The organism is Halostella salina (genome assembly GCF_003675855.1).
Lineage (GTDB): Archaea > Halobacteriota > Halobacteria > Halobacteriales > Natronoarchaeaceae > Halostella > Halostella salina.
Map to the genome: position 1 here is coordinate 228,474 of NZ_RCIH01000002.1, position 111,623 is coordinate 340,096.

Annotated in this window: 111 protein-coding genes, 1 tRNA gene and 1 pseudogene (2 of these 113 cut by a window edge); 52 read left to right on the top strand and 61 right to left on the bottom strand. The window is 68.8% G+C overall.

Features of this window, described 5'->3' with window-relative positions; genetic code table 11:
- The 4 genes from D8896_RS04480 to D8896_RS04495 form a co-directional block, all read right to left on the bottom strand.
- Positions 1–2,166, bottom strand: partial view of an ATP-dependent DNA helicase gene (locus D8896_RS04480; protein WP_121821196.1) — the 5' portion only. It extends 198 nt beyond the left edge of the window; only the first 2,166 of its 2,364 coding nucleotides appear in the window; its start codon is at positions 2,164–2,166; its stop codon lies beyond the left edge, outside the window.
- Positions 2,167–2,276: 110 nt separating this feature from the next.
- Positions 2,277–2,711: a PaaI family thioesterase gene (locus tag D8896_RS04485; protein ID WP_121820887.1), complete on the bottom strand. Its 435-nt coding sequence runs from the start codon at positions 2,709–2,711 to the stop codon at positions 2,277–2,279.
- 105 nt (positions 2,712–2,816) lie between these two features.
- The gene (locus tag D8896_RS04490) at positions 2,817–3,179 is read right to left on the bottom strand and encodes a metal-dependent transcriptional regulator (RefSeq protein WP_121821197.1); all 363 of its coding nucleotides are present in this window, start codon (positions 3,177–3,179) and stop codon (positions 2,817–2,819) included.
- A gap of 308 nt (positions 3,180–3,487) precedes the next feature.
- Entirely contained in the window at positions 3,488–3,685 is a 198-nt protein-coding gene (locus tag D8896_RS04495) for a hypothetical protein (RefSeq protein ID WP_121820888.1), read from the bottom strand.
- Between the two features lie 130 nt (positions 3,686–3,815).
- Between D8896_RS04495 and D8896_RS04500 the strand changes: the two genes are divergently transcribed.
- Positions 3,816–4,364, top strand: a complete 549-nt coding sequence (locus D8896_RS04500; RefSeq protein ID WP_121820889.1) for a DUF1684 domain-containing protein — start codon at positions 3,816–3,818, stop codon at positions 4,362–4,364.
- Here the strand turns inward: D8896_RS04500 and D8896_RS04505 are convergent.
- Positions 4,361–5,041, bottom strand: a complete 681-nt coding sequence (locus D8896_RS04505) for a class I SAM-dependent methyltransferase (RefSeq protein WP_121820890.1) — start codon at positions 5,039–5,041, stop codon at positions 4,361–4,363. The genes D8896_RS04500 and D8896_RS04505 overlap by 4 nt on opposite strands.
- Before the next feature lie 117 nt (positions 5,042–5,158).
- Between D8896_RS04505 and D8896_RS04510 the strand changes: the two genes are divergently transcribed.
- Both D8896_RS04510 and D8896_RS04515 read left to right on the top strand, forming a co-directional pair.
- On the top strand, positions 5,159–5,602 hold the full coding sequence (locus D8896_RS04510; protein WP_121820891.1) for a DUF2391 family protein: 444 nt from the start codon (positions 5,159–5,161) through the stop codon (positions 5,600–5,602).
- Between the two features lie 81 nt (positions 5,603–5,683).
- The gene (locus D8896_RS04515; RefSeq protein ID WP_121820892.1) at positions 5,684–6,262 is read left to right on the top strand and encodes a DUF7090 family protein; all 579 of its coding nucleotides are present in this window, start codon (positions 5,684–5,686) and stop codon (positions 6,260–6,262) included.
- A 23-nt stretch (positions 6,263–6,285) separates the two neighbouring features.
- Here D8896_RS04515 and D8896_RS04520 read toward each other — a convergent pair whose 3' ends face one another.
- The 6 genes from D8896_RS04520 to D8896_RS04540 all read right to left on the bottom strand — a co-directional run bounded on the left by D8896_RS04520 (position 6,286) and on the right by D8896_RS04540 (position 10,673).
- Positions 6,286–7,062, bottom strand: a complete 777-nt coding sequence (locus tag D8896_RS04520; RefSeq protein WP_121820893.1) for a DUF7089 family protein — start codon at positions 7,060–7,062, stop codon at positions 6,286–6,288.
- On the bottom strand, positions 7,062–7,151 hold the full coding sequence (locus D8896_RS20215) for a hypothetical protein (RefSeq protein ID WP_449404863.1): 90 nt from the start codon (positions 7,149–7,151) through the stop codon (positions 7,062–7,064). The genes D8896_RS04520 and D8896_RS20215 overlap by 1 nt, the downstream gene beginning before the upstream one ends.
- Positions 7,152–7,208: 57 nt before the next feature.
- Complete coding sequence (locus D8896_RS04525) at positions 7,209–8,684, bottom strand: MATE family efflux transporter (RefSeq protein ID WP_121820894.1); 1,476 nt, start codon at positions 8,682–8,684, stop codon at positions 7,209–7,211.
- 190 nt (positions 8,685–8,874) lie between these two features.
- Positions 8,875–9,645, bottom strand: coding sequence for a Zn-ribbon domain-containing protein (locus tag D8896_RS04530; protein ID WP_121820895.1), 771 nt, complete (start codon positions 9,643–9,645; stop codon positions 8,875–8,877).
- Positions 9,645–10,028, bottom strand: a complete 384-nt coding sequence (locus tag D8896_RS04535; protein ID WP_121820896.1) for a DUF2073 domain-containing protein — start codon at positions 10,026–10,028, stop codon at positions 9,645–9,647. Before D8896_RS04535 ends, D8896_RS04530 begins: the two co-directional genes overlap by 1 nt.
- Before the next feature lie 3 nt (positions 10,029–10,031).
- A complete protein-coding gene (locus D8896_RS04540; RefSeq protein WP_121820897.1) occupies positions 10,032–10,673 on the bottom strand; it encodes an Era-like GTP-binding protein in 642 nt (213 codons plus the stop codon).
- A gap of 1,386 nt (positions 10,674–12,059) precedes the next feature.
- On the opposite strand from D8896_RS04540, the gene D8896_RS04545 reads away from it, so the two are divergent.
- Entirely contained in the window at positions 12,060–13,583 is a 1,524-nt protein-coding gene (locus tag D8896_RS04545; protein WP_121820898.1) for a Cdc6/Cdc18 family protein, read from the top strand.
- A gap of 128 nt (positions 13,584–13,711) precedes the next feature.
- Here D8896_RS04545 and D8896_RS04550 read toward each other — a convergent pair whose 3' ends face one another.
- Complete coding sequence (locus tag D8896_RS04550; protein ID WP_205596769.1) at positions 13,712–14,668, bottom strand: S26 family signal peptidase; 957 nt, start codon at positions 14,666–14,668, stop codon at positions 13,712–13,714.
- A 138-nt stretch (positions 14,669–14,806) separates the two neighbouring features.
- Here D8896_RS04550 and D8896_RS04555 point away from each other — a divergent pair, with 138 nt between their 5' ends.
- A complete protein-coding gene (locus D8896_RS04555; RefSeq protein ID WP_121820899.1) occupies positions 14,807–16,516 on the top strand; it encodes a DNA-directed DNA polymerase II small subunit in 1,710 nt (569 codons plus the stop codon).
- A gap of 242 nt (positions 16,517–16,758) precedes the next feature.
- Here the strand turns inward: D8896_RS04555 and D8896_RS04560 are convergent, their stop codons facing one another.
- The gene (locus D8896_RS04560; RefSeq protein WP_121820900.1) at positions 16,759–17,184 is read right to left on the bottom strand and encodes a hypothetical protein; all 426 of its coding nucleotides are present in this window, start codon (positions 17,182–17,184) and stop codon (positions 16,759–16,761) included.
- A gap of 96 nt (positions 17,185–17,280) precedes the next feature.
- On the opposite strand from D8896_RS04560, the gene D8896_RS04565 reads away from it, so the two are divergent.
- From D8896_RS04565 to D8896_RS04585, 5 genes are all read left to right on the top strand, one after another.
- On the top strand, positions 17,281–18,417 hold the full coding sequence (locus tag D8896_RS04565; RefSeq protein ID WP_205596770.1) for an ATPase domain-containing protein: 1,137 nt from the start codon (positions 17,281–17,283) through the stop codon (positions 18,415–18,417).
- A 104-nt stretch (positions 18,418–18,521) separates the two neighbouring features.
- A complete protein-coding gene (locus tag D8896_RS04570; protein ID WP_121820901.1) occupies positions 18,522–19,700 on the top strand; it encodes an aspartate kinase in 1,179 nt (392 codons plus the stop codon).
- Between the two features lie 346 nt (positions 19,701–20,046).
- Positions 20,047–20,241 (top strand): cold-shock protein, encoded by a 195-nt coding sequence (locus tag D8896_RS04575; protein WP_121820902.1) that lies wholly within the window; start codon positions 20,047–20,049, stop codon positions 20,239–20,241.
- Positions 20,242–20,353: 112 nt separating this feature from the next.
- Complete coding sequence (locus D8896_RS04580) at positions 20,354–20,758, top strand: Rieske (2Fe-2S) protein (RefSeq protein WP_121820903.1); 405 nt, start codon at positions 20,354–20,356, stop codon at positions 20,756–20,758.
- 162 nt (positions 20,759–20,920) lie between these two features.
- A complete protein-coding gene (locus D8896_RS04585) occupies positions 20,921–22,261 on the top strand; it encodes a tryptophanase (RefSeq protein WP_121820904.1) in 1,341 nt (446 codons plus the stop codon).
- A gap of 36 nt (positions 22,262–22,297) precedes the next feature.
- Here D8896_RS04585 and D8896_RS04590 read toward each other — a convergent pair whose 3' ends face one another.
- The 3 genes from D8896_RS04590 to D8896_RS04600 all read right to left on the bottom strand — a co-directional run bounded on the left by D8896_RS04590 (position 22,298) and on the right by D8896_RS04600 (position 24,054).
- Positions 22,298–22,642 (bottom strand): hypothetical protein, encoded by a 345-nt coding sequence (locus D8896_RS04590; RefSeq protein WP_121820905.1) that lies wholly within the window; start codon positions 22,640–22,642, stop codon positions 22,298–22,300.
- Between the two features lie 98 nt (positions 22,643–22,740).
- Positions 22,741–23,400 (bottom strand): metallophosphoesterase family protein, encoded by a 660-nt coding sequence (locus D8896_RS04595; RefSeq protein WP_121820906.1) that lies wholly within the window; start codon positions 23,398–23,400, stop codon positions 22,741–22,743.
- Between the two features lie 75 nt (positions 23,401–23,475).
- Complete coding sequence (locus tag D8896_RS04600) at positions 23,476–24,054, bottom strand: IMP cyclohydrolase (RefSeq protein WP_121820907.1); 579 nt, start codon at positions 24,052–24,054, stop codon at positions 23,476–23,478.
- A gap of 121 nt (positions 24,055–24,175) precedes the next feature.
- Between D8896_RS04600 and D8896_RS04605 the strand changes: the two genes are divergently transcribed.
- Both D8896_RS04605 and D8896_RS04610 read left to right on the top strand, forming a co-directional pair.
- Entirely contained in the window at positions 24,176–24,751 is a 576-nt protein-coding gene (locus D8896_RS04605; protein ID WP_121820908.1) for a homing endonuclease associated repeat-containing protein, read from the top strand.
- Between the two features lie 80 nt (positions 24,752–24,831).
- Positions 24,832–24,904 (top strand) — tRNA-Gln (locus tag D8896_RS04610).
- A gap of 36 nt (positions 24,905–24,940) precedes the next feature.
- Here D8896_RS04610 and D8896_RS04615 read toward each other — a convergent pair.
- Positions 24,941–25,669 (bottom strand): glucose 1-dehydrogenase, encoded by a 729-nt coding sequence (locus D8896_RS04615; RefSeq protein ID WP_121820909.1) that lies wholly within the window; start codon positions 25,667–25,669, stop codon positions 24,941–24,943.
- A 97-nt stretch (positions 25,670–25,766) separates the two neighbouring features.
- Here D8896_RS04615 and D8896_RS04620 point away from each other — a divergent pair, with 97 nt between their 5' ends.
- The 3 genes from D8896_RS04620 (at position 25,767) to D8896_RS04630 (ending at position 29,463) form a co-directional block, all read left to right on the top strand.
- Positions 25,767–27,185 carry a glycosyltransferase gene (locus D8896_RS04620; protein ID WP_240451999.1) on the top strand — a complete coding sequence of 473 codons (1,419 nt, stop codon included), beginning with the start codon at positions 25,767–25,769 and terminating at the stop codon, positions 27,183–27,185.
- 115 nt (positions 27,186–27,300) lie between these two features.
- Positions 27,301–28,407, top strand: coding sequence for a nucleotidyl transferase family protein (locus D8896_RS04625; RefSeq protein ID WP_121820910.1), 1,107 nt, complete (start codon positions 27,301–27,303; stop codon positions 28,405–28,407).
- A gap of 147 nt (positions 28,408–28,554) precedes the next feature.
- Positions 28,555–29,463, top strand: coding sequence for an NmrA/HSCARG family protein (locus D8896_RS04630; RefSeq protein WP_121820911.1), 909 nt, complete (start codon positions 28,555–28,557; stop codon positions 29,461–29,463).
- Between the two features lie 6 nt (positions 29,464–29,469).
- Here D8896_RS04630 and D8896_RS04635 read toward each other — a convergent pair whose 3' ends face one another.
- Genes D8896_RS04635 through D8896_RS04645 form a run of 3 tightly spaced genes read right to left on the bottom strand, consistent with a single transcriptional unit; the run spans position 29,470 to position 32,208 of the window.
- Complete coding sequence (locus D8896_RS04635) at positions 29,470–30,522, bottom strand: ABC transporter ATP-binding protein (protein ID WP_121820912.1); 1,053 nt, start codon at positions 30,520–30,522, stop codon at positions 29,470–29,472.
- 2 nt (positions 30,523–30,524) lie between these two features.
- On the bottom strand, positions 30,525–31,328 hold the full coding sequence (locus D8896_RS04640; RefSeq protein WP_121820913.1) for an ABC transporter permease: 804 nt from the start codon (positions 31,326–31,328) through the stop codon (positions 30,525–30,527).
- Entirely contained in the window at positions 31,309–32,208 is a 900-nt protein-coding gene (locus tag D8896_RS04645) for an extracellular solute-binding protein (RefSeq protein WP_121820914.1), read from the bottom strand. The genes D8896_RS04640 and D8896_RS04645 overlap by 20 nt, the downstream gene beginning before the upstream one ends.
- Positions 32,209–32,269: 61 nt before the next feature.
- On the opposite strand from D8896_RS04645, the gene D8896_RS04650 reads away from it, so the two are divergent.
- Positions 32,270–32,695, top strand: coding sequence for a Tfx family DNA-binding protein (locus D8896_RS04650; RefSeq protein ID WP_121820915.1), 426 nt, complete (start codon positions 32,270–32,272; stop codon positions 32,693–32,695).
- Between the two features lie 10 nt (positions 32,696–32,705).
- On the opposite strand, the gene D8896_RS04655 is transcribed toward D8896_RS04650, so the two are convergent.
- The 16 genes from D8896_RS04655 to D8896_RS04730 form a co-directional block, all read right to left on the bottom strand.
- Entirely contained in the window at positions 32,706–33,899 is a 1,194-nt protein-coding gene (locus D8896_RS04655; RefSeq protein WP_162991440.1) for an MFS transporter, read from the bottom strand.
- A 69-nt stretch (positions 33,900–33,968) separates the two neighbouring features.
- On the bottom strand, positions 33,969–34,391 hold the full coding sequence (locus D8896_RS04660) for a dCTP deaminase/dUTPase family protein (RefSeq protein ID WP_121820917.1): 423 nt from the start codon (positions 34,389–34,391) through the stop codon (positions 33,969–33,971).
- Between the two features lie 88 nt (positions 34,392–34,479).
- Entirely contained in the window at positions 34,480–35,442 is a 963-nt protein-coding gene (locus tag D8896_RS04665) for a transcription initiation factor IIB (RefSeq protein WP_121820918.1), read from the bottom strand.
- 276 nt (positions 35,443–35,718) lie between these two features.
- Positions 35,719–35,871, bottom strand: coding sequence for a hypothetical protein (locus D8896_RS04670; RefSeq protein WP_162991441.1), 153 nt, complete (start codon positions 35,869–35,871; stop codon positions 35,719–35,721).
- A gap of 110 nt (positions 35,872–35,981) precedes the next feature.
- Positions 35,982–37,292 carry an oxidoreductase gene (locus tag D8896_RS04675; protein WP_121820920.1) on the bottom strand — a complete coding sequence of 437 codons (1,311 nt, stop codon included), beginning with the start codon at positions 37,290–37,292 and terminating at the stop codon, positions 35,982–35,984.
- 66 nt (positions 37,293–37,358) lie between these two features.
- The gene (locus D8896_RS04680) at positions 37,359–37,766 is read right to left on the bottom strand and encodes a hypothetical protein (protein WP_121820921.1); all 408 of its coding nucleotides are present in this window, start codon (positions 37,764–37,766) and stop codon (positions 37,359–37,361) included.
- A gap of 44 nt (positions 37,767–37,810) precedes the next feature.
- Positions 37,811–38,311 (bottom strand): KEOPS complex subunit Cgi121, encoded by a 501-nt coding sequence (gene cgi121, locus D8896_RS04685; protein ID WP_121820922.1) that lies wholly within the window; start codon positions 38,309–38,311, stop codon positions 37,811–37,813.
- Positions 38,311–40,617, bottom strand: a complete 2,307-nt coding sequence (locus D8896_RS04690) for an ATP-dependent DNA helicase (RefSeq protein WP_121820923.1) — start codon at positions 40,615–40,617, stop codon at positions 38,311–38,313. Before D8896_RS04690 ends, cgi121 begins: the two co-directional genes overlap by 1 nt.
- Positions 40,618–41,303: 686 nt before the next feature.
- A complete protein-coding gene (locus tag D8896_RS04695) occupies positions 41,304–41,936 on the bottom strand; it encodes a type 1 glutamine amidotransferase (protein WP_162991442.1) in 633 nt (210 codons plus the stop codon).
- Between the two features lie 41 nt (positions 41,937–41,977).
- Entirely contained in the window at positions 41,978–42,343 is a 366-nt protein-coding gene (locus tag D8896_RS04700) for a DUF5518 domain-containing protein (protein WP_121820925.1), read from the bottom strand.
- A 141-nt stretch (positions 42,344–42,484) separates the two neighbouring features.
- Positions 42,485–43,936, bottom strand: coding sequence for a single-stranded-DNA-specific exonuclease RecJ (locus D8896_RS04705; protein WP_121820926.1), 1,452 nt, complete (start codon positions 43,934–43,936; stop codon positions 42,485–42,487).
- Positions 43,937–43,989: 53 nt separating this feature from the next.
- Entirely contained in the window at positions 43,990–44,733 is a 744-nt protein-coding gene (locus D8896_RS04710) for a uroporphyrinogen-III synthase (RefSeq protein ID WP_121820927.1), read from the bottom strand.
- Complete coding sequence (cobA, locus tag D8896_RS04715) at positions 44,730–45,533, bottom strand: uroporphyrinogen-III C-methyltransferase (protein ID WP_121820928.1); 804 nt, start codon at positions 45,531–45,533, stop codon at positions 44,730–44,732. The genes D8896_RS04710 and cobA overlap by 4 nt, the downstream gene beginning before the upstream one ends.
- The gene (gene hemC / locus D8896_RS04720) at positions 45,530–46,651 is read right to left on the bottom strand and encodes a hydroxymethylbilane synthase (protein ID WP_121820929.1); all 1,122 of its coding nucleotides are present in this window, start codon (positions 46,649–46,651) and stop codon (positions 45,530–45,532) included. The genes cobA and hemC overlap by 4 nt, the downstream gene beginning before the upstream one ends.
- Before the next feature lie 142 nt (positions 46,652–46,793).
- The gene (locus D8896_RS04725; RefSeq protein ID WP_121820930.1) at positions 46,794–47,258 is read right to left on the bottom strand and encodes a hypothetical protein; all 465 of its coding nucleotides are present in this window, start codon (positions 47,256–47,258) and stop codon (positions 46,794–46,796) included.
- A 282-nt stretch (positions 47,259–47,540) separates the two neighbouring features.
- The gene (locus D8896_RS04730) at positions 47,541–48,140 is read right to left on the bottom strand and encodes a conditioned medium-induced protein 4 (protein ID WP_121820931.1); all 600 of its coding nucleotides are present in this window, start codon (positions 48,138–48,140) and stop codon (positions 47,541–47,543) included.
- 141 nt (positions 48,141–48,281) lie between these two features.
- Between D8896_RS04730 and D8896_RS04735 the strand changes: the two genes are divergently transcribed.
- From D8896_RS04735 to D8896_RS04760, 6 genes are all read left to right on the top strand, one after another.
- Positions 48,282–48,863 carry a biotin transporter BioY gene (locus tag D8896_RS04735; RefSeq protein ID WP_121820932.1) on the top strand — a complete coding sequence of 194 codons (582 nt, stop codon included), beginning with the start codon at positions 48,282–48,284 and terminating at the stop codon, positions 48,861–48,863.
- A complete protein-coding gene (locus D8896_RS04740) occupies positions 48,860–49,561 on the top strand; it encodes an energy-coupling factor ABC transporter ATP-binding protein (protein WP_121820933.1) in 702 nt (233 codons plus the stop codon). The genes D8896_RS04735 and D8896_RS04740 overlap by 4 nt, the downstream gene beginning before the upstream one ends.
- Positions 49,555–50,259, top strand: a complete 705-nt coding sequence (locus D8896_RS04745; RefSeq protein ID WP_121820934.1) for an energy-coupling factor transporter transmembrane component T family protein — start codon at positions 49,555–49,557, stop codon at positions 50,257–50,259. The genes D8896_RS04740 and D8896_RS04745 overlap by 7 nt, the downstream gene beginning before the upstream one ends.
- Before the next feature lie 85 nt (positions 50,260–50,344).
- Positions 50,345–52,444 (top strand): heterodisulfide reductase-related iron-sulfur binding cluster, encoded by a 2,100-nt coding sequence (locus D8896_RS04750; RefSeq protein WP_121820935.1) that lies wholly within the window; start codon positions 50,345–50,347, stop codon positions 52,442–52,444.
- A 151-nt stretch (positions 52,445–52,595) separates the two neighbouring features.
- Positions 52,596–52,826 (top strand): DUF433 domain-containing protein, encoded by a 231-nt coding sequence (locus D8896_RS04755; RefSeq protein ID WP_121820936.1) that lies wholly within the window; start codon positions 52,596–52,598, stop codon positions 52,824–52,826.
- Positions 52,823–53,149, top strand: coding sequence for a DUF5615 family PIN-like protein (locus tag D8896_RS04760; protein ID WP_121820937.1), 327 nt, complete (start codon positions 52,823–52,825; stop codon positions 53,147–53,149). Before D8896_RS04755 ends, D8896_RS04760 begins: the two co-directional genes overlap by 4 nt.
- A gap of 31 nt (positions 53,150–53,180) precedes the next feature.
- On the opposite strand, the gene D8896_RS04765 is transcribed toward D8896_RS04760, so the two are convergent.
- From D8896_RS04765 to D8896_RS04775, 3 genes are all read right to left on the bottom strand, one after another.
- On the bottom strand, positions 53,181–53,771 hold the full coding sequence (locus D8896_RS04765) for a GNAT family N-acetyltransferase (RefSeq protein WP_121820938.1): 591 nt from the start codon (positions 53,769–53,771) through the stop codon (positions 53,181–53,183).
- The gene (locus tag D8896_RS04770; protein WP_121820939.1) at positions 53,771–54,310 is read right to left on the bottom strand and encodes a GNAT family N-acetyltransferase; all 540 of its coding nucleotides are present in this window, start codon (positions 54,308–54,310) and stop codon (positions 53,771–53,773) included. The genes D8896_RS04765 and D8896_RS04770 overlap by 1 nt, the downstream gene beginning before the upstream one ends.
- 69 nt (positions 54,311–54,379) lie before the next feature.
- Positions 54,380–55,012: a DedA family protein gene (locus tag D8896_RS04775; protein WP_121820940.1), complete on the bottom strand. Its 633-nt coding sequence runs from the start codon at positions 55,010–55,012 to the stop codon at positions 54,380–54,382.
- 122 nt (positions 55,013–55,134) lie between these two features.
- On the opposite strand from D8896_RS04775, the gene hemB reads away from it, so the two are divergent.
- Both hemB and D8896_RS04785 read left to right on the top strand, forming a co-directional pair.
- The gene (gene hemB / locus D8896_RS04780; protein WP_121820941.1) at positions 55,135–56,115 is read left to right on the top strand and encodes a porphobilinogen synthase; all 981 of its coding nucleotides are present in this window, start codon (positions 55,135–55,137) and stop codon (positions 56,113–56,115) included.
- 340 nt (positions 56,116–56,455) lie between these two features.
- Positions 56,456–58,177 carry an ammonium transporter gene (locus D8896_RS04785; protein WP_121820942.1) on the top strand — a complete coding sequence of 574 codons (1,722 nt, stop codon included), beginning with the start codon at positions 56,456–56,458 and terminating at the stop codon, positions 58,175–58,177.
- A 102-nt stretch (positions 58,178–58,279) separates the two neighbouring features.
- Here the strand turns inward: D8896_RS04785 and D8896_RS19975 are convergent, their stop codons facing one another.
- Both D8896_RS19975 and D8896_RS04790 read right to left on the bottom strand, forming a co-directional pair.
- Entirely contained in the window at positions 58,280–58,405 is a 126-nt protein-coding gene (locus tag D8896_RS19975) for a hypothetical protein (RefSeq protein ID WP_259372641.1), read from the bottom strand.
- 55 nt (positions 58,406–58,460) lie between these two features.
- Positions 58,461–59,363 carry a DMT family transporter gene (locus tag D8896_RS04790; protein WP_121820943.1) on the bottom strand — a complete coding sequence of 301 codons (903 nt, stop codon included), beginning with the start codon at positions 59,361–59,363 and terminating at the stop codon, positions 58,461–58,463.
- 113 nt (positions 59,364–59,476) lie between these two features.
- Between D8896_RS04790 and hemL the strand changes: the two genes are divergently transcribed.
- Positions 59,477–60,817: a glutamate-1-semialdehyde 2,1-aminomutase gene (gene hemL, locus D8896_RS04795; protein ID WP_121820944.1), complete on the top strand. Its 1,341-nt coding sequence runs from the start codon at positions 59,477–59,479 to the stop codon at positions 60,815–60,817.
- A 322-nt stretch (positions 60,818–61,139) separates the two neighbouring features.
- Here the strand turns inward: hemL and radA are convergent, their stop codons facing one another.
- Positions 61,140–62,174, bottom strand: coding sequence for a DNA repair and recombination protein RadA (gene radA / locus D8896_RS04800; RefSeq protein WP_121820945.1), 1,035 nt, complete (start codon positions 62,172–62,174; stop codon positions 61,140–61,142).
- Positions 62,175–62,558: 384 nt separating this feature from the next.
- Positions 62,559–63,164 (bottom strand): PspA-associated protein PspAB, encoded by a 606-nt coding sequence (pspAB, locus tag D8896_RS04805; protein ID WP_121820946.1) that lies wholly within the window; start codon positions 63,162–63,164, stop codon positions 62,559–62,561.
- Between the two features lie 111 nt (positions 63,165–63,275).
- Here pspAB and treF point away from each other — a divergent pair, with 111 nt between their 5' ends.
- Positions 63,276–64,757 carry an alpha,alpha-trehalase TreF gene (gene treF, locus D8896_RS04810; protein WP_121820947.1) on the top strand — a complete coding sequence of 494 codons (1,482 nt, stop codon included), beginning with the start codon at positions 63,276–63,278 and terminating at the stop codon, positions 64,755–64,757.
- Here treF and htpX read toward each other — a convergent pair.
- On the bottom strand, positions 64,751–65,629 hold the full coding sequence (htpX, locus tag D8896_RS04815; RefSeq protein ID WP_121820948.1) for a zinc metalloprotease HtpX: 879 nt from the start codon (positions 65,627–65,629) through the stop codon (positions 64,751–64,753). The genes treF and htpX overlap by 7 nt on opposite strands.
- A gap of 105 nt (positions 65,630–65,734) precedes the next feature.
- Between htpX and D8896_RS04820 the strand changes: the two genes are divergently transcribed.
- Positions 65,735–66,856, top strand: coding sequence for a 60S ribosomal export protein NMD3 (locus D8896_RS04820; RefSeq protein ID WP_121820949.1), 1,122 nt, complete (start codon positions 65,735–65,737; stop codon positions 66,854–66,856).
- Complete coding sequence (locus D8896_RS04825; protein WP_121820950.1) at positions 66,849–67,901, top strand: class I SAM-dependent methyltransferase; 1,053 nt, start codon at positions 66,849–66,851, stop codon at positions 67,899–67,901. Before D8896_RS04820 ends, D8896_RS04825 begins: the two co-directional genes overlap by 8 nt.
- A 317-nt stretch (positions 67,902–68,218) precedes the next feature.
- Here D8896_RS04825 and D8896_RS04835 read toward each other — a convergent pair whose 3' ends face one another.
- From D8896_RS04835 to D8896_RS04845, 3 genes are all read right to left on the bottom strand, one after another.
- Positions 68,219–68,470: a hypothetical protein gene (locus tag D8896_RS04835; protein ID WP_121820952.1), complete on the bottom strand. Its 252-nt coding sequence runs from the start codon at positions 68,468–68,470 to the stop codon at positions 68,219–68,221.
- Positions 68,471–68,641: 171 nt separating this feature from the next.
- On the bottom strand, positions 68,642–70,480 hold the full coding sequence (locus D8896_RS04840; RefSeq protein ID WP_121820953.1) for an ATP-dependent DNA helicase: 1,839 nt from the start codon (positions 70,478–70,480) through the stop codon (positions 68,642–68,644).
- A gap of 37 nt (positions 70,481–70,517) precedes the next feature.
- Entirely contained in the window at positions 70,518–70,730 is a 213-nt protein-coding gene (locus D8896_RS04845) for a DUF7561 family protein (protein WP_121820954.1), read from the bottom strand.
- 76 nt (positions 70,731–70,806) lie between these two features.
- On the opposite strand from D8896_RS04845, the gene D8896_RS04850 reads away from it, so the two are divergent.
- Positions 70,807–71,658 carry a YkgJ family cysteine cluster protein gene (locus D8896_RS04850; protein WP_121820955.1) on the top strand — a complete coding sequence of 284 codons (852 nt, stop codon included), beginning with the start codon at positions 70,807–70,809 and terminating at the stop codon, positions 71,656–71,658.
- A 102-nt stretch (positions 71,659–71,760) separates the two neighbouring features.
- Here D8896_RS04850 and D8896_RS19205 read toward each other — a convergent pair whose 3' ends face one another.
- Entirely contained in the window at positions 71,761–71,934 is a 174-nt protein-coding gene (locus D8896_RS19205; protein ID WP_237560598.1) for a DUF5786 family protein, read from the bottom strand.
- A gap of 87 nt (positions 71,935–72,021) precedes the next feature.
- Positions 72,022–73,782, bottom strand: coding sequence for a vWA domain-containing protein (locus tag D8896_RS04855; RefSeq protein ID WP_121820956.1), 1,761 nt, complete (start codon positions 73,780–73,782; stop codon positions 72,022–72,024).
- A 112-nt stretch (positions 73,783–73,894) separates the two neighbouring features.
- On the opposite strand from D8896_RS04855, the gene D8896_RS04860 reads away from it, so the two are divergent.
- The 4 genes from D8896_RS04860 to D8896_RS04875 all read left to right on the top strand — a co-directional run bounded on the left by D8896_RS04860 (position 73,895) and on the right by D8896_RS04875 (position 77,257).
- On the top strand, positions 73,895–74,215 hold the full coding sequence (locus tag D8896_RS04860) for a DUF5783 family protein (protein WP_121820957.1): 321 nt from the start codon (positions 73,895–73,897) through the stop codon (positions 74,213–74,215).
- Between the two features lie 88 nt (positions 74,216–74,303).
- Positions 74,304–74,663, top strand: coding sequence for a NifU family protein (locus D8896_RS04865; protein ID WP_121820958.1), 360 nt, complete (start codon positions 74,304–74,306; stop codon positions 74,661–74,663).
- Between the two features lie 55 nt (positions 74,664–74,718).
- Entirely contained in the window at positions 74,719–76,221 is a 1,503-nt protein-coding gene (locus tag D8896_RS04870; RefSeq protein WP_121820959.1) for a sulfatase-like hydrolase/transferase, read from the top strand.
- A gap of 1 nt (position 76,222) precedes the next feature.
- Positions 76,223–77,257: a lysylphosphatidylglycerol synthase transmembrane domain-containing protein gene (locus D8896_RS04875; RefSeq protein ID WP_121820960.1), complete on the top strand. Its 1,035-nt coding sequence runs from the start codon at positions 76,223–76,225 to the stop codon at positions 77,255–77,257.
- Here the strand turns inward: D8896_RS04875 and D8896_RS04880 are convergent.
- The 5 genes from D8896_RS04880 to D8896_RS19210 all read right to left on the bottom strand — a co-directional run bounded on the left by D8896_RS04880 (position 77,254) and on the right by D8896_RS19210 (position 84,653).
- Positions 77,254–78,153, bottom strand: coding sequence for a ketopantoate reductase family protein (locus D8896_RS04880; protein WP_121820961.1), 900 nt, complete (start codon positions 78,151–78,153; stop codon positions 77,254–77,256). The two genes, D8896_RS04875 and D8896_RS04880, sit on opposite strands and share 4 nt — an antisense overlap.
- Before the next feature lie 43 nt (positions 78,154–78,196).
- Positions 78,197–78,535 carry a DUF7130 family rubredoxin-like protein gene (locus D8896_RS04885; protein ID WP_121820962.1) on the bottom strand — a complete coding sequence of 113 codons (339 nt, stop codon included), beginning with the start codon at positions 78,533–78,535 and terminating at the stop codon, positions 78,197–78,199.
- A gap of 180 nt (positions 78,536–78,715) precedes the next feature.
- Positions 78,716–83,740 carry a DNA polymerase II large subunit gene (locus D8896_RS04890; RefSeq protein ID WP_121820963.1) on the bottom strand — a complete coding sequence of 1,675 codons (5,025 nt, stop codon included), beginning with the start codon at positions 83,738–83,740 and terminating at the stop codon, positions 78,716–78,718.
- Complete coding sequence (locus D8896_RS04895; protein ID WP_121820964.1) at positions 83,741–84,160, bottom strand: PPC domain-containing DNA-binding protein; 420 nt, start codon at positions 84,158–84,160, stop codon at positions 83,741–83,743.
- A gap of 322 nt (positions 84,161–84,482) precedes the next feature.
- Positions 84,483–84,653: a DUF7556 family protein gene (locus D8896_RS19210; RefSeq protein ID WP_162991443.1), complete on the bottom strand. Its 171-nt coding sequence runs from the start codon at positions 84,651–84,653 to the stop codon at positions 84,483–84,485.
- A 192-nt stretch (positions 84,654–84,845) separates the two neighbouring features.
- Here D8896_RS19210 and D8896_RS04900 point away from each other — a divergent pair, with 192 nt between their 5' ends.
- The 10 genes from D8896_RS04900 (at position 84,846) to D8896_RS04945 (ending at position 96,546) form a co-directional block, all read left to right on the top strand.
- Complete coding sequence (locus tag D8896_RS04900; protein ID WP_121820965.1) at positions 84,846–86,690, top strand: ABC transporter substrate-binding protein; 1,845 nt, start codon at positions 84,846–84,848, stop codon at positions 86,688–86,690.
- A gap of 135 nt (positions 86,691–86,825) precedes the next feature.
- On the top strand, positions 86,826–87,866 hold the full coding sequence (locus tag D8896_RS04905; protein WP_121820966.1) for an ABC transporter permease: 1,041 nt from the start codon (positions 86,826–86,828) through the stop codon (positions 87,864–87,866).
- A gap of 2 nt (positions 87,867–87,868) precedes the next feature.
- The gene (locus D8896_RS04910) at positions 87,869–89,398 is read left to right on the top strand and encodes an ABC transporter permease (RefSeq protein WP_121820967.1); all 1,530 of its coding nucleotides are present in this window, start codon (positions 87,869–87,871) and stop codon (positions 89,396–89,398) included.
- On the top strand, positions 89,395–90,630 hold the full coding sequence (locus tag D8896_RS04915; protein WP_121820968.1) for an ABC transporter ATP-binding protein: 1,236 nt from the start codon (positions 89,395–89,397) through the stop codon (positions 90,628–90,630). The genes D8896_RS04910 and D8896_RS04915 overlap by 4 nt, the downstream gene beginning before the upstream one ends.
- Positions 90,623–92,200 (top strand): ABC transporter ATP-binding protein, encoded by a 1,578-nt coding sequence (locus D8896_RS04920; RefSeq protein ID WP_121820969.1) that lies wholly within the window; start codon positions 90,623–90,625, stop codon positions 92,198–92,200. Before D8896_RS04915 ends, D8896_RS04920 begins: the two co-directional genes overlap by 8 nt.
- Positions 92,200–92,607 carry a DUF7555 family protein gene (locus D8896_RS04925; protein ID WP_121820970.1) on the top strand — a complete coding sequence of 136 codons (408 nt, stop codon included), beginning with the start codon at positions 92,200–92,202 and terminating at the stop codon, positions 92,605–92,607. Before D8896_RS04920 ends, D8896_RS04925 begins: the two co-directional genes overlap by 1 nt.
- A 64-nt stretch (positions 92,608–92,671) precedes the next feature.
- Positions 92,672–93,244 carry a DUF7529 family protein gene (locus tag D8896_RS04930; RefSeq protein ID WP_121820971.1) on the top strand — a complete coding sequence of 191 codons (573 nt, stop codon included), beginning with the start codon at positions 92,672–92,674 and terminating at the stop codon, positions 93,242–93,244.
- 122 nt (positions 93,245–93,366) lie between these two features.
- Positions 93,367–94,221 carry a CBS domain-containing protein gene (locus D8896_RS04935; protein ID WP_121820972.1) on the top strand — a complete coding sequence of 285 codons (855 nt, stop codon included), beginning with the start codon at positions 93,367–93,369 and terminating at the stop codon, positions 94,219–94,221.
- Positions 94,214–95,989 carry a glycine--tRNA ligase gene (gene glyS, locus D8896_RS04940; RefSeq protein WP_121820973.1) on the top strand — a complete coding sequence of 592 codons (1,776 nt, stop codon included), beginning with the start codon at positions 94,214–94,216 and terminating at the stop codon, positions 95,987–95,989. Before D8896_RS04935 ends, glyS begins: the two co-directional genes overlap by 8 nt.
- Positions 95,989–96,546: a diacylglycerol/polyprenol kinase family protein gene (locus D8896_RS04945; protein ID WP_121820974.1), complete on the top strand. Its 558-nt coding sequence runs from the start codon at positions 95,989–95,991 to the stop codon at positions 96,544–96,546. Before glyS ends, D8896_RS04945 begins: the two co-directional genes overlap by 1 nt.
- On the opposite strand, the gene D8896_RS04950 is transcribed toward D8896_RS04945, so the two are convergent.
- Together D8896_RS04950 and D8896_RS04955 are read right to left on the bottom strand one after the other, a co-directional pair.
- Positions 96,547–97,725 carry a cation:proton antiporter gene (locus tag D8896_RS04950; protein WP_121820975.1) on the bottom strand — a complete coding sequence of 393 codons (1,179 nt, stop codon included), beginning with the start codon at positions 97,723–97,725 and terminating at the stop codon, positions 96,547–96,549.
- Positions 97,726–98,211 carry a cation:proton antiporter regulatory subunit gene (locus D8896_RS04955; RefSeq protein ID WP_121820976.1) on the bottom strand — a complete coding sequence of 162 codons (486 nt, stop codon included), beginning with the start codon at positions 98,209–98,211 and terminating at the stop codon, positions 97,726–97,728.
- Between the two features lie 137 nt (positions 98,212–98,348).
- On the opposite strand from D8896_RS04955, the gene D8896_RS04960 reads away from it, so the two are divergent.
- Both D8896_RS04960 and D8896_RS04965 read left to right on the top strand, forming a co-directional pair.
- Complete coding sequence (locus D8896_RS04960) at positions 98,349–100,796, top strand: DEAD/DEAH box helicase (RefSeq protein WP_121820977.1); 2,448 nt, start codon at positions 98,349–98,351, stop codon at positions 100,794–100,796.
- 74 nt (positions 100,797–100,870) lie between these two features.
- Positions 100,871–101,107 carry a hypothetical protein gene (locus D8896_RS04965; RefSeq protein ID WP_121820978.1) on the top strand — a complete coding sequence of 79 codons (237 nt, stop codon included), beginning with the start codon at positions 100,871–100,873 and terminating at the stop codon, positions 101,105–101,107.
- A gap of 214 nt (positions 101,108–101,321) precedes the next feature.
- Here D8896_RS04965 and D8896_RS04970 read toward each other — a convergent pair whose 3' ends face one another.
- Entirely contained in the window at positions 101,322–101,942 is a 621-nt protein-coding gene (locus D8896_RS04970) for an Sjogren's syndrome/scleroderma autoantigen 1 family protein (protein ID WP_121820979.1), read from the bottom strand.
- 138 nt (positions 101,943–102,080) lie between these two features.
- Here D8896_RS04970 and mdh point away from each other — a divergent pair, with 138 nt between their 5' ends.
- Together mdh and D8896_RS19215 are read left to right on the top strand one after the other, a co-directional pair.
- Positions 102,081–102,995: a malate dehydrogenase gene (mdh, locus tag D8896_RS04975; protein ID WP_121820980.1), complete on the top strand. Its 915-nt coding sequence runs from the start codon at positions 102,081–102,083 to the stop codon at positions 102,993–102,995.
- Between the two features lie 152 nt (positions 102,996–103,147).
- Positions 103,148–103,285, top strand: coding sequence for a hypothetical protein (locus D8896_RS19215; RefSeq protein WP_162991444.1), 138 nt, complete (start codon positions 103,148–103,150; stop codon positions 103,283–103,285).
- Between the two features lie 126 nt (positions 103,286–103,411).
- Here D8896_RS19215 and D8896_RS04980 read toward each other — a convergent pair whose 3' ends face one another.
- The gene (locus tag D8896_RS04980; protein WP_121820981.1) at positions 103,412–103,657 is read right to left on the bottom strand and encodes a ferredoxin; all 246 of its coding nucleotides are present in this window, start codon (positions 103,655–103,657) and stop codon (positions 103,412–103,414) included.
- A gap of 252 nt (positions 103,658–103,909) precedes the next feature.
- On the opposite strand from D8896_RS04980, the gene D8896_RS04985 reads away from it, so the two are divergent.
- Positions 103,910–104,914 (top strand): DUF5784 family protein, encoded by a 1,005-nt coding sequence (locus D8896_RS04985; protein WP_121820982.1) that lies wholly within the window; start codon positions 103,910–103,912, stop codon positions 104,912–104,914.
- A gap of 152 nt (positions 104,915–105,066) precedes the next feature.
- Here the strand turns inward: D8896_RS04985 and D8896_RS04990 are convergent, their stop codons facing one another.
- A complete protein-coding gene (locus D8896_RS04990; protein ID WP_121820983.1) occupies positions 105,067–105,354 on the bottom strand; it encodes a DUF5789 family protein in 288 nt (95 codons plus the stop codon).
- Positions 105,355–105,495: 141 nt separating this feature from the next.
- Between D8896_RS04990 and D8896_RS04995 the strand changes: the two genes are divergently transcribed.
- Both D8896_RS04995 and D8896_RS19220 read left to right on the top strand, forming a co-directional pair.
- Positions 105,496–106,275, top strand: a complete 780-nt coding sequence (locus D8896_RS04995) for a PHP domain-containing protein (protein ID WP_121820984.1) — start codon at positions 105,496–105,498, stop codon at positions 106,273–106,275.
- Between the two features lie 36 nt (positions 106,276–106,311).
- Positions 106,312–106,476 carry a DUF6757 family protein gene (locus D8896_RS19220; RefSeq protein WP_162991445.1) on the top strand — a complete coding sequence of 55 codons (165 nt, stop codon included), beginning with the start codon at positions 106,312–106,314 and terminating at the stop codon, positions 106,474–106,476.
- Between the two features lie 101 nt (positions 106,477–106,577).
- Here the strand turns inward: D8896_RS19220 and D8896_RS05000 are convergent, their stop codons facing one another.
- On the bottom strand, positions 106,578–108,554 hold the full coding sequence (locus tag D8896_RS05000) for a DUF460 domain-containing protein (protein WP_121820985.1): 1,977 nt from the start codon (positions 108,552–108,554) through the stop codon (positions 106,578–106,580).
- A gap of 137 nt (positions 108,555–108,691) precedes the next feature.
- Between D8896_RS05000 and D8896_RS19820 the strand changes: the two are divergent.
- Both D8896_RS19820 and D8896_RS05010 read left to right on the top strand, forming a co-directional pair.
- Positions 108,692–109,286, top strand: a pseudogene (locus D8896_RS19820) (IS6 family transposase).
- Positions 109,287–109,390: 104 nt separating this feature from the next.
- A complete protein-coding gene (locus D8896_RS05010) occupies positions 109,391–111,580 on the top strand; it encodes a histidine kinase N-terminal 7TM domain-containing protein (RefSeq protein ID WP_162991446.1) in 2,190 nt (729 codons plus the stop codon).
- 33 nt (positions 111,581–111,613) lie between these two features.
- Here D8896_RS05010 and D8896_RS05015 read toward each other — a convergent pair whose 3' ends face one another.
- Positions 111,614–111,623 carry the 3' portion of a hypothetical protein gene (locus tag D8896_RS05015; RefSeq protein WP_121820987.1) on the bottom strand. The gene runs 794 nt beyond the window's last position, so 10 of the gene's 804 nt are visible here — the last part of the coding sequence; its start codon lies off the right edge, out of view — the gene reads right to left on this strand; the stop codon is at positions 111,614–111,616.

The window sequence follows — 111,623 nt, forward strand, 5'->3', positions numbered from 1 at the left end:
GACGGCCGGGATGGTCAGCGCGTACTCGAACCCGCCGCGCGACCCGGAGCCGCCCCCGCCGAACTCGCGGTCGTAGGCGGTACGGACGGCCCGCGTTCGCGGGCTGGCGGTGTTGATGATCGGGACGCCGCAGACGACGGCGGCCCGCAGTTTGTCCCCCTGATAGTCGACGCCCTCGGTGAGCGTCCCGCGGAGGCTGGTGACGAGCACCTTCGACTCGCCGGCGAAGAAGTCGTCCTTCAGCGTCTCGGTCGCGTCGTCGCCGCTGGACTCGTCGATGAGGACGGGCTTGTCGGCGCGGCCGCGAAGCGCCCCCGCCATCCACTCCGCCTCGGCGTAGTTGGGCATCCCGACGAGGACGTTGCCCGGCGACCCCGCCACCTCCGCGACCGCGTCGGCGTACGTCCGGCGGGTGGGATTCTCGTCGGCGTCTCCGCCGTCCGGCGTCGGCCCGCGGTTCTCGTAGGTGAACTTCGGCGCGGCGACGGCGAAGCTCTCGCGGTTCGCTTCCGGGAAGTCGAGCCCGTACGTCCGCTCGACGACCGGCCGGTCCTCGTCGCGTTCGAGGTGGCGCAGCCCCGTCACCTCGGCGAACACGTCGAGGGGCGCGAGCGTCGCGCTCATCAGGACGCCCCCGCCGAAGTCGGCGAGGCGCTCGCCGATGGCGTCGCTGGGCACGCAGTTGTGCAGGGAGAGGCTGGCGTTGTACGCCCGCCGCCACGACCCCTCCGGCTCGGACCGGTCCCACGTCCGCTCCAGATCGATCTCGCGGAAGTAGTTCTCGTGGCCGTTGCGGTACCACTCGCCGAGCACGCGCCCGGCGGCGGGAGCCGCACGGGTCTTCCCCTCGTCCTCGGCCTCGTCTAAAATTCGCTTGACGACCGCGCCGACCGCCTCAGCGCGGGCCCAGACCCCGCCGTCGTACCCTTCGCGCTCGGCCCACTCGGTGATGGCGTCGGGTTCGGGCGTCTCGGGGTCCCGTAGCGGGATCTCCTCGTCCGGCAGGTCCGAGAGGTTCGCCTTCCAGCCCCGGTGCTCGCGTTCGAGGTGGGCGGTGACGCGGCGGTCGAGTTCGTCCCGCAGGTCCCGGATGAACTCGCGGGTGTCCTGCAGTTCGGAGAGCGTCACGTCGCTGTCGGAGAGTTCGGTGCGGATCAGGTCCGCGTCCTCCCGGGCCGTCTCGCGGCCGTCCGTCTCGTCGAACTGGAGCGGCTGGATGACCCGTGACAGCTCCGATTCGGCGTCGCGCAGGGTAGCGTCGGCGACGCCGTCGCTCACCAGATCCCGGACGCGCGGTTCGAGCATGTGCGCCTCGTCGCAGACGACGAACGTCGAATCGTCCAGCAGCGCGCCGGTGAAGGAGCCGGTCGTCGTCGGGTCGAACGCGTGGTAGTAGTTGCCGACCACGACCTCCGCGTGCCCCAGCATCGCCCCCATCATCGAGTGCGGGCAGGTGCCGTGTTCGACGGAGCGCGCCACGAGGTCGTCCGGCGTCAGGAGGCCTTCGGCGGTGAAGTCGAACGGGACGGCCTCGGCGGGGTCGCCGTCCTCCGGCAGGTCAGCGAGGTACTGCGCGTAGAACGGGCAGTACTCCGTGTCCTCGAACTCGGGCATCCCCTCGGGGTACGGCGACGGCTCGTCGGCGGTTTCGAGGTACGTCGCTCCGCCGGCCCCGGAGTCGACCAGCCCGACCTGCTGGCTCCGGGCGTCGGCGGCCAGCGCGTCGGCCGTCGTCGGCCCCTCGCCGGTCAGGCCGCGGGTGCGGTCGCGCAGGTCCTCGCAGCGGTCGTACACGTTGTCGTCGTCGATCCCACCCGTCTTCTCGCGGTTGTACGGGCAGACATCGGCCTTGCCGACGAGCGTGAGCCCCGACACGGGGCGGTGGTCGTCGGGCAGGTTCGCGTTTATCGTCCGCAGGTCCGCCTCGAACTGGCGGAGCTGCTGCTTGACGCTCGTCAGTACCAGCACGCGCTCGAAGTCGCTGTCGGGGTCGCGCACGAGGTGGATCCCCGCCGTCAGCGCGAGCATCGTCTTCCCGGTACCGCAGGCTCCCTCGAGGGCGAGAAAGCCGCCGTCGCGGGCCGTCTCGACCGCCGTCTCGATGCCGTCGACCTGGTCGTCGTACGGCTCGTCGTGGCCGAACACGTCGCGCCAGGAGCCTGCCATCGTCGTGTGGTCTCTCACCGCCGCGTCGGGCATAGGGCTGTCGAAGCAGTGGCCGCGGCTTCGCAGATAAACCCTCGGCAGGACGGCGCTTGGGGCTTCGCCGACACCGATCACTCCCCCTCGACGTCGGTCCACGTCGTCTCGCCGTCGCCGCCCCCGGTCTTGTACACGCCGCGGGCGTCGGCCACCGCCTCGCCCTCGCCGTCGGTCACGTCGACGGAGACGACGGCGACGCTGCCGCCGTCCCGCACCACCTCGGCCGCGGCGCGGAGGCGGTCGGTACCCGGCGAGAGGTAGTCGATGCGCATATCGATCGTCGGCGTCGGCTTCGGGTGGAGCGAGTACACCGCCGCGCCGCCGACGGTGTCGGCCAGCGAGTAGGTGACGCCGCCGTGGGCGACGGTCTTCCACGGGACCGAGGAGTGGCCCTCCTCCAGGTCGAGCGTGCCGACGGCGCGGCCGTCGCCCGCCGACTCCATCTCGATGCCGAGCCGTTCGACGAACGGCAGCTGCGAGAACAGTTCCTTCGCCTCGAAATCGTCCATACCCCGTCCACAGTCGCGGGGGAAATAAACTGTCCGGGCGTCGTGGGTTTTCCGGGGGGCCGGGCGCGGCAGACGGGGAACACGTCGATTCCGCCGGAGCGTTCGCTACGTCCCCTCCGACGGGAGCGTCGCCGCGAGCCGGTCGACGACCGACGGGTCGATCACCCCGGCCATCTCCATCGCCTCCGCCTCGTGGGAGTCGAGGTCGAGGACGCTCCGGAAGAACCACGAGAGCGTCACGTAGGACTCGTGGAGGCGCTCCGCGCGCTCGCGCCCCTCGGCGGTGAGCGTCGCCCCCTCGTACGGTTCGTACGTCACCAGGCCGCGCGTTTCGAGTTGCTGCAACATCTCCGTCGCCGACGCGGCCGACCGGTCCAGCAGGTCGGCGACGTGACCGGACGAAACCGGTGACCCGTCGCGCTGTCCGGCGATGTACACCGCCAGCAGGTACTGGTCAGCCCCGCTCATCGTGGCGCGGTCGTGGGGACGGACTGCGCCTCGCATGGGAGTCGACCGCTCGCCCGCCGGTCGGCGGGAACGTGCCCACATTCAGTCCCGACGCGCGACCGTGCCCGGTGATGGGCGTCGATTCCGGCCGTCCAGCCCTCGTCCCTACCGGCTCCGTTCGTTCTGTCGAGCACGGATACGGGCCGTTTTTAGGCCATCCTAAAAATAGGTACTGGTTGTCGCCGTCCGAACCGACCGTAGCGACGAGCAACGGCGGTCCCCGCACAGCACCGGTAGCAGAGTGAGCGCGTTGAACGAGAGTGCAGTGGCTATCTGGTTGAATAGTCGGCGGCGTACTCGGCGTAGCGCCGTCCCGCTTCCCTGATCCCGACGACGGCGGTGAGGACGACGCCGAGGAAAAACAGGAGAACGAACGTCGGGGCGTTCGGGAGAAGTCCGACCACAGTCAGTTGGATGGCAAACGTCATCGTCACGAGGTCCTTGCGGCGTTCGTCCGCGTATGCCATTGTTCGCCTGTATCCCCCCGGTACAAAAGCTATTTTCCATCCAGCTGGGCAGTGTATCTCCGTCCGTGGCGCATCCGGGACACCCTCCGCAGACGCAACCGTTACCCGCCGCCACGGCCAACGTCCGGCCATGACCGACTCGTTCGACGCGGACACGTGGCGGCGGGAACTGGAGACACAGCGCGAGGAGAAGGACCGCTTCTTCGACGAGCACCGGCAGTCGCCGATCCCGCCGGAGGAACGCGACGACTTCGACGGCCTGGACTACTTCGACCCGGACCCCGACTACCGCGTGACGGCGACGGTGACGGTCCACGACGACCCCGAGGCGGTGACGATGGACACGACCGCGGGGACCGAGGTGCGCTACCGGCGCGAACTGACGCTGTCCTTCGATATCGACGGCGTCGAGCAGGAGCTCGCGGCGTACCGCCAGGAGGGCGACGAGCAGTACTTCGTCCCGATCCGCGACAAGACGACCGGGCAGGAGAGCTACGAGGGCGGGCGCTACATGGAGTTCGCCAGCGACGAGGAACTGGACGACGGCGACGAAATGGTGCTCGACTTCAATCTCGCGTACTCGCCGTTCTGCGCGTACAGCGAGACGTTCGCCTGCCCGCTCCCGCCCGAGGAGAACTGGCTGGACGTTGCGGTCGAGGCCGGCGAGAAAGCGCCCTAGGGCGCGACGCCGACGGTCAGCAGCGTCCCGTACTCGCGGTAGCGCTCGACCATGTCCTCGCGGGTCTCCCAGTCCTCCGTCGGGAACTCGTCGGCGGGCGGGATCTCGGTTTCCTCGTCCGGGATGGTGTCCTGCTCGGCGACGTGGAGGCCGGCGTCGCGGAACGCCTCGCGGTACTCCGGCCTGCTCCAGCGGGTCATCTCCACGTCGATGAACTCCTGCCACTCGTGGGAGTGGTGGTTCTCCTCGTAGTAGTTGACGGCGCAGTAGAACGTCCCGCCGGGCCGGAGGACGCGCCGGATTTCCCGCAACGTCTCGCGGGGGTCGGCGGCGTAGTAGAACGCCTCCATCGACCAGACGTGGTCGACCGAGTCGTCGGCGAACGGGAGCGACCCGAAGTCGCCGACGACGTACCCCACGTCGGGGTCGTCGGTGTACTCGCGGGCGTTGCGGGCCATCTCGGGCGCGGCGTCGATGCCGTACGCGCGGGCGGCGTCCTTGGTTTCCCGGAGCGCGCGCCCGGCGTAGCCGCTGCCACAGCCGAGGTCGAGCACCACGTCGCCCGGTTCGACGGGCATCCGGGCGAGGGCGTGCTTGGCGGTGTGCCAGTGTCGGTCCTCCATGCCGCGGTCGCGGCCGTCCGCGGCCCACTCGTCAAACTCCGCGCTGACGCTCATGGTCGGGACGAGACGGGCCGGCGACTAAACGGGTTCGGAGTGTGCGTCGACCCCGGTCCTGACGCGGAGCGCGGCGGAAGCCGCGGGGCTTTTCATCGGCCCCCGAGAGGGAGAGGTATGGTCGCCCGTCGCAAGCGCTACCGGATCGCCGACTCCGCCCAGCAGGTCGTCGGCGGGTTCCTGCTGGCCGGACCGTTCGTCGTCACCGAGGAGGTGTGGGTGCTGGCGGCTAACATGACCGTCTGGCACGCGCTGGTGACCGTCGGCATCGTCGCGGGCATCGGCTACGGCGCGCTGTACAAGGCCGACGCGGGGCGGGACCCCGACACCGAGGCGGAGGTCGCGGGGATCCCGGTCCGGTTCGTCTCGCTGATGGTCGTGTCGTACGGCTCCGTCGCCGTGCTCGCGCTGGCGCTGACCGCACCGGAGACGTTTCTCGTCCAGGAGGGGATCCTCCGCGACCCCACGCAGCGGACCGTCGCGATGGCCACGCTCAAGGCAGTCAGCGTCGGGGCGATATTCAGCGTCGTCGGCGCGGCGACCGCCGACAGCGTGTTCTGACCCGACGGACGCGTTCCAACCTCACGACCGCAGTTCCCCCGACCCAGCAATCTTAAGTCCGTCGGACACGCGTTCCGTGGTATGGATTACGCGCTTGCGATCGACGGCAGTCCCGAGGAGATACCGGGCGGGACTGGCGTTCTCCTGCTGCACCCGAGCACCGGTGAGACGGACCGGATCGACACTGACTTTCTGAAGCAGGACACCGACCGATTCCTCGTGATCTCCACACGAACCACTGCGCGGGAGGTCATGCAGAAGCTCGACTACTACGACGTTGACGAGGACCGGGCTGTGATCCTCGACACGCTTTCGGTCGAACGCGGCTACTCCCGGCGCAGCAGCGAGAACGTCCACTACGTCGGCGCGCCCGACGACCTGGACGGCATCGTCGAGCAGACCGAGGAGTTCCTGGCGAACACCGAGGGCAAGCGCCGGGTGAGCCTCGACTCGATCACCGAACTCGCCTACTACGCCGGCGAGGAGGCCACGCAGGACGCGATCCGGGCGATCCTCGCGCTGCTCGACGAGCACGACGCCGTCGGCCTCTTTCACCTCGCGACCGAGGTCCACGACGACGAAGTCGTCGCGGCGTACCGCGACCTGTTCGACGGCGTGATCGACCTGGACGAGGACGACTCGGTCAGCGTCGACTTCTGACCGAAGGGACGCGGGGAGTCCCGCTACAGCTTCTCGAACGTCTTTTCCGCCCACGTGACGGCGTACTCCGGCCCGTGGCTCCGGTAGGCGACCGTGGCGAGCGCCGCGAACGGTGCGGGCAGGTCGAGGTCGTGTTTGATCGCGGCACAGGCCAGCTCCGTCGCGTCGGCGAAGTCCGTCTCCTCGCGGGCGACCGCGCCCGGCAGGTCGGCGACGCGGCCCTCGATCCGCTCGCCGGCGTCGACCCAGGCGTCGCCCAGACGGGGGTGTTCGTCGGGCCAGTCCGAAAACGGCTCGCGGGTGTGACAGCCGATCCAGCCGTCGTACAGCGCCGCCGCGACCTGATAGGTGGCGTTGGGCGACAGCGGGAGCGCGTCGTCGAGGTCGCGGTAGCGCTCCCCGAAAAAGCCCAGGAAGCTCTCGGGAACGTCGAGCCCGACCTCCACGAGCGCCTCAGCGACGAGGAAATCGATGAAGGATTCGGGTGACCCCTCTACCCGGGGTTTGACGATGACGGTCGGCGGGTCGGTCTGTCGGGTCCAGACGACGCTCCCGTCGCCCGGGAGACCGATCGTGAACTCGTTCCCGGCGTACCGGGCGAGCAACTGCGGCGCGTCCTCGGGGAGCCACGCCGCAGGGTGGGTCGCCGGGTCGAGCGCGTCGACGAGCAGGCCCAGATCCTCGGCCTGCTCCGGCGGGAGCGTCTCGAAATCGCTCGCGGCCGAGAGCACCAGCGCGTCCGGCGCGTGGGCGTCACGGACGGCAGCGACGTCGTCGGGCAGGTCGCGCTCGCTGAACATCAGGCGAGCAGGGACTGGACGACGAGCACGAGGGCCAGGAGTCCGGAGACGCCGATGGTGCCGAGTACGATCTTCGTGGCTTCGCTCATGCTCGACGGGAGACGCCGCGCGCGCTTAAAACCAGGGCAATCGCCGTCGACGGGGGATCAGTCCGCACCGGTCGCGCCGGCCTCGGCCTCCCGGGCGACCCGCCGCCACGCGCCGGACCAGAACCGGACCGTGTTGACCGTCGCCCGGAGGTACATGTCGGCGAGGATGGCCCCGAACACGGCGGTGAGACCGAGCCCGAACCCGGGGTCGACCGTCACCCCGGCGACCGACACCGCCACGACGCCGGCCGGCAACGCCGTGAGCGCGACGGGGAGTTTGACCAGATACGTCCCCGCGACCGTGCCGTACAGCGGCCAGCGCGTGTCGCCCGCGCCGCGCAGGCCGCCCCGCATCGTCCGCGAGACGCTGAACGCGCCGACGCCGACGCCGAACATCCGGATGAAATCGACCGTCAGGTCGACGTGGTCCGTTCCGAAGGCGACGGCGATGGGGCGGGCCAGCGCGAAGATGACCGCCGCGATGAGCAGCTGGGTCGCCAGCGCGATCCGGAGGGTCTGCCAGCCGTAGGCGTCCGCTTCCTCCTCCTCGCCCGCGCCGAGGCTCTGCCCGACGAGCGTGCTGGAGGCGGTGGCGTAGCCCCACGCGGGCATCAGCGCGAGCAGCATGACCCGGCGGCCGATGGCGTACGCGGCAAGCACCGGCGTCCCGAGCGCGCCGAGGATGAACAGGAACGGGAACCGCCCGAACGTCCGCGCGAGCCGGGTGCCCGCAAGCGGCGCGCCGACGCGGACGATCTCGCGGACGATCTCGCCGTCCCACTGCCGACCGCCGAGGCGGAGGCGCACCGGGAACCGGTCGGAGAGGAGCAAGGCGAGGAAGATGAGCGCCGCCGCGGTGTTCGCGACCGCCGTCCCCCACGCCGCGCCGGCGACGCCCAGTTCGGGGAACGGCCCGAGCCCGAAGATGAGCACCGCGTTCAGCCCGATGTTCGTCGGCAGGGTGACGAGGCGAACGTACATCGGCGTCCGCGTGTCGCCCGCACCGGCGAGCGCCCGGGCGGCGACGAGGCTCCAGAATCGAAACGCGACTGACAGCATCACGATCTTGAGGTAGACCGCGCCGAGCCGGACCGTCTCGGGGTCGTCGTTCAGCAGGTCGATGAGCGGTTCGGCGTACACCCAGCCGACGACGGTGATGGGGACCGAGATGGCCAGCGCGAGCCACAGCGACTGTTTGACGGCGAGGTCGGCCCGCACGTGGTCGTCGGCCCCTTTGAACCGGGAGACGACGCTGATGGTGCCGCTCGTCAGGGCGAGCGAGAGCCCGAATGGGATGAAGTAGTACTGGAAGCCGAGTTCGAGCGCCGCGACGGCGGTGTCGCCGACCGCGAGGCTCACCATGAAGAAGTCCGCGGTCCGCAGGAGCGTCCGCATCGCCCCGGTGACCATCACCGGCACCGCGAGGTCGAACGCCTCCGACCCCTTCTTCCGGTCGACCAGACCGAGGCGGGCCAGCGCCGCGGGGAACAGAAAGAGGAGGTCCCGGACGCGCCGTCGCGTGTCCTCCAGCATGCTCGCTGACGTTCGGAGCCGTCCGGGTTACGTCTTGCCAACGCGGAAACCCGGACCGTCGCGGAGCGGCGTCGGTTTCACACCCCGGTTTCGCGTAGAGATGGATCGAACGGTACCCGGGTCTGTCGAACGGTCGAAGCGGCTGTGGATGGGAAACGAAGGGGTGCGCGGACGGGACGTGACGGTCCGGCTACGCCTCGTCGGACCGCCAGGTCTCCGGAACCTCGATGACGTAGCGGCCGTCCTCCTGCAGCGAGATGATGTACTCGTCGCGGTCGTACAGCTCCATCAGGTTGAGTTCGTACCGGCCGGGCTGGACGATCCTGATGCTCTCGAACTGTTCGTTTAGCTCCTCGCGGAGCTGGGACAGGTCCGGACGCTCCTCGTCCGGCGTGTCCGCGACGACCCCGTCCTCGGCCGCCGGTCGTTCGTCCACCGCCGGGCCGGGCGGCTCCTCTGGCAGTTCGTCGCTGGACACCACGTCGCTCCGGGCGTCGGCCTGCGCGTCGTCCTCGTCGGACGGGACGCCGGCCGCGCCGGCGGCGGACGGGGTCGACCCCCCGGCGTCCGGGTCGGGAGTGTCGGTCCCGGCAGGGTCCGGACGACCGCTGTCGGTCGCCGGGTCGGCAGCCGCGTCGCCTGCCGACTGTCCGGCCGACCCGTCGTCAGACCCGACCCAGTCCCGGACCGTTTCGCGTGCACGGTCGACCCGCCCGGTGACGCCGGCATCGGACCCCGAAGCCTTCGCGCCCGCGCCACCGCCGGCGGCGGGAGTCGGTCCGTCGTCGGCCGCGTCGCCGGCGGCCGGGCTCTCGGCGGTGCCCCCGTCGCCCCCCGCGTCGCCGTCGGAGCCGCTGGGGTCGAACTGGAACTTGTTGCCGCCGCAGTCCGGACAGCCCGACAGCATCTCCTTGGAGCCGTCGGCGAACATCCGGCCGCAGTTCGTACACTGGTGTGGCATTATCGGCGCGAGACGAGCGCGCTGATCAGCGTCTCGTCCTTGTGCAGCGTCTGGATCTGGTTCGCCGGCCCGATGACGGTCAGCTTGTTCGTCGACTCCCGCCCCATGAGCCGGTCGAGGAAGCTGGCGTCGTCGGTCTGGGCGCGCGGGTACGTCTCTATCTCGATCCCGTTGAAGCCGTCGGGGCTGATCTCGGTCATGGTCACCTCGATCAGCCGGCTCTCCTCGTCGGGGGTGAGTCCCTCCTCCAGAATGACGATGTTGCCCTCGTGGACGCCGTCCAGGATCATCCGGATCTTCTCCATGCTCGTCATCCCGGCCATCCGTTCGCCGCTGATGAGGTCGATCTGGACGCCGTCGTCCGACTCCTTGGTTTCAGGCATGGTTCACGCGAAGTACTCCGCGATCTTGTCGTACACTTCGTCCATGTTGTCCCCCTCCAGCGCGGAGAGGGGCACCGTCTCGTGCTGGGGGAAGGCGTTGCGAATGCGCTGCTCGCTGGCCTCGTCCAGGTCGATCTTGTTGGCGAAGATGAGCACGGGGAGGTCACGGCTCTCGATGATGCCGATCAGCATCGTGTTCACCTGCGTGAACGGGTCCTCCGCCGAGTCGAGCACGTAGATGACGCCGTCGACGTCCTCCCGGAGCCAGTGCATCGCCTCCGCGACGCCCTCGGTGGCCTCGCGGGAGCGACGCACGGCGTCGTCTTTCTCCATGTCATACTCGGTGAACTCCTCGTAGTCGACCTTCGTCGTCACGCCCGGCGTGTCGACGATGTCGATGGTCACCGACTTCCCGTTGCGCTCTATCTCCACGTCCTCCTTCCGGCGCGCCCGCCGGGTTTCGTGGGGGATGTGGCTCTCCGGCCCGACCGCGTCCCCGGTCCAGTCCCGCGCGATCCGGTTCGCGAGCGTCGTCTTCCCCGCGTTCGGCGGTCCGTAGATCCCGATCCGTTTGGGCTCCTCCTCGGAGAAGAGTCGCTCCGTCGCCCGTGAGATGCTCTGTCTGAGTCCGTTTATCAGTCCCATCCTGTCCTCACGCACCCGTAGGTGCTTGTCCACGTAACGACACCGGATTCACTTAAGCCTACGTCAGACACGTATCCGCGGTCGGAGCGGTGTATTCGATGCCGGATCCCGCCCGCGTCCCCTGGTCCGGGGCGGGATCCGGGCGATCGTGTTCCGGGTCCGACCGTTTACCTGTCGACCGTGTTCGGTCGATCCTGTTCGTCTCCGAACGCATCGCAGCAGTGGGGCTAGCAGGCGACGCCTCGTAGTCGGCCAGTCAGGATCTGTGGATCGGTGGAACGACGTTCTCCAGTTGAAATGGAGGGGTGTCATTTTCAGTTGAGGTAGTCGCTATACGTTTGTATTCGAAGAAACACCCCTAGTTCGCTTGGAGTCGAAACGCCCGGGTGAGGATCGTTCAACGGTGGTCGAACGGTGATCGATGTAGTCGGGAAACCGACCGGACTGAATCACCCGGGAACAAACGGACAGCACAGTGGAACGAGAGGACTGCGTTGATGGTCACGTGATGAGGGTCCCCCACCCTTGACCCCCCCACCCCTTCGTTTCGGGTGGAACGACGGACGGGTGGGGTGGGGGGAAGCCCGTTCTCTAGTGTCGCATGGTTTTATGTATAATGACCTGTAACCAGACCCGTAGTACAAGAACAACTATTTTTGTTGTTTGAATTCTTCGAAAGGATCGATTAGGATCCACTAGAGACTCGCTAGTAGGTTGGACCGGCAACACTTCGCCCCCGATGTTCGGCTCCCCCGCCCCCGGCTTGGTTCCGTCTCCAGTTGAAACGAAGGGGTGGGGGTGTTCCGACCGCGATGTTCTCCGCCCTTCGAACACCTGTCCACGGCCCGTCGTTTCCGGGGTGTCGACGAACCTGCTGGGGCCCGACCTGATGGACTCCGACACTCTGGATCGACCCGGGAGCGATCGGCTCTCGACCTGCCCGATCCAGTTCCCGGCTCTCTCGGAACTCCATCGGAGTTCGATCCGGCCCTGGCTCCACGGTGGTCCTGACCCGACGCAACCCGAATCGTGACCCGGAGCAGCCTCGAACCGGAACCGACCAGCTTCCCGGTTCTCCCGATTCGGACCACGCTGTCGTTCCGGTCCGACGACGCCGGTGGCGAACACGAACCGGCATCCTGTGGTCGGACTTCGGCCCGAAACTCCGCTTCTGAGCCGTTTCGCCTCGGTTTTCCGGCAATACCGGATCCCTCCACCGAGAGGGAAGATTTTAAGACCCTGGTGTACCTCCACTTCGTTTGCATCAACTGGACGAACCGCGAACACGTATTGACTGCGAATCCGGTATCTGAGGCCATTACGACGGGTTCGCTCCGTTTCGGCGGGCGGTTTCCAGATGAAACGAAGGGGTGAATCAACCAACGAATGTCGGACGAGGACACGGGACCCGAGCAAGCGGAGGGCGTGGAGGTAGACTCATCGCGGGACTTCGACGTGGAGCTGGACGACGTCGTCCTCGAGGACGAGGAGGAGGCGAATCAGGGCCTGTTCGATGACCTGCTGAGCGGCGAACCGATCTTCGAGAACAAGGAGGTGCTGCGCCCGTCGTACACGCCACACGAGCTCCCGCACCGCAAGGAGCAGATCAACAAGATGGCGACGATCCTCGTCGCCGCGCTACGGGGCGAGACGCCGTCGAACATCCTCATCTACGGGAAGACGGGGACCGGCAAGACGGCGAGTGCGAAGTTCGTCAGCCAGGAACTGGAGAGCACGTCCCAGAAGTACCAGGTGCCCTGCGAGGTCGAGTACATCAACTGCGAGGTGACGGACACGCAGTACCGCGTGCTCGCACAGCTGGCGAACAAGTTCATCGAGGAGAACGAGCGGCTCATCGACGAGTGGCTCGACGACCTCCGGGACCTTCGGGAGGCGGCGTCCGACGACGCGGCCGAAGCTCCGACCGTGCTGGCCGAGGCCGAGCCGATCGCGGGCACCGAGTTCGACTCCGTCGAGGCGATCGACGAGCGCATCGCCGAACTGGAGGCCGACCGCGAGGAGTTCGAGACCGTCCCGATGACGGGGTGGCCGACGGACCGCGTGTACAGCGTGTTCTTCGAGGCGGTCGACTATCACGAGCGCGTGGTCGTCATCATGCTGGACGAGATCGACAAGCTCGTCGAGAAGTCCGGCGACGACACGCTGTACAACCTCTCCCGGATGAACTCGGAACTGGACAACTCGCGCGTGTCGATCATGGGGATCTCGAACGACCTGAAGTTCACCGATTTCCTCGACCCCCGCGTCAAGTCCAGCCTCGGCGAGGAGGAGATCGTCTTCCCCCCGTACGACGCCAACCAGCTCCGGGACATCCTCCAGCACCGCTCGGACGTGGCGTTCAAGGCCGACGCGCTGACCGGCGACGTGATCCCGCTGTGTGCGGCCTTCGCCGCGCAGGAGCACGGCGACGCCCGCCGCGCGCTCGACCTGCTCCGGACCGCCGGCGAACTCGCGGAGCGCGACCAGTCGGAGGTCGTCGACGAGGACCACGTCCGGAAGGCACAGGACAAGATCGAACTCGACCGCGTCGTCGAGGTCGTTCGCACCCTCCCGACGCAGTCGAAGATCGTCCTCTTCTCGATCATCCTGCTGGAGAAAAACGGCGTCCACAACATCAACACCGGCGAGGTGTACAACATCTACAAGCGCCTCTGCGAGGAGATAGACGCCGACGTGCTCACCCAGCGCCGGGTGACCGACCTCATCAGCGAACTCGACATGCTGGGCATCGTCAACGCCGTCGTCGTCTCGAAGGGCCGCTACGGCCGGACGAAGGAGATCAGCCTCTCGGTCCCCATCGACGAGACCGAGGCCGTCCTCCTCAGCGACTCCCGGCTGGGCGACATCGAGGACGTCCAGCCGTTCGTCCAGGCGCGGTTCGACAACTGACCCGGCCACGTCAACCCATCACCCGGGAACCGGACCCGCTGCCGGCTCCGTGAAACGGTTTCCCACGACCCCTTCGTTTCTCGTGGAGATCGGGGCTAACCACCGCCAAGAACCACCGTACCGGCCGGTCACAGCTTTGCGAACTGGAGTCGAACCCACCCGAGCAACGGGATCCGAACTTCGGCGCGCCCCTTGATCCACTCGGACTTGACGACGGTGCTCCGGCCGGCGACCTGGTCGTAGTACGGCGTGTCGTCCCCCTTCGTGATGAACCCGTCGTGGGGGGCCGGACAGTTCCGGACCTCCTCGCAGGTGTCGCCCCGGAGGTGGTCCTCGTCGGCTCTGGCGACCCACTCCTCGTCCTCCTCGACGTAGATATGCGCCCGATGTATGATCGGCACCCCGTTGTCCCCGTTCGGCTGGAACACGATCACGTCGCCGTAGCTGCCGAACGACCGGACGCCGTTCTCCTGGCCCTGCTCGAAGGTCACGACTCCGGCGACGGCGTCCTCCCCGGCGAACCGGTTCTCGTCGACGATGAACACGAGGTCGTTTTTCTCCATGTGGGGCTCCATGCTCCCGCTCTCGACGGCGACCAGCGGCGGCCAGATGCCGCTGACCGCAAAGAGGAACAGGCCGACCAGCGCGACCAGCGCGACCGTGCTCAGCAGGTCACGGACCGCGGCCACGCCCTCGCTGTCGGCGGTGAGAAACCAGGCCACCGGCTCCTCGCGCACGCTGGGACCGCCGTCCGCCGACCCGTCCTTGGCCGTCGGACCGACGTCGTCGGGTGACTCGGACGGGCCGACCGTAACCGATGGCTCGGCGGCCGAGTCGGACCTCCCGCCCGTACTCGATCCCGGATCCACGTTCGGCGACGCGGCGGTAGCGCTGTCGTCGCGGTCGGCGTCCACGTCGCTCTTGGGACCGGCGTCGGACCCGTCTTCCGGCGCGGCGTTCGTCCGGCCGTCGGGAGCGTCGTCCGCGTCCGTTCCCCGAGGACCGTCCGCGCCCCCTTCCGGGGGTTCGTCGGCCTCGTCCGGGGGGTCGCGCTCGCGGTCGTCGCCGGTACCGGCGTCGGTCATCGTCACCGCCTACTGGCCTCCGCAAAATCAACCTTCTGTTCGTGGGAGCCCGTTGAACGACCCCTGCCGCCGAGTCGCCGCGCGTCGTCGCCCGACGTTCCGCTACGCTTTTGCACGCCGCCGACTTTTGTCGGCGGTGTGCCACTGGAGGCCCCCGCCCGGATCGTCAGCGAACTCACGAGCCGGGGGTACAACGCCGACCGCGAGGCGGTGACGCTCATCGCTTCCGCGGATGATCCGGCCCGCGCGCTGGAGCGCGTCGTCGAGGCCGCACCGGAGGGTGCGCTCCGACTCTCGGTCGACCACGTCCGCGCGGTGCTTGACGCCGACGACGCGGCCGGCGACCCCGCGACGATGAGCGAGTCCGCCTCCACCCGAGCGGGTGCGGTCGATGCACCGGCCGACGCCGGTAGCGACGCTGCCGATGCTGCCACCGCTACCGACGCTGGGGGCGACGCGCCTGACCACGCGGCCACCCCGGATGCCGCGACCACGGCGGACACAGGTGGAGCGCGTTCGGCCACCGCGGACAGCCAAGACCCCTCTACTTCGACTGCAGACCCGGACGCTTCGACCGATCGATCGTCGAAAAACTCTCCATCTGAAACAACGGTATCGGCCGACCGGAGCACCGACCAGTCGCTCCGCTCGGTCGACATCGCGAACGACATCACCGGTCGGAGCACGGGGACGGGCGCGTACGAGGACTTCGTCGCCGTGTTCCGGGACCGCTACGAGCGCCTGGGCGACAAACTCAGATCCAGGGTAAACCACCGCCCGGCGGAGGCGATCCAGTCGATGCCCGGCGGGAGCGAGGCGTCGATGGTCGGGATGGTCAGCGACATCCGGTCGACGGCCAGCGGCCACTGGCTCGTCGAACTGGAGGACCCGACGGGGACGTTCCCCTGCCTCGTAATGAAGGACCGCGACATCGCGGCGCTGGTCGAGGAGCTGCTCCACGACGAGATCATCGCCGTCGAGGGATCGCTGGCGGACGACGGCGGGATCCTCTTCGTCGATGCGATGCACTTCCCGGACGTGCCGCGGACGTACTCGCCGAACACGGCCGACCGCCACGTCCAGGCCGCGCTCATCAGCGACATCCACGTCGGCAGTCAGGAGTTCATGGCCGACGCGTGGTCGCGCTTCGCCGACTGGCTCCACACGCCCGAGGCCGAGGCCATCGAGTACCTGCTCATCGCGGGGGACATGGTCGAGGGCGTCGGCGTCTACCCGGACCAGGACGAGGAACTCGACATCGTCGACATCTACGACCAGTACCGGCAGTTCTCGGAACACCTGAAGGAGGTGCCCGGCGACATCGAGATCGTGATGATCCCCGGGAACCACGACGCCGTCCGCCTCGCCGAACCCCAGCCGGCGTTCGACGAGGAACTGCGGAACATCATGTCGGCGCACGACGCCCGGATCACGGGCAACCCCTCGACCGTCACGCTGGAGGGCGTCTCGATCCTCATGTACCACGGCGTCTCGCTGGACGAGGTGATCGCCGAACTTCCGGAGGAGAAGGCCAGCTACGACGACCCCCAGAAAGCGATGCACCACCTCCTGAAGAAGCGCCACGTCGCCCCGCAGTACGGCGGCCACCTCCGCCTCGCGCCCGAGGAGAAGGATTACCTCACCATCGACGAGGTGCCGGACATCTTCCACACCGGCCACGTCCACAAACTCGGCGTCGGCAAGTACCACAACGTCCTCTCGATCAATTCGGGCTGCTGGCAGGAACAGACCGCCTTCCAGCAGTCGGTCAACATCGACCCCGACGCCGGGTTCGCGCCGGTCGTCGACCTCGACACGCTGGAGCCGACGATCCGTAAGTTCCACTAAGAAAGCCCTTGCTCGGCCTTGGCAGGCCTCGCTGCGCCCTTTCAATGTCCGCCGCCAGAATCGCTGCGCGATTCTCGCTAAGGCCCGCCAGTTTGCGCGAGCGCCAGCGGTCGCTGGCGCACGCTTCGAGTGCCTGCCCTTCCCCGTCCGCTGGCGGCGCTCGACGCGGTCTCGCGCACGCCAGCGCGGCCGGAAGGCTGTGTCGATGCTGTCACGACCACGCCTGGAGGGTCAACCCCGAGCTACGGCTCCATCCGGTACTTCACGGTCGGCGTGCCGTCGAACCGCGGTCCGGGACCGGCCTCGGCGAAGCCGACGCTCTCGGCCGCGTCGGCGACGTGGGGAACGGAGTCCGGCGCGATCAGTTCGACCGGCATCCCCTCGCGCTCGGCGAAGCGGACCGGTTCGCCGAGCAACTGCTCGCAGGCGTCCGCGGTCCCATCGACCTGCGTCACGTGGACGCAGTTCTCGCGCGCATCGAAGCTGACGAAGCCCAGCAGGCCCGGGTCCTGCTCCTCGGCGTCCGCGTTCGGGTCCGTCTCTTCCTCCTCGGACTCGGCGACGCGGACCGTCCGGTCGTGGACTAGGTTGCGCATCACGTCCGTCGGGGCGTCGGCGATCGCGGCCATGTCGCCGGCGTCCGCCTCAACGGCGTCCCGTATCCTCATCGTGTCCACGGTAGTCACCCACGCACATAAATCCGCGGCGTGCGTGGGATGATCACAAGCGTCACACTTTCAATCTCGGGGGCGCTACGTCGACCCATGACCGACGGTCCGGAGGGACACCAGCGCTGTGACTTCTGCCGGTTGCCCCACGCCGTCGACCCGGTCGAACTCGAACATCAGGGGACCACCTACGAGTTCTGTTCGTCCGCCTGCCGGCGGGCGATGCAGGAGTCGGACCGGGTGTTCACCGAGTACCACGGACATCGCCGGTTCGTGCCCGGCGTCGCCGCGCTCGACGACTCCCTCCCCGAGGGGTTGCCGCGCAACTCCTTCGTCCTGCTCGCGGGGCAGGCCGGAACCCGAACCGAGGCACTCCACGCCGAACTCGTCTGGCGGGCGCTCAGACGGGGCGAACCGGCGGTCGTCGTCACCTTTCAGGAGCCCCCGACGTCCGTCGTCGAGACGTTCCTCACGATGGAGTGGAACGTCCTTCCCTACCTCGAATCCGGCCAGCTCCGGATCCTCGACTGCTTTACCTACCGCGTCAGCGACCGCGACCGGATGCACGACCGGATGAGCGCGTGGAACCGCCATCTCCACCGTCTCACCGAGCCGGCGACCGAAACCGTCCGCGACCCCAGCGACATGAGCGAACTGGCGAACAAGCTGGACAACTGCCTCGAAGCCGAGTCGATGGTCGACACCGGCGTCGTGCTGATCGACTCGCTGACGGAACTCGGGACGCTCGTCCAGCCGGTGCAGGCGTACGACTTCGTCAAGGACGTGCGCGCCGACGTCTGCAAGGGCCGGTTCGTCCCCGTGTTCGCCGGGGCGACGTTCAGCGGCGAGAACGGCTCGTTCCCGCACGACCTGGACTACCTCGTCGACGGGATCGTCGACCTCGAACTCAACGGCGGGATCGTCGAGGACACGCTCCTCCGCCGGGTCCGCATCCGGAAGATGTCCGGCGTGCTCACCATCTCCGAGTGGACCGCGTTCGAGTACACGAGCGACACCGGACTCGTCCCGTTCGACCCCGACGAGGAGATGGCGGGGTCGGACCCCGCCGCTCCCGACGACCACCCCGACGACAGCCCGCCACCTGACGAGGAGTCACCGACCGAGTCCGGACCGACTCAAGAGACAGACAGAGCGGAGACGTCGACGCCCGACCCCACCGACGCCGACGCGCCGAAGGCCGACGCGGACGCCGCCCCGTCCGGCGACGGGTAGTCCCGGATCTTCCCTCCAAAATTTCCGGAGATGGACACAGTTATGAGCGCGGTACGGCTACGACATCCCATGACCGTCGTTGCCACGCGCCCGCGGGTGGTCGGATGCGAGTAGTCGCCAAGTTCGGGGGGACCAGCCTTGGGAGCGGCGAGCGCGTCGACCGCGCCGCCGACTCCATCGCCACCGCCGTCGAGGAGGGCCACGAGATCGCCGTCGTCGCCAGCGCCATGGGGTCGACGACGGACGAACTGCTCGACGAGATCACCTTCGAGACGGAGGACGAGGACCGCGCCCAGATCGTCAGCATGGGCGAGCGCACCAGCGTCCGCATGCTCAAGGCCGCCCTCGCAGCCCGCGGGATCGATGCGATCTTCCTCGAACCGGGCAGCGAACAGTGGCCGGTCATCACCGACGCCGCCGGCGAGGTCGACGTCGAAGAGACCAAGCGCCGCGCCGGCGAACTCGCGGCCCAGCTCGACGGCGTCGTCCCCGTGATCACCGGCTTCCTCGCCGAGGACGGCGACGGCAACGTCACCACGCTCGGCCGCGGTGGAAGCGACACCACTGCCGTCATGCTCGGCCGCTACATGGACGCCGACGAGGTCGTCATCGTCACCGACGTCGAGGGCGTCATGACCGGCGACCCCCGCGTCGTCGAGGGCGCGCGCAACGTCGGCGAGATCACCGTCGACGAACTGCGCAACCTCTCGTTCCGTGGCGCGGAAGTGGTCGCGCCCAGCGCCCTCTCGTACAAGGCCGGCAACATGAGCGTCCGCGTCGTCCACTACCAGCACGGCGACCTGCTCACCGGCGGCACCCGGATCGAGGGCGAGTTCCGGAGCCTCGTCGACATGCGCGAGGGATCGCTGGCCTGCATCACCGTCGCGGGCCGCGCCATCCGCAACAGCCCCGGCATCCTGCGTGACCTGACGACCGCGCTCGGCGACGCCGAGGTCAACGTCGACGCTATCGCCAGCGGGATGGACTCCGTGACGTTCTACGTCGACGAGTCCGAGTCCGAGGCCGCCGAAACGGTGCTCCACCGCGAGGTCGTCGACCAGGAACCGCTCTCCAGCGTCACCGTCGAGGAGGGGCTGGCCGTCATCCGCGTCACCGGCGGCGAACTGCCGAACCGGCCCGGCGTGATGCAGGAGATCGTCCAGCCGATGGCCGCGGCCGGCATCAACATCCACGACCTCATCACCAGCGCCACCTCCGTCGCCGCCTTCGTCGACTGGGACGACCGCGAGCAGGCGCTGGAGATCATGCAGAACCGCTTCTAGGGAAAGCCCTTGCTCGGCCTTGGCAGGCCTCGCTGCGCCCTTTCAATGTCCGCCGCCAGAATCGCTGCGCGATTCTCGCTAAGGCCCGCCAGTTTGCGCGAGCGCTGACGGTCGTCAGCGCACGCTTCGAGTGCCTGCCCTCCCCCGTCCGCTGGCGGGGCTCACTACCGTTCGCCCACGCCAGCGTGGCCGGTGGGGGACATCAAACCTGTCACGGATCCCGCATCCGGTGGTCGGATCGATCCGGTTCGGAGACTCTCTCTCGCTGGACGATCGCCGAGTCGACCGCCGTGGTACCGCGACCCTCGGAACTGTTATACGTAAACCCGGCGTACAATTGATTGCAATGGCAAACGGAACTGTTGATTTCTTCAACAACACTGGCGGCTACGGTTTCATTTCCACCGAGGACGCGGACGACGACGTTTTCTTCCACATGGAGGACGTTGGCGGTGCGGACCTCGAAGAAGGACAGGACATCGAGTTCGACATCGAGCAGGCCCCCAAGGGTCCGCGCGCGACGAACGTCGTTCGCAACTGAGTCTCTCTCGACACCACTAACTCGCGATTTTTCGGGTGCTACGACCGACAGCGGTCGCGTCGCGCTGCCGACATCCCAACGAACTATTTTCTTCGACCCGTAGCACGCCGCCATGGATCGGCTGACGACGGTCGACACCGTACACGAGGAGGGGTCGTGGCTCTTTACGATCCGCGACGAGTACGACGAACTCGACGAGGTCCTGTTGCTCCCCTGCGAGGACGGCGTCGAGGCGTGGATCAACCGCTGCACCCACGAGGCACAGCGCTTCGACCGCGGCTTCGGCGCGGCGGTCCGGGACGGACAGCTCGTCTGCCCCAAGCACGGGTCGATGTTCGACACCTGCTCGGGCGACTGCGACAACGGCGACGCCGCCGGCACGACGCTGCCCGGCGTCGACGTGACGGTCAACCGCGGCGACGTGTACCTGATCGACGACGACGTGGCGTTCCAGCACGAGGGCGGCATCGACGACGGCGACGACGGCCCGAGTTCGACCTCCCACATCGGGCTCTGAGCGGGTGCGTCGCCACACCGGGCATCGAAATGTCCCGACCTGCCGACCGATGGATACGTCCGTCCACCGTCACCCGCCGTTCGCCGTCGGGTCGCGGATCTGCCCGACGTCCCGCAGATCCCGCCGATTAGTTTGTTCACGGAGCCGGGCGTACCGGGAGCCATGCGAGCGTACAAGACGAAGATGGTCGAGCGGATCGAGTTGCCCGACCGCGAGGAGCGCGAGGCGAACCTTGAGGCCGCCGGGTACAACGTGTTCAATCTGGACGCGGACGACGTGTACGTCGACCTGCTCACCGACAGCGGAACGGGCGCGATGAGCGACGAGCAGTGGGCCGCCCTCCTCCGCGGCGACGAGGCCTACGCCGGCAGCGAGAGCTTCCAGGAGCTGGAGGCGGCCGTCCGCGACGTGATGGGGTTCGAGCACGTCGTCCCGGCCCACCAGGGCCGGGGCGCGGAGAACGTCCTCTACGGCGCGCTGGTCGGCGAGGGCGACGCCGTCCTCAACAACACGCACTTCGACACGACCCGCGCACACGTCGCCAACCAGGGGGCTGAGGCCGTCGACTGCCCCGCCAACGGCGCGCACGACCCCGACGCTGCCGGCGATTTCAAGGGCAACTTCTCGGTCGAGCGCGCCCGCGAACACGTCGAGCGCGTCGGCGCGGAGAACGTCCCCGTCGTCGTCCTGACGATCACGAACAACTCCGCCGCCGGCCAGCCCGTCAGCGTCGAGAACACCCGCGAGGCCGCCGCGTTCGCCGACGAGATAGACGCGACGTTCGTGATCGACGCCTGCCGGTTCGCCGAGAACGCCTACTTCGTCCGCGAGCGCGAACCCGGCTACGGCGACGCCTCCATCGCCGCGATCGCCCGCGAACAGCTCGGCTACGCCGACGCCCTCGTCATGAGCGGCAAGAAGGAGGGGCTGGTCAACGCCGGCGGCTTCGTCGCCGTCGCCGACGACGACCTGTTCGAGCGCGCCAAGCAGCGCGCCATCCTCTACGAGGGGTTCCCGACGTACGGCGGGATGGCCGGCCGCGACCTCGCGGCGATGGCCGTCGGCCTCCGCGAGGCGGTTGACCTCGGCCGCGTGCGTGACCGCGTCGAGCAGGTCCGCGACCTGGGTGAACGGCTCCGCGACGCCGGGATCCCGGTGTACTGGCCGGCTGGCGGCCACGCCGTCTACGTCGACGCCGGCGACCTGCTCTCGGGGATCCCGACCGAGCGCTTCCCCGGGCAGGCGCTGGTCTGCGAGCTGTACCGCGAGGGCGGCGTCCGCGCCGTCGAACTCGGCGAGTTCGCGTTCCCCGGGGTCGACAGGCCGGATCTCGTCAGGCTGGCGCTCCCGCGCCGGACGTACGACCGCGACCACGTCGACCACGTCGTCGAGACGCTCGCGGCCGTCCGGGATCGTGCCGACGCGGTGACCGGCCTCGAAGTGGTCGACGAACCCGAGATGGCCGAACTCCGGCACTTCTCCGCCCGGCTCCAGCCCGTCTGATCCGCCCGGTCCGCCGTCGAACCACCCCCGGCGCGCTCACCCGAGGATCCGGTCGGCCATCGACTGCGATTCGGCTTCCTCCTCTCGCCCGAGGCGCTTCCGCGCGCGGTGTCGGAGCCCGCTCGGCTCCTCTTCCCGGCCGAACTGTCGCCTGACCTCCTTCCGGAGGCGGTCCACGTCGCCGAGCTTCGCCGACCGCCGCTGCTCCGCGCGCTGCAGGACGACGCCGATCCCCAGAAACAGGGCGGCGTCCGCCAGCTCCGACCGGAACCGTCCCCTGTCGCCGCGGACGGCCAGCGCCTTCAGCAGCGACAGCCCGCCGACGGCGAAGTACAGTTTCGCGTCCGTCCCCCCGCCCCTGATCGCGTCCGTGATGGACATGGCGTCCGTTCTACCCCGGGGTCAGGGTTAACGTTTTGCTCATACCGCGTCGCTGACGCTTCAGCTGGCTGATTCCACGCTCTGACGCGTCGCCCCACTCACCGCCCTTTCTCCAGTCGCGCGCCGATCTTGCGCGGCAGGTCGGCGTCCGCGACGGCGTCCTGTACGGCCCCGATGTCGTACTCGACCCGATGCTCCTCGACTGTCAGCGCGTCGAGGTCGAGCACCGCGTACGCCGCCCGCGGGTCGCCGTCGCGGGGCTGGCCGACGCTGCCGGGGTTCATGACGATCCCCTCCTCGTACTGCTCGTGACCTTGGACGTGGGTGTGGCCCATGATCAGGGCGTCCTCCTCGCCCAGCAGGCGCGGCGAGAACTGGTCGGGGTACGTGTAGCGGTCCGGGTCGTCCGGGTGGCCGTGAACGATCTTCACCTGCCCGTCGTACTCCACACGCTCGTCGGGGAGCGCCGCGAGCCACCCGACTTGGTCGTCCGACAGCGTCTCCCGGGCGTGCTCGACGCCCGCCCCCGCCATGCTGTTGAACCGGAACGCGGTGCCCGTCGCCACCGCACGGTCGTGGTTGCCCATCACTGTCGGCACGTCCCGCTCGCGCACCGCCGCGACGCAGTCGGCGTGCCAGGGGTTGTAGCCGACCACGTCGCCGGCACAGACCAGCCCGTCGACGGGCGGCATGTCGTCGAGCACCGTGTGCAGGGCGACGCGGTTGCCGTGGATGTCGGAGATGACGCCCAGTCGCATACGGATCCCGACGCGGGCGCGGCCCTTCAGGCTTGTCCGCCGTGCGGCGGCGGTTCTGCGTCCTGCCCGTCGTCGCTACCCGTCGCCGTTGACCATTGCGGTCTCGAACCCGTCGTCGGTCCGCGCCACGCCGGCGGCGCAGACGGCGTGCTCGAAGTCGAGGTCGTACGCTTTCCGGGCGGCGGCGGGGGCGTCCTCCGCCGCGAAGTCGAACGCTTCCGGACTGTTCTTCTCGTAGGTCGCCACCAGCGTCGGTTCGGTCACGCGCTCGACGAGCAGGGCGTCCTTCCGGACGACGCCGACGTACGCGCCCTCGCCGTCGAGGACGCCCGCTACGCGGGGCGTGTCGTAATCGTCCTTCTCGTAGTCAAGCGAGAGCAGCGCCGCGGCCAGCGCGTCGCGAGCGGGGTAGCCCAGTCCGAGTTTCTCGGTGATCGGGTCGACGTGCGAGCCGTTGCCCAGGACCGCCGCGTCGTCGACGGTGCGCACGCAGTTGTACGCGATGTAGGGGTTGTCCGTCTCCGGGGCGTCCTCGGTCGGGCCGACCGTCAGCGCGCCCTCGCGGCGGTCGATCCGGCGGTTCGGGAACGAGCGGGAGGAGACGCGGTACGCGGCCACGTCCGGGCCGACGACGACGAAGCGTCCGAGGTACATACCTGTGCATCACTCCGGGCGTGAAATAGTGGTGTCGATCCGCATTCGTGTGCTATCGTTGTCCTTCCGAGCGACGGCCGCCGTCCCGAGGTTCAAATACCGGGTCGCGGCAACCGATCACGTGACGACCGAAGCGGACTGCCTCGCGGCGCTTCGCGAGGCCGCGCGGGAACTCGGCGAGTCGCCGACCAAAGCACAGTACGAGGCGTTGGGGTTGACACCCGCGTCCGCGACGATCTTGCGCGTCATGGGTAGCTGGAACGACGCCAAGGAAGCCGCCGGCCTCGAAACGTTCGAACAGGGGTCGTTGAACGAGGGCGAGGTGCAGCCGAAACCGGACGATGTCGATCTGTCCGACGAGGAATGGCGCGAACTGTCCGGCTATCAACGATGGTACCGAAAGAACCGCGAGTCGGAGATCCGGAAGAAGGACCGCCGACGTGCGGAACTCCGCCGGTGGCTACACGTGTACAAGCGGGACAGCTGTGTCTGCGAGCGCTGCGGCGAGGGAAGTCCGGCCTGTCTCGATTTCCACCATCCCGGGGAGAAAGATATCGGGGTCTCGACAATGATCGTGTACGGGTACTCGAAGGAAAACATCAGAGACGAGATCGACCGGTGTACCGTTCTCTGTGCGAACTGCCACCGCAAGGAACACTACTCCGTCCCTGCCGGGGTCGAGTCCACCGTCGAATAGCGGCGGAAGACATTCGACTTCGCAACACTCAAATACGGATGCCCGCTATCAATAGCTGCGCACTCGAACGCGACGCTACGAGTCCCGTGGGGTAGCGGCCAATCCTGAAGCCTTCTGGGGGCTTCGACACAGGTTCGAATCCTGTCGGGACTACTTCTTCGATTCCACGCCGACCAGCCCGGCGGCCGCCTACCGCATCTCCTCGCCGCCGTTGACGTTCAGCGTCTCGCCAGTGACGAAGCCGGCGTCACGGAGATACGCGACGGCGTCGGCGATCTCCTCTGGCCGGCCGAACCGCTCCAGGGGGATGTCGGCCAGCTCCTCGCGCTTCTCCTCGGGGGTGCGGTCGGCGGTCATGTCGGTCTCGACGTGGCCGGGTGCGACGGCGTTGACCCGGACGTCGGGCGCGAAGTCCGCGGCGTGGCTCCGGACCAGCGAGAGCAGCGCGCCCTTCGAGGCGGCGTAGTGGGCTTCGATCGGCGCGCCGGTGTGGGCCAGTATCGAGGAGATGGCCGTCACCGAGGGGTCGTCGTCGGAGTCGCGGAGGTGCGGCAGGGCGGCCTTCGTGACGGCGAACGCGGAGTTGACGTTCACGTCCATCACGCGGTCGAAGTCCGCGGGATCGAGGTCCTCGGTGTAGACGTGCTGGTCGATCCCGGCGTTGTTGACGACGTGGTCGACGCCGCCGAACGCGTCGGCGGTCCGGTCGACGAGCCGCGCCGCATCCTCGGGGTCCGACACGTCAGCGCCCACGACGACCGCTTCCTGCCCGCGCTCGGCGACGGCGTCGGCGACGGCCCGGGCTGCGCCCTCGTTCGTGTGGTAGTTCACCGCCATATCGTAGCCGTCCGCGGCGAAGCGGAGCGCGATTGCCTTCCCGATCCCCCGCGACGACCCGGTGACGACTGCTGCTGGCATGGCCGGTACGTCGGGCGGGCAGGGCTTGTATCCCCGGGGCGGCGAGCGAACCACCACAAGACTCATTCCACGGGCGTCGAAGGCCGGATCCAGAGCCATGCCACCGACCGTCGCCGTCGCGCACTATCCGGAGGGTGCCGGCCACGCCACGCGGATGCTCGCCGTCGCCGACGCCATCGCGGACGCCGGAGCGACCGTCCGGATGGCGGGCGGCGGCGCGGGCACGGAGTTCGTCGCGCTCAACGGCTACGACGAGTTCGAGCCGACGAACGTCGACTTCATCGACACGTATCAGGGCGGGTCGACGTGGCGGGTGGCGAGCCAGAGCCTTCCCGCGAGCCTCGCCCGGATCGCCGACTACCGGGCGTGGCTGCGCGAAACCGACCCGGACGCGCTGGTCACCGACGACATGTTCGCGGCGATGGCGGCGTCGCGCTGTGACGTGCCGCTGTACGTGCTGAAACACGACATGCCCGGGCTGTACCGCGACCGGATCGAGCGGACCGGCGCGCGGTTCCACACGTCGTTCCAGCTGTCGGCGACGCGGGAGTTCTTCTACCCGGTCGTCTGGCCCGAATCCGGGGTCGATCCGTCGGGGGCGACGCGTATCCCGCCGGTGGCGCTGGAAGGCGATGCCGAGGACGGCGAGGACCGCGAGAGCGCGGACGTGGTAGTCGTCCCGAGCCACTACTCGGAGCTGGGCCGCATCGCCACGCAGCTCCGCCGGCAGGGACACGACGTAATAAACGTGGCCGACGACGACTGGGACCCCGTCCCGTCGCTGCTTCCGTACATCCGCGACGCGGACGCCGTCGTCTGCTCGGGCTACTCCACGATCATGGACGCCGCGGTGGCCGGAACGCCCTGCGTCGTCCACCCGGCGACCGACGAGCAGGACGCCGTCGCGGACTGGCTGGAGCGGTTCGACGTGGACGGCTTCGCCGTCGCCGAGGAACCGCTCGACGTGTTAGACGCCGTCGCCGACCCGCCGGACGCCCCGTCGTTCGGGAACGGCGCGGCGTACATTGCCGAGACGGTCCTGAACGACCTCCGTGACCCGGACCCGTACGCCGCGCCGGAGCCCGACGACCCGGCGGACGCCCCGGACGCGCCCGACGTGTCGACCGCCTCCCGCCTCGGCACCGTCGCCGCGGTGCCGACGCTCTGTGCCGTCGTCCTGTCGACGGCGGGCGGGGCGGCGTCGCCGCTGCAAGCGATCGCCGGCCTCGCGGCTGCGGGCCGTCGCGTGTCCGCCGCCGGACGGCGGGCGGGCATCGCTGCCCTCGGGGCCGGGCGGCGCGTCGCGGAAGTGGCTGCAGGCGGGACGCGTCGTGCCGCAGAAGCGGTCGCTGCCGGAGCGCGTCGCGCCGGCGGAGCGGCTGCAGGCGGGGGGAAAACTGCGACGGGTCGCGCTGCCGACGCCGCGGGAACGGCGGCCGCCGCGGTCGGCGCGGCCGGCCGCGCACTCGCTCGTCGGTGCCGGGCCCTCGCCCGTCTCGCGCCGTCGCGACCGTAGCGCCCGGCGTCGTCGTACCGCAGCGATCGCCTGCTGTCGCCGTGACGCGCCGACTGTGTTCCACGATACCTAGTGACGAATTACCACTTTACGGCTCGGCGACATACCGCCGGCCGTGACCGAACTCGAAGCCCACTACGAGGCGGCGGTGGAGCGCCGCGGCTACGACCGCGTCGACGGGCCGTTCGGCGACCTGTCGGCGTCGTACTCCCGGGAGCGGTTCGCGTTCGCGGACGACGCCGACGCGCTCGCCGCGGCATCGCCCGAGGACACGCTCGTCTCGGTCGGTGTCTCGCCCACGGGCACGCCCCACGTCGGGACGCTGGGGCAGATCCGGACGGCGATCGACTGCCAGCGCGCCGGCTTCGACGTGCAGCTGGCGGTCGCCGACCAGGTGGTGTACAACGCCGGCGGGGGCGACGCCGCGACGCTCCGCGAGCGCGCCGAGCGGTACCGGCGGTTCGCCGCGGCCCGCGGCTTCGACGCCGACGACGGGCGGCTGTACGTCCAGAGCGAGGCCGACGACGTGTTGCGTGCGGCGTTCCGCCTCGGGCGGACCTACGACCCCGACGCGGGCGAGGAGTGGGACGAGTCGACTGCGTTCGAGGAATCGCTCGCCACGGCGTACGACGACGCCGATGACCCCTCGGACGACCGGGACGATACCCCCGACGACTCGCCCGACGCGACCGATTTCTCCGGATCGCTGTGCGGCCTGCTCATGGCGGCCGACACCGTCGGGCCGCTGGCCGACGACTTCGGTCCCGAGAGGACGTACGACCGCGTCGTGCTGGCGCTCGGCGCGGACAACGTCGGGATGGCCCGGCGGTTCGACGCGGTACGCGAGCGGGCCGGCGTCGACGGACGCGTCGTCGGCCTGTTCTCCCGGCTCGTCCCCGGCGTCGACGGGACCCCGAAGATGTCGAAGGGGATCGACGGGTCTGGCATCCACCTCGGCATGTCTCCGGACCGGATCCGCGAGCGCGTCACCGATCCGGTGCTGGACGCGGACCGCCCGTCCGAGTCGGTCGTCTTCGAGATGCTGCGGCTGGTGCCGCCCGGCGACGGCGATGCTCCGGGCAATCTGCGCGACGCCTGCGCCGCGGGGGACGCCCGCTGGCGCGACGCCGTCGACGAGTGCGCCGACCACCTCGCGGCGGCCGCCGAGGCGTGGCAGGGGACTGCCAGCATCCGACCCGACGGCCCCGAGGCGACCCGGTAACACCGACGTAACGCGGTGGCATCGCCGCCGCCGAACGCTCAAGTGGTTTCCGGACGAATCTGGTTGTGTAATGCAACTGGATGCAGACGCCGACCAGCACCGCGTATCGCTCGCAACCGACGCCTCCGCCGCTGAGGTGACGAACTGATGGCCGCCACCAGCGTGCTCGTGACGGGCGCGACGGGGAACCAGGGCGGCGCGGTCGTCGACCACCTGCTCGCCGCCGACGCCGAGTTCGACGTCCGCGGGCTGACCCGCGACGCGTCGAGCGACGCGGCGTCCGCCCTCGAATCCCGCGGCGTCACGATGGTCGAGGGCGACCTGCACGACCCCGACTCGTTCCGAGCCCACGTCGCAGACGCCGACGCCGTCTTCGCGGTGACGAACTTCTGGACGCAGGGGTACGAGGCGCAGGTCGAGCAGGGCGAGAACCTCGCCGACGTGGCCGCCGACGAGGGCGTCGAGCAGTTCGTGTTCAGCGGCGTCGGGAGCCACGAGCGCGACACGGGCGTCCCGCACTTCGACTCGGCGTGGGACATCGAGCAGTACGCCCAGGACCTTGACCTGCCGCTGACGGTACTCCAGCCGGTGTTCTTCTACCAGAACCTGGAGGCGTTCGCCGAGGACATCGTCGAGGATGGCACGGTCGCGCTCCCGCTTGCGGAGGGCGTCTCGCTCCAGATGGTCGACGTGGACGATGTCGGCCGCGCCGCCGCCGTCGCCCTCGAGCGCCCCGACGAGTTCGTCGGCGAGCGCTACGAACTGGCCGGCGACGACCTGACGCTCGCGGAGACGGCCGCGGTGCTCTCCGAGGTCACCGGCGTCGACGTGGACGCGTACAACGTCCCCATCGAGGACGCCTACGAGGACTTCGGCGAGGAGTTCACCGTGATGTGCGAGTGGTTCAACGAGGTCGGCTACGACGCAGACATCGACCAACTCGCCGAGACGTTCGGCTTCGAGTTCACGACGCTGCCCGAGTACCTGCGCGACCACGGCTGGGCGGAGAAAGAGGGCATGGCCGCCGTCCCCGGCTGGGTCAAGGCGATGCAGTAACGTCGGTCACACTTCTTCGATCAGGTGAACTGCTTCGGGGGCGACTGCGAGCGCCACCGTCGCGCCGCGCTCGACCCCGGCGCGCTCGAATTCGGTCGCGCCGACCGCCGCAGTGACCGCCACGTCCGCACCGTCGATGGCCACCGTCACGCGGTACTCGTCGCCTTCGTGGAGCCACCGGGTGACGGTACCGTGGAGCACGTTCCCGCCGTCGGGTTCGCTTACCGAGCCGCCGGCCCCCTCAAGGCGGATCCGTGCGGGCCGGACGCAGGCCGTCACGGACGCCCCGGCTGGCGCGTCCCGCGCCGAACGGATGGTCCGGTCGCCCAGTGCGAGCGCGACGCCGTCGCGATCGCGCTCGACGACGCGCGCCTCGAACACGTTCTCGCTGCCGGTGAACCGCGCGACGAACGGCGTCGCCGGGCGGTCGAGCACGCCCGAGGGCGTGTCGACCTGTTCGATTTCGCCGTCGCGCATCACAGCCACGCGGTCGCCGACCGCCGTCGCGACGCGGCGGTCGTGGGTCACGAGCACCGTCGGGACGCCGATCGAGTCGAGCGCGTCGTGGAGCGCCTCGCGGAGGCGGCGGCGGACCGGCGCGTCGAGGTTCGCCAGCGGCTCGTCCAGCAGGAGCGCGTCGGGGTCGGCCGCGAGCGCCCGGGCGAGCGCGACGCGCTGGCGCTCGCCGCCCGACAGCGCCGTTGCCGGGCGGTCCAGCACCTCCGCGACCTCCAGTGTCGCGGCCAGGTCTTCGACGCGCTCCGGCCCTGCCCCGGCGTACGCGACGTTCTCGCGGGCGGTCATGTGCGGAAAGAGCGCGCCGTCCTGGAACACGACGCCGACGCCGCGCTCCTCGGGCGGGCGGCCGTCGATGCGGCGGCCCGACAGCGAAACTTGCCCGCCGTCCGGGTCGAGCGTGCCGGCGACCAGCCCGAGCAGCGTCGTCTTCCCGCAGCCGGACGGGCCGAGGACGGCCAGCACCTCGTCGTCGACCGACAGGTCCACCGGCCCGAGCCGGAAGCCGTCGAACGCCTTCGTGAGGTTTCGGACGGCGAGCATGGTCAGGCCAGTGGGTTCGAGCCGAGGGCGTTCAGCGCGGCGAGCGTGGCGACGGCGACGCAGACGAGGACGACCGCGACCGGGAACGCGGCGTCGATCCCTGCGGTGGTAAAGGACACCCAGATCTGGACCGGCATCGTCCGGGGGTAGTACGCGAGCATGATCGTCGCGCCGAACTCCCCGAGCGCCCGGGCGAAGGCGAGGGTGATCCCGGCGAGCACGCCCGGCCACGACAGCGGGAGCGTCACGCGCCGGAACGTCGTCAGCCGCCCCTTGCCCAGCGACCGCGACGCGTGCTCCAGGCTCGGGTCGACGCTCTCGAACGCCGCTTTCGCCGTGACGACGACGAACGGCGACGCGACGAACGTCTGTGCGAGCACGACGCCGACGAGCGAGCGCGTCAGCGGCAGGCCGCTCGCGGCCGCCAGTTCGCCGAGCGCGGTGCCGGGGCCGACCACGGTGAGCAGGAGCATCCCGCTGACCACCGGCGGGAGGACGAGCGGCAGCACGACGGCGGCGGTGACCAGCGTCGCGGCCCGGCCGTCGGCGCGGGCCAGCCAGTACGCCAGCGGCAGGCCGAGCGCCGTGGCGACCGCGGTGCTGGCGGCGGCGGCCGTCACGGAGGTCCGCACGGCGGCGAGGACCCGCGGCGTCGTCAACTGTTCCCAGACGGCCGCCGGCGGCTGTGCCACCAGCAGCGACGCGAGCGGGACGAGGTAGTACAGCAGGAGGACGCCCCCGAGCGCGAGGGCGACGGCCAGCGGGTCGAGCCGCCGTCCGGCGGCCTCAGAGCGCGTCGGGAACATCGCCCCTGTACCGCGGGTAGTTCGCGGGCGCTCCGAAGCCGAACTCGTCGAGGTACGCCCCGGCGACGTGCGTCTCGAACGCGTCGACCGCCGGTTCGGCGTCCCGGCGGAGCGTCGCCGCGTAGCTGATCGGCCCGCCCCGGACCGTCTTGCCGCCCGGCAGTTCGTACGTCGCGGTCGCGTACTCGTCGGCGCGGTCGGGGTCGCTCAGGTCGACTGCCGGCGGGAGGGCGACGAAATCGTATCCGCGGTCGAGGGCCATGCTCCGATAGGTGAACGCGGCGTCGACCCCGCCCGTCTCGAACTGGCTCAACAGCTGCGTCTCGGGGTACACCTGGTCGCGCTCCGGGATCGCCGTGCGGAGGTCCGCGTCCGTCCCGTAGTGCTCGGTCGCCAGTTCCAGCGCGAACAGGGTGCGGTAGCCGAGCGGGTCGAGGTCGGGGTCCGTCCGGCCGAGCGACACGCCGCCGTTCAGGAGGGGTCGGTACCACCCCTCGCGGCCGGCTTCCGCGACGCGCCGGCCGCCCTCGCTGTCGCCGTCGTACGCCAGCACGACCGCGTTGGTGGCGAACTCCGCGTACCAGTCCGGGTGGAGCGGCCCGTCGAACAGCGCTGTGTCCGCAAGCGTCACGATGTCGGGGTCCTTCGCGCCCTCCGCGACGAGCCGGGCCGCCCGCGCGGAGCCGTGTGCCTCGACCCGGAGCGGGGCATCGACGCGCTCGCGGAGCCCGTTCTCCAGCGCGTTCTGGAGGCTCCCGGCGGCCAGCACGGAGACGGCGTCGCCGCCGCCGGACACCGCCCCGCAGCCCGCCAGCCCGGCGACGCCGCCCGCTGCGGCCGAGAGCAGCGTCCGTCGCCCGACGCGGTCGTCGCCGTCCATGGATGTGCAATCGAAACGGTTCGACCTAAAGCTTATCCCAAACGGTTTCGTTTGATCCGCCATGCCGACCGCCGAGGACACCGCGCTGACCGACCGGCAGGTCGAGGTGCTCGAACTCCGGGAGGCGGGCCTCACTCAGCGCGAGGTCGCCGAGCGCCTCGGGACGACCGCCTCGAACGTGAGCGCGATAGAGCGCGCCGCCCAGGAGAACGTGGGACAGGCCCGGCGGACGCTCGAACTGGTGCGGACGCTCCGGTCGCCCGTCCGCTTCACCGTCGACGCCGGGACGTACTTCGAGGACCTCGTCGACGCGGTGTACGACCACGGCGACGAGGCCGGGATCAAGGTGGACTACTGCACGCCCGAACTGAACGCCCACCTGTACGGCGAACTGGAGGACCACGTCGCCGACAGCCGCCTCGACACGGCGGTCGAGGTCGGCCTGACGGAGGACGGCGAGGTGAAGGTGTACGTCGACGGGGCGTAGCGCGCCGGAGTCACTCGCCCCCGTCCTGTGCCGGCAGCAGGAGGAACAGCAGTGCGGCGACCGCCGTGACGACCGCGAGCAGGTAGAACGACTCGTCGAGCAGCCCGCGGTCCGACAGCACCCCCACGACAGTCGAGCCGCTGGCCCCGAGCAGGAAGAAGACCGTCCGCAGGAACCCCCACGCCGTCCCGGTGCCCTCGGGCGGCAGCGCGTCGATGATGTACGCGTTCATCACCGGCTGGACCGCCATCTGCCCGGCGAGCAGGGCGACCACGGCGGCGACGGGAACCAGCCCGCCGACCCACGGGAGCGCGGCCAGCGTCGCCACGGTCGCGGCGGTCACGACGGCCATCACCGCCCGCGTCCCGTAGCGGTCGACCGCGTCGCCGCCGGCCAGCTGGAACGCCGCGCCGGCGACGAACAGGAGCGCGAACAGCGCGCCGGCGACGCCCTGGCTGAGCTCCTTCGCCCGGATGAGGTACGTCGGGAGGAAGGCGGTCAGCGCCTGGAACGTGAACAGCATGAGCGTCAGGGCCGCGACGGCCGTCACGACCTGCCGGTCCGCGAGCGCGCGGCGGAGCGTCCGGGCGAGCGGCGCGTCGGCGTCGTCGCTCCCCTCGCTCCCCGTATCGGCCGGAACGTACCGCCACGTCGCGACGGCGGTGGCGAGAAACAGCGGGACGGCCAGCCCGACGCCGAGCCGCCAGCCGTCCGTCGACCCCTCCGCGAGGAGGCTGGCGACGAAGGGAAGCGCTGCCGACCCGAGGCTCCCGGCGGCGAGCGTGATCCCGAACGCCCGGCCCGGCGTCGGCGCGAACAGGTTCGAGAGCGCGATGCCTCGCGGCGGCCCGAACAGCCCCGTCCCGAGCCCGAACAGCGCGCAGGCGACGAGGAAGACGGCGAAGACGGGTGCGACCGCGGTCGCGGCCAGGCTCCCGCCCGCGAGCACGAGGCTGACGGCGAGCAGCGTCCGCTCGTCCACCCGGTCGGCGAGCGCCCCCGCGGGGAACTGCATCACGCCGTAGCCGACCCAGATGACGGAGACGGCCAGCCCCGCGGTCGCGTCGTCGATGTCGAACGCCGTCCGCACCTGCGGCAGGATCGCGGGCAGCAGGAAGCGCGCGCCCAGCGTGAGAAACCAGCCGACCGCCAGCGCGGTTAGCGCCGGTACGAGGCTGTCGTCCGTCCGGTCCCGTGAGTCCACGTTGCCCGAGGATCCTCGGCCGGCGGACAAGAAATCACGGATCGCGGAACCGCGGCGCGCGTCCCGTCGCTAGTCGGCGTCGACGACGGTCGACACGCGGGCGTTCTCCTTCAGCCGGATCCCCGCGCCGCCGACCGACAGCGGCACCGGCCCGAGTTCCGCGACGGTCATCGTCGGGTGGCTGGCCCCGCGCTCGCGCAGTTCGCGTCGCGGCTGGACGGTCAGCGCCGCGTCGCCGGCGACCGACTCGTTGTACGCGACGAGGTACTGCCCCGCCTCCAGGTGCCACCACTCGTAGTCGTCGTCCTCGTTGCGCCACGTGCGCTCGTGGGGCGTGCGCTCGGCGTCGGTCAGTTCGCCGCCGCCGAAGTCGACGCGGCCGGGCGCGGTCACCTCGTACACCTCGCTCACGGTGAGGTCGACGCCGTCGTCGTGGACCTGCGTCGGTTCGTGGAGCAGTCCGTCGACGTGGCTCGCGATGTCGTCGGTCATCGCCCGACAGTACGGCCCGCCCGGAGGAAAAAGTGGCCGTCGTTGCGGCCGGGAACCGCCGGCGATGCGTCCGGACCGACGCTGCGCTCTACGCGTCGCCTTCCAGCACCGCCGTTTGCTCCTGGTACCGGTTGCGGATGGTGACCTCCGTCACCTGCGCGACCTCGGCGACCGCGCGCTGGGTCTGCTTCTCGTCGCAGTCCAGCGACGCGGTGTAGATCGCTGCCGCGGCGAAGCCGGTCGGCGACTTGCCGGAGTGGAGCCCCTCCTTCGCGGTCCGCTCGACGATCTCGCGGGCTCGCGTCCGGACGCTCTCGCTCACCTCTAGCTCCGAGCAAAAGCGCGGGACGAACTGCTTCGGGTCGACCGGCTTCATCTCCAGCCCGAGCTCCTGGGAGATGTAGCGGTACGTCCGGCCGATCTCCCGGCGGTCGACGCGGGACACCTCGCTGATCTCCTCCAGGCTCCGGGCGATCCCCTCCTTGCGGCAGGCGGCGTACAGCGTCGCGGTCGCGACGCCCTCGATGGACCGGCCCCGGATGAGGTCTTTCTCCAGGGCCTTCCGGTACATCACGCTCGCTATCTCCCGGACGAACCGCGGGACGCCCAGCGCCGATGCCATCCGGTCGATCTCGGAGAGCGCCTGCTTGAGGTTACGTTCGCCGGCGTCGCGGGTCCGGATCCGGCGCTGCCACTTGCGGAGCCGGTGGAGCTGGCCGCGCTTCTCCGAGCCGATCGACCGGCCCTTCGCGTCCGTGTTGCGCCAGTCGATGTCGGTCGTCAGTCCCTTGTCGTGCATGGTCTCAGTCGTCGGCGCGCCGACGCGGGACTTCTGCTGGCGCTCCTCGTGGCTGAACGCGCGCCACTCGGGGCCGTAGTCTATCGCCTCCTCGTCGACGACGAGCCCGCAGTCGTCACAGACCAGCTCCCCCCGGTCGGGGCTCTGGACGAACTGGTCGGCCCCACACTCCGGGCATTCCGACTCCGACTCCGTGTTCTCCGGTTCTATCTCGGCGCGACGACCGCTTCGGTGTGTGTTGAGGCGTGACATTGTATCTCGGCGAGGGCGGCGGCTGCCGGCGTCCAGGCGACGACCGAAAAACGCCCCCGACGCTGCCGGCGGTCCCCGTCCCCTCTTCTGCTTTCGCGTTACCGATAGCCACCCTTTGTTATGAACCCGCTATGCTAACCGGGCTGAACACAACGGCTCGTTACCGGTTCTACCGCGCCCATCCCCGCCTGCCGCCCGCGACAGCCGGGGGTTTGTCGTGACCTACGGAGCGGTAGGTGCGGGTTTCACCCGACGGTCGTCGTCCGTTGCTGTCAGTTACGCTTTTGCGCGTTCTACCAGACACTTGACGGAGCAGTAGTAGTGCTCGATTTGCTCCTGACTGCCCTTGAACTCCATCGGCTTGACGACCACGACGTGGGTGTCGTCCTCGGTCGCTATCTCCTCGGTGCAGTTGTTACACTGTGGCATCCGATCCCCCTCCGGCGCTGTCCGTTCCCCGACGAGCATTGTCCCCTGTGATCATGCCTCGACCCGAGTAAAACGTCAATCGTAAAACAACTTACGGTCGGGGCGATGCGCTACTCGTCGCGGTCGTACGCGCCGGCCCGGTCCAGCCGACCGCGCGCCTCCAGCACCGACGGCGTGCGACAGACGCCCGGCGCACCCGTGGCCTGCGGCACCGCGCAGTTGTTGCAGCTTTCACAGACCGCCCGCCCCCCGTCGCTGTCCAGCAACCGCGCCCCCAGTCGCGGCTCGGCGTAGAACGGGCGGCCCACCCCCACGGCGTCGCAGGCGTCGCCGAGCAGACCGTCCATCTCCCCGCGCCCCCGGATCCCGCCCTCCGCCAGCACCGGCACGTCGACACGCGCCCGGACGCGCCCGCAGAAGTCGGCGTTCCACGCCGGTTCGAAGTCGTACTGCAGCGACTGCAGCCGGTTCAGCGCGGCGACGATCCGCGCCCGGAGCCGGCTCCCGAACGCCGCCGCGTAGCCCGCGGAAAAGCGGTCGTCCTCCCACGCGCGCTTCGGATACTCGCCGCGGACGATGCTCATGTCCCAGACGACCGACCCCTGCACCGGCACCACCGCGTCGTAGCCGACCGCCGCGGCGCGCTCGGCGATCCGGACGCCGTCGTCGAGCGAGAGACGCCGCCGCACCACCGGCGGCGCGGCCGTCTCCGCCGGCACCTTCGTCACCAGCGGTACGTCGCCGGCCCGCTCGCGGATCTCGTCGTGGAGGACCTCCAGAAACCGCGTTCGCGCCCGGAGCGACCCGCCGAACTCGTCGTCCCGGCGGTTGTAGAACGGCGAGAGGAACTGCTGGACGATGCCCATGTTCGCGCCGGCGATGTGGATGCCGTCGTAGCCCGCGTCGACGAGGCGTTCGGCTGCTCGGCCGAAATCGGCGGCGAGTTCGTACACCTCGGCGGTCGACAGGACGTGCGGGTCGTAGGCGAGAAAGCCCAACCTATCCAGCGCCCGCAGTTGCCACGGGGGCCGCGAGACGGCGAGTTGCTCCAGCCCGGGATGTTTCTCGCGGTACTCGGCGTGCCACGTTTCCATGCTCCGAAGCCCGCCGTGTTCCAGCTGCGCGAAGATCCGGCCGCCGTGGTCGTGGACCGCGTCGGCGACTGCCGACAGCCCAGCAACGAACTCGTCGTCGTGGACGCGCGTCATCCCCGGCGCGGCACAGCCCCCCTCGCCGCGGACGATGGTCGCGCCCTGGAAGATCAGCCCGACGCCCGACTCGGCGGCCGGTTCGAGTTCCGCGACCAGCCGGTCGGCGGCGTCCGACCCGTTGCCCGCACACTCCAACAGCGGCGCGCGGTAGAGGCGGTTCGGGAGGGTGCAGTCGCCGATTTCCAGCGGTGTGTCGAGATCTATCGCCATGGCGTGATAGCTGTCCGTCCGTTCATTGTGGCCGAAACGGCGTTACGCTTTGCCCGAATCCACCGGCTATTCACGATACGGTACGGTAGCGTTTCCGCCCCGGTCTGCCCGTACTGCGGTGATCTCGATCACGTATCCGTCTTTACGGACGTACAGATGCGGCGAGCCGTCCGGTTTACGATCGCTAAACTCGCTCATTGCCGCCGTTTCGTCCTCCGGCACGACGAAAATGCTGGACCCGTTTTCCGTCGCGTTTTGCCGTAGCATTCTATCGACGATCCCTCGAATCGCACCGTCCGCCGTGAACTCGGAATCGGAGTAGTTCACGACCTTCTCTTCCGCCACCCCATCGACGATGCGAACGGAAAACGCCTCGTTGGCAGGTTCGGCCTCGGTCGGGGTATCGCCTGCCGTCATGCACCCGGCGACAGTCGACAGCAGTAGCAGCGCGATAATTCCGAGCGCCTTCTTCATCGTGTAAAAACCGCTCCGGACCTGCCGAGTGTTTTGTGGTGGCGCTACTTCTCGACCTCCAGCAGCGCCACGCGCTCGCGGACCAGATCCGCCAGCGCGGCGTCCGTTGCCGTGCGCTCAGCGTCGGTCACGTCGAAGAACTCCCGTAGCAGTTCCTCGTCGGCGTACTCCACGCCGACGGCCGGCTCGGGGTCGATGTCGAGTCGCTCGCGGACGGCGTCGGCCGCGCCGGCCTCGTCGCCGCCGTCGACCAGCACCACCGCCGGCCCCTCGCCCTCGTCGACGCCCATCGCGAGCGCCCGGTTGATCTGCCGCCGGCCGGCCGCGTACAGCAGGATCTCGACGCCGCGGTCCCGGGCGACGTTCTCGCCGCGCTCGATCGCCCGGTCGGCCAGTTCGACGGCGCGTTCGAGGTGATCGCGCCCGGCGACGTAGCGCGCGTCGAACGCCTGCACCGTCGCGCCGAACTCGTCGCCGATGGCGTCCAGTTGCTCGACCAGTTCGTCCACGTCCGCGACCGTGAGTCGTCCCTCGACCAGTTCCATCAGAAATCACCCAGGCTCGCCTGCCCCGCGTCGTCCGACTCGGCGGCGTCCCGCGCGGCGGTGCCGTCGTCCGTCTCGGCTTTCGCGTCGTCGCCCGGTTCGTCGCTGTCGCCCCCCGCGCCCTCGGCCGGCTCGACGCCGTCCATCGACGCGTCCTCGCGGCCGGCGTTTTCGAGCACGTTCTCGGCGGTCTTCCGACGGCCCCGCAGCGCGCCGAGGACGACGCCCTTGTCGGCCTCGCGGAGTTCGGCGCGGGTCTCGATCCCGGCGTCGTACAGCCGCCGCGCACGCTTGCGACCGACGCCGCGGACGCCGGCGAGGTCGAGCAGTTCGTCGCCGACGCCGTACTCGACGCGCTTGCGGGCCTCGCGGACCGCCGGCTCGTGGCCCACCTCGAGTTCGTTCGCCAGCTGCTCGGCGGCGTTTAACAGCCACTCGGCGGTGTCGACCTTCCCGCGGATGTCGCCGGGACCGACGCCGTAGCGCTCGGCGACCCGGTCCTCGTCGACCTCCTCGGCCCAGTCCTCTAGCAGGCGGGCGGTTTTGAGCGCCGAGAGCCAGTCCTCGAAACGGCCCTCCTCGAACTCGCTGGGCGTCGGGCCGAGCAGTTCGCCCTCGCGCTCGTAGCAGAGTTCGGTGTACTCCTCGCGGTCGCCCGACCGGAGGTACAGCTCGTACATGTCCGGCGTGCGGGCGACGAGGTGGTAGAGCCCGAGCGCGGTCGGGCGTTCCTCGACGGCGCGCAGGCCGTCGACGATCTCCGCGGCGCTCATCGGGTCGAGGTAGAGCCGCGAGACGGTGTGCCCGAGGTTCGTCGCGTCGAGCGTCTCGCCCCCGTCGGCGTGGTCGCGCTCGATGAACTCGTTCCGTTCCAGATACTCCAGCACGTCGTCGGTCACCTGCTCCAGTCGCCCCGGCTCCGCCGACTGCGAGGCGTACAGCGTACGCTCGAGGAAGTCGAGCAGTTCCCGCCGGGACCGGGCGAAGCCGGTTGCGACCGTCGCCAGCACGTGGGTCCGCAGCGCCGGCTCCGCCGCGAGCTTCGACCGGACGGGTTCGGGGTCGGCGTACACGTAGCGGTCGAACAGGTCGTCCAGTTCGTCGTGGTCGTCGGTGATCAGGACGGCCTCGCCGTACGGGTCCATCCCGGGCCGGCCCGCCCGGCCCATCATCTGGTGGACCTCCAGCACGTCGAGCGGCTGCATGCCGCCCGCGGTGCCGTCGTAGCGCCGCCAGTCCCGGACGACCACCCGACGACTCGGCGTGTTCACGCCCGCCGCGAGCGTCGGCGTCGCGCTGATGACCTTCAGCAGGCGGTCGCGAAAGGCGTCCTCGACGAGCGCGCGGTGCTCGCTCGCCAGTCCCGCGTGGTGGAACGCCGCGCCGCGCTCGACGGCCGCTGCCAGGTCCTCGCTCGTCTCCGTGTCGCTCACGTCCCGGATCTCCGCGGCGACGGCGGCCAGTTCGTCGCGCTCGTCGTCGGTGAGGTGGGGCTCGACCGTGTTCGCGAGCCGCCGCGCCGCCGCCTCCGCGTTGCGCCGGGAGTTGACGAACACGAGCGTCGAGCCGTCGTCTTCGAGCGTGTCCCGGACGACCGCGGCGGTCTGCTTCTCGCCGCCCTGCACCTCCAGCTCGCGCTGCGTGCCGTCGTCGAGGTGGAGCGCGTTCCCGTAGTGGACTCCCTTCTTCAGGTCGATGGGCCGCCACGTCGTGTCGACGAGTTCGGCGTCGAGCCACTCCGCGATGTCCTCGGCGTTGCCGACGGTCGCCGACAGCGCAACCGTCTGGAGGCCGGGGTTCAGCTGGCGGAGCTTCGCCAGCGTCACCTCCAGCGTCGGGCCGCGTCCCGCGTCGTCGATCAGGTGGACCTCGTCGGCGACGACGCAGGACAGGTCCTCGATCCACGACGCGCCGTTGCGCACGAGCGAGTCCACCTTCTCGCTGGTGGCGACCACGATGTCTTTCGTCGCAAGCCAGTCGCCGTCGCTCTCGTAGTTGCCCGTCGAGACGCCGACGGAGACGCCGTACTCCTCGAACGCCTCGAACTCCGCCTGCTTCTCGCTGGCCAGCGCCCGGAGCGGGACGATGTACAGCGCCGTCCCGCCCTCCCGGATCGACGACAGCATCGCCAGCTCCGCGATCAGCGTCTTCCCGCTCGCGGTCGGGACGCTCGCCACCACGTTCTCGCCCTCGGTGACGCCCGCCTCGACGGCCGCGGCCTGCGGGGGGTACAGCTCCTCGATCCCCTCTTCCTGCAGGTGGTCCGTGACGCCGGGCGGCAGCCCCGACAGGTCCGCCGTTTTCATTGCCCCTCCGTAGACGCGTCCCGCGGTTTAAACTGTCGGGTGTGTCGCTGGGGTCCTCCGTTCGCCTCTCGGTGTCGCCGGTGACTCCGTCTGCGACCGCGACCATCCAATTTTGTATCGTGATATGTGGTTTATCGAGGCTGGATCGGCGGCGATGTTCACGTACGCACCACCACGGTCAGTATCTCCGTCGTAGCAGCAGCGTTCCGGTGGACGGCGGACGGTCCCGGAGTTCGAGGAACCGGCCGCACCGCGCCCAAGCGCGAAACGACTCGCCGGTCCTGGGCGGGCGAGTTGGTGTCCCACCGGACATGGTCTCCTCGATGAACCGTGTCGGAATCCACTAACCGATGTGCCCCCGGCGTGCCCCCCGTTCCGCGGACCCGGAGTGGACCGACTGGGTAGTGTCGGCGAGACGCACGCTCGCCAGTTCTTCATCTCTCGGGAGCCGCGCCGACCGGCTCTTGGAGAGTCCGTAGTTCGATCGCTTCTCCGTGGGCTCCAGCCGAGAGCGGTGTTCGTCCGGGGGCGTTGATTCGTGCTTGCCCTCTTCCCGCGCGACCGGGAGGCACATCGGATCGCCACGCTGGACTGGGTAGCCGGACCGGAGCGAACTATCGGGTCCTGATCCGACACCTCGCCCGGTAGGCTACATTAAACTATATAACGATATACAAAACTGACCACTACCGCCCGTCAGTCCCTGTCGCTTCGAGGAAGTTCCGGAACAGGACACGGGTACGGAGCGACTCGCGGTAGTTCGCCGCCGTGACGGTCGCAAGCGCCTCGACGCGGTCGTCCTCGGACGCGGTCACGTCGCCCAGCAGCGTCCGGGCGAACTCGGGGTCTACCTCCGGATGGAACTGGATCGAGACGTTTCGCCCCGCCCGGAGCGCCTGCACGCCGCGGTCGTTGCTGGCCAGCACCGTCGCGTCGGGCGGCGGGTCGACGACGGCGTCGCCGTGACAGGCGAAAGCCGTCAACTCGGCCGGTAAGCCGTCGAACAGCGGATCGTCGGGACGGTCGACCGTGAGCGTCCGGTAGCCCAGTTCCGGGTCGCGCATCCGCGCGACGGTGCCGCCGAGCGCGTCTGCGATGATCTGGTGGCCGAAGCAGACGCCGAAGATCGGCACGTCGCTGTTCCGGACCCACTCCCGAAGCGCGCGGACGTACGGTCGGTCGTCGTTGACGCTGTCGACCGACCCGGTGATCACGGCCGCTCCGACCTCGTCGTCGTCGGGCAGTTCGAGTCCCCGAACGTCGTACTCGACCGGCTCGACGCCGTCGATCGGGTCGATCAGTCGCCGGAAGTTCGCCATGGCCGCTTCGGGACGGTGCGAAACGTTCAGAACCGCGACCCTCATCCGCGCAGCGCGCCGCCGATCGCCCCCGCGAGCGCGCTGTCCAGCGCGAACAGCGTCGCGAGGAAGACGACGACCAGCGACAGGCCGGCCCCGCCGACGATGGCGTTGACGGGCTCGGTCACCGTCACGCCGAGGAACGTGACGCCGACGAGCACGAACACCGCGACGAGCAACCCGCCGAACGCGCCGGCGAGCAGGCCGTGCCACGCGCCGCTGCCGAGGCCGCCGCCGGCGAGGTAGCCCGCGAGGAACCCGCCGATCAGGCCGCCGCCGATCTGCCCGATGATCGGGAGCGCCAGCCCCACGACCGCGACGGTCAGCCCGACGAGGAAGCCGATGCCGATGGCGCGCCAGTCGGTCATCGGCGATCACCGCGGGTCGGAACTGTGGGAACAGCTATCATCGACTGCTGGCGGTGAGAAGACATCACCTCTCGGGAACGTGGAGGAAACGCTTTGTTATGTCGCAGGTAGCGGCGCTAAGCCCGGATTACTGCCGGGTCGTCAGGACAGCTGCTCCCCGACCAGTTCGTCGACGTGTTCGACGAACTCGGCGCGGGTGCCGTCGGGGATCGTCGCGCCGGCGGCCACGTCGTGCCCGCCGCCGTCGCCGCCGACCGCGCGGGACGCCTCGGTCATCACGTCCGAGAGGTCCAGCCCGCGGCTTGTCATCCGGGGCGTCCCGCGGGCCGACACCTTGACCTCGACTGTGGCGTCGTCGTCCGCGACGTCCGTCTCGCCCTCGTCGACTTCCTTCTCCGCGAACGCGACGATGGGCCGGTCGCGGTCGACGCCGGGCGTCCCGACGGCCATCCCCGCGACGATGCCGACGATGGTCTCGCGGATGCGGTCGCCGGCGTCGAACCACTGGACGTTGTCCTCGCGGGTGACGCCTTCCTCTTTCACCCACTCCAGCCCCTCGGAGAGGTTACGGCGGTGGTTCGCCAGCAGCGTCTGCGCGCGGTCGAGCGCGTCCGCCCGGTCGCCGAGACAGACCGCCAGCCCCACGTCTGCGCGCTCGTACCTCGCGGTCGCGTTCAGCAGCGTGGAGAACTCGCTCGCGTCCCGCAGTTCCGTCCCGGGTGCCTCCGCGGTGAGCGTGTACGTCGTTCCGACGAGGTCGTCGACCTTCCCGGCCGGGACGCCAGATTCGACTGCGCGCTGAACGAGCGCGCTGGCGACGGTCCGTTTCTCGTCGTCCGAGAGGTCCGCCCAGCGCCGCCACTCGCCCCCCGACTTCAGGTCGAGATCCAGCCCGTCGAGGAAGCGGAGCGCGCCGTTCCCGTCGTTGGAGATGCCCGGAATGCGAACGTCCGTCGCGTACTCCAGTAGCTTCGGGAGCGGTCGGGTCTGTTTCCCGTACAGCGCGAGGTCGGTGCCGGTGTCGAGCACGCCAGCTGCCTCGCCCTCGGCGACGATCTCCGCGTTCGCGCCGACGAGTTCGCCGTCCGTCGCCTGCATATCGCCGACCGCGCCGACGACGGCCAGCGCCGCGAGGTCCCGATTGTCCCCGGTTTCCGGTTCCAGCGCCCGCGCGAGGACGTAGCTCGCGCCCGCGCCGGAGAGTTCGCTCGCGCCGTCGAGGCCAAAGAGGAGCGGATTGAGGTGGAACTCGGTCTCGGCGTCGGCCGGGCGGTGGTGGTCGGCGATGACGGGCGTGAAGTCGCCCTTGGCCTCGTGGTCGGCGATGATCCCGAGCTGCCCGCTCCCGAAGTCGGTGAAGAGGACGGTGTCGTAGTCGGTCGCGGCGATGCTCGCGATCTCGGTCTCGTCGAGTTGCTTGCTGAACACCGACTCGAAGGGGATGCCGGCCCGCTCCAGCGCGGTCGCCGCGATGCCGGCGCTCGTCAGGCCGTCCGCGTCGATGTGCGAGGCCAGCAACACCTCGTCGGCCGCGCGGAGGCGGTCGGCGCAGGCGGCGGCGCGGTCCGCGAGCGCGGGAACGGGTGCGTCCATCGCCAACGGCTTGGTGCGGCTCCCGGCTTAAACCTGCGGATCGGACGGACCGTTCACTCCCGGTAGCTCGGCGCGGCTGCCTCGACGGTGGCGGTCGCCAGCGCCTCGAACGACGCCGTCTCGGGCACCACGTCGACCGCGACGCCGTGGGCCTCGGCCGTCTCCCGCGTCGGCTCGCCGATGGCCCCGACGACCGCGTCGTTCAGGCCGGCGACGGCGGCGTCGCGGACGCCGCGCTCGGCAGCGGCCTCGAGGAAATGCTCGACGGTGAGCGAGGAGGTAAAGAGCGCGGCGTCGACTTCGCCGTCGGCGGCCAGTTCGGCCGACTCGCCGCTGCCCTCGGGGCGGACGAGGCGGTAGAGGACGGTTTCGTGTACGTCCGCGCCCGCGTCGGCGAGGCCGTCGGTGAGCACGTCGCTCCCGTGGTCGCTCCGGGCGACCTCGACTCGGTTGCCGTCGACCTCGGCTTCGAGCATTTGGACAAGCCCCGTCGACGAGTACTCCTCGGGGATCAGGTCGACCGTCCAGCCGGCCTCGCGCATCGCGCGGGCGGTGCGCTCGCCGATCGCCACCAGCGTCGCGTCGCCGGGCGTCCAGCCCGCCTCCGCGACGAGTTCGACGCCGGTCTTGCTCGTCATGACGACGTAGTCGCCGGGAGCGGGCGTCTCGCCCGTCGGCTCGACGGCCAGCATCGGGTCCGGAACGGGGTCCGCGCCGAGCGAGTCGAGCAGTTCGACGGCCTCGTCGGTCCGCTCGTCGTCGGGGCGGAAGACGGCCGCGCGAACGTCGCGGTTCACGCCGTCTCACCGCCGTCGGAGTCGTCGTCCGCGGGCGTCGCGCCGTCGCCGCCCCGCCCCTGCAGGAACTCGACGACGCGGTCGCGGCTCGCGGCAACCTCGCCGATGACGGTGATCGCGGGCGGTTCGATACCGTGCTCGTCCCGAGCGTCGACGATGGTGTCGAGGGTGCCGGTCGCGACGCGCATGTCGGGCCAGGTGCCGCGCTCGACGAGCGCGACGGGGGTCTCGGGATCCATCCCGGCCTCGCGGAGCGCGCGGGTGTAGTCCGGCAGTTTGCCGACGCCCATCAGGACGACGATGGTGCCGCCGGTGTCCGCGAGTGCTCCCCAGTCGACGGCCGACTCGTCCTTCGTCGGGTCCTCGTGGCCCGTAACGAAGGAGACGCTGGAGGCGTGGTCGCGGTGGGTGACGGGGATGCCCGCGACGCCGGCCGCGCCGACGGCGCTGGTGACGCCCGGCACGACCTCGAAGGGGACGCCGTGTTCCGCGAGGTACGCCATCTCCTCGCCGCCGCGGCCGAAGACGAAGGGGTCCCCGCCCTTCAGGCGGACCACGTCGTTACCGGCCTCGGCGAGTTCGACGAGGCGCGCGTTGGTCTCGGACTGGGGCGTGCGCTCGCCGCCGGCGCGCTTGCCAACGTCCTCCCGTTTCTCGGCGGGGATCCGGTCGAGTATCTCGGGGCCGGGGAGCTTGTCGTGGAGGACCACGTCGGCCTCGTCGATCAGCCGGGCCGCGCGCACGGTCAGCAGTTCCGGGTCGCCGGGGCCGCTCCCGACAAGGTAGACGGTGCCGGTCATTCCTCGCGTTTGGCCGCGGTCTGTTCGTCCTCCGCGCGCCGGGCGGCGGCGATCAGGTCGTCGGCACCGCGGTCGGCCAGGTCCCGGGCGAACGCCCGGGCGGCCTCGGCGTGGCGCTCGACGGGCAGGTCCCGCGTCGCGGTCACGCCCTCCTCGCCGGCGCGGTCGAACACCTGGACGGCGGTGTGGACGTACTCGCCCTGGATGACCGCGTGGACGCCGATGGGGGCGACGCAGCCCCCGCCCAGTTCCGAGAGGACGGAGCGCTCGACGGTCGTCTCGACGCGCGTCCGCGGGTGGTCGAGCACCGTGTGCAGGTCGTCGGCCACGTCGCCGTCGGCGGCCACGACCGCGAGCGCGCCCTGACCGGGCGCGGGGACGAACTCGTCGGTCGGGAGCCGCTGGTAGTCGACGTGGTGGGCGAGGCCGCTCCGTTCCAGCCCCGCCTCGGCGAGGACGACGGCGTCGTATTCGGTCTCGACCTCCCGCTCCATCGCCCGGCGCTCGATCTCGCTCAGGTCGTCGAACCACTCCTCGACGGTGCGGTCGTACGGGAACTCGTAGTCGTCGTCGCCGGCGTTGCCCTTGCGCTCCTTCTCCTCCTCCGTGCGTTCCTCGTGCTCGCGCTGGAGGCTCGGCGCGAGCAGTTTCTCGATCCGCGTGTCGACGTTGCCCCGGAGGGGTTCGATTGTCAGGTCCGGCCGCGCGTTGCGGACCTGTGCCCCCCGGCGGAGGCTCGACGTGCCGACGGTCGCCCCCTCCGGCAGTTCGTCGAGGCGGCGGCCGTCCGGCGTCACCAGCGCGTCGCCCGGCGCGGCGCGCTCGGGGATGCCGGCGACGACGAGGCCGTCGGGCTGGTCGGTCGGCATGTCCTTCATCGAGTGGACCGCGGCGTCCACGTCGCCCGACAGCACTTGCTCGTCCAGGCTCCGGACGAACGCGCCGGTCTTGCCGAGGCGGTGGATGAGTTCGTCGCTCACCCGGTCGCCCTCCGTCTCCACCTCCACGAGTTCCGCGTCGAGGCGGCGGTCCTCCAGCGCCGCCTGCACCGTCGCCGCCTGGCGGGTAGCGAGGTCGGAGCCTCGCGTCGCCAGCCGGAGCGTCCCGTTCGTGCTCATATCTCCCCCTCGGCGTTCCTCCTTGAAACCCCCTTCGTAACGCGAGTTCGCCCTCGCGGTCATACTGTTTGCTCTCACTGTGTACCGGCGGTCACCGGTACCGGGACGGGTGACCATCGGTACCTGGCGAGAGCAAACAGTATCAGGGCGTCCCGACGTGCTCGTGGCGCTGGTAGAGGTAGTACAGCGACACCGCAACGTTCAGCAGGAACGCGGTCGCCACGATACCGATGACCGCCACCAGCGCGTACAGCGCGGGGTCCGGCTCCCACCCGACATCGGCCTCCCGGACCGCCGTCGCGTCGAAGTAGAGCGCGACGGGGAAGAGCAGCCCCAGGACGCTGCCCACCATCCCGATCAGAAACACCGGCAGGAGGATCGCCACGAGCGGCCCCGCGAACGCGGCGGGTCCCATCATCGGCCCGCCCATCGGCACCACGCCGAACCCGAGCGCGAAAAACACGGACGCGATGACCCAGCCGAACACGAGGAACCCGAGCAGGGAGAGCACCGGCATCGCCGCGATGACGTACCACCAGTTCGAGTCGACGCGGTTCGCCGGAGAGCCGACGCCGTCGTCCGCGGGGGAGGGATCAGGTGCGGCCATACGAGATATGACGCCGTCTTGGTATATAAACCTCCGAACTACGGGTCGACGACTGATCCGACGCTGGGGCCAGCGCGAGCGCGCGGCGCACGACGCGCCGCGGGCGAGTGTTCGGGGAAGGGCAGGCCGTCGGATCCATAGGGTTGGAGGGGTCCAGCATACGGCGGCGAAGCCGCCGTTTCACCGCCGGAGCGGGACTCCGTCCCGCGGAGGCGGCCTTTTTGGCCGAGCTTTTTGCCGGGAGGGGTGCGCCGCAGGCGCACCCGACCGGGAAAAAGGTCGCTAGAAGTCCACGTCCGTCTCCATCCCCTCGGTGGCGTCGTCGAGGCCGTCCTCCTGCACGTCATCGGTCAGGCCGCCGGTCAGGTCGCCGTCGGCGAGCAGGCGGTCGAACTCGTCGCGGTAGCGGTCGTTGGCCCCGCGGGACTCGTTTTGCGCGCGGACGACGCGCCGGTAGCGGCGGACGGTGGACTCGCTCACGTCGAACGCGTCGGCGAGGTCGGCGGTGCTGGGGTCCGTCTGCAGGCGATCACGGAGGGCGGCCAGATCGAACGGCGCGTCGGTGTCCCGGTCGCGGACGAGATGGAGGTCGAGGCGGGCGCGGAAGACGGTCTTCCGCGAGGCGTCGAGTTCGCGGGCGATTGCGGCGTCGCTCTCGCCCTCGTAGAACAGTTCGACCAGGTCCGCGAGCGCGCCGTCGCCGAGGTCCGTGTCGAACCCGTAGCGGTCGCGCATCTGCCCGATCACGCCCTCCAGTTGCTCCCGCTTGCCCTCCGTCTCGTCCGTCAGGGAGCCGGGCGTCTCCTCCTGGGACTCCGTCACCGTCTCCTCGTCGGTGACGTCGATGAAGATGTCCCGGAGCTCCTCCGTTTTCTCGTCCATTGGTCGTATGGAACGCCCTTGCCTTTGGCGACACATAAAAGCTTGTCGCAGGACGCCGCGGGGATGGGGCACGCTCGTAAACCACGCTTCGAATCTTGGTAAACCAGATCGTATTAGTGGGTGCCGTCGAGAGGGGTCGGCATGAGCACGGACACGGATTCGGTCGAACTGGTCGACGACCTGACCGTCGGGTTCATCGCACAGGCCGCGCTGCTGGCGGCCTTTGTCGGCGCGGGGGCGTACGTGTCGTTCCCGCTGCCGTTCTCCACGGTGCCGGTGACGCTGCAGGTGCTCGGCGTGTTCCTCGCCGGCATCGTGCTCGGGCCGGTCTGGGGAACTGTCTCGATGGTGCTGTATCTCGCCGTCGGCGCGATCGGGGTGCCGGTGTACGCCGGCGGTGCGGCGGGCCTTGGGACGCTGGTCGGGTCGACGGCGGGCTACCTCTGGTCGTATCCGGTCGCGGCGGCGCTGATCGGCGGGATCGTCCACCGCGGCACCGACCTCCGCGACCCGGCGACGGTGTCGGTGCCCGTCGTCGTGGCCGCGCTGGTTGTCGGCACCGTCGTCATCTACGCGGGCGGCGTCGCGGGGCTGATGGCGGTCGCGGGCTACGGCGTCGAGGAGGCCGTCAGCGTCGGGGCGCTGGTGTTTCTCCCCGGCGAGGCGGTGAAGATCGCCGTCGCGACGGGGCTGGCCCGGAGCGGCCTCCTGCCCACGCAATGATCGAGACGCGGGGACTGGTCCATCGCTACGGCGACGCGACGGCGCTGTCCGGCGTGTCGCTAACCGTCCCCGACGGCGAGTTCCTCGTTCTTGCGGGCGCGAACGGGAGCGGGAAGACGACGCTCGTCCGCCACTTCAACGGCCTCCTGTCCCCCGACGATGGCGAGGTGCTGGTCGACGGCACGCCGGTGAGCGAGGACCTCGTTGCCACGCGGACGCGCGTCGGGATGGTGTTCCAGACCCCGCGGGACTGCTTCGTCGCGGCGACGGTCGGCGCGGACGTGGCGTTCGGTCCGGAGAACCTCGGGCTGGATCGGGCGGAGATCGACCGGCGGGTCGACGACGCACTCGCGGCCGTCGGCATGGCCGGCCGCCGCGACGACCGCATCGACGAACTCTCCGGCGGCGAGCAGGAACGAGTTGCCATCGCGGGCGCGCTGGCGATGGAGCCCGACCACCTCGTCCTCGACGAGCCGTTCACCGGCCTCGACGAGCCGGCGCGGCGGTCGGTGCTGGAGCGGCTCGAAGCGCTCCACGACGGCGGGACGAGCGTCGTCGTCGTCACGCACGACCTCCGGGGCGTGGGCGCGCTGGCCGACCGGATCGTCGCGCTGTCGGACGGCGAAATCGCGGCCGACGCGCCGCCGGACGGGGCGGCCGCCGCGCTCTCCGGCCTCGACGTGCGCGTGCCATGGTGAGCTACGAACCGGGGTCGTCGCTGGCCCACGGCTTCGACCCGCGGGCGAAGCTGGCGTTTCAGGTCGCCTTCGCCGCCGCGGCGTTCGCCCACGCCTCGCCGGCGGGACTGGCGGCGTCGACGATGCTGGCGCTTGCCGTCCTCGTCGCAGCGGAGCTGTCGCCGCTCCGGGCGCTGTGGTCGTTTCGCTTTCCGCTCCTGTTGCTCGCCGCCGCCCCCGCCCTCGCCGCGGTCAAACTCGGCCCGCCGTGGCTCGACCCCGCCGCCGCGCTCGACTCGGCGCGGCTCGCCTACCGCGTCGTCCCCGTCTTCCTCGTCAGCGCCGCCTACGTCCGGACGACGCCGGTCCGGGCGTCCCGGGCGGCGCTCCAGCGCGTCGTCCCGGGGAAGGCGGGCCGGGTGCTCGGTGCGGGGGTCGCCATCACGATCCGGTTTTTCCCGGTGGTGCTCGCGGACCTGCGCCGGATCCGCGAGGCGTCGGCCGCCCGCCTCGGCGACGAGCGGTCGCTCCGCGACCGGATGCGCCTCGTCACGCTGGCCGGGATCCAGCGGGCGTTCGGGCGGGCGGACCGGCTCGCGGTCGCGCTCCGGGCCCGGTGTTTCTCGTGGAACGCGACGCTCCCGGCGCTTGCGTTCCGCCGGCGGGACGCCGCGCTCTGCCTGCTGGCGTTCGCGCTGGCGCTGTCGCCGCTGCTGTAAACCGACCACACGTTTTCGATTTGCCCCCGACGGCGCGGCGACTCGGGTGACAAGATTTAAGCGGCCGCTGTCCGCGTGATCGTACATGACATACGTGGCCCAGGCGTCGGACGCGGTCACGCGGGAGACCTTCTGGACCATCAGCGACGTCGGGAAGGTCGCGTTCTACTACCTCGCGGCGGTCGCGATCCTCGTGTTCCTCTACGGGGTGTACGACCGCTTCGCCCGCTACGCCCGCGGCACCGACGACCCGTTCGAGCGGCTCGACGACCTGCCCCGCCGGGTGGTGTCGGCGACGACGACCGTCTTCTCCAACCGCAAGCAGTTCGACCGCGACCTGTACGGCGGCGTGATGCACGCATTCATCTTCTGGGGGTTCCTGACCCTGCTCATCGGGACGACGATCCTCGGGATCGACATGGACATCGCCCGGACGGTCGGCGAGTCGTTCTGGACGGGCGACTTCTACCTGGCCTACTCGCTGACGATGGACGCGATGGGCCTGCTCTTCGTCGTCGGGATCGGGATGGCGATCTACCGGCGCTACTGGGTCCGCAACGAGCGCCTGTGGGGCAAACACACCGGCGTCGAGGACGACCTGTTCGTCTGGTCGCTGTTCGTGCTCGGCGTCGGCGGCTACGTCACCGAGGGCCTGCGGATCCTCGGCACCGGCTTCCCCGAGTTCGAGACGGTGAGCTTCGTCGGCTGGTTCGTCGCGCTCGTGCTCCAGGGGGCCGGCCTCGACGCCGCCGGGGCCGAGGCGCTGTACTGGTGGTCGTGGTGGTCCCACGCGATCATCGCCCTCGTCTTCGTCGCCGCGGTGCCGTACGCCAAGCCGTTCCACATGATCTCCTCGTACGCCAACGTCGTCACGAGCGACGATCAGGCCGGCAAGCGCCTCCCCGGCGTCCCCGCGGACGCCAGCCCCGAGGAGATCGGGTACACCGACGTGGACGACTTCTCCTGGAAGGACCGCCTCGACCAAGACGCCTGCACGAAATGCGGCCGGTGTTCGTCGGCGTGTCCGGCGAAGGCCTCGGGCCGCCCGCTCGACCCGCGGGACGTGATCCTCGACCTGAAGTCCTACCGCGAGTCGCTCGACGCCGGCGAGACGGAGGAACAGCCCATCGTCGCCGACGGCGGGACGAGCGTCATCAACAGCGAGACGATGGAGTCCTGCATGGCCTGCATGGCCTGCATGGACGCCTGCCCGGTCGACATCGAGCACCTGAAGCAGTTCACGGAGATGAACCGCCGGCTGACCGAGTCCGGGCAGATGGACGCCAACGTGCAGGACGCGATGATGAACGTGTTCCAGAACGGCAACACGTTCGGCGACCCCGAGCGCAAGCGCCCCGAGTGGACCGAGGATCTGGACTTCGAGGTGCCCGACGCCCGCGAGGAGCCGGTCGAGTACGTCTGGTACGTCGGCGACTACCCCAGCTACGACGAGCGCAACCGCCGGATCGCCCGGGCGCTGGCCACCGTGTTCGAGCGCGCCGGTGTCGACTACGGCATCCTCTACGAGGACGAGCAGACCGACGGCAACGACGTGCGCCGCGTCGGCGAGGAGGGCCTCTACGAGATGCTCGTCGAGGACAACGCGGCCGCCATTCAGGACTGCGAGTTCGAGAAGATCGTCTGTACGGACCCCCACTCGTACAACACGTTCATGAACGAGTACCCCGAGTTCGACGCCTGCGAGTGGACGGCCGACGACGTGTTCCACTACACGCAGGTCGTCGACGAACTGGCCGAACGGGGCGCGCTCGACCTCGACGGGACGGAACTCAACTACACCGTCACCTACCACGACCCCTGTCACCTCGGCCGGTACAACGACGTGTTCGAGGCCCCCCGAGACCTCGTCCGGGCGACCGGCGCGGACCTCTACGAGATGCCGCGCAACCGCTCCGATTCGTTCTGCTGTGGCGGGGGCGGCGGCGGCCTCTGGATGGAAGTCGAGGAGGAGACCAAACCCAGCGAGGAACGTCTGCGCGAAGCGCTGGAGGACACCGACGCGGGCGACGCCGTCGAGAAGTTCGTCGTCGCCTGCCCGATGTGCGCGACGATGTACGAGGACGGCCGGAAGACCGGCGGCTTCGAGGACGACATCGAGGTCGTCGGGCTGACGGAACTGCTCGCCGAGGCGATCGGGGAGGAAGAGCGGGTCGCGGCGGCATAGCCGGACTGCTCGGTTCATCGTGGTTGCTCTCACTGTGTGCCGGTGGTCGCCGGTACCGGTACGGGTGACCACCGGTAGTTGGCGAGAGCAAACACTGCCGGTCTCTCCATCGGACCGCGTGTTTCAAGTCCGAACACGTTCAATCGAAGGTATGGGAATCGTCCGGGACTCCGAGCACAGCGACGGCGTACCGACGGTCGAGGGGACCGGGATCCGGGTCGAGGACATCGCCTCGGCGTACGAACACAGCGGATACGACCCGGACGAGATCACGCAACTATACCCCGATCTCAGTCTCGGAGACGTGCATCGGGCCCTCGCATACTACTACGACCACATCGACGACTTCCGGTCGCCCTCATCCGATCCGGCCTCCGCATGACGAGACCGCTGTACTGCGACGAGAGTATCTGGATCCCTGCGGCCGACGGACTCCGTCGGCGCGGGTGGACGGTTCACACGGCACGTGACGAAGGAACCCTAGGCGATCCCGACCGTGCGCAGTTGCGGTACGCAGTCGAACACGACTGGCTGCTGCTGACGTTCGACGACGATTTTCTCTCGCTCGTCGAAGGCCAGGCGCTGGAGCACAGCGGCGTGATCTACGTGCGCCAGGCCGGACGGGAGATCGGTGACGTGGTGAAAGCGGTCGATGAACACCTACAGCACCGACCCGACGGCGATCGGTCGATACACTACCTCTAGCCGCTGGGCACGGACCAGCCGAATCGCCGAGTCAGCCGAACCGCGCTTCCCACTCCTCGCGGAGCACGCCGAAGTACACCATGTCGACGTACTCGCCGTTGACGTTCTCGGCCTCGCGGGCGACGGCCTCGCGCTCCATGCCGCACTTCTGCAGGACGCGTTTCGACCCCTCGTTGGTCGCCAGCGCCCGGCCGCGGACGCGGTGGAGGCGAAGCTCCTCGAACGCGTAGCGGACGATCAGCCGGGCGGCCTCGGTCATGATCCCCTGCCCGTGGGCCTCGGGCGTGAGCCAGTAGGCGATCTCGGCGTGGCCCGCCGATCCGTCGATGTCGAACAGCGAGACGGTGCCGAGGACCCCGCCGTCGCGCGGGCCGTCGCTCTCCGCGTTCTCGAAGCTGCGCGCGCCGTCGTCGACGCAGACGGCCAGTTCGACGCCGGCGTCGTCGTCGGAGGTGCGCTCCTCGAAATGTTCGCGGGTGGTTTCGAGGTTGGTCGGGGACGCGCTCGTCAGCGGCCGGCGGACGCGCGGGTCGTCGATGTTGTCCCGGATGAACTCGAGGTCATCCTCCTCGACAGTGCGGAGAGTGACGCACTCGCCCCGCAGGAAGGCAGCGCCGGGCATCAGGCCGTCACCTCTTCGTCCCACTCGCGGGCGAGCAGGCCGTACATGTGGGTGTCGACGTGCTCGCCGTCGACGTACTCCTCGTCGCGCTGGACGCCTTCGTGGGTGAAGCCGAGTCGCTCCAGCAGCGCGCGGGACGCCTCGTTCGGCCCGATGGCCCGGGCGTGGACCCGGTGGAGGCGGCGCTCGGCGAAGGCGTAGTCGAGCAGGAGCGAGACGGCCTCGGTCGCGTACCCCTCGCCCTGCTCCTCCGGCGTGAGCCAGTAGCCGACCTCGGCGTGGCCCGCCGAGTCGTCGACGTGGAACAGCGCGACGTGGCCGACCGGCTCGTCGTCGACGCAGGCCAGCAGGACGGCGTCGTCGCCGTCGTACAGGTCCTCGAAGCGCTCGCGCTGCTGTTCCATGTTCGTCGGGCGGTCGAACGTCATCGGGCGGCGCGTCGCGGGGTCGTTCCGGTGGTCGCGGAGGAAGGGGAGGTCCGCCTCCTCGACCGTGCGGAGGGCCACGCGGTCGCCGGCAAGGAAGGTGCCGCCGGGCATACCCGAATCTGTCTCCCGACTGGAGATAGTTCTACCGACGGTGTGTGAACGAGTGACGCCCTCGCCCGGTCAGAGCAGCGCCGTGACGTACTCGCCGAGGTAGATCCACGTCAGCGCGATCCACGTCTGGAACAGGAGGCTGCCGACCGCCGAGAGGGCGACGAACTCGCGGTCGCTCATCTCGGCCAGTCCGGCAGGGACCGTGAGCATTCCGCGGGTGAACAGCAGGGCGTTGCTCACGGGGACGACGATCCGGCCCCAGCGGTCGAACCAGCCCTCGAACCGGTCGAGCGACGACGCGCTCACCCGGAACCAGGACCGGTCCAGCAGGTAGCTCCGGCCGTAGCGCTTGGCGACGGTGAACAGCGCGAACTGGCCGACCGTCGCGCCCGCCACCGCGGCGAGGATGATGAGCGCCGTGTCCGCCGTCGAGTTCGACAGCAGGGCGATGCCGGCGGGGACGAGCGCCTCGCTGGGCGCGAAGTACAGCAGCATCGCGCCCTCGAGGATCAGGATGGCGAACAGCGCGACGAGTCCGTACCGGTCGAGCCACTGCCGGGCGAGCTGCTCGTCGCCGAGAAACACGAGCGCGATCCCGACGACTGCGGCGACCGCGACGCCGGCGGCCAGCGCGATCGGGCCGTACTCCGAGAGGAGCCGGCGGACGCGGCCGCGCTCGACGGAGGGGGCTTCCGACTGCATTCGTCCGCGTAAACCACCACGCCGGTAATAGGCCTTGTGACACGTCGTTGACGGCGACCTGCTGGTCTCCGGCCCGCGAGCGGACCGCGCCGCCTTTTATCGCCGCGCTCCAATGGCCGACCATGACTCTCACCCGACGTCCGCGCCGCCTGCGACAGGACGGCGTCCGCGACCTCGTCAGCGAGACCGACCTCGACGCCAGCGACCTGATCGCGCCGGTGTTCGTCGACGCGACGGTCGACGAGCGCCGTCCCATCGAGTCGATGCCCGGCCACGAGCGCGTCCCCGTCGACGAGTCGGTCGCCCGGGTCGAGGAACTGCTCGCCGTCGGCGTCGAGTCCGTGATGCTGTTCGGCGTCCCCGAGTCCAAGGACGAGCGCGGCACGCGCGCCTGGGCCGAGGACGGCGTCGTCCAGCGGGCGACCCGGCGGATCGCCGACGAGACCGACGCATACCTGATCACGGACGTGTGTCTCTGCGAGTACACGGACCACGGCCACTGCGGGGTGCTGGAGGACACAGCAGCCGAGGACCCGGACGTGACCGTCCGCAACGACGAGACGCTCGACCTGCTTTCGAAGACGGCCGTCTCGCACGCGAACGCGGGCGCGGACATGGTCGCCCCGTCGAGTATGACCGACGGGATGGTCGGGGCGATCCGGGAGGACCTCGACGCCGCCGGCCACGACCACGTGCCGATCCTGAGTTACGCGGTGAAGTACGAGAGCGCCTTCTACGGTCCGTTCCGCGACGCGGCGGACGGCGCGCCCGCCTTCGGCGACCGCCGCCACTATCAGATGGACCCGGGCAACCGCCGCGAGGCGATTCGCGAGGCCGAACTCGACGTGGAGCAGGGGGCCGACGCGCTGATGGTCAAGCCCGCGCTCCCCTATCTCGACGTGGTCAGCGACGTGCGCGAGAACTTCGAGCATCCCGTCGCCGCCTACAACGTCAGCGGCGAGTACGCGATGCTGCACGCCGCCGCGGACAGGGGGTGGCTGGATCTGGAGGCGACCGCGGTCGAGTCCCTGCTGTCGATCAAACGCGCCGGCGCGGACCTGATTCTGACGTACTTCGCGGAGGACGTGGCCGACGCGCTGTAGCGGGTCGTCGCCCGCCGCTTCGGCGTCGCGCCCCGGCGACGGTCGGGACTCGTCGCAATTTCTGCCCGAACGTTTGCCGCGGTTCGGTAGACGAATGACCGATTATCCGGTGTACATACGGACGCCCATGAACCTTATATTCGTAATACCGGATATTACTTCGGACGCCCGTCGATGAAGGGGAATGTATATCACCCAAACGTCAACGCTAAGGGTTATATTGTTACCGATATTGTCCATCTACCGTGAGCTGGAACACGAACATGGCGTTTGGAACCGGAATAGAGAACGAACGTATACCTGAGGTAACTGAGTCGGGTGTCCCGGCGGTGGTCGCCTGATGCTGTCGGACGTGGTGCTGCAGGCGACCGTGGAGGACCTGGAGACGATCGTGGAGGGTGTGAACCTCATGTGGGTGCTGGTCGTCACCTTCCTGATCTTCTTCATGCACGCCGGCTTCGCGATGCTGGAGGCGGGGCAGGTGCGCTCGAAGAACGTGGCGAACCAGCTGACGAAGAACCTGCTGACCTGGAGCGTCGGCGTCCTCGCCTTCTTCGTCGTCGGCGCGGGCGTCTCGACGGTCATCGGGACGCTGACGAGCAGCGGGACCTTCGCGCCCGCCGACCTCTACAGCACGATGACGACCAACGCGGTCAACGACTGGGTCGGCTGGCTGTTCGGCGCGGTGTTCGCGATGACCGCCGCGACGATCGTCTCCGGCGCGGTGGCCGGTCGCGCGAAGCTCCGCGCGTACGTCAGCTACACGGTCCTGCTGGCCGCGGTCATCTACCCCGTCGTCACCGGCTTCACCTGGGGCGGGGGCCTGCTGGCCGTCAACGACGGCGCGGCGAACGGCTTCATCGCCAGCGCGCTCGGTGACGTCGCCTTCGCCGACTTCGCGGGCGGCATGATCGTCCACGGGATGGGCGGTATCGCGGGGCTCACGGCGGCGTACGTCATCGGCCCGCGGATGGACCGCTACAACTCCGACGGCTCCGCCAACGTCATCCCCGGTCACTCGATGACGTTCGCGGCGCTTGGCACGCTGATCCTCGCCTTCGGCTGGTACGGCTTCAACGTCGGCACGGCCGCGACGGTCTTTGCCGTCGAGGACGGCTCGATAGTGCTCGGCGCGTTCGACTACGTCGGCCGCGTCGCGCTCAACACCACGCTCGGCATGGCCGCGGGGGCCGTCGGTGCCGGGGCGGCGGCGCTGTACAAGTCCGGCAAGGTCGACACGCTGTACGTCGCGAACGGGCTGCTCGCCGGACTGGTCGGCGTGACCGCGTCCGCGAACGTCGTCGTCTGGTACGGCGGCATCATCTCCGGCTTCGTCGCCGGGGCGCAGCTCCCCTTCGTCTTCGAATTCGTCGAGAAGCGCCTGAAGATCGACGACGTGTGTGCCGTCTTCCCCGTCCACGGCTCGGCCGGGGTCGTCGGCGCGCTGCTGCTGCCGTTCTTCCACGTCGACGGCTTCAGCGCGAGCCTGCTCGCGGCGCAGGTCATCGGCGTCGTCGTCATCTCCGCGTGGACGATCCTGGCGACCGCCGCGGTGTTCGGGCTGTTCAAGTCCATGGGCCAGGCCCGCGTCTCGCCGGAACACGAGCGTGACGGCCTCGACGTCTCCGAGCACGGCGTCGACACCTACCCCGAGTTCGGCAAGCCCGACACCGTCACCGACGGCGGGATGGACGTCGTCCGCACGGACGGCGGCTCCAGCGGCATCAAGATGGTCACGGCCATCGTGCGCCCGGACCGCCTCGGCGACGTGAAGCAGTCGCTCGCGGAGGTCGGCGCGCCGTCGCTCACCGTGACGAACGTCTCCGGCCGCGGCAGCCAGCCCGCGAAGAAGGGCCAGTGGCGCGGCGAGGAGTACACGGTCGACCTGCACCAGAAGGTGAAAGTCGAGTGCGTCGTCGCCGACATCCCGGCCGACGACGTGGTCGCGGCCATCGCCGACGGCGCGAAGACCGGCGAGCCCGGCGACGGGAAGATCTTCGTGATGCCCGTCGAGGACGCGATGCAGGTCCGCACCGGCAACACGGGTCCCGAGGCTGTGTAGGCGAACGAACTCTCGTAGCCGTATCCGGCCCGCGCGGAGCCGTGATCCGCGCGCTTTGCGGTCTGTTCTCCGGCACCCTCGTCCGCTTAGCGCCGCGGTCGGTCAGACGGTAAACCCCGGTATGACGGTGGACACGTCGACGCCGGCGACGACGACCGAAACGAACGCGAGAAACGCCAGCCCCGCCCCGAGGTAGAGGAGATACTCCAGCTTGGTTGGCAGGTCCATGGCGGCGTTCCGTCCCGAACGGACGTAGCCGTGTCGGCCGACGACTCGCGCCGGCCTACGTCGCGGTCCACGCCCGCAGCTCCGCCCGGAGCGCCCGGCGCTTGACGAGCGCGAACCCCGCGAACACCACGGCGAAGCCGACGACCGTCGCGGCGGTGAGCGATTCGCCGAGGGCGGCCCACCCCGCCAGCGCGGCGAACACGGGCACGAGGTAGTTCACGAGGTTGATCTCGACGGAGCCGAGCAGGTCCAGCAGCGAGAAGTACAGCAGGTAGCCCGCGCCGCCCGCGACGACGACGAGGTACGCCATCGCGACGGCGGCCCGCGGCGTCCACGCCACCGCCTGCGACTCGCCGAGTGCGAGGCTGGCGACGTGGAGCAGTGGCGCGCCGACGACCATCGCCCACCCCTGGAGCGCCGGGGTCGGGAGGTCGGTCCGGACGCGCTCTATCGCCACCGCGCCGACCGCCCACGCCATTGCGGCCCCGAACACCAGCGCCACGCCGAGCGCCGAGGCGTCGACGCTTCCGGTATCGGGCCGGGCGACAACCGCGACGCCGACCAGTCCGAGCAGGAGGCCGACGACGGTCGGCGCGTCGAGGCGCTCGCCCGGGAGCGCGACCGATGACGCGCCCGCGGTGATGACCGGGATGGCGCTCACCACGACGGCGGCGACGGCGCTCGTGACGTACTGCTGGCCGGCGAACAGCAGCGCGTGGTGGGCCGCGATGATACAGACGCCGGCGGCGACGACCGCCAGCCAGTCGCGACCCGCGGGCCGCCATCGCCCCTCGCCGAGCGCCGCGTACCCCAGCACCAGCACGGCGACCGCGTCGAAGCGAAACGCCGCGAGCAGCGCCGGTGGCAGCACTTCCAGCCCCGCCTTCGCCGCCGGGAAGGAGGTGCCCCAGACGGCTCCCAGCAGGACGAACCCGACCGCAGTGCGGTACCGTGCCATACCCGTCCGTCGCCCGGCGCGGGCAAAACTATTTTCATCATGTTGACAATTGTTGACACGGTCGGCGGGCGCGTCCGGAAACGGTTTTCCCGGGGCCGTTCCAACTTCGGCCTATGACCCACGAGCAGTCCCGCGACCTCTACGACCGCGCGCTGTCGGTGATGCCCGGCGGCGTCAACTCCTCGGTCCGTGCGGCGATCGAACCGTACCCGCCGTTCGCCGAACGCGGCGACGGCGGCCACCTGATCGACGCGGACGGCAACCGCTACGTCGACTGGGTGATGGGCCTCGGCCCGCTGCTGTACGGTCACGACACGCCCGAACCGGTGCAGGCGGCTGTCCAGTCCCGCGCCAGCGAGGGGCCGATGTACGGCATGCCGACCGAGGTGGAGGTCGAACACGCCGAGTTCGTCGCCCGCCACGTCCCCAGCGTCGAGATGATTCGCTTCGTCAACAGCGGCACCGAGGCGACGGTGTCGGCGGTGCGCCTCGCCCGGGGCTACACCGGCCGGAACAAGATCGTCGTCATGCAGGGCGGCTACCACGGCGCGCAGGAGTCGACGCTCGTCGAGGGCGACGCCGACCACCCGCGGCCCTCCACCAACGGCATCCCGCAGTCGTTCGCCCAGCACACGCTCCCGGTCCCGTTCAACGACGAGGAAGCGATTCACGAGGTGTTCGAGGAGCACGGCGACGACATCGCGGCCGTGCTGATCGAGCCGATCCTCGCGAACAAGGGGATCGTGACGCCGGTCGACGGCTATCACGAGACCGTCCGGGAACTCACCGAGGACCACGGCTCCCTGCTCATCTGGGACGAGGTGATCACGGGGTTCCGCGTCGGCGGCCTCCAGTGCGCCCAGGGGAAGTACGGGATCACGCCCGACGTGACGACGTTCGGGAAGATCATCGGCGGCGGCTACCCCGTCGGCGCGATCGGCGGGAAATCGGGGATAATCGAACACTTCACGCCGTCGGGCGACGTGTTCCAGGCCGGCACGTTCTCGGGCCACCCCGTGACGATGGCCGCCGGCCTCGAAACGCTGCGCTACGCCGCCGAGAACGACGTGTACGACCACGTCAACGACCTCGGGGACAAGCTCCGGCGCGGCCTCACTGACATCGTCGCGGACCAGGCCCCCGAGTACACCGTCGCCGGCGTCGACAGCATGTTCAAGGTGCTGTTCACCCGCGACGCGCCCGACGACTTCGACGGCCACTGCGAGGCCGGCTGCCGGCAGCGCCCCGACTGTCCGCGCTACGACCACTGCCCGAAGAACGGCACGGACGTGGCCGCCGGTGAGACCGACCGCTGGCGGCGCGTGTTCTGGCCGAAGATGAAGGAACAGGGCGTGTTCCTCAGCCAGAACCAGTTCGAGTCCCAGTTCGTCAGCTACGCCCACACCGAGGAGGACGTGGAGACGACGCTGGAAGCGTACAAGGAGGCGCTGTAGCGCGGGATTCGTCGATCACTTGACGGCCAGTGCGAGGTCGCTCGCCCCCGGCGAGCGTCCGAGCGCCCGGGGAAGGGCAGGCTGTCGCTACGACAGCACCCGCGAGCGAGCAATGCGAGCGAGCGGTCCAAGGAACCATCGAGGGCCGGCTCCGCCGGCCAGAGGTGGTGACGCCGTGATTTTGGTCGAGCTTTTGCCGAGTCAAGCGGACCCGGCGCGAAGCGCCGTGGTTCGCGCTACGTGGTTCGAGACGGCGAAGCCGTCTCGTCATCACGGAAACCGCGAAGCGATTTCCGAACGACAGCGCAAAAGCTCGTCGTCTTTATTCGGGCTTCAGCCCGCCGTCCTCGACGCGCATCACGGCCTCGCCGTCGGCGAGGTTCGGGGCGTCGACGAGCCGGACGATCCGCTTGTCGCCCTTGGACTTGCGGAGGTAGATGCGGAACGTGGACTTGTGGCCGAGGATGTTCCCGCCGATGGGCTGGGTCGGGTCCCCGAAGAAGGAGTCGGGGTTCGAGGCGACCTGGTTCGTCACGAGGACCGCGACGTTGTGGAGGTTGCCGACTTTATCGAGGTCGTGGAGGTGCTTGTTCAGCTTCTGCTGGCGCTCGGCGAGTTCGCCGCGGCCGACGTACTCGGCGCGGAAGTGGGCGGTCAGCGAGTCGACGCAGAGCAGGCGGATCGGGTACTCGTCGTCCTGCGTCTCGTTGGCGAGCTCCTGGGCCTTCTCGGCGAGCAGCATCTGGTGGTTGGAGTTGAACGCCTTGGCGACGTGGATCTTGTCGAGGACGCTCTCGATGAGGTCGTCCATCGCCTCGTCGTCGTCGGGGCCGCCCTCGATCTCGCGGTCTTCCATGAACGCCTCCAGCGCCTCGTCGGACAGGCCCCGGACCATGTCGTCGATGCGCTCCGGGCGGAACGTGTCCTCGCTGTCGATGAACATCGCGGCACCGCCGAGGCCGCCGTGCTCCTTGGGCAGCTGAACGTTGACGCACAGCTGGTGGGTGACCTGGGACTTGCCGGAGCCGAACTCGCCGTACACCTCGGTGATCGACTGCGTCTCGACGCCGCCGCCGAGCAGCTCGTCGACCTCGTCGATCTGCCAGCTGAGCTTGCCGATCTTCTCGCGGCGCTCCAGCACGGCCGCGCCCGTTTCGAAGCCGCCCACGTCGGCGGCCTCGCGGGCCGCCTGGACGATGTCGGCGGCGGTGCTGTCGCCGACGTCCGCGGTGTTCGACAGTTCGCTCGGGCTCGCTACCGCGAGGCCCTGGAAGGAGTCGAAGCCAGCATCCTTGAGCTTCTCTGCGGTTGCGGGACCGACGCCGGGTAGGGTTTCGAGGTCTGCATCTGCTGCCATACCTATCCGTAAGCTACCCCTGCTACATAAACCCCGGTTAACAGGAGAGTGGAAGTAAAACCGGGAGACAGCGTCGGGTGGATCCGAACCGATGTGGGAAGGTTTAGGAGGAAGAACGCGCGGAACGGCCGGAACGAGCGCGCGGCGCACCGTCGCGCCGCGGGCGAGCGCCCGGGGAAGGGCAGGCCGTCCGCGGTCGGTGTCGAGCATCCGCGCGAGCGAAGCGAGCGCGGTTCCAGCGCACCAGCATACGGCGGCGAAGCCGCCGTTTCGCCGGACGCGGCCGGTGGCCGCGTCCGGAGTTTTTGGCCGAGCTTTTTGCCGGGAGGGTGCCCGCAGCGCGCCGGCGGCGCGCGAGGACACCCGACCGGGAAAAAGGTCGTCTTAGTCCCAGGGATGCGCCCCGTCCTCGCTGGGCCACAGCGGGTACCAGTACTCCCTGTCGGCCTCGACGTCGAGTTCGCCGTCGAGGACGCTCTCCAGTTTGAACTCCGCGGAGTTGTCGCGCTCGTTGCCGGGGCGGGGAGCGAAGGGGTAGTACGCGCCGCGGCGGAACGAGTAGACCCAGTAGACGGGGTCGCCGTCGCGCTCGAAGCCGAAGACGGCGGCGAGCAGGCGGGAGCCGTAGTCGCGCTCGATGAACGTGTCGGCGGCGAAGTGGAGGCTGGTCACGAGGTCCTCGTAGTCGTCGTCGGCGAGCACGACCCAGCGGTAGCCGTGGTCGTCCTCGTGGAGCTCCGCCTCGGTGCCGGTTTCGGCCTCGCCCGCTTCGAGGATGGCGACGACCTCGTCGACGGCGTCCGCGAAGTCCGTGCTGTCGACGTCGGCGAAACAGAGCGCCGCCTCGTCGACGGCGTCGTACCCCAGGTCCGCCTGCATGGTGAGATACGCCGTGCTCATCCCGAACAGGTCCTCGGGGTCGGCGTCGCGCCCGGCGTCGGACTCCGCGCGGACGCCGAGCAACTCCCGTACACCGTCGAGCAGTCCCATGCGTGTGAGTCGGGCCGCCCACGCCTTAATCGGTTCCCCCCGCGGCCGCCCGGCGTGGCATCGCATATGAGAACGGTTATTTACTGGTGTCGTATATGAGTCCGAACTGGTATGACCCGCGCGCCACAGCTGGACGGCGACCTCTTCGAGGCGGTCCAGCGGCGGGCGGTGTTCGAGGACTCCAAGACGTTCGTCGACACCGTGCCGCTGTCGGACCCCGCCGAGATACGGCGACGGTTCAGCGAGCGGCGCGGCGACGCGGAGTTCGACCTCGACACGTTCGTCCGGAGACACTTCGCCGTCGACCGGGACTACGAGCCGCCGGACCTGCCCGCAGACCGGACGATGGCCGAACACGTCAGACACCTCTGGGACCACCTGACCTACGACCCGGCCGACCACTCGGGCAGTTCGCTCATCCCGCTGTCGGACGCGTACGTGACGCCGGGCGGGCGCTTCCGCGAGTGTTACTACTGGGACAGCTACTTCACCGCCGAGGGGCTGGCCGTCTCGGGCCGGTACGACCTGATCGAGAGCGTGGCCGACAACTTCGCGGCGCTGGTCGACCGCTTCGGCTTCGTCCCGACGGCGAACCGCGAGTACTACACCTCGCGCTCCCAGCCGCCCCTGTTCTACCGGACGGTCGACGTGCTCGCCCGAGAGCGCGGCGAGGCGGCGGTCCGGCCGTACCTCGACGCGCTGACGACTGAACACGACTTCTGGATGGACGGTGCGGACGAGCGCGAGCCGTGGAGCGCGGGCCGTCGGACCGTCCGACTCGACGACGCCGTGCTCAACCGCTACTGGGACGACGTGGCCGAGCCGCGCGAGGAGGCGTATCGCGAGGACGTGGCGCTGGCGGAGCGCGCCGACCGCCCGGCGGAGCGCCTGTACCGCGACGTTCGGGCCGCCTGCGAGTCCGGCTGGGACTTCAGTAGCCGCTGGTTCGACCCCGACGAGGGGATGGAGCGCATCCACACGACGGAGTACGTTCCGGTCGACCTCAACGCCGTCCTCTACGGCTTCGAACGGACGCTGGCCGGCTGGTTCGCGGCGACCGACTCCGAACGCGCGGCGGCGTACGAGGACCGGGCGGCGCAGCGGCGGGAAGCCGTCGAACGGTACTGCTGGGACCCCGAGCGGGCGTTCTACTTCGACTACCGGTGGACGACCCGCGAGCCGAGCACGAGCTGGACGCTGGCGGGTGTCGTCCCGCTGTTCGTCGGGCTCGCGTCGCCCGAGCGGGCCGACGACGTGGCCGACGCGCTCCGCGAGCGGTTCCTGCGGGAGGGCGGGCTGCCGGCGACGCTCACCGAGAGCGGCCAGCAGTGGGACGCGCCGAACGGCTGGGCCCCGCTCCACTGGATGGCCGTCGAGGGGCTGGAGCGCTACGGGCACGGCGATCTGGCACGGAAGGTGGCCGACCGGTGGCTCGCGGCGAACCGCGCGCAGTTCGAGCACACCGGTCGAATGCTGGAGAAGTACGACGTGTGTGACCCGACCGCCCCCGCCGGCGGCGGCGAGTACGAGCTCCAGCACGGCTTCGGCTGGACCAACGGCGTCGCGCTCGCGCTGCTGGACCGGTATCAGTAGCCCTCCATCTGCCGTTCGAGGTCGCGCAGGCGCTCGACGCGCTTCTCGGTCGGCGGGTGCGTGCTGAACAGCCGCGAGATCATCCCCTTCGAGATGGGGATGACGAAGAAGGCGTTCATCTCCGCCTCGTCGCGCATGTCACGCGTGGGGATGTTGTCCATCTCGCCGGAGATCTTCAGCAGGGCGTTCGCCAGCGCGGAGGGCTGGCCGGTGATGGTCGCGCCGCCGCGGTCCGCGGCGTACTCGCGGTAGCGGGACAGCGCCCGGATGAGGACGTAGCTGATGATCCACACCACGAGCGAGACGCCGATAGCGACGATGACGCCGCCACCGCCGTTGCGCCGCTGGCCGCCGCCGAAGAACGCGCCCCACCGGACGACGATGAACGCGATGGTCGAGAGGAACGAGGCAAGCGTCATCACGGTCATGTCCCGGTTCTTGATGTGGGCGAGTTCGTGGGCGATCACGCCCTCCAGTTCGTCCTGGTCCAGCGTGCGCAGCAGTCCCGTCGTCACGCAGACCGCGGCCTTGCGCTGGGAGCGACCCGTCGCGAACGCGTTCGGCACCCTGTCGTCGGCGACCGCGACGGTCGGCTTCGGCAGGTCGGCCTGCTGGGAGAGCCGCGAGACGGCGGCGTGGAGTTCGGGGTACTCGTCCTCGGACACCTCCGAGGCTCCCATGCTCCACAGCGTCAGCCGGTCGCTGAAGAAGTACTGCGTCAGCGAGAACCCGCCGAAGAGCACCGCGATCATGAGGATGCCGCCGCCGATGTACGAGACGAGCACGGCGGCGAAGACGATGTACAGCGCGAACAGCAGGAACATCGTCACGAACATCCGCAGGCGGAGCCCCCAGTCCGTTTTCCACTGCATACCGCACCCTACGTGGGCAGGCGGTTAAAGCGTCGCGCCGCCGACGGCTTCCCCGGCGGCGTCCGAGCAATCGGTTTAAAGGCGAGAGCGCCGTACGGGGCGGCAATGAGCGAATCACGCGCGTTCTGCCCGCGCTGTGGCGACGCCGTCGCCGAGCGCGAGGGCCTGCGCCCGGGCGAGGCCCGCAGCGACCCGAACCTCTGTGACGCCTGCTACTTCGAGGACTTCGAACTCGTCGCCGCGCCCGACCGCATCGAGGTGCAGGTCTGCTCGCAGTGCGGCGCGGTCCACCGCGGCAACCGCTGGGTCGACGTGGACGCCCGGGACTACACCGACGTGGCCATCGACGAGGTGAGCGAGGCGCTCGGCGTCCACGTCGACGCCCGCGAGGTCACCTGGCAGGTCGACCCCGAGCAGGTCGACCAGAACACGATCCGGATGCACTGCTACTTCACCGGTGTCGTCCGCGAGACGCCGCTGGAGGAGCAGGTCGTCGTCCCCGTCAAGATCTCCCGGGGCACCTGCGACCGCTGCGGCCGCATCGCGGGCGACTACTACGCCAGCATCGTCCAGGTGCGCGCGGCCGACCGCGACCCAACACCCGAGGAGGTCGAGCGAGCCGAGGCCATCGCCCACGAGGTCGTCGAGGAGATGGAGGCGACGGGGGACCGCAACGCGTTCGTCACGGAGGCCACGGAGACCGACGACGGCCTGAACCTCAAGGTGTCGACCAACAAGATCGGCAAGAAGATCGCCCGCCGTGTCACGACCGAGTTCGGCGGCTCGTTCGAGGACCACGAGACGCTCGTCACCGAGGACGAGGACGGCGAGGAGGTGTACCGGGTCACGTTCGCGGTTCGCCTCCCGCCCTTTACGCCCGGCGACGTGATCGACCCGGAGGACGGCGACGGCCCCGTTCTGGTTCGGAGCGTCCAGGGGAACCTGAAGGGGCGACGGCTCGCCTCGGGCGACCAGTACGAGGCGTCGTTCGAGGACGGCGACGCGCCCGCGGCGCGGACGCTCGGCACCGTCGACGACGCCGCCGAGACGACGCTGGTCGCCGTCGAGGACGAACACGCCGTACAGGTGCTGGACCCCGAGACGTACGAGTCCAAGACCGTCGCCCGCCCCGACTACCTCGACCCGGACGCCGACGCGGTGCCGGTGCTGAAACACCGAAACGGGCTTCACGTGCTCCCCGAGGACGCCGTCGCGGACGATGCGTGAGGACGACCTCGACGCGGCGGACGACCTCGCCGCCGTCGTCGAGAAACCCCGAGCGGAGGTCGCCATCGAGTCGCTCCGCGCCGAGGGCGTGTACGACGACGCGCGGAGGGTCCGCGAGTACGGCGACGCCGTCGCCCTGCCCGTGACCGAACCACCCGACGAGACGGAGGTCCGCGAGGTCGTCCGGCAGGTCGACCCCGACCGTCGAAACCCCGACCTCGACACCCTGCTCCGCGACCGCGGCTGGACCGACGACGAACTCGCCCGCGCACCGGGGTCGTGGAGCGTCGTCGGCAGCGTGATCCTCGTCACGTTCGACGACTGCCCCCGCGAGTCGGAGGTCGGCGAGGCGCTGCTGGAACTGCACGGCGCAGCCGACACTGTCGTGGCCAGCGAGGGCGTCAGCGGCGAGCGCCGCGAGCCGTCGGTCCGGGTCGTCGCGGGCGACGGCGACACCGAGACGGTCCACACGGAACACGGCACGCGCTACGCGCTCGATCTGGCGGAAGTGATGTTCAGCCCCGGCAACAAGGCCGAGCGCGCCCGGATGGGCGACGCTATTTCGCCCGGCGAGCGCGTCTTCGACATGTTCGCGGGGATCGGCTACTTCACGCTCCCGATGGCCCGGGCCGGCGCACACGTCACCGCCGCGGAGATCAACCCGACCGCCTTCCGCTACCTCACCGAGAACGCCGTCCTCAACGACGTGCAGGACCGCGTCAGCCCCTACCGCGCGGACTGCCGCGACGTGGAGACGACCGCGGACCGCGTCGTGATGGGCTACTACGACGCCACCGAACCGACCGAGGACGCTGACGGCCCGACCTACGAGTACCTCGACGCGGCGCTCGCCGCGCTCGAATCGGGCGGTGTCGTCCACGTCCACGACGCCTGCCCCGAGGCGCTGCTGTGGGACCGCCCCGTCTCGCGGATCGAGGCGGCCGCCGCCGAGCGCGGCCGCGAGGTCGAGGTGCTGGACAGACGGCGCGTCAAGAGCCACAGCGAGGGCGTCGCCCACGTCGTCGTCGACGCCCGGATGTCGTAGTTACCGCTGGACTCGCCGCCAGCCTATCGAATCCGCCGACGAGCTCCAACGGCCACCGCTGCAGCCACTATCGCCAGCAACGCGGCACCCAGGTACACGACGTTCGGAGTACAGGCACCGCCCGCGCTCTGTGCACACATCCGGCGCTGAAAGGCGTACCAGACCGCTACGATGGCCCCCGCGGCGGCCAGGACGGCCAGCAGATCCAACCCATGGACGATGGTTGCCTCCCGATTCATGGTTGCATGTCGCTGGAGTGAGTGAAAAAATGCTCCCCCGGACGATGGCTGTTTTCCGTCGAGGTCCGGCGTCCTCGGCTACCACTTCGGTCGGATCCCGCCGTGATAGATCAGGTGCGCGCCCGCACCGACCATCCCGAGACCGAGCAGTCGTATCCGCCGTCGCGACGCGTCGCCGGGGTCGAACTCCACGTCGAGGGCGACGCCGTACCCCACTTCCGCCGTCCACAGCAACAGTCCGGGGACGAGCAGGTGGGCGACCCCGACCAGCACCAGGGCGAGGCCGGCGAGTCGCGGGCGGTCGGCGTCGGCGACCGAATCGGCGTCCATGCCGTCGGCTAGGGGCCGTCGGAACAAACCATTCATGGTGTTCGACGCGCACGTTCGGGTATGGACCGTCAGCAACTCATCTCGCTGCTGCTCGTGGGGCTGATGCTCATGTCCTCCATCGCGTACGCGGCGAGCGTTATCTGACCGTGCCGCGACGGACGCATCGCCCGGCTACTCGGTGTCCCACACGTCCGCGATGGGGCTTTTCTTCTCGGAGCTGCTCGACCCGTCGGAACTGCTCGACCCGCGGGATCTGCCGGACGTTTCGGTCGACTCGCTTTTCCCGCCATCCCCGCCCGAACGACGCCGTCCGGACGACCGCGACCGGCCGGTCCCGCCCGTGCCGCTGCTCGCCGCGCCGGGGTCGAAAGCGGGCAGGTCCGGGCGCGTCATCCGGTCGACCTGGTCGTGGAACCAGTCCGGCATGGCGCTCCGGGCGCGGTCGAACAGGTCCAGCAGCGACGAGTCCGCGAGGTACGTCGCGCCGTGGTCGTCCGGCGCGCGGACGACGCGGCCGCAGGCCTGGATGACGGTGCGGAGCGTCGTCCGGTAGTACCACGCCCACTGGTCGTCTTCCAGTCGGTGGGCGACCCGCGAGTCGTTCGTGTTCGGGAACGGGGCCTTGCAGACCACCTGCCAGCGGGCGAGGTCGCCCTCCAGGTCCAGCGCTTCCTCCATCTTCACCGAGAGGAAGACGTCCGGGTCGTCGGTCGCCTTCCACGTTTCGAGGGCGTCGTCCCGGCCGTCGCGGTCGTGCGAGCGGACGCGGTCGGCGACGCCGAAGTCCGCGAGCAGGTCGCGCAGGCGCTCCTGGATCGCGTAGGAGTGGCAGTGGACCAGCCCCTTCTCGTCGCCGTGGCGTTGCATGATCCGGACGAGGACGCGGGCCACGTCCGGGAGCGTCTCGTCGCGCTCGGCGTAGGTCATCTTCCCCTGCGTCACGTCGTACAGCGGGCGGTGCTCGACGGGGAACGTGTGGCCGACGTCGACCAGCGCCACGTCGGCGGGGTCGAGCCCGACCTGCCGGCAGAAGGCAACCTTGTCGAGGATGGTCGCCGACAGCAGGGCAAAGCGGTTCCCGCGGTCCCAGACGGTGTGCTTGAGGTACTTCTCGGGGTTCAGCGGCTTGATCGTGAGCGGGCCCCCCTCTCCCCCGGCGTCGCCGCCGCGGCTCCCGGCGGCCTCCTGGTCGACGAGCCACTCCGTCGCGCTGTCGGGGTCGCGGTAGTCGTCGACGAACCAGTTCAGCTCGGAGATCAGCTCCTGCAGCCGGTCGCGGGTGCGGGCCTCGTCGGCCGTGAGTTCGGCCTGCGCGAGCAGGTCGTCCTTCCGGCGCTCGCACGTCCCGACCAGCGCGTCGGCGTACTCGACGGCGCGCTCGACGGAGTCGACGTCGGGCACGCGCAGGTCGTCCCAGATGGGCACCGAGCGCGGGCCGAGTTCGACGGTCGCGTACATCTCCGCCCACTCCGCGAGCCCGTGGGCCTCGTCGATGACGCAGACGTCGCGCTTGCGGAACACGTCGGAGCCGGCGGTCTGCATGAAGTACGCGAGCGTCATCGCGGCGATGCGGCGGTTCGACGCGATGGCCCGGTCCGAGAAGTACGGACAGCGGTGCTTCACGGAGCAGTCGTACCCCGACTCCCGGACGCAGGGGGCCTGGTTGACCGGCGTCCCCTCCTCGTTCGGCAGGATGCAGGTGTAGTTGCCCTTCCCGCGGATCACGTTCAGGTCGTCGAGCAGGGGGTCGGCCGCGGCGTCGTCCAGCTGTGACACCTGCGGCGTGGTGTAGTAGGCGTCGGTCGCGTCACTGGGCGACGCCTCGTCGGCCCGGCGGGCGCAGCCGGCGATGGCCCGCGCGAGCAGCGACTTGCCGCTCCCGGTCGGCGCGCGCACGAGCACCACGTCGTTCCCGGCGGCGAAGGCGTCGCGGATGTCGTCGAGTGCGTCCCGCTGGTTTCCCCGGTACGACGGCGCGGGGAACTCGTCGTGGATCCGCTCGGTGTTCACTGTCGGGGGTCGAACACCCGCGGCGTCCTAAACCTGACTACTCGTCGCCGGGGAGGGCGGCCACGTCCGCCGCGGTCGGGTCGTCGGGCAACTCCTCGATGCAGTCGTAACAGAGGAAGTGTTCGGTGCCGTCGGCGTCGAACTCCAGCGTGACGCCCCCCGTCTCGTCGGCGTCGAACGTCCAGAGGTTCGCGATGCCGCCCGCTATCTTGACGGGGCGGCCGCAGCCGTCGCAGGGGTCCGTGGTCATGCCGGACCCTCCGCGCTCGGCGGGCAAAAGCGGTTCCCCGACGCGCTTTTGCTGGGCGCTCACGTACCACGCGCGCATGGAGGTCAACTGCGAGGGCTGTGCCGGCTGCTGTCTCGACTGGCGGGCGCTCGCGGACCGCGACCTCGACCACGAGCGCCGCGGCCCGTACGAACCGCTCGACGACGCGTACAACCTCGTCGCGCTCACCCGCGAGGAGGTCCGGGCGTTCGTCGACGACGGGCTGGCCGACGCGCTCCGCCCCCGCCTCTGGCGCGACGAGGACGGCGTGACCGTCGACGGCGTGTCGCTGGCTGCGGTCGGCGGCCGCCCGGCGTTCTACGTCGGCCTCCGGAAAGCGCCCAAGCCGGTCGCGCCGTTCGGCCGGGAGGCGGCGACGTGGCTCCCGGCCTGCGCGTTCCTCGACCCGGCGACGCTCCAGTGTCGGATCCACGGCGAGGACCGCTACCCGAGCGAATGCGCGGAGTACCCGGGCCACAACCTGGAACTCGACGCCGAGGCGGAGTGCGAGCGCGTCGAGGACGCGTTCGGCGGCGAGCGCCTGCTGGACGACGAGCCGCCCGACGGGATGACGGGGCCGCTGTTCGGCCCGCAGGCCGTCGGCCAGAAGGTGTTCGTCCACCCGGAGCCGGACCGGCTCGACGGCACGGTCGAGCGCCTCGTCGCGGACGACCTCACGCCGGCTGACCGCGCGGAGTTCGTCGCCGTCGCCGCGGCCGCCAGCCCCGGGACGACGGCGGTGGACGAGGCGACGTACGAGCGCACCCGCGAGGCGGCGCTCGCCGCGGACTCGTGGGTCGGCCGCGCCCTCGCCGAGTGGCGGGAGCGCGCCGACCGGGCGGATCCGGACCCCTCGCTCGCCGAGCGCGTGGAGACGCGTCGTGGCGCACCCGAAACGCCGGGGTGGTAGTCGGCGACCGCCACTGGTCGACTGTGAACCCGTCGCTGGCCGGGCAGGATCACGGTGCGGGCGACGTGCCCGCGAGGCGGTAGGACAGCAGGAGAGGCGGCCCTACGAGGATTTGATCTGCTCGAACTGATTCAGCAGGTCCTCGGTCGACTCGCCGGAGTCGTACTCGACGGAGCCGTTGTACACGGTCCGCTCGTCGTCGAAGTCGGCGTCGACCTCGCTGTTTTTCTGCTCGCGCCGCTCGTGTTCGTCCTCGTCATAGGCACCCATTGACATGGCACGTACCTACATGATAAGCAACTTGCGCATTTCAATGTAACGGTCGATCAGGTCCGACGTACGGACCGGCGACGACAGCGCCGCTCAGGCCCGGTATCGGAGTCTGCCGGCTGCCGAAACGTCACCGTCGTCCGCCAGGTCCCGGAGCAGCGTCAGTTCTCGCTCCAGGTCGTCGTCGCCGATGGCGGTCAGTTCGCGCTCGAAGTGGTCGGCGAACGCGTCGAACCGCCGCCGGTACGGCTCCGACACGGTCAGCGGGTCGGACCGGCGCTCCCAGCGGCCGAGTTCGTCGTCTGGGACCGGTTCGATCCCGTCGTCGCCGTCCTCGCCGGTGCGCTCGTCGACCATCCACGACCGCATGAGGTCGGCGTACCGCGCGAGCAGGACCGCCTTCCGGATCCCCGTGTTGTCGAACGTCTCGGGACCGCGGTCGGGGAACCGGACGGTCCGGGTCCGCTCGCGGCGCTGCCCGGTTCTGGTCTCGTACGACGCCGAGAGCGACAGTTCCGGGTCGCTCCCGGTTCGTCGAACCTTCACGAGGATGACGCCGCCGCGGGTCCGGCCGCCGTCGGTGGGTGACGGGAACAGCGTGTTCGCCCTGACGAGCGACTCGCTGGCGTCCTCGGCGGCCGAGGAGCCGTACACCGCCTCGACCGCGTAGCCGTCCGCGTCGAGTTCAAGCGAGAGGTCGAACACGAGCGGCGTCACCATGTACTCGAACTCCTCGTCGAGCCGTTCCTCGAACTGGTCCGCCGAGCGCACCGAGTAGTAGTTCGCACCGCTGACCGCCGTGAGCGCGTCGACGAGTTCGGTGTTGAAGTCGACGCCCATTCCGACGAACGTCGTGTACACGTTCCGTGTGGCGTTTTCCGCGGCGACGTCGACGAGACCGTCCTCCGCGGTCGTCCCGCGGTTCGGCATCGCGTCGGTGAGATACACCATCCGCGTCTCGTACTCGGTCTGGTCGGCGTCGGCGTACTCCGCGAGCAGGTCGGTGCCGGCGTCGGCCCCCGCCGAGAGGTTCGTCCCGCCGCCAGCCTTGAGTTCCCGGATGTGGTCGCGGATCGCGTCCATGTCCGTCCGGCGGACCTCCCGTACCGGCTTGGCGACGTGGGAGTCGCCGTTGAACAGCACCATTCCGAAGCGGTCCTCGCCGCCGAGGTGGTCCGTCATCGACGCGATCACGTCGGTCGCAACGTCCATCTTCGGGCGCTCGGTGTACTCCTCGACCTCGTGGCGGTTGCCGAAGCGGTCGTAGTAGTACCGGTCGAACGGGCTGCTCATCGACCCCGAGATGTCGAGGACGACGACGAGGTTCAGCGTCTTGCGCTCGAAGTCCTCGATCCCGGAGTTCAGCCCGACGGTGAGGTATCGCTCTGGCTCGCCCGACAGCGGGTCGGCCGAGACGGCGGTACTGTAGGAGGGACAGAACAGCGAGCTACAGCGTCCGTCGCTCCCGGTGTCGAAGTAGTACCGGTTGAACAGCCCCTCGTGGGACAGGTCGGCGGGGACCGGCAGGTACCCCTCCTCGACGTTGGCCCGGAAGTTGTTCGCGTCCATCGCACCGCCGGTCGTGAGCCCGACGCTCTCCGCGGAGTCGACCGACGCCGTCAACTGGACGCTGTTCGTCGCGTTCACGCTCCCCGAAACCGGGGTGGCGGTCACCTCGTCCGGGTCGTACTGCCAGTCGTCGACCTTCTCGAACGACGGCGGCGTGGTGGTCGTCTCGTCCGGCGCGGACGGTCCCGACTGTCCGGGTGCGCGCTGTGAGCACCCCGCGAGACCGAGCGCCCCGGCCGCGGCGGCCAGCCGGAGGAACCGTCTGCGCGAACTGGGTCGTGACATGGGCCAACCGACGCGTAGCAGGGCTATCAGGCTACGGAAAGCTAAAATCGCCGTTTGAGCTTCGGCGGCGGCGATCGCCCGACTTTTGCCCGCGTGCCGCCTTCGGCAGCGTATGGCCGAGTTCGACCCCGAGAAGTTCGAGGACAAGTACGCGAACTACTTCACCGAACTCCAGCGGGCGTACAAGAACGCGTTCGAGCGGATGAACGAGCGGTACGACTCGGAGCTGATCCACGCCATCGACCAGCAGGTGCTGAACGAGAGCGAGCCGTTCTACGAGGGGGACGGCGAGTTCCGGATTGACCTGCCCGAGAACCCCGGCGACCGGGTCACCGGGATCATCGTCGACGACGAGAAGCTTGACGAGACACTCGACATCTACGTCGACGAACTGGAGGCGGAACTGCGGTCCGTGTTCGGCTTCGAGGAGTAGCGCGGTGCCGAACTCCGGCCAGTCGCCCTCGACCCGGGCGAACACGAGGCACAAAAGGTTCAAGGGTGCTGGCCGCCAATCGGTGTTTATGAGCACTGACGCCCAGAACGACGGCGACGACCTGGAAGAGCGGGTGTCGAACTTCCTGCGACGGAACTTCCCGCAGATCCAGATGCACGGCGGCAGCGCCGCCATCCAGAACATCGACCGCGAGACCGGCGAGGTGTCGATCCAGCTCGGCGGCGCGTGTTCGGGCTGTGGCATCTCCCCGATGACCATTCAGGCGATCAAGAGCCGCATGGTCAAGGAGATCCCCGAGATCGAGAAAGTCCACGCCGACACCGGCATGGGCGGCGGCGGCGGTGGCGGCATGGAGCCGTCGTTCCCCGGCGAGACCACCGACGACGGCGACGACGGCGCGGACGAGGGGCCCCAGGCCCCCTTCTGACGCCGCCCGGCGCGGATAAGCAGTCTTTTTAACGCTCCGGCGACCCCCCGTAGGTATGACTACCGCGGACGCGTCCGGTCGGGACGTCCTCTTCGTCGTGATGGACACGGTGCGGAAGGACCACCTGTCCGTCTACGGCTACGACCGCCCGACGACGCCCGGACTCGAGGCGTTCGCCGAGGAGGCGGCGGTGTACGAACAGGCAGTCGCGCCGGCACCGTGGACCCTCCCCGTCCACGCCTCGATGTTCACGGGCCGGTACCCCAGCGACCACGGGGCGAATCAGGAGAACCCGTACCTCGAAGGGTCGGCGACGCTCGCCGAGTCGCTGTCGGCCACGCACGAGAGCGCCTGTTACTCCTCGAACGCCTGGATCACGCCGTACACCCACCTCACCGACGGGTTCGACGACCAGGACAACTTCTTCCAGGTGATGCCCGGCGAGTTCCTGAGCGGCCCGCTGGCGAAGGCCTGGAAGACGATGAACGACAACGAGCGCCTCCGGAAGGCCGCCGACTGGCTCGTCAGCCTCGGCAACAAGGCCCACGAACACTTCGCCAGCGGCGGCGGCTCGGACTCCAAGACGCCGCAGGTGATCGACCGCACGCAGGAGTTCGTCGACGGCGTCGACGAGGACGAGAACTTCTTCGCGTTCGTCAACCTGATGGACGCCCACCTCCCGTACCACCCGCCCGAGGAGTACCAGGCGGAGTTCGCGCCGGGCGTCGACTCGACGGACGTGTGCCAGAACTCCAAGGAGTACAACTGCGGCGCGCGCGACATCGACGACGACGAGTGGGGGGACATCCGCGGGCTGTACGACGCCGAGATCCGACACGTCGACGCCGAACTCCGCCGACTGTTCGACTGGCTCCAGGCCGAGGGTCGCTGGGAGGACACGATGGTCGTCGTCTGTGCCGACCACGGCGAACTCCACGGCGAACACGACCTGTACGGCCACGAGTTCTGTATCTACGATCCCCTGGTCAACGTGCCGCTCATGCTGAAACACCCGGACGTCGACCCCGGCCGGTACGAGAAGCAGGTCGAACTGATCGACCTGTACCACACCGTGCTCGACCACGCCGGCGTCGACCCGAACGCCCCGGACGCCGTCTCGCTCGACGACCAGCGGTCCCTGCTCTCCGACGACTACCGCGGGTTCGACGACGGCGAGTTCGCGTTCGTCGAGTACTCCCGCCCGGTCGTCGAGCTGAAACAGCTCGAAGAGAAGGCAAGCGCCGCGGGGATCACGCTCGACGAGGACTCCCGGTTCTACTCGCGGATGCGTGCGGGACGGCGACCCGACGCCAAGTACATCCGAAACGAGCGGATCGACGACGAGGCCTACCGGATCGACGAGGACCCCGGCGAAACGGAGAACGTTCTCGGTGCCGACGACGAGGCCGTCGCCGAGGTCAAGGCGGCGCTGGGGCGGTTCGAGGACGACGGCAGCGGTCCCTGGGAGGGCGACGCCGCCGGCACCGACGAAGCCGTCCTCGACGACATGGACGAGGACGCGAAGGAACGCCTGCAGGACCTCGGCTACATCGACTGACGTGACTGACGCTACCGGCTCAGTCGACCTGTCGGACGCGTTCGACCGGCGGACGGTGGTGAAGATAGCCGTCGGGTTCGCCGTGGCCGTCGTGCTCGTCTACCTCCTTGCGGTCGCCGTCGGCTGGGAGCGGACTCTGGCGCAGCTTCGCGGGGCGGAGCTTCGATGGATCGCCGCCGGCTGTCTCTCGACGCTGTTCTGTCTCGCCGCCTGGGGGAAGGCGTGGCAGATCGTGCTCCGCGAAGGCGGCATCGACGTGCCGTACCGGAAGCTCGTGGTGACGTACTTCGCCGCGACGTTCGCCAACTACGTGACGCCGCTCGGACAGGCCGGCGGCGAGCCGTTCATCGCCTACGTCCTCTCGAAGGACACCGACGCCAACTACGAGCAGAGCCTCGCCAGCGTCGTCACCGCCGACCTGCTGAACCTGCTCCCCTTCTTCAACTTCGCCGCGGTCGGTCTCGGCTACCTGCTCCTCGGATCACAACTCACGGCGACCGCCGCCGACCTGGCGGTGGGGCTCGCCGCGCTGGCGGTCGGCATCCCGGCGCTCGTCGTCACGGGGTGGCAGTACCGGCAGCGAGTGGAGGCGCTCGTCCTGCGACTCGTCGACCCGCTTTCCCGGCTGACCGACCGGATCTCCGTCGAGGGCGTTCGCGCGCGGATCGACCGCTTCTACGAGTCGGTCGGCCGGATCACGTCGTCACCGCGGGCGCTCCTGACCGCGACGGGCTTTGCGTACGTCGGCTGGGTGTTCTTCGCGCTCCCGCTGTACTTCTCCGGGCTGGCGCTCGACCTGCCGGTGCCGCTGTTGCTCGTCTTCTTCGTCGTTCCGGCGAGCACGCTCGCCGGGATGGTGCCGACGCCGGGCGGGCTCGCCGCCGTCGAGGGGGCGCTCGTCGGCCTCGTCGTCGCGCTGACGGCGCTTTCGGCCGCCGACGGGCTGGCCATCGCGACGGTGTACCGGATCGCGAGCTACTGGTTCGCGCTCGCGGTCGGCGGGGTCGCCGCGCTCTGGGTGCTCGCCCGCGTTTAACGCAGGTCGCGGCTCCGTTCCCACGCGCGTAGCAACCCAGTCAGCGTCCGCGTTACCGGGACGTCGATCCCGTGCTCGGCCGCCCGGTCGACGACGTGGCCGAGTATCGCGTCGACCTCCGTCCGCCGTCCCTCGCGGACGTCCTGGTACATCGAGGACTCGTTGTCGGCCGTCGCCGTCGCCACGTCCTCGACAGCAGCCAGTGCGACTCGGTTCGGGAGTCCGATATCTTCGGCGCGGGCGACTCGGGCGGTTTCGCGGGCCGCCGCCCTTGCGAGGTCGTTCGCCGGGCCGTCGAGCAGCTCCCCGTTCTCGACGCGGGCGAGCGCCGTGACCGCGTTGATACCGGCGTTGACCGCGAGCTTCTCCCAGAGCCGACGCGGCATGTCGTCAGCAACGGTGACGTCGAGGTCCGCCCGGCGGAACGTACGGGCGACCCGTGCCGCGGCCGCGGAGTCGCCGCCCTCGTGCGGCCCGACGGCCAGCTCGCCGACGCCGGTACACTCGACGCGGCCAGGCTCCCGGAGCACCGCGCCGTACGTCGCAGTGCCGGCGAGGACGGGACAGTCCAGCCGCTCGGCGAGCGTCGCCTCGTTGCCGACCCCGTTCTGGAGCGAAAGCGCGGCGTCATACTCGCCGGTCGCCAGGTCGCGGGCGGCGGTGGGCGTGTCGAACGCTTTCACCGTCACGACGGCGAGGTCTGCCGTCAGTCCAGTCCCGTCGGTTGTCGCGGCCGGTCGAACGTCGAGCGACACCGTGCCGTCGACCGAGAGCCCCGACTCGCGGACCGCACGGACGTGTGGGTCGCGCCCGACCAACGTCACCTCGTGCTCCTGCGCTAGGAGGCCGCCGACGAGGCTGCCGAGGCTCCCCGCGCCGTAGACGACGATATCCATACCGCCCCCGACGCGTCCGGCGGTAATCAGACTGCCGACGTAGTCAGTCCTCCGTCCAGTACATCAGCGCCTCCCTCTCGGAGCCACAGCCGGGACAGCGGTCCGGGAGGCCGCCGCTGATCTCCCCCATCTCGCCGCACTCAGTACAGCGCCACATCAGCTCGGCTTCGCCGAAGTCGTGGCCGGAGCGCGCGTGCTCGACGCTCAGCCCCTCGACGCCGTCCCGGGTCGTCACGAAGAAGCCGCCGCGCTCGAACCCGCGGATGTTGCCGAGCTTTTCGCCCTCGTCATCGTAGACGGTCTGACCGATGTCGAGGCGGTTAACCTCCTCTTCGGCCTCTGCGTCCCCTTCCGCTGCCGGTGTCTCCCCCTCTCCAGACATACCCGATCCTACCGCGGCGATTCGCATAAACGTGGGGCGAACTGCCGTAACAGAGCGAACAGGCGACGTGTCCGTTCGCGGGGCGGGTCGTCGCACATCCGCCTCGGCCGCCCCGCGGCGATGGGTCAGGTCACGGCGGCGCTGGCCGCGGCTTCGAATAAAAGGGTTCGCTCGCGGGACTCACATGAAGTCCGCGATGCCAGTCTGCTTGTTTTTGTCGTTCTCGAAGATGCTCTCAAGTGATTTTTCGAGCACCTCCAGCCGCTGTTTCGTGTAGTCGCGGGTGCCGTACTCCTCGGCGACCTGGATCGCGGTGTCCATGTACTTGTTCACCGACCCCTGGTGGACGGTGAGGTTCACGTCGCCGCCACACTCCCGGCAGTCGCCCGACAGCGGCATCCGGCGGTACTTCTCGCCGCAGTCGAGACAGCGCGTCTCCTGCCGGGAGAACGCCCGGAGGTTCCCGATGAGGTCCGGCAGGAAGTGGAACTCGATGACGCGCTCGGCCACGTCCGTCTCGTCGACGGCCCGGAGCTTCCGGGACAGCTCCAGCTGGGCGTCCATCTTGTCCATCATCGAGCCGAGCGTCTTGTACGCCGACAGGTCCGGCCCCATCGCCAGGTCGGTCGTGTCGTGGGTGTGGTCGAACCCGGCGTACTCCCGGTCGGTGCCGAGGGTGTCCTCGGCTATCTCCACGTCGACCTCGCCGGGGTCGGCCATCTCGCGGGTCGCCTCGTAGAACTCCCTGGAGTACTGCGAGACCACGTCCATGTTGTGGGCCTCGTCGTCGATCTCCGAAGGGTCGATGCGTGAGGACATGACCAGCGGCGCGTCCATCTGCCCGCCGCGCTGGTCGGGCAGGTACGACTTGCTGAAGTTGAGCAGGCCGTCGAGCAACAGCATCACGCAGTCTTCGTCGCCGTCGCACTGCTTCTGCGAGGTGTCGTTCGCTATCAACGAGTGTGTCCCTTCGACGGTGAGACAGTACGTGTGGTCGGTGTCGGCCTCGACGTACTCGACGTCGGTGACTTCGTCGACCAGATACTCTCCACTCCCCCCGTCGAAGACGCGCCGTCCCAGGGGTTTGATCGCTTCGACCTGTGTGGTCAGTCGGTTCTGCTTTCGCGACAGGTGGAAGCCTACCTTTTCGGCGAACCGGACGGCGTCCGACGAGGAGACGTGAAGCACGTACGACTTCGCCGACATCGGAACGTCGCTCTCGTAGAACTCGGGGAAGTTCCCGCTGAGTGGAACCGGATCCGAGGTTCTGACGCGCGCCGAGATCCCCAGCCGGGTGAGTAGCGCGAGCATGTCTTCCTTCAGCGTCCGACTTATTGTCGTTGCCGAAACCTTCAGCGAGTCTTTTTCCACGGTGCCATCGCCGCTGAAGTATCCGCTGAGGTACGCGGCGACGATATTGTCGGGGGCATCGAAGATACATTCTGGAACGCGTTTATTCGCAGCGCCCGTTCCACAGTCGAGCACCGTCTCGAAGAACAGTCGCGGTAACCGTCCCGAGACGGTGACTTTGTACTCGTTTTCGCGGTACGGTTCGACCCCGAGTCTGGCCCGAAACGTGTCGACGAAGAATTCCCGTGCTTCCGTTTCGACCCCGGAGACGGTCGTCTGATGGATCGTGCCTTTGGGTGTTGCCTGCTCACGAGTGAACCCCTCCGCGGCGAAGTATCCTAAGAGCGTGGCGAGGTCCGCATCGAGATCGACGATCCTGTCGATTTCGGCGGTGTCCCGCTTCATCCCAAGGGTGACATCGTCCGGGACACACTCGGAGACAGCGGCCGGTGACCCGAGCAGGTCGATAAGTAGCGACGCCGGGAAACTTCCTCGATAGACGTAATTACTCAACGCCTTCTTCGTGAGACCGAGGAATTCGGCAGTGCTCTTCAGCGGATAGAACTCCCCGTCCCAGTGGTCCGCGAGTTCTTCTGTGAAAAGGTCGTAGAGTTCCTCTTTGTCCAACCCCTTCACCATGAGTGACTCGTGGGGAACCTCGTCGCTGGTGAGGAACTCTTCGAGCAGGTCGAATCGAACATCCGAACCGGGCACGTCTACCTCCGCCGGAGTCACCAGCGAATCGGACGACGTAATCTCGCTTGCTCGCTTTGCCGCGAGTCCGTCCTCATCGAAGACATGCACATCGTGGTCCGGCGTGACAGTGATCTCCCGACCGCTGCGAGTTTCGATCTCGACGAGGTGGTCGGGAGAGCGGTGTTTCGACAACGCCTCGACCGGTTTCTGCACTATCTCTCCGTCCTCGTCCAGTGACGGAACACGTACGTCGCCGTCTAACTCCTGCACGAGCGTTCCGAAGTCGTCCACATCCGGATCGTGGAGCCGGTTCTCCACGAGTTCACGGATCGCCTCGTAGTGCCACTGTCCTGCCTCGTCCTCGTACCAGACCTTCGTTTCGGGATGGAAGCAGTTCCGCCGCTTCGAGGCGTGGAAGAACGGATGCGCGTACCCCACCGCCGCGCTGGTGAAGCCGATCACGCGGCCCACGACGGCCGCGCTCGTGTGGGGGGCCATCCCGAACACCAGTTCGCCGACGAGGTCGTCGCGCTCGTCCAGTTCGTAGTAGGGGTCGAGGTCGTAGAACTGCGCCAGGAGGTCGTCGACGAAGTCGGCGGTCTTCAGGAGGTGTTCGGCCGCACCGTCCGAGAGGACGACGTCCTGCACCTTCAGTTCGACCAGCTGGTCGTCGTGCTGGAGCGGGTCGCCGTGGATGTCCTCGTCGTAGCCCAGTTGGCGGAACTGGTCGACGGTGACGTCGAGTTCGGCGGGGCGGACCGAGGTGACCGGGAGGTCCGTCATGTCGTAGCGGACGGTGCCGTCCTTGAACGCGGAGACGCCGTGTTTCGACCGGAGGATCCCCTTGTCGACCGCTTCGGGCGTCTTGTTCGTCGAGGTGAGCCCCTTGACGCCTTTGAGGATGTCGAAGGCGTTCTCGCGCTCGCCGACGCGTTCCAGGGCCTCGCGGTACTCGGCGTGAACGTCGACGACTCGGGACTCGACGGAGGTGCCGTCGACCTCGCAGCGCGAGCAGTGGACGCGCCCGGCCTCGTCGGGCTCCAGCTCCTGCTCACAGCTCGGACACTCGTAGTGCGGTTCGGTGTGCGCGCCGCAGTCGGGGCACTTCGGGCGGAACGTCTCGCCGCCGCAGCCGGGACACTCGCGGCGGCCGACCTCCACCTCGACCTCGCCGGGGGTGTCGGACATGGAGTCGGCGTGGCCCGCGGCGGCGGCCACGTCGCGCTGGCTCCCGCCGGCCTCGCCGATGGGGAAGAGGGTGTGGACGGCGGGGCTGAGTTCGCGGGACTCCGACTTCTCCGGGCGGCCCATGCGGTTGCCGATACGCGTGGGCGCGCGCTCGCGGACGGTGAACGGCGCGACCTCGTTGACCGCCTTCACCGCGTTGTCCCAGTCGCGGGCCTCGGGCGAGAGGTCGTCCCACGTCCGGTCGAGGGTTTCGGTGAGGCCGAGCGAGCGGACGAGCGGCCGCCAGACCGGGACGGTTACCGCGTCCGATTCCTGTCGGTGTTCGACGAGCAGCGCCTCCAGCGCCGCCCGGACCGGGTCGGCGTTCTCGACGAGCAGGTCGCCGTCGACGACCTCGCCGGCGGCGACGGCGTCGGCGAGCGCCTCGAACTCCGCGACCGTGAGGTCGTGCCAGAGATAGGTGTACGCCGGGTGGAGCGGGGCGTCGTACTCGGTCGCCCATTCGACCGCCTCCTCGGGGTCGGGGTCCTCCAGGTCGACGCGGACCGAGTCGGCCATCGCCTGCACGTCGGCGGCGGTGTCCTCGAACTCCTGGACCCACCACTCGAACGCGTAGGCGGCGGGAGCAAGGGGGTGGTTGTTCTCGACGAACTCGCCGTAGTTGACGAGGTACTCGCCGAGGTCGAGTATCTTCTCGACGCCGTTCCGGATCTCGAGGGCCTCCTCGGGGTCGTCGATCCGGCGCACGTCGCCGTTGGCGAGGCGGACGGTCGGCCCCTCGATTGAGTCGACCGGGACGACGCCCGCGGCCTTGCCGGGGCGCTCGGTCTTGATCTGCGTCCCGGTGGCGAGGAAATCGTCGACGAGGTGCATCGTCGCCGGGTGGACGCCGGCGGTCGCGAACCCGTGGTTGCGCGCGCGGCCGTAGCGCAGGCGGAAGCCGCCGGTTTCGCTCGGGTGTGAGAAGACCGGGCGGCCAGCGATGAGGTCGCGCAGGAACTTCCAGGACTCGTCGACGCGGGGCGGGCCGTCCGGCTCGTTGGTGCCACCGTCGTCGCCCTCGGCGGCCTCGCCGTCCGACTCGTCATCGGAGTCCCCGTCGGCGTCGCCGCCGTCGTCACCTTCCTCGTTCCCGATGGTGCCGTCGATGAGGTCCTGGAGCCACGGCCAGTCGACCTCGTCGAGGTTGCGCGTGTAGCGCTGGATCTTCGGGGCCTTCAGCGCGATCCCCTCGGCGAGGACGAGACACATCCCGCCGCGGGGGTTGTTCGTGTCGACCCGTTCGAGGTCGCGGAAGCCGGACACCTCCTCGTCGCCGGTCGGCTCCCCGTCCAGCATGATTGGGACGTGCTCGGCGATGAACTTCGACTCCTTGTCCTTCGGGGAGTACTGGAGCCCGGTCTCGTCGTCGTACAGCGACACCTCCTCGGCGTAGCGCTCGACCTCGTCGTCCCGGGCCCTGTACTCGTCGACGCCGATGAGCGCGCGGGTGTAGTCCGCGACAAGCACCGAGAGGGCCTGCGCGGTCCCGCCGGCCGAGCGGATCGGGCCGGCGTAGTACACGTTGACGAACTCCGTGCCGTCGTCGTTCTCGAGCAGTTCGACGCGGTCGATCCCCTCGATGGGGGCGGCGACGACGCCCTCGGTGAGCAGCGCGACGGCGGTGCGGACAGCGCCCTCGACCTTGCCGGCCTTCGTCTCGTAGTCGCCGACGCGGCCCTCCGCGAAGTCCTTCGCGAGTTCGAGCGCCGCCTCCTCGCGGCTCATCTCGCCCTCCAGTTCGCGCACGCGCTCGGCCACGCCGTCGATCCCGAGGATGTTCTCGACGCGGTCGGCCATGTCCTTGGCGACCGGGATTTCGACCTTGGTCTCGGGGTCGTGGCCCTGTTCGCGGGCCGCGCGGGCGACTTCGAACGCGTCGTCGAGGCCGGATTCGAGCCGTTCGAAGTACCGTTCGTCCTCGGGCCGCATCTATAACCAGAGGTCCAGGTCGGTGGTCTCGTCGTGCTCGCGCTCCAGCGTCGTGTCGAACGTCCGCATGTACACCTCGCCGGCGAAGACGGTGGCGGCGTTCAGGTGCCCCGCGAGCGCCTCGCCGTCGGGCCGCGAGAGCGTCGCGTGCGTGTGCGCGAACCTATCCCCGTTGAGCCACGAGACGTTGCCGACGCAGCCGGCGACCTCCAGGTGTTCGTCGAACTCGACCGGTTCGTACTCGAACGTCTCCTGGTCGTAGAACCAGACCTCCGCGTCCTGTACGGCTCCCATCGCGGCGAACCAGGCGGCGTCGGCGTCGGCCTCGGCGGCGAGCCCCTCGATCTCCTCGCGCCAGTCGGCCCCGTTGTCGAGTCGAGCCAGATACTCCCCCGTGGTCTCGACCTCGCGGTATTGCATACCAACTGGAAGCGTCGGCCAGGGCAAAAAAGGTGCGTATCCCGGGAGGTCCGCTCGCGCCTACAGAGCTACGCCCAGGAAATCACCCGAAAGCGGCCGGGCGGACGGCGAGGACCCGGAACGGGCCGAGCCGTCCAACCCGGGGAAGGGCAGGCCGTCGGCTGTGGTCGTTGTTGGGTCGAAGCGATCGAGCATACGGCGGCTTTGCCGCCGTTTCACCGCCGGAGCGGGGCGAAGCCCCGCGGAGGCGGCCTTTTTCATCGAAGTTTTTGCACCGAGCGGTTCGCCGGAGGCGAACCCGAGGTGGAAAAAGTTCGTCGTTTCAGCGCCAGGCCGGAAGTGTCGGCGCGTCGTCGACGTGTACCGAAAGCCAGGCACCGTCCTCGCTGATGTCGGCGATGACGTACTCCTGGCTGCTGCCGTCGCCGTCGACGGCACCCATAACTTCAGCATCGTCGGCGGGGTCGTCCGGGCCCGACGGGTGGGTCGCCATGGGAATGTTTAATTTTCAGTCAGTTATAAACGCGTCGGAACGACAGAGACATTCACTGGTTATGGTGTTAACGGAAACTACCAAACAACTACGATTGTAGTTATCAGCTGGTCTCATTTCCCGGAACCCCAGTCCCTGCCCCCGTCTCATAACGGAAAATTTAAACTGGTAGATGCGAAAGGGGGGTTTGGGATGACAGATAATGACACTACCCGCCGTCGATTCCTGCAGGCGACCGGCGGGGCTGCGGCAGCCGTAGCGCTGGCCGGTTGTTCCGGCGGCGGCGGCGGAGACGAAACCGACACCGACACCGACACGCTCACCCAAGCCTCGGAAACGGAGACGTCGACTCCGGAACAGGAGCAAAGCGACAAGACGTACAACGTCATCAATTCGACCCTGACGACCCTTGACCCCGTCGCGAGCACCGACGAGGCGTCGAGTATCGTCATTCACAACCTCCACGACGCACTGACGAACTACGTCAACGGCACGACGACGACCGAGCCGCTGCTCGCCGAGAGCGTCGAGACCAACGATGACGGCTCGGTGCTCACGTTCAACCTCCGTTCCGACGCCACGTTCAACGGCGACTACGGCAACGTGACCGCCTCGGACGCCGTTTACTCGCTCGAACGGCTCGCGCAGTCCGACAACTCGCGTCGCGCCGGCTTCCTGCTCGGCGACCTGGGTGTCGAGCACGAGACCGACAGCGACGGCAACTACGTCCCCGGCTCGATCGCCGTCGAGGCCGAGGACGAGTCGACGCTGACGATGAGTCTCGCGCAGCCGTTCCACGCGACGATGGAGATGCTGGCGTACGACCCGTTCTCGGTCATTCCGGAGGGCATCGTCGGCGACATCGAGGGGTACGAGGGCGAGATGGAATACGAGACGTTCGCCCAGAGCGGCTCCATCGGCGCTGGGCCGTTCACGCTGGACACGTGGAGTTCGGGCAGCGAGGTCATCATCAACGCCCGCGACATCGACGACTACCACGGTCCCGGTCCGTACATCTCGTCGGTCAACTGGCAGATCATCGAGGACGCCAACGCGGCGTACACGTACTCGGTGATCAACCGGAACGCCGACAAACCGAGCATTCCGAACGCACAGTACGACGCCGGCAAGGTTTCCATCGAAGGGCGTGACAGCCAGGGCCGCCAGTACGGGACGTACGGTCCCCTCGAGAACGACCTGACGGCGAACTACTACCGGGTCGAGCAGCTCACGACCTACTACATCGGCTTCAACGCCGCCGAGGTGCCGAAGTTCGTGCGCCAGGCCGTGGCGTACGTCACCAACCAGAGCCAGATCGTCAACGAGGTCCTCAGCGGCCCCGGGAAGACGGCGTCGCACTTCACGCCGCCGAACATCTACCCCGGCGGCGCGAACGCCTACCTCGAACACGAGTCGAACTACCCGTACGGGCTCGACGAGACCCGCATCGGCGAGGCGCGCTCCATCATGGAGGAGAACGGCTACAGCGAGGACGACCCCTACGAGGTCACGTTCACTCGCTACGCCGGCAGCCAGTTCTTCACGGACGTGGCGAACATCCTCCGCGACCAGCTCGCCTCCGCCGGCGTCCAGCTCAACCTCGAGGAGGCCCAGTTCAGCACGCTGACCGAGCGCGGTCGCAACGGCGACCTCGACATGTACACGCTCGGCTGGGGCGCGGACTACCCCGCACCGGACAACTTCCTGAAGCTGCTGAACCCGCCGAACACGGACACGTCGCAGTCGGCACCCCTCAGCTACCTCAACTGGGACGCCGACGAGAGCGAGGCGGCCCAGCAGGCTGCCGAGGCCTGGCAGAAGTTCAAGGAGAACCCCGCTCCCGAGGCCGGGCAGGAGGCCCGTAACGAGGCCTACGTCACGATGGAGGAGGCCAACTGGGAGGACGTGATGTTCCTCAACATCTTCCACCCGATCGTCGAGAAATACTCCTACGACTGGGTCGACAAGCCCCGCGTCGGCGCGATGGGCGGCTCGTCACAGAAGGAGTCCAGAGTCCGCATCGAGGACCGCGAATAACTCGGCTTCGCGGCCGTTTTTTCCGTACGTGAACGAACGTACCGCCGTCCGTTTCGAAGCGGAACGCAAATAATGCCCGAACGAACAAACCGTTATAACGATGAATACAGACAACGCGGAGCATAGGGTAATACCATGAGTCGTTGGTCGTACCTCGGCAAACGACTGGTCCTGTCGATCCCCGTCATCCTCTTTGGGGTCACAGTGACCTTCATCGCGATCCGGATGGGACCGATCGACCCCGTCGCCGCGGTGTACGGACAGAACGCGGACCCCGACGACATGGCACGCCTGCGGCAGAACCTGGGGTTGAACCAGCCGCTCTGGCAGCAGTACATCGACTTCGCCTGGGACCTGTTCCGATTCGACCTCGGCCAGTCCTGGGTGATTCAGGCGGGCCGGAGCACCGAGTCCCTGATCTGGTCGCGCGCCCCCCGGACCATCTGGATGGGCTTCTGGGCCATCCTGATCCCGCTTTTCATCGGGATCCCGCTGGGCTTTTACGCCGGCCTGAACCCCAACACTATCGGTGACTACTCGGCCTCCTTCGGCGGCATCGTCTGGCGCGCCATGCCGAACTTCTGGCTGGCCGTGCTGCTGCTGGTCGGGCTCTCACGGTCCGAGGACATCCTCTTTGGCTTCAACTGGAAGCAGTTCATCGTCCACACACCGGTGGTGATCGGTACCAACGAGTTCCAGGCCGCCTGGGACGGTCTCAGAGCGGGACAGATAGAACCCGTCCAGTGGGTCAAAGCGACGAAACAGATACTCCCCGCCGCCGTCGTCCTCGGCTCCGCGTCGATGGGCAACGAGATGCGTATCGGTCGGACCGCGATGCTCGAGACGAAGAACTCCAAGTACGTGGAGATGGCGAAGGCGAAGGGAGTCCCCGACCGCGTGCTCGTCTGGAAGCACATGTTCCGTAACGCCCTGATCCCGCTCGTTCCGGTCATCACGGCCGAGGCGGGGCTGCTGCTCGGTGGCTCCGTGCTCGTCGAGACGGTGATGGCGATAAACGGCATCGGGCAACTGTTCTTCCGGGCGCTGGTACAGGGTGATATGCCCGTCGCAGGGGCGTTGATGTACATCTTCATCCTCCTGCTTGTCTTCATCAACATCATGCAAGACCTGCTGTACACCATAATCGACCCACGGGTCGGCTACGAGAGTCAGTAACGATGAGCCGCTACACTACCGACACCGACGACGTATCGCTTCGAGAACGCGTCCGGTCGAACCCATCCCCGGCGCTTCGCTGGCTGGCCGTCGCAGCGGTCCTCTTTGCGCTGCAGGCGGGTGCCGTGTTCGGGGCGATGATGGAACTGCCGCCGTGGAACGGGATCGCCGAACGGCTGTTCGGTCTCCCGGTGGTCGCACTGCTGGAACCCGTCGGTGCGGCCCTCGCCGCCGCCGGCGACAGGCTCGCTGATATCCCCACCCTGCTGTCCCGCGAGCTGATCCCGAACCGCGGCCACCGGGTCCCCGGTGGGCCGATCTTCGAGACGACGGTCGCCGGGTTCAACATCGTCTACTGGCAGTGGGACGGGACGTTCCTCGGCCTGCCGGCGGCGATCGCGTGGGCCATCCGCGTCGCGGTCGTCTACATCTACGCGTTCGTCTGGCTCGCGTGGCTCTGGAAGGGGTATCTCGTCTTCCGTGAACACTACCGCTACGCCAACTGGACGCCGGCTGACGACATTGTCGACCGGATGCGGACCCACCGCTGGGGCCAGTTCGGCTTCATCGTCATCACGCTGTTCGTCGTGATGGCTATCTTCGCCCCGGCGCTCGGCCCGACGACCGTCGAGGAGAACATCCGGACGCCGTACAGCTACGAGACGGAGTATCTCGACAAGGAGACCGGTGAAGTCAGGTCGACGCTTATCGGGAACGCGAACCTCGGCTCCCGCTCGCGCGGGGCCGGCGACGAGAACTACGGGATCGGAACGTACGACAGCTTCGACAGGTGGCACCCGTTCGGGACATTGAGTAACGGAAAAGACCTGTTTACCTTCATCGCCACCGGGGCGAGAACGTCCCTGTTCATCGGTATGATCGCCATCGGCATCTCCTCGTCCATCGCGTTCGCGCTGGCGATGGTCACCGCATTCTACAGGGGTGCTGTGGACCTCTCGGCGGTGCTGATAAGCGACTCGATCCAGGCGATGCCGCGGCTGCTGGTCCTGATCGGGGCCGCGGTGATCTTATCAGGGACATGGATAGACGAAATATACAACGGAGGGTTCCTCCTGGCGGTGCTGTTCGGCGCGTGGGGGTGGCCCGGACTGTGGCGCGCGGTGCGTGGGCCGTCGCTACAGGTCGTCCAGCGTGAGTGGGTCGACGCCGCGAAGAGCTACGGGCAGACGCCACGCCGGATCATGCAAAAGCACATGGCTCCCTACGTCATCGGCTACCTGCTCATCTACGCGTCGATGAACCTCGGCGGGATCATCATCGGCACGTCCGCGCTGTCGTTCCTCGGGCTCGGCGTCACCGCGCCGACGCCCGAGTGGGGCCGTGCCATCGACATGGGACAGGACTACGTCGCAACCCAGTCCTGGCACATGTCGATCATTCCCGGCGTGCTCATCGTGATCGTCGTGACCGCGTTCAACGCGCTCGGTGACGGCATCCGCGACGCGATCGACCCGCAGAGCGACGACGGCAGCGCCAGCGGCGAATCCGCCGCGGCGGGTGGTGGCGCATGAGCCAGACCATCCAGCGGTCCGAGCGGGACACGTCGTACCCGCTGCTCGCTGTCGACGACCTGCAGACGTCGTTCTTCACCGACAAGGAGACGATCCGCGCCGTCGACGGCATCTCCTTCGACATCGAGAGCGGCGAGACGGTCGGGATCGTCGGCGAGAGCGGTTCCGGAAAGAGCGTCACCGCACGGTCGATCATGGGGCTCATCGAGGACCCCGGCCGCATCCTCGAAGGGAGCAGCATCCGATACAGCAACCCCGAAACTGTCGAGCGGTTCGCCCGGAACTACACGGACGCGACGGTCGACGTCGCGCCCGGCGAGCGGATCCCCGCCGACGAGGACGGGTTCATCGCGCTGGCCGAAACCGAGGGCAGCGGGAGCGACGTAACCGTCGACTCCGGGTACGTCGACCTCGCACGAGCGCCCGACGAGGCCGTCCACGACATCCGCGGTGGCGACATCGCGATGGTGTTCCAGGACCCGCTGTCGAGCCTCAACCCGGTGTACACCGTCGGCAACCAGATCAAGGAGTCGCTGCGGCTCCACCGGGGACTCCGCGGGCAGGAGGCCACCGAGGAGGCGGCGAACCTGCTCGAGGCCGTCGGCATCCCCGACGCCAACCGACGGCTCAAGGAGTACCCACACCAGTTCTCCGGCGGGATGCGCCAGCGCGCGGTGATCGCCACGGCGCTTGCCTGCGACCCGGACCTGCTCATCTGCGACGAGCCGACGACGGCGCTGGACGTGACGATCCAGGCCCAGATCCTCGACCTCCTCAAGGAGTTGCAGGCGGAGCGGAACCTCGGTATCATGTTCATCACGCACGACATGGGCGTGATCGCCGAGATCACCGACCGGGTCAACGTGATGTACGCGGGCGAAATCATCGAGAAGGCACCGGTCGCGGAGCTGTTCGAGAACTCCCGGCACCCCTACACCGAGGGGCTGCTGGGGTCGATCCCCGGCCGGAACGTCGGTGCGGACCGCCTGAAAACGATCGAGGGGGACGTACCGACGCCCAACGAACCGGCGACCGACTGCCGGTTCGCGCCGCGGTGTCCGAAAGTGTTCGACGAGTGTACGAAGGTCCACCCCGAGCACGTCTCGGTCGGACGGGAGTCCGAACACCACACCACGGCCTGCCTACTCTACCCCGAGGATATGAGCAGAGGGGAGGCGGTCAACGAACACGAGCGACTGGGCGACGACCCGGAGGTGAGTTCCGATGAGTGAACAAGCGTACGGCGACCGGCAGACGGAAGTGAGCACGGAGCAGCGCTCCGGCGAGACACTCGTCGACGTCGACGACCTGAAGACGTACTACGGCAGCGAAGGCGGGCTGTTCGGCGGGAAACCGGTCAAGGCCGTCGACGGCGTCAACTTCACGATCGAGAAAGGCGAGACGCTCGGCATCGTCGGCGAGAGCGGCTGCGGGAAGACGACGCTGGGGCGGACGCTGATCCAGCTCGAATCGGCGACTGACGGGCAGGTGAACTACGCGGGAACTGACATCACGACCCTGGACGGGAAGGAGCTCAAGGAGTGGCGGCGCAACGTCCAGATGGTGTTCCAGGACCCCGACTCCAGCCTCAACAACCGGATGACCGTCGGCGAGATCATCCGGGAACCGCTGGACGTCCACGACTGGCCGACGTTCGAGGTCGGCGTGCAGGGCGTCGAGAACGAGCGCGCCACCGTCGAGGGCGAGATGGTGCGCCACGTCGCCCAGGCGAAGTACGAGGACAGCGACATCGTCGTCACGCCCGAGGCCGAGATCGTCCACCTGCGCGAGAGCGCCCCGATCGAAAGCTCGGAGCTGACGATCACGGCCACGGAGCGCGACGACGGGGTCACGGTCGAGGTGTCCGTCTCGAAGTCGCGCTCCCAGCTACGCCGTCGACGCGTGCGGAGCCTGCTCGAAACCGTCGGCCTGCAGGAGGAGCACTACTTCCGGTACCCCCACCAGTTCTCCGGCGGCCAGCAGCAGCGCGTCGGGATCGCCCGGGCGCTCGCGCTCGAACCGGACTTCGTCGTCCTCGACGAGCCGGTGTCGGCGCTGGACGCCTCCGTGCAGGCGAAGATCCTGAACCTGCTCGAGGACCTTCAGGAGGAGTTCGGACTCACCTACCTCTTCATCGCCCACGACCTCTCCGTGGTGCGGCACATCTGTGACCGCGTCGGCGTGATGTATCTGGGCAACATCATGGAGATCGGCGAGACGGAGGAGCTGTTCGAGAACCCGTCGAACCCGTACACGCACTCGCTGCTGTCCGCGATCCCCGAGCCGGACCCGACGATCGAGAAAGACCGGATCACCCTGCGCGGGACGCCCCCGAGTCCGCGGGACCCGCCGGCGGGCTGTCCGTTCTCGACGCGGTGCCCGATGAAGGTCCGGCCCGACGAGTTCGCCGACCTCGACGACGAGGTGTGGACCGCGATCGAGGTGTTCAGGGAAGTCCTCCGCGAACGGGCGCGGGCGGAGCGGACGACCGTCGAGCGGGTCAAGGAGTTCCTCGACATGGACACCCGCTTTGCGAGCATCGACGAGATCACCGAGGAGCTGTTCGGCGACCTCGACGTGCCGTCGTCGGTCCAGACCCACGTCAGCGAGGCCGCCTCGAAGGTGGCAGACGGCGAGGAGGAAGCCGCCAAGGAGTACCTGGCCGAGCAGTTCGGCAGCGTCTGTGACGAGGAGTATCCGACCCCGCGCGAGGTGAGCACGACCGGGCGGACGAGTCGCTGTCACCGTCACGACGCCGAGTACACGGAGCCGAGCCAGCTCGAACAAGGGCTCGGCGACTGATGGCACGCCGCGGCACTCCCGTCTGGCTTCGTCGGGGCGTCGACGGGCTGGTGTACGCCGTCGCGCTCACGGCCGTCACGTTCGGGGTCGGAGCGGCCGTCGCCTTCGCCGCCAGCTACGGCTGGACCGGGGTGAAGTACTGGCTGTTCTTCGTCGGCTGGGTGCTGCTCGGCTACGGGGGGCTGAAGCTCCGGCCGCGGAAGGCCTGGAAGGACCCCTCGGAGACGGGCGTCGACGACCAGTCCGTCGAGTCCCGCTTCGAGTCCGCCACCCGGCGGATCGTGCCGGACAGCGTCGCCGTCCCGGCGGTCGACCGGTGGTCGGGCGGCGCGCGGCTGTTCCTCGGGGGCGTGTTCGTCCTCGTGACATCGATCGCCATGGAGTTCCTGTTCGGCGTCGGGGGGTGACGGCGCGGCGGTCGCCCGTCCGGTATAACAACAGGTTTACCCCGGACGATAATCAGAAACGAGTATGCGAGACGCAGACGACCCGAACGACGGCCCCGAGGAGTTCGACGCCCCGGGTGCGCCGGAGGAGCTGTCGGCCGGCGCCGACATCCACAAGAACGCCTGGAGTCAGACGATAGACGACATGCAGGCGCTCGGATCGGAACTCCGGGACGAGGGCTGGGAGACGGTCATCACGTCGCTCGCGGTCGACACCGCACCGGAACCGCCGGAGGACGGCCCGGAGGGACGCTGGGGGCTGGTCCACGTGGTGCCCGACAACAACGCCGAGCCCATCCAGGAAGCCGTCGCGGCCGGCGAGTTCCCGAAGTTCGACGTGTTCCGTGCAACCGCGGAGGGTCGGATCTTTCTGGTGACCCAGCTGCTCGACCCGGAGACGAAGACGGCCGTCCTCGTCGCGGGGAACTTCCAGCGCCGGCTGGCACGCGGCGCGGTCAGGACGGCGATGGAGCACGACGAGTTCTACACCCACCTCCAGACGCTCGACGGGACCCACCTCGGTTCGTTCCGTCACGAGAGCTACGAGAAGTTCTTCCCCGAGGCCGACCGCCTCGTCGACGTCGATCCCGAGGTCTGACACCGTCGGCGGTACGTTCCCGGAGACAGTCGCCATCACGAGTGAAATCGACCACGCGAGCACAGCCGGCGGCAAGCGGCCGTTCGTAGGGTACAAGAGGGGAGAAGTCCTACCCCGCGGGTATGAACGTCGCTGACGCGATGACTCCCCGCTCGGAGGTCGTTACCGTCGAGGTTCCGGGGACCCGCGACGACGCGCTGGAGTACCTGCAGGAACGGTCGTTCTCGTCCGTCCCGGTTGTCAAACCGACCGACGGCCGGGAGGAGTTCCGTGGACTCGTCTCCCGCGAGTCGCTCATCGAGCGCCCCGACGAGGACCAGCTCGCCCTCCTGATGGACGACGGCGTGCCGACGACTACCCAGGACACCAGCCTGGAGGCCGTCGCCCATCTCATGGTGACCGAACGCGAGCGCCGCATCCCGGTGGTCGACGGCGAACTGGAGGGGATCGTCACCGTCACCGACGTGATCCGGGCGATGGCCGACGCGGACGTGGACGGCGACCGCGAGGTCGGCGAACTCGCCTCCCGGGACATCAACACCGTCTGGGCGGAGACCCCCCTGCCCGTCGCGGAACGGGAGATATTCTACGCGAACGTGCCGTACGCGGTCGTCCTCGGCGACGACGGGGCGATGACGGGCGTCATCACCGAGGTCGATATCCTGGACGTCGCCCGCGTGGTCGAGGGCGAGGCCGAGACCGGCGACAGCATCGCCAACCAGGACGACGACTGGGCGTGGGAGGGGATCAAGGCGGTCGGCAACCGCTATCTGCCGACGCGGAACGTCGAGATCCCGGCCGGCCCGGTCCGGGAGTTCATGACCGGCGACGTGGTGACGGTCACCTCCCGGAAGACGGCCCGCGAGGCCGCACAGGCGATGATCACAAACGACGTCGAGCAGATCCCGCTGGTCAGCGGCGACGACCTGGCGGGTATCGTGCGCGACGTGGACCTGCTGGGGGCGCTGTATGAGTGAGGCGATAAGCGAGGCGCTCGTCGAACTCGCCAAGCGCCGGGGCTTTTTTTTCCAGTCCAGCGGCGCGTACGGCGGCGTCTCCGGCTTCTACACCTACGGCCCGCAGGGCGCGTCGCTGAAGGAAAACGTCGAGGACGCCTGGCGCGACCGCTTCGCGGTCAAGGAGGGCCACATGGAGATCGACGCGCCGACCGTGATGCCCGAGCCGGTGTTCGAGGCGTCGGGCCACCTCGACGGCTTCGACGACATGCTCGTCGAGTGCCCGGAGTGTGCTGAGAGCCACCGGGCCGACCACCTCATCGAGGACAACACCGACATCGAGGAGGCCGAGAGCATCCCGCTGTCGGAGGTCGAGGACCTCATCGCCGAGCACGACCTCGTCTGCCCGGACTGCGGGACGGAACTGGCGGGCGAGCCGGTCGAGGACTTTAACCTGATGTTCGAGACGAACATCGGGCCGGGCACCAGCCAGCCGGGGTACCTCCGGCCGGAGACCGCGCAGGGCATCTTCGTGGAGTTCCCGCGGCTGAAGGAGTACGCCCGCAACCAGCTTCCGTTCGGCGTCACGCAGGTCGGCCGGGCGTACCGCAACGAGATCAGCCCGCGCAACTCGATCATCCGCGTCCGCGAGTTCACGCAGGCCGAACTGGAGCACTTCATCGATCCCGAAGAGGACGAGCCGCCGCTTTCGCGGGTCGAAGACGTCGAGGTGCGGCTGTACCCGGCAGCGGAACAGGAGGCCGACGACGGCGACTACGTCGAGACGACGGTCGGCGAGGCCGTCGCGGAGGGGATCGTCACCAGCGACTGGGTCGCCTACTACCTCGGCGTCGGCCAGCGGTGGTACGACCGGATCGGCGTCGACATGGACCGGTTCCGGTTCCGGCAGCACCTCTCGGGCGAGCGCGCCCACTACGCCGCGGACTGCTGGGACGCCGAGGCGGAGATCGACGGCGACTGGTTCGAGCTGACCGGCTTCGCCTACCGGAGCGACTACGACCTCTCGAAACACGGCGAACACTCCGACGAGTCGTTTACCCTGTTCAAGCAGTACGACGAGCCGAAGACCGTCGAACGCGCGACCGTCGACCCCGATATGAGCTACCTCGGCCCGGAGTTCGGCGGGGCGGCGGGCGACGTGGCCGACGCGCTGGAGCGCAAAGCCGAGCGCGACCGGAGCGCGTTCGACGGCGACGAGGTGACCGTCGAAGTCGACGGCGACGAGCACGCGGTGCCCGTCGAGCAGACCGGCTTCGCGGTCGAGGAGGTCACGGAGGCGGGCGAGCACATCACGCCCCACGTCGTCGAACCGTCCTTCGGCGTCGACCGCGTGGTGTACACCGTGATCGCCCACGCCTACCGCGAGGACGAGGTCGACGGCGAGGCGCGGAGCTACCTCGAACTCGACCCCGAGGTCGCGCCGACGGTCGTCGGCGTCTTCCCGCTGATGGACAAGGACGGCATGGACGACCGCGCCCGCGAACTCGCCGCGGAGCTTCGCGAGGCCGGGCTGGAGGTCACGTACGACGACTCCGGCGCGATCGGGCGGCGCTACCGCCGGCAGGACGAGGTCGGCACGCCGTTCTGTGTCACGGTCGACTACGAGACGGTCGAGGACGGGGACGGCGCGGAGACGGTGACGGTCCGGGAGCGCGACAGTACGGCGCAGGTCCGCGTCCCGACCGACGACCTCGCGGAGACGCTGACCGCGTTGCGGGACGGTGACCGGACGTTCGACGAACTGACCGCGGCCGCCGACGCGGACTGATGGCCAACGAGATCGCTCGTCGGCTCGTCCACGCAAGCGGGGCGACGATCCCGGCGGCGTACGTGTTCGTCGACGCGATCACGTGGCAGTACGTCCAGTGGGTGCTGATCGCCGGGACGGCCCTGACGGTCGTGCTGGAGGCGCTCCGGCTGCTGGCCGGGCTGGAGTGGATCGTGTTCGACAAGCTCACGCGGGAGTACGAGCAGGACAACCTCGCCGGCTACGCGCTGTACGTGTTCGGCGGCACGCTGGTCGGGCTGGCCTTCGAGCCGCAGGTGGCCGTACCCGCAATGTTGATGCTGACGCTCGGCGACCCGGTGAGCGGGCTGCTCGGCTCGGGCGAACTGCGGACGGTCAAGCGCTGGCCGGTGCTGCTGGCGATGTTCGTCACCTGTTTCGCGCTGGCGTACCCCTTCCTGCCGATACACGCCGCGGCGATCGCCGCCGCGGCCGCGACGGTCGCGGACGGCGTCAAGCCCGTCGTCGCGAGCTACGTCATCGACGACAACATCACGATCCCCATCGCGGCGGCGCTGGCGGCCTTTGTCGTGCTGTAGCTACGCGCCGCCGATCCGCCGCCAGACCACGTCCGAGTAGGTCATCAGCGTCGTCCCGAGGACGCTCATCACGAGCACGTAGCCGACGGCGAGCGACGGGATCGTCTCCCGGAGTATCGGCGTTGCACCGCTCGCGGCCAGCGTGGCGATCACCAGCGAGAACTCGCCGCGGGTGACCATCCCCGCGCCGACCCGGAACGAGCGCCGGCCGTCCAGCCCGTACCGCCGCCCGCCGAGGTAGCCGCTGACGAGCTTCGTCGGCGTCGTCAGCACGACGAGGACGGCGACGATGCCGGCCGTCGCGGCCATCGCCGCCAGGTTCGTCTCCAGCCCGATCCAGAAGAAGAAGACCGCGGCGAAGAGGTCGCGGACGGGCATCAGCAGGTGTTCCACGTCGTCGCTGTGCTCGGTGCTCCCGACGGCCATCCCGACGAAGAAGGCCGCTACGGCCTCGCTGACGCCGATCTCCAGGGCGATCCCGCCGACGAGGACGGTGAGCGCGACCGCCCGGAGCAGCTGGAGTTCCTGGGTGTCGCCGTCGACGAGGCGTTCGACGAGCCCGGTGCCGTAGCGCGCGACGGCGAACAGGGCGAGCAGGAAGCCGGTCGCGACCGCGAGGTCGACGGCGACCGCCGAGGAGTCGCCGCCCCCGAGGACCGCGGCGGACATGACGGTCAGGTACACCGCGATGACCAGGTCCTCGAAGACGAGCGTCCCGAGCATCGGGTCGCTCTCGTCGTTGGCGATCCAGCCCAGGTCGATGAGCGACTTCGTGATGACGGCCGACGAGGAGATGTACACGATCCCGCCGAGGAACAGCGCCTCGACGGCCGACCACCCGAGCACGAGGCCGACTGCCACGCCGACGGGGAAGTTGATCACGAGGTCGATCGTTCCGGCGGCGGTGATCCGGTCCCGGCTGGCCAGCAGCCGGTCGATGCTGAACTCCAGTCCGAGGAAAAAGAGGAGGAAGACGATCCCGAGCTCCGCGAGGACGGTGATCACGTCGCCGGGAGCGACGTGCGGTGCGCCGACCCGTCCGAGCACGTCGGGCCCCACGAGAACCCCCGCGAGGACGTAGAACGGGATGACCGACTGGCCGACCCGGGTCGCGACCGCGCCGCCGACGGCGACCGCGGCGAACAGCGCACCGACCTCGACGAGGGGGGTCGCCGCCATCTACTCGCCGGCGACGAACGATTCGAGTTCGTCGTGCTCCTCGCGGGAGCCGACCGCGACCAGCGTATCCTCGGGCATGAGCGTCGTGTCGGGGCCGGGGTTGGTGATCGTCTCGCCGTCGCGCTGGATGGCGACGACCGACGCGCCTGTTTCCTCTCGGATCCCGGCGTCCTCGAGCGTCTCCCCCGCCACGGGCGACTCGGCGGGCACCTTCACCCACTCGATCAGCGACTCCTCGGAGAGCACGGTCTCGATGTCGTCGGTCTTGATCGGCTGGAAGTACGCGCCCTCCATGATCGTGCCGACCTGCCGGGCGAGCTTGTCGGACAGCTCGAACAGCTTCTCCGAGTCGGCGTCCGGATCCGGGCGGATGAACAGCTCCCGCTTGCCCGTGTTGTGAATGACGACCACCAGCCGGGATTCGTCGTCCAGGTCGACCTCGAACTTCTTCCCGACGCCGGGAAGGTCGCTCTCGTAGACGGCCATACCCGTCAATGGGTCGACGACCGCAAAAAGCCACCCCCGCCGGGCCGTGCTCGGTGCGGTCGACCCGACCCCGCCGCCGGACCACTTTCACTGCGCCATACGAACCCTTAACGGCGACGGCGACGTAGCCGGCCCCGATGGCCGCCACGGACGAGGAACCGGGCTACGTGGACCACCCGCTGCTGGCCCCGGAGTTCATCGAGCGCCGCCTCTACCAGATCCGACTCGCCGGGACCGCCGCCGAGGACCACACGCTGGTCTGCCTGCCGACCGGGCTGGGCAAGACCACCGTGAGCCTGCTCGTGACCGCCCGCCGGCTCGACGAGGTCGGCGGGAAGGCGCTGTTTCTCGCGCCGACGAAGCCCCTCGTCCAGCAACACGCCGACTTCTACCGCGAGGCGCTGTCGATCCCGGACGACGAGATCGTCGTGTTCACCGGCGAGGTCCGGCCGGACGACCGCGCCGCCCTCTGGGCGGACGCCCGGATCGTCATCGCCACGCCGCAGGTCGTCGAGAACGACTTGGTCGGCAACCGTGTCTCGCTGGCCGACGTGACCCACTGCACGTTCGACGAGTGCCACCGCGCGACCGGCGACTACGCGTACAACTACATCGCCGAGCGCTACCACGCCGACGCCGACGACCCGCTCGTCACCGGGATGAGCGCCTCCCCCGGAGGCGACGAGGAGGAGATCCTCGCGGTCTGCGAGAACCTCGGGATCCGCGAGGTGGAGGTGATGACCGAGGACGACGCCGACGTGGGCGAGTACACCCACGACACGGACGTGGACTGGAAGCGTGTCGACCTCCCCGACGAGGTCGAGGCGATCCGCGACGGGCTGAACGAGGTGATCGAGGACCGACTGGAGAAGCTGAAGGAGCTGGGTGTCACTCGCAAGACGAGCGCCGACCTCTCCGAGCGGGACCTCCAGGAGATACGGGGCGAACTCCAGCAGCTCATCGACAACGACCAGTCGGAGGGGTATCAGGGGATGTCCGCCCACGCCGAGATCCGGAAGCTCCGGACCGCAGTCACGTACGTCGAGACCCAGAGCGTCGAGGCGCTGCGGCGCTACTTCGAACGCCAGCGCCAGGCCGCCCGCTCCTCGGGCGCGTCGAAGGCGAGCCAGCGGCTCGTCTCGGAGCCGAAAGTGCGGGAAGCGATGCGGAAGGCAGAGTCCTACGACGGCCGCCACCCGAAGTTCTCGGAGGCCCGGCTGCTGATCGCCGAGACGCTCGGCATTGAGGACGGCGAACGCGTCATCGTGTTCACCGAATCCCGCGACACTGCGGAGATCCTGACGGAGTTCCTCGGCGAGCATTTCGACACCCGCCGGTTCGTCGGCCAGGGCGACAAGGACGGCAGCGACGGGATGACGCAGACGGAGCAACAGGAGGCGCTCGACGCGTTCCGGGCCGGCGAGTTCGAGGTGCTCGTCTCCACCTCCGTCGCGGAGGAGGGCCTGGACGTGCCGGAGGTCGACCTCGTGCTGTTCTACGAGCCGGTGCCCACCGCGATCCGCTCCATCCAGCGGAAGGGCCGGACCGGCCGGCAGACGGAGGGGAAGGTGTCCGTGCTGATGGCCGAGGACACCCGCGACGAGGCGTACTTCTGGATCGCCCGCCGGAAGGAGTCGGAGATGGAGGACGAACTCCGGAAGCTGAAGGGCGCGGCCGACGAGATCGAGGACGAACTCGACGACAGCCAGCAGCAGCTCGCCGACTTCGCCGAGCCGGCCGGCGGCGTGGACGACGCCGGGTGCGACGGCGGCGAGGCGGCCGCGAACGGCGGTACCGCGGGCACGAGGGCCGACGGGCAGCCCGGACTGCAGGCGTTCGACGGCGGGGACGACGCCGACGGGGACGATGGCGACGCGGCTGACGAGTCCGACACCGAAGGAACCGTCGCCACGGCTCGCGGCGACGGCGACGACGTGGAGATAGTCGTCGACCAGCGCGAACTCGATTCGAACATCGCCCGGGATCTCTCGACGCGGGACGGCGTCGAGACGCGCCTGGAGACGCTCGCGGTCGGCGACTACGTGCTCTCGGACCGCGTGGCCGTCGAGCGCAAGAGCGTCGGCGACTTCCTCGACACGCTCACCGGCGGCGACGACCGCTCGATGTTCGAGCAGGTCGGCGACCTCACCCGCCACTACTCGCGGGGCGTACTGATCGTCGAGGGCGAGGACCTGTACGGCGAGCGCAACGTCCACCCCAACGCCGTCCGGGGCGCGCTCTCTTCACTCGCGGTCGACTTCGGCGTCAGCGTCCTCCGGACCGACGACGAGGACGACACCGCCGACCTCCTGGCGGTGATCGCCGGGCGCGAGCAGGACGTGGACGACCGCGAGGTGAGCGTCCACGGCGAGAAGCAGTCGAAGACGCTGGCCGAACAGCAGGAGTACGTGGTCAGTTCGATCGCCGACGTGGGACCGGTGACGGCCCGGTCCCTGCTGGCGGAGTTCGGCACCGTCGAGGCCGTGATGACCGCGCGGGAGGACGACCTGCTCGAAGCCGACGGCGTCGGTGCGGTGACCGCCGAGCGGATCCGGAAGGTCGTCGGGAGCGAGTACACCGGGTAAGCCCGGCTTACTTGCGGGGTTAACTCGATAGGGAGTTTGTACTAAACGGGCTGGAGCGTTTCGGGACCACCAACATGAGTGCGCAGTCCGCACGGGCTGACGAACGGAACCGCTACGGACCCCCGCAGCACACGCCGACTGCTGGGTGGTCGCCCCAGGAGCAATATGGGGATCCCCAGCACGAGACGAACGTGGAGGACCACTTCTCCGCCGCCGAGATCGACGCCGCCGGACCCCGGGACACCTCCGGAGCCGACCGGACGTCACGCCCGGACACCGGCCGAGCGCGGGCGCGCCCCGCCGGGGACTGAGTATCGCGACCTCCTGGTGTGAATAAGGCCATACAATGTAATTAAACCATATTTATATTTTCAGGACTAACGTTATATGTCTCGTCAAACCAGCATCAGCTAGAATGCAAGTGACCTACTACGGCCCGCCGCAGCACGAGGACGCCGACGCCGGGGAGCGCGAACGGGACGTAATCGCGCGTGACGACGGGCACGACCCCATCCCGTACCGCGTTCAGTAGGGGAGCGCGTCCAGCGCCTCGGCGGCCTCCCGCGCGGCGGCGAGGTACTCCCGAGCGCGAGCGGGGTCGTCCGTCTCGGCCGCTTTCCGCGAGAACTTCGTCAGCGTCGCGCGGAGCGCCTCGGCCGCCGCGGCCACGTCACCATCGACCGACGTGCCGGCAGTCGTCGGGTCGGGGTTTTGAGGAGCGGCGGCAGATCCGGTCGTGTGCTGCCCGTCCGACGCCGACGGCCGGCCGGGGGCGACCGACGCGTCGGCCGGTGCCCCGGTCTCCGCCGACGCTGCTGCCCCGTCGTCCGCTGTGTCGGCGGTCGTCGGATCCGGCGACTGCCGGTCCGTGGCGTTCGACTGCTCCGTCGGCTGTTCCGCGCTTGCAGCCGACGGCTGTCCGTTCGCGCCGCCTCCCGCTTCGTTCCCGGTCTGGCAGGTCGGGCAGAACTCCTGCCCGTCGTAGCGGAAGATGGGGTCGCCGCAGTTGTCACAGTGGGCGTTCGTCATCGTCGCCCCCTTCAGCAGCAGTTCGCTCATCTGCTGGGTGTGCTTGCGGCTCTCCTCCTCTTCCTCCAGCTGCTCGCGGAGCTTCTCGCGCTCCGCTTCCTTGTCGAAGTCGCTCATACACGTTGCGAGGGCCGCCGGGTCGAAAAGGACTGCGAACCGGACGTTCGACGGACGACGAAGTTCAGTCCGACGAACATCGCTGAAGTCCGATGATTCGAAGTCTTTAACGGGTCTCGCCGGCGCTCTTTACGTGGTATGACGAAAGTTAGCGTGGTCGGCGCGGCCGGAACGGTCGGCGCCGCCGCAGGGTACAACATCGCGCTCCGCGACGTGGCCGACGAGATCGTGTTCGTCGACATCCCGGACAAGGAGGACGACACGGTCGGGCAGGCCGCCGACACGAACCACGGCGTCGCCTACGACTCGAACACGACGATCCGGCAGGGCGGCTACGAGGACACCGCCGGTTCCGACGTGGTCGTCATCACGGCCGGCATCCCGCGCCAGCCCGGGCAGACCCGCATCGACCTCGCTGGCGACAACGCGCCGATCATGGAGGACATCGGCTCCTCGCTGGCCGAGCACAACGACGACTTCGTCACGATCACCACGTCGAACCCCGTCGACCTGCTGAACCGCCACCTGTACGAGACGGGCGACCGCGCCCGGGAGAAGGTGATCGGCTTCGGTGGCCGTCTCGACAGCGCACGCTTCCGCTACGTGCTCGCCGAGCGGTTCGACGCGCCCGTCGGCAACGTCGAGGCGACGATCCTCGGCGAGCACGGCGACGCCCAGGTGCCGGTGTTCTCGAAGGTCCGCGTGAACGGCCGCGACCCCGAGTTCTCCGACGACGAGAAGGAGGCGATCCTTGAGGAGCTCCAGACCAGCGCGATGAACGTCATCGAGAAGAAGGGCGCGACGGAGTGGGGCCCCGCCACCGGCGTCGGCCACATGGTCGAGGCCGTCCTGCGTGACACCGGCGAGGTCCTGCCCGCCTCGATCAAGCTCGAAGGCGAGTACGGGCACGACGACGTCGCGTTCGGCGTGCCGGTGAAACTCGGCTCCGAGGGTGTCGAGGAAGTCGTCGACTGGGACCTGACCGCCTATGAGCGCGAGCAGCTCGGCGAGGCCGCCGACAAGCTCTCCGAGCAGTACGGGAAGGTCAGCTAAGCCGGTCACGACTTCGCTGTCGATTTCTCCGCGTCCGTACGACTGCTTGCCGAGCCGCCCTACTGGATTTCCGGTCAGATCTCCCTGTTCTGCTGACATCTACCACGCATGACAAAAGTGTTATGTGATTGGGTACAGATTCCACGCGTAGCATGAACGAGGAGGAACGACACACTCACATCGCGGAGTGGGCCGACCTGATCGGCGACTCCGTCCCCGACTCGGTCCAGTCCCGAGAGGAGCGCAACGAGTCGCGGGACGCCGAGGACCGCTGGAACGTCGGTTTCTGAAGCCTCCCGGTCGGTGCTGGTCCGTGGCGTTACTCCGTCGACTGACGAGCAGCCGTGCCGAAAGCGACGGGTCGGCCGGCGTCGAACAGTCGACGGCCAACCACCGCGAGCCGTTTGAGGCGGCCACTACGGCACTAGCTGCTCGCCGTCGTCGTCGTACACGGTGATCGCGTCGACGGGACAGACGCGCGCGGCGAACTTCGCGTCGAGTTCCTCGTCGTCCGGTACTTCCCGGGCGATCACGTCGTCTCCGACCTCCTCGCCGTCGACCAGTATCGCCTTTCCGGCGTCGGTGTCCTCCTCGAAGCCGTCCCACTCGGCGACGCACTGGAACATCCCGATACAGGTGTCGCGGTCGAACTCGACTCGCATACCGGACGGTCGGGGCGAACGTGGTTAGCTCTGACGCCATCGCTTCCGAACTGGCGAACAGCCGGCCTCGGGACGGCACGACGGGGGTGGCCGGACGACCGCCTCGACCCCGTCGCGTCGAGTCGTCAGGTCACGCCGAGGGGTGGCCGCGGGATCGGTGATAAACCCTCACGTCGACACGCCAGCCGGACGAACTCGCCACTGGTCTCCCGGACGACAAGAGGTTTATCCGCCGGTGCCGTACCGACCCTCGTGGCACGCCCGCTCCGATTTCGACGCTCACCCGAACGCTGGACCGCGTCCCGGGTGCACGACCAGCTGTTTACCGACCTCGATGATAACCTCGGAGCGACGGCCGTCGACCCGACATTCCGGCCGGCGGGCGAGTGGGAGACCCGCCGGTTCGAGATGGACAACGACGACGTGGCGCTGTTCATCTGGGACGATGACGCAGCCTACTGGATGGGCAACACGGAGACGCCGAGCGCCCTCTGGCGGACTGACAAGTACGACTGGGGTGAGGTCCCGTATCAGGTCGCCCGCTGGGCACAGCGGGAACTGCTCGCGGACCTCCACGAGGAATCGCCGTGGCTGGAGCCGTACCCGCACGTCTCGTGGTTCTTCCTGCCGGTGTTCATGTCGAAGGACGGGCGGCACACGACCCGCGAGTTCTTCCGGGACCACGCCGCCGGGTTCCCGGACGCCGGCCGCGACGAGGGGCTTGGCTTCTACGAGGAGTTCCTCTCGACCGGCGTCCTCGACGAGTATCGTGACGAGATGTCGGGCAAGCTCGGCACGAGCCCGCAGTTCGACCTCGTTCGGATGAGTTCGGCGATGGCCGAGTTCACCGCGGCCAAGCTTCTCACGGACGCCGGCTACCAGGTCACCCCGGAGATCGAGGTGACGACCGGCCACTCGCTGGACTTCCGCGCCGCGAAAGGGAACCATCAGCCGCTCGTCGAGGTGACCCGCCCGCTACCGCCGACCCAGCGCGCCGCCGACACCGCCGTCGCCGCCGTCCGCGAGACGGCCGAGACGAAAACGAGCGGGCAACTCTCCGAACACGGCGGCGGCGCGGTGCTGTTCGTCGACTGCTCCAGCTTCCACGACGACCAGTGGCGGGCGGTCCGCGGCGAACAGCCCGAGGTCCGCCACCGCCCCGCCGTCGTCTACCGCGTCCGACCGAACGGCCACGCCGAGGGGTACACGAAGGGTGCGGTACCGCTGGATCTGGACGGCGCTATCGAGTGGGTGTAGGCGGTTCGGTGCGGCCGCTGTCGTTCAAGCATACGGCGGCTTTGCCGCCGTTTCACCGCCGAAGCGGGGCGAAGTCCGCGGAGGCGGATTTTTTCATCGACGTTTTGCGTCGAGTGGTTCGCCGCAGGCGAACCCGAGACGGAAAAAGTTCGTTAGAACGAAACCTGGTCCGGGCCGAACGGGCTGCCCGGCGGCGTCGGGTCGCGGTCGCTGTACCCCTTGCGACCGATCGCCTTGCTGCTCAGGGCGCTGTAGACGGCGAAGCGGGCGTCCTCGGCGGCCTCGTACGTCTCGCCGTCGGTTCGCTCTAGGACCTCGGCCAGGGTCTCGCTCCCGTTGGCCAGTTCGAGTTCCTCGTCGCCGTGGCGGGCGATGAATTGCTCGGTCGTCAGCGGGTAGTCGGCGTCGTCGAACAACTTGTCGGTGGTGCGCTGGAACATCGTGGCTGTTTCTGAGTGAAAGATAATTATAAACATTGTCCATATACGACCTTGGTGGGGCGGGTACACCTATTGGTCATAATTCGTCCTAATATGCCGCGGAATGGTCAGGGCTAAACCGCTGGCCGGGAAAGCGAGCGCATGGTGTATGCGGATCTGCACGCCCATACGACGCGCTCCGACGGCGAGATGACGCTGTCGGAGATGCCGGCGGCCGCCCGCGAGGCCGGGGTCAGCGTCGTGGCGGTGACGGACCACGACCGGATCCACCCCGAGTTGGACGCGCCGGTGACCGAGCGTGACGGCGTCACGCTCGTCCGCGGGATCGAACTCCGCGTCGAGGCGGGCGACCAGCGGGTCGACCTGCTCGGCTACGGCGTTTCGCCGACGGCGGAACTGGAGCGCGAACTCGACCGCCTCCAGCGCGACCGGATGGAACGGGGTCGCGCCATCGTCGAGAACGTCGAGGACCGCCTCGGCGTGACGCTCGACGTGGACATCGGCGAGGGGATCGGCCGGCCCCACATCGCACGGGCCATCGACGACCATCCGGACGCACCCCAGGACTACGAGGCCGCGTTCGACGAACTGATCGGCGGCGACTGCGACCCCTTCGTCGCGCGGGACGTGACGCCGTTCGAGCGTGGCTGCAACCTGCTCGGCGAGGCATGTGGTCTCGTCGCGCTCGCCCATCCACTTCGGTACCCTGACCCCGCGTCGGCGCTGGCGCTGACCGCGGAACTCGACGGCGTCGAGCGGTTCTACCCGTACGGACGGGCGGTCGACACCGCCCCGGTTGAGCAGGCTATCGAGGAACACGACCTGATCGTCACCGGCGGCAGCGACGCCCACGACCTCACGCTCGGCGTCGCCGGGCTCTCCGAGGCCCAGTACCGGGCCGTCGGCGAGCGGATCGGGTAACGCAGGGTTCAAACGCGCTCGTCACCTACAGCGAGTATGCACTGCCACTACTGCGACCGGGAGGCCGCCTTCGCCGCGGAGTCGGACGGCGTCCGGGTCGGGCTCTGCGAGGACCACTTCCGCGAACGGCTGGACGAACTGGCCGACTCGGACGCGCTGGAGCAGCTGCGGGAGCAGGTCGACGTCGACCGAGCGGAGTAAGCGTTCATGCGGTCTCCGCGGTCGGCGTCGAGTGATGTCGACCGGGCGGAGTGAGCAACCAGGGATCTTCTTCGAGGCGTCGACGCGGAGCCGTCGGCGCGTCAGTCCGACTCGCCGCGGTCGGCGCGGTGCTCGCTGATGAGCCGGTCGAGTTGCTCGGCCTTCCGGTCCTTCCGACGTTCCTCGGCGCGCTCCTCCCAGTCCTCGATGACGTTTTCCACGTCGCTCTCGCGGGCGACGGCGAGTTCGTCGACCTCCTGCATCGCCACGTCGTCGGCCGGGCCGACCGGGATCCCGGCCTCGAACAGGAGTTCGTCGGCGACGTCCGAGAGGCCGCCGTTCTTCAGGACGACTCGCGGGGACACGTCGACGAGTTGCTCGGCGGTGCTGCGGCCCGCGCCGCTGGCGTCCCGGAGGTACACCACGTCGTCCTCGGCGAGCCCGTAGGCGTCGTTCGCGGCCGCCAGCGCGTCCTTCGTGAACTTCTCGACGGGCTTGACCGGCACGAGGTCCTTCTTCTCGGCGGCCACGTCGCTGAAGTTCGAGTGGTCCAGCTTCCACAGCTCCTTCAGGCGCTCTAGCTTCCCCTCCAGCGACTCGTTGCGCTCGCGCTCCTCGTCGAGTTCGCGCTCCAGCCGCTCGGTCTCGCGCTGCAGTCGGGTCACCTCGCGGTCCTTCCGGACCTCCTGTCGTTCCCGGCTCCGGGCGGCGTCGAGGTCGTCCTCCAGTTCCGCGATGCGCTCGTTTTTCTCCTCGACGGTCGCTTCGAGGTCGTCGACGTGGTCCTGCAGGCGCTCGACCTGCCGTTCGAGGTCGCGGATGCGCTTCTCCTCGTCGGTGAGTTCGCGCGGGACGTGTTCCGTGCTCTCCTCGTCGTCGTCGTCGGATTCGGAGAGGTCGTCGACGACCGCCTCGACGGACTCCTCGCCGGTCAGCACGCGGGCGGTGATCTCGCCGCGGTCCATCCGTGGGGGTACTTTCCGGGCGATCCGTTCGAACTGGTCGCGGTGGTCGTCGTACGCGAACAGGGTCGCGGCGACGGCGTCCCGTTCGTGGTCGTTGTCGTATCCGATCTCTCGAGTGCGGTGTTGCTTCTCGTCGACCGGGAGGTCGCTGTCGGGCACCCACGCCGCGGCGTCGAAACTGCGGCGGATCTTCTCGACGGTTTCGGGGATCGGCGTCACGTCCGCGGCGACGAGTATCGGCCGTCCGCGCTCGACGATCCACTCGATCACGTCGGCCGTGTCGGCGGTCCGGGTCGAGAGCACGTCCAGCACGTTCCCGTCGAGGTCGACGACGCCGACCGCCGTCGTCGTGCCGGGGTCGATCCCGACGAGGACGTGGTCGCGGCGCTTCACCAGCGGCTGGAACTCGATGCCGTCGCGGCGGACGCGCTCTATCTCGACCCGGGTGTCGCCGTTCCGCCCGCGCGAGACCGGGATCTCCTCCGGCCGGCCCTCGACCTCGAAGACGGCGTTGGCGTAGCCGCCGTACTTCTCGGTGGCGTCCATCTCGTACGCCAGCCCGGCCTCCTCGAGCGCCGACTTGACCTCGCGGGCGCGGGTCCGGACCGCGCCGTGGATCCGGCGGGTGTAGCGGTCCTGGCTCCAGCCGCCGCTGCCGGTCGAGCGGCCGCGGGACACCTTCACCTCCGTCGTGTCGGTGAACGCGGACACCTCCTGCCCGACGTTTGCGGCGGCGAGGCGGGCCGCGGCCTCGGCCTCCTGCATCGGGTCCTTGCCGTACGGCACGCCGTGGCGGCTGGCGACCCGCGAGAGCGGTTCGGGCTGTTCGGCCCCCGTCACCTGCACGAGCCGTGTGCCGTCGGGGAGGTCGCCCAGGAAATGCACGAGTGCGTCCTTGTTCTCCGCCAGTTCGTACATGTTGTCGGTCGCGACGATGTCCGGTCGCTCGTCGTCGATCCGGCGGCGGAGCTTGCGGTACGTCACCACGTCCCGATCTAGCTCCTCGCCGTCGAAGACGACCAGCGCGTAGGAGGGCGCGTCGCCGCGGACGTCCCCGCTCTGGATGTCGACGCCGAAAACGACCGTGTCGAGAGCACTCGTGCGGGTACTCACAGGACCGGGTACGGGAGGGATCGATATAAGGACGGCGACGGGTGTGGCGGCCGGTGTTCAAATAAGGATGAATAGTGAGGCACTGCGATTTCTGAGTGGTCTATGCTCCAACCCGCCCGCAGTAACGGGGGGGAACGATTGCTTCGAGTTGGTTTGTGGAGCGAGAGGCACACCCAACCCTGCGATGAAGCTCGGTATTTGATTCCATTTGGCCGGCCTCTCACTCTCGAATCCCGTCTCAATTCTTGCTAGTTTGGGTGTCGAGCGCTGTCGATCTACCGTTCACAACTGGGTGCAAAAACCCGATTTCCAGTCGCTTGATGGCACTGATCCGGATCAGATCGTAGTTGACGAACCCCCGTTCACTAAACGACGAATGCTTTCGGTTGTACGCTGCAGTCGCTTCTGAGACGATCCGGTTGCTGCACGTCAAGCTTTCTCCGATGAGAAATCAACCAGTCACTGAGATGTTCCTTGCCGAACTCCGCGAGAAACATCTCCTCGATGACGCGCTCTTTCTCGTCGACTCTGCACCGTGGCTGCAAGCGGCCCTTCACCGACGGGGTCCCGATTACAGATACGAAAACGTGGTACTCGGACTAACGTCGAACGTATCTTCCGAGAACTGAAACGCCGAACAAACAAGCTCTCAAACTGTTTCAGCCACGCCGAAGCAGCTACCGCCGAAACTGGCTTCAGGTGTTTGTCTTCGCATGGATCCGGCTTGTCTGAACAATATCTCCGGGCAGCATCATGTTTTTATACTCAGAGAAATACTGTTTCGGAAACTCACAGATGAGGGGGGAAGTGGGAGGGAACGGAGTGGGGACCAGTGCATGATAGGGGGCGCACCGCTGCACATCTCGCTTTTGCTCACTTCCGCTGCCCTGACGAGTGCTCTGGGGCTCTACGCTTTCCGGGAGCGTCAGGAACCGGGAGCGACTGCGTTCGTCGTCCTCATGGTCGTGCTAGCGAGCTGGTCGATGAGCTACGCGATCGGGTTGCTCACCCCGCCTGGTCCCTGGCGGGTCTTCTGGATGCGGATGGTCTGGTTCTCGACGGGAACGATCGAGGTCTGGCTGCTCCTGTTCGCGCTCGCGTACACTGGCTACGACGAGTTCGTCACGCGGCGAACGGTGGCAGGCCTGTTAGTCGTCCCGGCAATCGTGATCGCCGGGATCTGGACCAACTCGCTGCATCACCTTTTCTGGATCGACCACTCCTTTCTCATCGTCGACGGACTGGTCATCGAGAACCCGACGTGGGGGATCCTTTTCTGGGCCGAGGTCGTCTATACGTACCTGCTCGTTGCAGTTGCCTCGGCGCTTTTGATCCGACTGATCTACCAGTCCGACTTTCTCTACACCGACCAGTCGGCACTGCTGCTCGTCGGCATCGTCGTCCCCTTCATCACGAGCGTGCTCGATGTTTTCGTTCTGAACGATTTCGCGGCGATCGACCCGACACCGTATGCATTTACGATCACGGGTGTAGCCTTCGCGTACGCCCTTTTCCACCACCAACTGTTCGACCTCGTGCCGGCGACACGCCAGCTCGGTCGAAACGCCGCGATCAGCCAACTCGATGCCGGCGTCGTTATCGTCGATAACGCGAACCGTATCATCTACTGCAACACCGCTACCGAGGAGGTTCTCGACTGCGAAGCTGCCGACGCCGTCGGGAGCGATATCGAACTGCTCGTCGGCCAGTCGCAACTCGACTTCGGAACCGAGGACGCACTCGCCGAGATCGAACGGGGGGATCAGGTGTACGAGATCCGGGCGTCTCCGATCACCGACCGGCGCGACCGGCAGATCGGGAACACGCTCGTGATCCACGACGTGACCGCCCGTCAACGTCGCGAGCGCCAGTTAGCGAAGCAGCGCGACGAGTTAGAAACGGCAAACCGTCTCAACGCGGTGTTACGGGGGGTTAACCAGGCACTCGTCTCAGCGCGGAGCCGCGAGGAAATCGAACAATCCGTCCCCGACCGTCTTGCGGACTCGGACCTCTATCGGGTGGCCTGTCTCGCTGATATCCCGACGTGGAACGGCGATGCCAACCGGTGGACCATCGCTGACGGCGGACAGACTGAGACACCGTCCCCGCCGGCGCTCGACGGTGTTCTGCGACCTCTGGAAGGTGAACCCGACGATGGAACCACGCCGTTGGTTGCGGACGGGGACGACTCCGGAACCTGGACAGTCGTTCCGGTGCTGTTCGGCAGAACCGTCTACGGAGCCCTCGGCCTGTACACCGACCGCGAGGCCGTCAGCGACCGCGAACGGTCGATACTCCGCGAACTGGGGGAGACAATCGGTCACGCATTCAATGCCGTCGAGACCCGCCAGTTACTTTCAGCGGAGTCTATCGTCGAACTCGAACTCGAATGTACCGATGAAACTGATCCGCTGGTAGCTGTGACGGAAGAACTCACCTGTGAGATCGAACTGCAAGGTGTCGTGCCAGCACGCGAAGGGACCGCTGTCGCGTACGTGACTGCGACGGGAACCGACGCCAGTTCGGTCCGTGAAGCGTTCCCCGCGGCGAGCGAAGTCGACCTCGTCCGCGAGGAGGACGGGGAGACGCTGCTGGAGTGGCGAGTCGGCGGGGACAGCCTGCTCGGAACCCTCGTCGATTTCGGAGCCAACGTCACGGAAATCAGGGCCGACAGCGGCCGGGCCCGATACGAGCTTTCTATCGCGTCCGATTCGACTGCCCGGTCACTGATGGACCAGATCGGTAGACGCTACGAGCACGTTCATACACTTAGCAAGGTTGAACGCACGCGCGAGTTCGAAGAGGGAAGTTCGCTCTCCTCCGAACACCTAGACCAACTAACCGATCGCCAGCGCGAGTCGATCGAAGCCGCCTATCGTGCCGGGTACTTCAACTGGCCACGGGACTCGACTGCCGAGGACATCGCCGAGACCCTCGATATCTCCTCGGCGACGCTCCACTCACACCTCCGGAAGGCAGAACAGTCGCTGCTTGCGGAACTGTTTGACACGGGTGAAAACAGCTGATGTATGGTGATCCGGACCCACGGACCCGACCGGTTACAACAGG

Bases quoted from the DNA above. Each gene is read 5' to 3' on its own strand.
- D8896_RS04545 (WP_121820898.1), top strand. From the start codon at position 12,060: ATGTCGGACGAGGACACGGGACCCGAGCAAGCGGAGGGCGTGGAGGTA.
- D8896_RS04820 (WP_121820949.1), top strand. From the start codon at position 65,735: ATGAGCGAATCACGCGCGTTCTGCCCGCGCTGTGGCGACGCCGTCGCC.
- D8896_RS04565 (WP_205596770.1), top strand. From the start codon at position 17,281: ATGACCGACGGTCCGGAGGGACACCAGCGCTGTGACTTCTGCCGGTTG.
- D8896_RS04825 (WP_121820950.1), top strand. From the start codon at position 66,849: ATGCGTGAGGACGACCTCGACGCGGCGGACGACCTCGCCGCCGTCGTC.
- D8896_RS04525 (WP_121820894.1), bottom strand. From the start codon at position 8,684: ATGCTGGAGGACACGCGACGGCGCGTCCGGGACCTCCTCTTTCTGTTC.
- D8896_RS04535 (WP_121820896.1), bottom strand. From the start codon at position 10,028: ATGCCTGAAACCAAGGAGTCGGACGACGGCGTCCAGATCGACCTCATC.
- D8896_RS04760 (WP_121820937.1), top strand. From the start codon at position 52,823: ATGACGAGACCGCTGTACTGCGACGAGAGTATCTGGATCCCTGCGGCC.
- D8896_RS04965 (WP_121820978.1), top strand. From the start codon at position 100,871: ATGAGTGCGCAGTCCGCACGGGCTGACGAACGGAACCGCTACGGACCC.
- D8896_RS04945 (WP_121820974.1), top strand. From the start codon at position 95,989: ATGGCCAACGAGATCGCTCGTCGGCTCGTCCACGCAAGCGGGGCGACG.
- D8896_RS04690 (WP_121820923.1), bottom strand. From the start codon at position 40,617: ATGAAAACGGCGGACCTGTCGGGGCTGCCGCCCGGCGTCACGGACCAC.
- D8896_RS04705 (WP_121820926.1), bottom strand. From the start codon at position 43,936: ATGGACGCACCCGTTCCCGCGCTCGCGGACCGCGCCGCCGCCTGCGCC.
- D8896_RS19975 (WP_259372641.1), bottom strand. From the start codon at position 58,405: ATGGACCTGCCAACCAAGCTGGAGTATCTCCTCTACCTCGGGGCGGGG.
- D8896_RS04890 (WP_121820963.1), bottom strand. From the start codon at position 83,740: ATGCGGCCCGAGGACGAACGGTACTTCGAACGGCTCGAATCCGGCCTC.
- hemL (WP_121820944.1), top strand. From the start codon at position 59,477: ATGACCCACGAGCAGTCCCGCGACCTCTACGACCGCGCGCTGTCGGTG.
- D8896_RS04970 (WP_121820979.1), bottom strand. From the start codon at position 101,942: ATGAGCGACTTCGACAAGGAAGCGGAGCGCGAGAAGCTCCGCGAGCAG.
- D8896_RS04930 (WP_121820971.1), top strand. From the start codon at position 92,672: ATGCGAGACGCAGACGACCCGAACGACGGCCCCGAGGAGTTCGACGCC.
- D8896_RS04860 (WP_121820957.1), top strand. From the start codon at position 73,895: ATGGCCGAGTTCGACCCCGAGAAGTTCGAGGACAAGTACGCGAACTAC.
- D8896_RS04740 (WP_121820933.1), top strand. From the start codon at position 48,860: ATGATCGAGACGCGGGGACTGGTCCATCGCTACGGCGACGCGACGGCG.
- htpX (WP_121820948.1), bottom strand. From the start codon at position 65,629: ATGCAGTGGAAAACGGACTGGGGGCTCCGCCTGCGGATGTTCGTGACG.
- hemB (WP_121820941.1), top strand. From the start codon at position 55,135: ATGACTCTCACCCGACGTCCGCGCCGCCTGCGACAGGACGGCGTCCGC.
- D8896_RS04540 (WP_121820897.1), bottom strand. From the start codon at position 10,673: ATGGGACTGATAAACGGACTCAGACAGAGCATCTCACGGGCGACGGAG.
- D8896_RS04590 (WP_121820905.1), bottom strand. From the start codon at position 22,642: ATGTCCATCACGGACGCGATCAGGGGCGGGGGGACGGACGCGAAACTG.
- D8896_RS04775 (WP_121820940.1), bottom strand. From the start codon at position 55,012: ATGCAGTCGGAAGCCCCCTCCGTCGAGCGCGGCCGCGTCCGCCGGCTC.
- hemC (WP_121820929.1), bottom strand. From the start codon at position 46,651: ATGAGCACGAACGGGACGCTCCGGCTGGCGACGCGAGGCTCCGACCTC.
- D8896_RS04755 (WP_121820936.1), top strand. From the start codon at position 52,596: ATGGGAATCGTCCGGGACTCCGAGCACAGCGACGGCGTACCGACGGTC.
- D8896_RS04510 (WP_121820891.1), top strand. From the start codon at position 5,159: ATGGTCGCCCGTCGCAAGCGCTACCGGATCGCCGACTCCGCCCAGCAG.
- D8896_RS04595 (WP_121820906.1), bottom strand. From the start codon at position 23,400: ATGCGACTGGGCGTCATCTCCGACATCCACGGCAACCGCGTCGCCCTG.
- D8896_RS04750 (WP_121820935.1), top strand. From the start codon at position 50,345: ATGACATACGTGGCCCAGGCGTCGGACGCGGTCACGCGGGAGACCTTC.
- D8896_RS04675 (WP_121820920.1), bottom strand. From the start codon at position 37,292: ATGGCGATAGATCTCGACACACCGCTGGAAATCGGCGACTGCACCCTC.
- D8896_RS05010 (WP_162991446.1), top strand. From the start codon at position 109,391: ATGATAGGGGGCGCACCGCTGCACATCTCGCTTTTGCTCACTTCCGCT.
- D8896_RS04660 (WP_121820917.1), bottom strand. From the start codon at position 34,391: ATGACCGACGACATCGCGAGCCACGTCGACGGACTGCTCCACGAACCG.
- D8896_RS04895 (WP_121820964.1), bottom strand. From the start codon at position 84,160: ATGCAATACCGCGAGGTCGAGACCACGGGGGAGTATCTGGCTCGACTC.
- D8896_RS19220 (WP_162991445.1), top strand. From the start codon at position 106,312: ATGCACTGCCACTACTGCGACCGGGAGGCCGCCTTCGCCGCGGAGTCG.
- cobA (WP_121820928.1), bottom strand. From the start codon at position 45,533: ATGACCGGCACCGTCTACCTTGTCGGGAGCGGCCCCGGCGACCCGGAA.
- D8896_RS04500 (WP_121820889.1), top strand. From the start codon at position 3,816: ATGACCGACTCGTTCGACGCGGACACGTGGCGGCGGGAACTGGAGACA.
- treF (WP_121820947.1), top strand. From the start codon at position 63,276: ATGACCCGCGCGCCACAGCTGGACGGCGACCTCTTCGAGGCGGTCCAG.
- D8896_RS04770 (WP_121820939.1), bottom strand. From the start codon at position 54,310: ATGCCCGGCGGCACCTTCCTTGCCGGCGACCGCGTGGCCCTCCGCACG.
- D8896_RS04650 (WP_121820915.1), top strand. From the start codon at position 32,270: ATGCCGACCGCCGAGGACACCGCGCTGACCGACCGGCAGGTCGAGGTG.
- D8896_RS04955 (WP_121820976.1), bottom strand. From the start codon at position 98,211: ATGGCCGTCTACGAGAGCGACCTTCCCGGCGTCGGGAAGAAGTTCGAG.
- D8896_RS04835 (WP_121820952.1), bottom strand. From the start codon at position 68,470: ATGGACGCCGATTCGGTCGCCGACGCCGACCGCCCGCGACTCGCCGGC.
- D8896_RS04915 (WP_121820968.1), top strand. From the start codon at position 89,395: ATGAGCCAGACCATCCAGCGGTCCGAGCGGGACACGTCGTACCCGCTG.
- D8896_RS04880 (WP_121820961.1), bottom strand. From the start codon at position 78,153: ATGGATATCGTCGTCTACGGCGCGGGGAGCCTCGGCAGCCTCGTCGGC.
- D8896_RS04645 (WP_121820914.1), bottom strand. From the start codon at position 32,208: ATGGACGGCGACGACCGCGTCGGGCGACGGACGCTGCTCTCGGCCGCA.
- D8896_RS20215 (WP_449404863.1), bottom strand. From the start codon at position 7,151: ATGAGCGAAGCCACGAAGATCGTACTCGGCACCATCGGCGTCTCCGGA.
- D8896_RS04785 (WP_121820942.1), top strand. From the start codon at position 56,456: ATGCTGTCGGACGTGGTGCTGCAGGCGACCGTGGAGGACCTGGAGACG.
- D8896_RS04745 (WP_121820934.1), top strand. From the start codon at position 49,555: ATGGTGAGCTACGAACCGGGGTCGTCGCTGGCCCACGGCTTCGACCCG.
- D8896_RS04640 (WP_121820913.1), bottom strand. From the start codon at position 31,328: ATGTTCCCGACGCGCTCTGAGGCCGCCGGACGGCGGCTCGACCCGCTG.
- D8896_RS04680 (WP_121820921.1), bottom strand. From the start codon at position 37,766: ATGAAGAAGGCGCTCGGAATTATCGCGCTGCTACTGCTGTCGACTGTC.
- D8896_RS19205 (WP_237560598.1), bottom strand. From the start codon at position 71,934: ATGTCAATGGGTGCCTATGACGAGGACGAACACGAGCGGCGCGAGCAG.
- glyS (WP_121820973.1), top strand. From the start codon at position 94,214: ATGAGTGAGGCGATAAGCGAGGCGCTCGTCGAACTCGCCAAGCGCCGG.
- D8896_RS04585 (WP_121820904.1), top strand. From the start codon at position 20,921: ATGCGAGCGTACAAGACGAAGATGGTCGAGCGGATCGAGTTGCCCGAC.
- pspAB (WP_121820946.1), bottom strand. From the start codon at position 63,164: ATGGGACTGCTCGACGGTGTACGGGAGTTGCTCGGCGTCCGCGCGGAG.
- D8896_RS04485 (WP_121820887.1), bottom strand. From the start codon at position 2,711: ATGGACGATTTCGAGGCGAAGGAACTGTTCTCGCAGCTGCCGTTCGTC.
- D8896_RS04990 (WP_121820983.1), bottom strand. From the start codon at position 105,354: ATGTTCCAGCGCACCACCGACAAGTTGTTCGACGACGCCGACTACCCG.
- mdh (WP_121820980.1), top strand. From the start codon at position 102,081: ATGACGAAAGTTAGCGTGGTCGGCGCGGCCGGAACGGTCGGCGCCGCC.
- D8896_RS04635 (WP_121820912.1), bottom strand. From the start codon at position 30,522: ATGCTCGCCGTCCGAAACCTCACGAAGGCGTTCGACGGCTTCCGGCTC.
- D8896_RS04515 (WP_121820892.1), top strand. From the start codon at position 5,684: ATGGATTACGCGCTTGCGATCGACGGCAGTCCCGAGGAGATACCGGGC.
- D8896_RS04495 (WP_121820888.1), bottom strand. From the start codon at position 3,685: ATGGCATACGCGGACGAACGCCGCAAGGACCTCGTGACGATGACGTTT.
- D8896_RS04570 (WP_121820901.1), top strand. From the start codon at position 18,522: ATGCGAGTAGTCGCCAAGTTCGGGGGGACCAGCCTTGGGAGCGGCGAG.
- D8896_RS04670 (WP_162991441.1), bottom strand. From the start codon at position 35,871: ATGCCACAGTGTAACAACTGCACCGAGGAGATAGCGACCGAGGACGAC.
- D8896_RS04885 (WP_121820962.1), bottom strand. From the start codon at position 78,535: ATGTCTGGAGAGGGGGAGACACCGGCAGCGGAAGGGGACGCAGAGGCC.
- D8896_RS04505 (WP_121820890.1), bottom strand. From the start codon at position 5,041: ATGAGCGTCAGCGCGGAGTTTGACGAGTGGGCCGCGGACGGCCGCGAC.
- D8896_RS04550 (WP_205596769.1), bottom strand. From the start codon at position 14,668: ATGACCGACGCCGGTACCGGCGACGACCGCGAGCGCGACCCCCCGGAC.
- D8896_RS04600 (WP_121820907.1), bottom strand. From the start codon at position 24,054: ATGTACCTCGGACGCTTCGTCGTCGTCGGCCCGGACGTGGCCGCGTAC.
- radA (WP_121820945.1), bottom strand. From the start codon at position 62,174: ATGGCAGCAGATGCAGACCTCGAAACCCTACCCGGCGTCGGTCCCGCA.
- D8896_RS04560 (WP_121820900.1), bottom strand. From the start codon at position 17,184: ATGAGGATACGGGACGCCGTTGAGGCGGACGCCGGCGACATGGCCGCG.
- D8896_RS04980 (WP_121820981.1), bottom strand. From the start codon at position 103,657: ATGCGAGTCGAGTTCGACCGCGACACCTGTATCGGGATGTTCCAGTGC.
- D8896_RS04700 (WP_121820925.1), bottom strand. From the start codon at position 42,343: ATGACCGACTGGCGCGCCATCGGCATCGGCTTCCTCGTCGGGCTGACC.
- D8896_RS04845 (WP_121820954.1), bottom strand. From the start codon at position 70,730: ATGACCACGGACCCCTGCGACGGCTGCGGCCGCCCCGTCAAGATAGCG.
- D8896_RS04960 (WP_121820977.1), top strand. From the start codon at position 98,349: ATGGCCGCCACGGACGAGGAACCGGGCTACGTGGACCACCCGCTGCTG.
- D8896_RS04920 (WP_121820969.1), top strand. From the start codon at position 90,623: ATGAGTGAACAAGCGTACGGCGACCGGCAGACGGAAGTGAGCACGGAG.
- D8896_RS04870 (WP_121820959.1), top strand. From the start codon at position 74,719: ATGACTACCGCGGACGCGTCCGGTCGGGACGTCCTCTTCGTCGTGATG.
- D8896_RS04725 (WP_121820930.1), bottom strand. From the start codon at position 47,258: ATGGCCGCACCTGATCCCTCCCCCGCGGACGACGGCGTCGGCTCTCCG.
- D8896_RS04950 (WP_121820975.1), bottom strand. From the start codon at position 97,725: ATGGCGGCGACCCCCCTCGTCGAGGTCGGTGCGCTGTTCGCCGCGGTC.
- D8896_RS04520 (WP_121820893.1), bottom strand. From the start codon at position 7,062: ATGTTCAGCGAGCGCGACCTGCCCGACGACGTCGCTGCCGTCCGTGAC.
- D8896_RS04865 (WP_121820958.1), top strand. From the start codon at position 74,304: ATGAGCACTGACGCCCAGAACGACGGCGACGACCTGGAAGAGCGGGTG.
- D8896_RS04850 (WP_121820955.1), top strand. From the start codon at position 70,807: ATGGAGGTCAACTGCGAGGGCTGTGCCGGCTGCTGTCTCGACTGGCGG.
- D8896_RS04730 (WP_121820931.1), bottom strand. From the start codon at position 48,140: ATGGACGAGAAAACGGAGGAGCTCCGGGACATCTTCATCGACGTCACC.
- D8896_RS04855 (WP_121820956.1), bottom strand. From the start codon at position 73,782: ATGTCACGACCCAGTTCGCGCAGACGGTTCCTCCGGCTGGCCGCCGCG.
- D8896_RS04665 (WP_121820918.1), bottom strand. From the start codon at position 35,442: ATGTCACGCCTCAACACACACCGAAGCGGTCGTCGCGCCGAGATAGAA.
- D8896_RS04575 (WP_121820902.1), top strand. From the start codon at position 20,047: ATGGCAAACGGAACTGTTGATTTCTTCAACAACACTGGCGGCTACGGT.
- cgi121 (WP_121820922.1), bottom strand. From the start codon at position 38,311: ATGGAACTGGTCGAGGGACGACTCACGGTCGCGGACGTGGACGAACTG.
- D8896_RS04580 (WP_121820903.1), top strand. From the start codon at position 20,354: ATGGATCGGCTGACGACGGTCGACACCGTACACGAGGAGGGGTCGTGG.
- D8896_RS04620 (WP_240451999.1), top strand. From the start codon at position 25,767: ATGCCACCGACCGTCGCCGTCGCGCACTATCCGGAGGGTGCCGGCCAC.
- D8896_RS04765 (WP_121820938.1), bottom strand. From the start codon at position 53,771: ATGCCCGGCGCTGCCTTCCTGCGGGGCGAGTGCGTCACTCTCCGCACT.
- D8896_RS04900 (WP_121820965.1), top strand. From the start codon at position 84,846: ATGACAGATAATGACACTACCCGCCGTCGATTCCTGCAGGCGACCGGC.
- D8896_RS04905 (WP_121820966.1), top strand. From the start codon at position 86,826: ATGAGTCGTTGGTCGTACCTCGGCAAACGACTGGTCCTGTCGATCCCC.
- D8896_RS04995 (WP_121820984.1), top strand. From the start codon at position 105,496: ATGGTGTATGCGGATCTGCACGCCCATACGACGCGCTCCGACGGCGAG.
- D8896_RS04630 (WP_121820911.1), top strand. From the start codon at position 28,555: ATGGCCGCCACCAGCGTGCTCGTGACGGGCGCGACGGGGAACCAGGGC.
- D8896_RS19215 (WP_162991444.1), top strand. From the start codon at position 103,148: ATGAACGAGGAGGAACGACACACTCACATCGCGGAGTGGGCCGACCTG.
- D8896_RS19210 (WP_162991443.1), bottom strand. From the start codon at position 84,653: ATGGCGACCCACCCGTCGGGCCCGGACGACCCCGCCGACGATGCTGAA.
- D8896_RS04935 (WP_121820972.1), top strand. From the start codon at position 93,367: ATGAACGTCGCTGACGCGATGACTCCCCGCTCGGAGGTCGTTACCGTC.
- D8896_RS04925 (WP_121820970.1), top strand. From the start codon at position 92,200: ATGGCACGCCGCGGCACTCCCGTCTGGCTTCGTCGGGGCGTCGACGGG.
- D8896_RS04735 (WP_121820932.1), top strand. From the start codon at position 48,282: ATGAGCACGGACACGGATTCGGTCGAACTGGTCGACGACCTGACCGTC.
- D8896_RS04490 (WP_121821197.1), bottom strand. From the start codon at position 3,179: ATGAGCGGGGCTGACCAGTACCTGCTGGCGGTGTACATCGCCGGACAG.
- D8896_RS04910 (WP_121820967.1), top strand. From the start codon at position 87,869: ATGAGCCGCTACACTACCGACACCGACGACGTATCGCTTCGAGAACGC.
- D8896_RS04530 (WP_121820895.1), bottom strand. From the start codon at position 9,645: ATGCCACACCAGTGTACGAACTGCGGCCGGATGTTCGCCGACGGCTCC.
- D8896_RS04790 (WP_121820943.1), bottom strand. From the start codon at position 59,363: ATGGCACGGTACCGCACTGCGGTCGGGTTCGTCCTGCTGGGAGCCGTC.
- D8896_RS04695 (WP_162991442.1), bottom strand. From the start codon at position 41,936: ATGGCGAACTTCCGGCGACTGATCGACCCGATCGACGGCGTCGAGCCG.
- D8896_RS04615 (WP_121820909.1), bottom strand. From the start codon at position 25,669: ATGCCAGCAGCAGTCGTCACCGGGTCGTCGCGGGGGATCGGGAAGGCA.